The 111709-nt window shown below is 71.1% G+C and carries 113 protein-coding genes and 2 pseudogenes (2 of these 115 running past the window's edge); 68 read left to right on the forward strand and 47 right to left on the reverse strand.

The genetic code is table 11. The features are described 5' to 3' along the window. The 3 genes in view from AMIS_RS14595 to AMIS_RS14605 are tightly spaced (at most 12 nt apart) and all read left to right on the forward strand, a layout consistent with a single transcriptional unit that may run on beyond the window. Positions 1 to 397: the 3' portion of a fumarylacetoacetate hydrolase family protein gene (locus AMIS_RS14595; protein WP_014443079.1), read on the forward strand. It extends 431 nt beyond the left edge of the window; the window shows 397 of its 828 coding nt (coding positions 432–828); its start codon lies beyond the left edge, outside the window; it ends in the stop codon at positions 395 to 397. Then, on the forward strand, positions 394 to 1677 hold the full coding sequence (locus AMIS_RS14600; RefSeq protein WP_014443080.1) for an enolase C-terminal domain-like protein: 1284 nt from the start codon (positions 394 to 396) through the stop codon (positions 1675 to 1677). The genes AMIS_RS14595 and AMIS_RS14600 overlap by 4 nt, the downstream gene beginning before the upstream one ends. 12 nt (positions 1678 to 1689) lie before the next feature. Further along, the gene (locus AMIS_RS14605; RefSeq protein WP_014443081.1) at positions 1690 to 2442 is read left to right on the forward strand and encodes an SDR family NAD(P)-dependent oxidoreductase; all 753 of its coding nucleotides are present in this window, start codon (positions 1690 to 1692) and stop codon (positions 2440 to 2442) included. A 94-nt stretch (positions 2443 to 2536) separates the two neighbouring features. Here AMIS_RS14605 and AMIS_RS14610 read toward each other — a convergent pair whose 3' ends face one another. Then, on the reverse strand, positions 2537 to 3226 hold the full coding sequence (locus tag AMIS_RS14610; RefSeq protein ID WP_014443082.1) for an alpha/beta fold hydrolase: 690 nt from the start codon (positions 3224 to 3226) through the stop codon (positions 2537 to 2539). Positions 3227 to 3356: 130 nt separating this feature from the next. Then, positions 3357 to 4013 (reverse strand): GntR family transcriptional regulator, encoded by a 657-nt coding sequence (locus tag AMIS_RS14615; RefSeq protein WP_231859305.1) that lies wholly within the window; start codon positions 4011 to 4013, stop codon positions 3357 to 3359. 180 nt (positions 4014 to 4193) lie between these two features. Between AMIS_RS14615 and AMIS_RS14620 the strand changes: the two genes are divergently transcribed. Continuing rightward, a complete protein-coding gene (locus AMIS_RS14620; RefSeq protein WP_014443084.1) occupies positions 4194 to 4529 on the forward strand; it encodes a VOC family protein in 336 nt (111 codons plus the stop codon). A gap of 8 nt (positions 4530 to 4537) precedes the next feature. On the opposite strand, the gene AMIS_RS44625 is transcribed toward AMIS_RS14620, so the two are convergent. The 4 genes from AMIS_RS44625 to AMIS_RS14635 form a co-directional block, all read right to left on the reverse strand. Next, positions 4538 to 4660 (reverse strand): hypothetical protein, encoded by a 123-nt coding sequence (locus AMIS_RS44625; RefSeq protein WP_014443085.1) that lies wholly within the window; start codon positions 4658 to 4660, stop codon positions 4538 to 4540. A gap of 27 nt (positions 4661 to 4687) precedes the next feature. Beyond that, positions 4688 to 5191 carry an NUDIX hydrolase gene (locus tag AMIS_RS14625; protein WP_014443086.1) on the reverse strand — a complete coding sequence of 168 codons (504 nt, stop codon included), beginning with the start codon at positions 5189 to 5191 and terminating at the stop codon, positions 4688 to 4690. A 126-nt stretch (positions 5192 to 5317) separates the two neighbouring features. After that, entirely contained in the window at positions 5318 to 7651 is a 2334-nt protein-coding gene (locus AMIS_RS14630; RefSeq protein WP_231859306.1) for a X2-like carbohydrate binding domain-containing protein, read from the reverse strand. Positions 7652 to 7797: 146 nt separating this feature from the next. Beyond that, entirely contained in the window at positions 7798 to 8943 is a 1146-nt protein-coding gene (locus AMIS_RS14635; protein WP_014443088.1) for an ROK family transcriptional regulator, read from the reverse strand. A gap of 110 nt (positions 8944 to 9053) precedes the next feature. Between AMIS_RS14635 and AMIS_RS14640 the strand changes: the two genes are divergently transcribed. The 8 genes from AMIS_RS14640 to AMIS_RS14675 all read left to right on the forward strand — a co-directional run bounded on the left by AMIS_RS14640 (position 9054) and on the right by AMIS_RS14675 (position 16280). After that, positions 9054 to 9971, forward strand: a complete 918-nt coding sequence (locus AMIS_RS14640; protein WP_231859307.1) for an ABC transporter permease — start codon at positions 9054 to 9056, stop codon at positions 9969 to 9971. After that, positions 9968 to 10903, forward strand: coding sequence for a carbohydrate ABC transporter permease (locus tag AMIS_RS14645; RefSeq protein ID WP_014443090.1), 936 nt, complete (start codon positions 9968 to 9970; stop codon positions 10901 to 10903). Before AMIS_RS14640 ends, AMIS_RS14645 begins: the two co-directional genes overlap by 4 nt. A 28-nt stretch (positions 10904 to 10931) precedes the next feature. After that, positions 10932 to 12587, forward strand: coding sequence for an extracellular solute-binding protein (locus AMIS_RS14650; protein ID WP_014443091.1), 1656 nt, complete (start codon positions 10932 to 10934; stop codon positions 12585 to 12587). Beyond that, positions 12584 to 13660, forward strand: coding sequence for a C45 family peptidase (locus AMIS_RS14655; protein ID WP_014443092.1), 1077 nt, complete (start codon positions 12584 to 12586; stop codon positions 13658 to 13660). The genes AMIS_RS14650 and AMIS_RS14655 overlap by 4 nt, the downstream gene beginning before the upstream one ends. A gap of 175 nt (positions 13661 to 13835) precedes the next feature. Then, a complete protein-coding gene (locus AMIS_RS14660) occupies positions 13836 to 14426 on the forward strand; it encodes a carboxymuconolactone decarboxylase family protein (RefSeq protein WP_014443093.1) in 591 nt (196 codons plus the stop codon). 74 nt (positions 14427 to 14500) lie between these two features. Next, positions 14501 to 15022, forward strand: a complete 522-nt coding sequence (locus AMIS_RS14665; RefSeq protein ID WP_014443094.1) for a SigE family RNA polymerase sigma factor — start codon at positions 14501 to 14503, stop codon at positions 15020 to 15022. Next, a complete protein-coding gene (locus AMIS_RS14670; RefSeq protein ID WP_014443095.1) occupies positions 15019 to 15768 on the forward strand; it encodes a hypothetical protein in 750 nt (249 codons plus the stop codon). Before AMIS_RS14665 ends, AMIS_RS14670 begins: the two co-directional genes overlap by 4 nt. 53 nt (positions 15769 to 15821) lie before the next feature. Next, positions 15822 to 16280 carry a hypothetical protein gene (locus AMIS_RS14675; protein WP_014443096.1) on the forward strand — a complete coding sequence of 153 codons (459 nt, stop codon included), beginning with the start codon at positions 15822 to 15824 and terminating at the stop codon, positions 16278 to 16280. Between the two features lie 42 nt (positions 16281 to 16322). Here the strand turns inward: AMIS_RS14675 and AMIS_RS14680 are convergent, their stop codons facing one another. Then, the gene (locus AMIS_RS14680) at positions 16323 to 16775 is read right to left on the reverse strand and encodes a hypothetical protein (RefSeq protein WP_014443097.1); all 453 of its coding nucleotides are present in this window, start codon (positions 16773 to 16775) and stop codon (positions 16323 to 16325) included. A 73-nt stretch (positions 16776 to 16848) separates the two neighbouring features. Continuing rightward, positions 16849 to 17130 carry a hypothetical protein gene (locus AMIS_RS14685; RefSeq protein WP_014443098.1) on the reverse strand — a complete coding sequence of 94 codons (282 nt, stop codon included), beginning with the start codon at positions 17128 to 17130 and terminating at the stop codon, positions 16849 to 16851. A gap of 195 nt (positions 17131 to 17325) precedes the next feature. Here AMIS_RS14685 and AMIS_RS40520 point away from each other — a divergent pair, with 195 nt between their 5' ends. The 4 genes from AMIS_RS40520 (at position 17326) to AMIS_RS14705 (ending at position 24068) form a co-directional block, all read left to right on the forward strand. Beyond that, entirely contained in the window at positions 17326 to 18876 is a 1551-nt protein-coding gene (locus tag AMIS_RS40520) for a S1 family peptidase (RefSeq protein ID WP_014443099.1), read from the forward strand. A 31-nt stretch (positions 18877 to 18907) separates the two neighbouring features. Continuing rightward, positions 18908 to 19432, forward strand: coding sequence for a hypothetical protein (locus AMIS_RS14695; RefSeq protein WP_014443100.1), 525 nt, complete (start codon positions 18908 to 18910; stop codon positions 19430 to 19432). A gap of 80 nt (positions 19433 to 19512) precedes the next feature. Further along, the gene (locus tag AMIS_RS14700; RefSeq protein ID WP_014443101.1) at positions 19513 to 23826 is read left to right on the forward strand and encodes a polymorphic toxin-type HINT domain-containing protein; all 4314 of its coding nucleotides are present in this window, start codon (positions 19513 to 19515) and stop codon (positions 23824 to 23826) included. After that, the gene (locus tag AMIS_RS14705) at positions 23823 to 24068 is read left to right on the forward strand and encodes a hypothetical protein (protein ID WP_014443102.1); all 246 of its coding nucleotides are present in this window, start codon (positions 23823 to 23825) and stop codon (positions 24066 to 24068) included. Before AMIS_RS14700 ends, AMIS_RS14705 begins: the two co-directional genes overlap by 4 nt. 188 nt (positions 24069 to 24256) lie before the next feature. On the opposite strand, the gene AMIS_RS14710 is transcribed toward AMIS_RS14705, so the two are convergent. The 3 genes from AMIS_RS14710 to AMIS_RS14720 are packed head-to-tail and all read right to left on the reverse strand — an operon-like array spanning position 24257 to position 29537. After that, the gene (locus tag AMIS_RS14710; RefSeq protein WP_014443103.1) at positions 24257 to 26497 is read right to left on the reverse strand and encodes a glycoside hydrolase family 95 protein; all 2241 of its coding nucleotides are present in this window, start codon (positions 26495 to 26497) and stop codon (positions 24257 to 24259) included. Then, a complete protein-coding gene (locus AMIS_RS14715; RefSeq protein WP_014443104.1) occupies positions 26494 to 27450 on the reverse strand; it encodes an acetylxylan esterase in 957 nt (318 codons plus the stop codon). The genes AMIS_RS14710 and AMIS_RS14715 overlap by 4 nt, the downstream gene beginning before the upstream one ends. Positions 27451 to 27455: 5 nt before the next feature. After that, complete coding sequence (locus AMIS_RS14720) at positions 27456 to 29537, reverse strand: alpha-galactosidase (RefSeq protein ID WP_014443105.1); 2082 nt, start codon at positions 29535 to 29537, stop codon at positions 27456 to 27458. Positions 29538 to 29738: 201 nt separating this feature from the next. Between AMIS_RS14720 and AMIS_RS14725 the strand changes: the two genes are divergently transcribed. Continuing rightward, complete coding sequence (locus AMIS_RS14725) at positions 29739 to 30887, forward strand: ROK family transcriptional regulator (RefSeq protein ID WP_014443106.1); 1149 nt, start codon at positions 29739 to 29741, stop codon at positions 30885 to 30887. Positions 30888 to 30907: 20 nt separating this feature from the next. On the opposite strand, the gene AMIS_RS42675 is transcribed toward AMIS_RS14725, so the two are convergent. The 5 genes from AMIS_RS42675 to AMIS_RS14745 all read right to left on the reverse strand — a co-directional run bounded on the left by AMIS_RS42675 (position 30908) and on the right by AMIS_RS14745 (position 34342). Continuing rightward, a complete protein-coding gene (locus tag AMIS_RS42675; protein WP_014443107.1) occupies positions 30908 to 31081 on the reverse strand; it encodes a hypothetical protein in 174 nt (57 codons plus the stop codon). A gap of 161 nt (positions 31082 to 31242) precedes the next feature. Continuing rightward, positions 31243 to 32526, reverse strand: coding sequence for a hypothetical protein (locus AMIS_RS14730; RefSeq protein ID WP_014443108.1), 1284 nt, complete (start codon positions 32524 to 32526; stop codon positions 31243 to 31245). A 22-nt stretch (positions 32527 to 32548) separates the two neighbouring features. Beyond that, positions 32549 to 33316 carry a calcium-binding protein gene (locus tag AMIS_RS40525; protein WP_014443109.1) on the reverse strand — a complete coding sequence of 256 codons (768 nt, stop codon included), beginning with the start codon at positions 33314 to 33316 and terminating at the stop codon, positions 32549 to 32551. Positions 33317 to 33415: 99 nt separating this feature from the next. Further along, positions 33416 to 33679: a hypothetical protein gene (locus AMIS_RS14740; RefSeq protein WP_014443110.1), complete on the reverse strand. Its 264-nt coding sequence runs from the start codon at positions 33677 to 33679 to the stop codon at positions 33416 to 33418. A gap of 117 nt (positions 33680 to 33796) precedes the next feature. Continuing rightward, complete coding sequence (locus AMIS_RS14745; RefSeq protein ID WP_014443111.1) at positions 33797 to 34342, reverse strand: DM13 domain-containing protein; 546 nt, start codon at positions 34340 to 34342, stop codon at positions 33797 to 33799. Between the two features lie 96 nt (positions 34343 to 34438). Here AMIS_RS14745 and AMIS_RS14750 point away from each other — a divergent pair, with 96 nt between their 5' ends. The 5 genes from AMIS_RS14750 (at position 34439) to AMIS_RS14770 (ending at position 38667) form a co-directional block, all read left to right on the forward strand. Continuing rightward, positions 34439 to 35134 carry a response regulator transcription factor gene (locus tag AMIS_RS14750; RefSeq protein WP_014443112.1) on the forward strand — a complete coding sequence of 232 codons (696 nt, stop codon included), beginning with the start codon at positions 34439 to 34441 and terminating at the stop codon, positions 35132 to 35134. Further along, the gene (locus tag AMIS_RS14755; RefSeq protein ID WP_014443113.1) at positions 35127 to 36146 is read left to right on the forward strand and encodes a sensor histidine kinase; all 1020 of its coding nucleotides are present in this window, start codon (positions 35127 to 35129) and stop codon (positions 36144 to 36146) included. Before AMIS_RS14750 ends, AMIS_RS14755 begins: the two co-directional genes overlap by 8 nt. Positions 36147 to 36278: 132 nt before the next feature. After that, positions 36279 to 37613, forward strand: coding sequence for a Na+/H+ antiporter NhaA (gene nhaA, locus AMIS_RS14760; RefSeq protein WP_014443114.1), 1335 nt, complete (start codon positions 36279 to 36281; stop codon positions 37611 to 37613). Positions 37614 to 37697: 84 nt separating this feature from the next. Beyond that, complete coding sequence (locus AMIS_RS14765) at positions 37698 to 38063, forward strand: DUF1330 domain-containing protein (protein WP_014443115.1); 366 nt, start codon at positions 37698 to 37700, stop codon at positions 38061 to 38063. A gap of 166 nt (positions 38064 to 38229) precedes the next feature. Beyond that, complete coding sequence (locus AMIS_RS14770) at positions 38230 to 38667, forward strand: response regulator (RefSeq protein WP_014443116.1); 438 nt, start codon at positions 38230 to 38232, stop codon at positions 38665 to 38667. A 10-nt stretch (positions 38668 to 38677) separates the two neighbouring features. On the opposite strand, the gene AMIS_RS14775 is transcribed toward AMIS_RS14770, so the two are convergent. Further along, a complete protein-coding gene (locus AMIS_RS14775; RefSeq protein WP_014443117.1) occupies positions 38678 to 38974 on the reverse strand; it encodes a hypothetical protein in 297 nt (98 codons plus the stop codon). A gap of 231 nt (positions 38975 to 39205) precedes the next feature. Here AMIS_RS14775 and AMIS_RS14780 point away from each other — a divergent pair, with 231 nt between their 5' ends. The 4 genes from AMIS_RS14780 (at position 39206) to AMIS_RS40530 (ending at position 42380) form a co-directional block, all read left to right on the forward strand. After that, positions 39206 to 40549: a sensor histidine kinase gene (locus AMIS_RS14780; protein WP_014443118.1), complete on the forward strand. Its 1344-nt coding sequence runs from the start codon at positions 39206 to 39208 to the stop codon at positions 40547 to 40549. After that, positions 40546 to 41115 carry a GerMN domain-containing protein gene (locus tag AMIS_RS14785; protein WP_014443119.1) on the forward strand — a complete coding sequence of 190 codons (570 nt, stop codon included), beginning with the start codon at positions 40546 to 40548 and terminating at the stop codon, positions 41113 to 41115. The genes AMIS_RS14780 and AMIS_RS14785 overlap by 4 nt, the downstream gene beginning before the upstream one ends. 119 nt (positions 41116 to 41234) lie before the next feature. Next, positions 41235 to 41852: an STAS domain-containing protein gene (locus AMIS_RS14790; protein ID WP_014443120.1), complete on the forward strand. Its 618-nt coding sequence runs from the start codon at positions 41235 to 41237 to the stop codon at positions 41850 to 41852. A gap of 72 nt (positions 41853 to 41924) precedes the next feature. After that, positions 41925 to 42380 carry an STAS domain-containing protein gene (locus AMIS_RS40530; protein ID WP_051041997.1) on the forward strand — a complete coding sequence of 152 codons (456 nt, stop codon included), beginning with the start codon at positions 41925 to 41927 and terminating at the stop codon, positions 42378 to 42380. Positions 42381 to 42473: 93 nt separating this feature from the next. Here the strand turns inward: AMIS_RS40530 and AMIS_RS14800 are convergent, their stop codons facing one another. Next, positions 42474 to 43061, reverse strand: a complete 588-nt coding sequence (locus tag AMIS_RS14800; RefSeq protein ID WP_014443122.1) for a BON domain-containing protein — start codon at positions 43059 to 43061, stop codon at positions 42474 to 42476. 265 nt (positions 43062 to 43326) lie between these two features. Here AMIS_RS14800 and AMIS_RS14805 point away from each other — a divergent pair, with 265 nt between their 5' ends. Then, on the forward strand, positions 43327 to 43626 hold the full coding sequence (locus AMIS_RS14805; RefSeq protein ID WP_083888637.1) for a response regulator: 300 nt from the start codon (positions 43327 to 43329) through the stop codon (positions 43624 to 43626). A gap of 23 nt (positions 43627 to 43649) precedes the next feature. Here the strand turns inward: AMIS_RS14805 and AMIS_RS40535 are convergent, their stop codons facing one another. Further along, positions 43650 to 44231: a fibronectin type III domain-containing protein gene (locus AMIS_RS40535; RefSeq protein ID WP_014443124.1), complete on the reverse strand. Its 582-nt coding sequence runs from the start codon at positions 44229 to 44231 to the stop codon at positions 43650 to 43652. A gap of 242 nt (positions 44232 to 44473) precedes the next feature. Here AMIS_RS40535 and AMIS_RS14820 point away from each other — a divergent pair, with 242 nt between their 5' ends. Then, positions 44474 to 45955 carry a SulP family inorganic anion transporter gene (locus tag AMIS_RS14820; protein ID WP_041830868.1) on the forward strand — a complete coding sequence of 494 codons (1482 nt, stop codon included), beginning with the start codon at positions 44474 to 44476 and terminating at the stop codon, positions 45953 to 45955. After that, a complete protein-coding gene (locus AMIS_RS14825) occupies positions 45906 to 46367 on the forward strand; it encodes a MerR family transcriptional regulator (RefSeq protein WP_386934676.1) in 462 nt (153 codons plus the stop codon). The genes AMIS_RS14820 and AMIS_RS14825 overlap by 50 nt, the downstream gene beginning before the upstream one ends. An 18-nt stretch (positions 46368 to 46385) precedes the next feature. Here AMIS_RS14825 and AMIS_RS14830 read toward each other — a convergent pair whose 3' ends face one another. Beyond that, positions 46386 to 47012: a GntR family transcriptional regulator gene (locus AMIS_RS14830; protein WP_014443127.1), complete on the reverse strand. Its 627-nt coding sequence runs from the start codon at positions 47010 to 47012 to the stop codon at positions 46386 to 46388. 103 nt (positions 47013 to 47115) lie between these two features. Here AMIS_RS14830 and AMIS_RS14835 point away from each other — a divergent pair, with 103 nt between their 5' ends. Both AMIS_RS14835 and AMIS_RS42680 read left to right on the forward strand, forming a co-directional pair. Beyond that, a complete protein-coding gene (locus AMIS_RS14835) occupies positions 47116 to 48363 on the forward strand; it encodes an MFS transporter (RefSeq protein ID WP_014443128.1) in 1248 nt (415 codons plus the stop codon). 129 nt (positions 48364 to 48492) lie between these two features. Beyond that, positions 48493 to 48594 (forward strand): annotated as a pseudogene (locus AMIS_RS42680) (rhodanese-like domain-containing protein); the annotation flags it as partial. A 67-nt stretch (positions 48595 to 48661) separates the two neighbouring features. Here the strand turns inward: AMIS_RS42680 and AMIS_RS14840 are convergent. Then, entirely contained in the window at positions 48662 to 49225 is a 564-nt protein-coding gene (locus tag AMIS_RS14840) for a Dps family protein (protein WP_014443130.1), read from the reverse strand. 129 nt (positions 49226 to 49354) lie between these two features. Between AMIS_RS14840 and AMIS_RS14845 the strand changes: the two genes are divergently transcribed. Further along, entirely contained in the window at positions 49355 to 49630 is a 276-nt protein-coding gene (locus AMIS_RS14845; RefSeq protein WP_014443131.1) for a hypothetical protein, read from the forward strand. Between the two features lie 113 nt (positions 49631 to 49743). Here the strand turns inward: AMIS_RS14845 and AMIS_RS14850 are convergent, their stop codons facing one another. After that, on the reverse strand, positions 49744 to 50496 hold the full coding sequence (locus AMIS_RS14850) for a hypothetical protein (RefSeq protein WP_014443132.1): 753 nt from the start codon (positions 50494 to 50496) through the stop codon (positions 49744 to 49746). Between the two features lie 84 nt (positions 50497 to 50580). Here AMIS_RS14850 and AMIS_RS14855 point away from each other — a divergent pair, with 84 nt between their 5' ends. After that, positions 50581 to 51129, forward strand: a complete 549-nt coding sequence (locus AMIS_RS14855; protein ID WP_014443133.1) for a DUF4262 domain-containing protein — start codon at positions 50581 to 50583, stop codon at positions 51127 to 51129. On the opposite strand, the gene AMIS_RS14860 is transcribed toward AMIS_RS14855, so the two are convergent. Continuing rightward, on the reverse strand, positions 51099 to 51665 hold the full coding sequence (locus tag AMIS_RS14860) for a DUF4760 domain-containing protein (protein ID WP_014443134.1): 567 nt from the start codon (positions 51663 to 51665) through the stop codon (positions 51099 to 51101). The genes AMIS_RS14855 and AMIS_RS14860 overlap by 31 nt on opposite strands. Before the next feature lie 92 nt (positions 51666 to 51757). Between AMIS_RS14860 and AMIS_RS44090 the strand changes: the two genes are divergently transcribed. The 3 genes from AMIS_RS44090 to chrA are packed head-to-tail and all read left to right on the forward strand — an operon-like array spanning position 51758 to position 53425. After that, a complete protein-coding gene (locus AMIS_RS44090; protein ID WP_014443135.1) occupies positions 51758 to 51922 on the forward strand; it encodes a hypothetical protein in 165 nt (54 codons plus the stop codon). Further along, positions 51900 to 52271 carry an arsenate reductase ArsC gene (locus tag AMIS_RS14865; protein ID WP_014443136.1) on the forward strand — a complete coding sequence of 124 codons (372 nt, stop codon included), beginning with the start codon at positions 51900 to 51902 and terminating at the stop codon, positions 52269 to 52271. The genes AMIS_RS44090 and AMIS_RS14865 overlap by 23 nt, the downstream gene beginning before the upstream one ends. Further along, complete coding sequence (gene chrA, locus AMIS_RS14870) at positions 52268 to 53425, forward strand: chromate efflux transporter (RefSeq protein WP_014443137.1); 1158 nt, start codon at positions 52268 to 52270, stop codon at positions 53423 to 53425. Before AMIS_RS14865 ends, chrA begins: the two co-directional genes overlap by 4 nt. Before the next feature lie 7 nt (positions 53426 to 53432). Here chrA and AMIS_RS14875 read toward each other — a convergent pair whose 3' ends face one another. Both AMIS_RS14875 and AMIS_RS14880 read right to left on the reverse strand, forming a co-directional pair. Continuing rightward, entirely contained in the window at positions 53433 to 54542 is a 1110-nt protein-coding gene (locus tag AMIS_RS14875) for a hypothetical protein (RefSeq protein ID WP_014443138.1), read from the reverse strand. Beyond that, the gene (locus tag AMIS_RS14880) at positions 54542 to 55036 is read right to left on the reverse strand and encodes a SigE family RNA polymerase sigma factor (RefSeq protein ID WP_014443139.1); all 495 of its coding nucleotides are present in this window, start codon (positions 55034 to 55036) and stop codon (positions 54542 to 54544) included. Before AMIS_RS14880 ends, AMIS_RS14875 begins: the two co-directional genes overlap by 1 nt. 177 nt (positions 55037 to 55213) lie before the next feature. Between AMIS_RS14880 and AMIS_RS14885 the strand changes: the two genes are divergently transcribed. Beyond that, the gene (locus AMIS_RS14885) at positions 55214 to 55690 is read left to right on the forward strand and encodes a Crp/Fnr family transcriptional regulator (protein ID WP_014443140.1); all 477 of its coding nucleotides are present in this window, start codon (positions 55214 to 55216) and stop codon (positions 55688 to 55690) included. Positions 55691 to 55694: 4 nt separating this feature from the next. Here AMIS_RS14885 and AMIS_RS14890 read toward each other — a convergent pair whose 3' ends face one another. Then, a complete protein-coding gene (locus AMIS_RS14890) occupies positions 55695 to 56555 on the reverse strand; it encodes an endo alpha-1,4 polygalactosaminidase (RefSeq protein WP_014443141.1) in 861 nt (286 codons plus the stop codon). A 116-nt stretch (positions 56556 to 56671) separates the two neighbouring features. On the opposite strand from AMIS_RS14890, the gene AMIS_RS14895 reads away from it, so the two are divergent. Continuing rightward, positions 56672 to 57277, forward strand: coding sequence for a DUF4352 domain-containing protein (locus tag AMIS_RS14895; RefSeq protein ID WP_157434869.1), 606 nt, complete (start codon positions 56672 to 56674; stop codon positions 57275 to 57277). Here AMIS_RS14895 and AMIS_RS14900 read toward each other — a convergent pair. Then, on the reverse strand, positions 57267 to 57800 hold the full coding sequence (locus AMIS_RS14900) for a hypothetical protein (RefSeq protein WP_014443143.1): 534 nt from the start codon (positions 57798 to 57800) through the stop codon (positions 57267 to 57269). The genes AMIS_RS14895 and AMIS_RS14900 overlap by 11 nt on opposite strands. A gap of 64 nt (positions 57801 to 57864) precedes the next feature. Here AMIS_RS14900 and AMIS_RS14905 point away from each other — a divergent pair, with 64 nt between their 5' ends. The 3 genes from AMIS_RS14905 (at position 57865) to AMIS_RS14915 (ending at position 60307) form a co-directional block, all read left to right on the forward strand. Beyond that, positions 57865 to 58680 carry a MerR family transcriptional regulator gene (locus tag AMIS_RS14905; RefSeq protein WP_014443144.1) on the forward strand — a complete coding sequence of 272 codons (816 nt, stop codon included), beginning with the start codon at positions 57865 to 57867 and terminating at the stop codon, positions 58678 to 58680. Between the two features lie 34 nt (positions 58681 to 58714). Next, a complete protein-coding gene (locus AMIS_RS14910) occupies positions 58715 to 59047 on the forward strand; it encodes a nuclear transport factor 2 family protein (protein WP_014443145.1) in 333 nt (110 codons plus the stop codon). A 72-nt stretch (positions 59048 to 59119) separates the two neighbouring features. After that, positions 59120 to 60307 (forward strand): glycosyltransferase 87 family protein, encoded by a 1188-nt coding sequence (locus tag AMIS_RS14915; RefSeq protein ID WP_014443146.1) that lies wholly within the window; start codon positions 59120 to 59122, stop codon positions 60305 to 60307. 7 nt (positions 60308 to 60314) lie between these two features. Here the strand turns inward: AMIS_RS14915 and AMIS_RS14920 are convergent, their stop codons facing one another. Beyond that, positions 60315 to 61709 (reverse strand): sensor histidine kinase, encoded by a 1395-nt coding sequence (locus AMIS_RS14920; RefSeq protein WP_051041998.1) that lies wholly within the window; start codon positions 61707 to 61709, stop codon positions 60315 to 60317. A 26-nt stretch (positions 61710 to 61735) separates the two neighbouring features. Here AMIS_RS14920 and AMIS_RS14925 point away from each other — a divergent pair, with 26 nt between their 5' ends. The 7 genes from AMIS_RS14925 to AMIS_RS14955 all read left to right on the forward strand — a co-directional run bounded on the left by AMIS_RS14925 (position 61736) and on the right by AMIS_RS14955 (position 67359). Further along, complete coding sequence (locus AMIS_RS14925) at positions 61736 to 62419, forward strand: response regulator transcription factor (protein WP_014443148.1); 684 nt, start codon at positions 61736 to 61738, stop codon at positions 62417 to 62419. A gap of 71 nt (positions 62420 to 62490) precedes the next feature. Further along, a complete protein-coding gene (locus AMIS_RS14930) occupies positions 62491 to 63096 on the forward strand; it encodes a DedA family protein (RefSeq protein WP_014443149.1) in 606 nt (201 codons plus the stop codon). Between the two features lie 86 nt (positions 63097 to 63182). After that, the gene (locus tag AMIS_RS14935; RefSeq protein ID WP_014443150.1) at positions 63183 to 63842 is read left to right on the forward strand and encodes a response regulator transcription factor; all 660 of its coding nucleotides are present in this window, start codon (positions 63183 to 63185) and stop codon (positions 63840 to 63842) included. 61 nt (positions 63843 to 63903) lie between these two features. Then, the gene (locus AMIS_RS14940; RefSeq protein ID WP_051042000.1) at positions 63904 to 65103 is read left to right on the forward strand and encodes a cytochrome P450; all 1200 of its coding nucleotides are present in this window, start codon (positions 63904 to 63906) and stop codon (positions 65101 to 65103) included. Positions 65104 to 65132: 29 nt separating this feature from the next. Next, positions 65133 to 65330, forward strand: coding sequence for a ferredoxin (locus AMIS_RS14945; protein ID WP_014443152.1), 198 nt, complete (start codon positions 65133 to 65135; stop codon positions 65328 to 65330). Then, positions 65327 to 66544, forward strand: a complete 1218-nt coding sequence (locus AMIS_RS14950; RefSeq protein WP_014443153.1) for an NAD(P)/FAD-dependent oxidoreductase — start codon at positions 65327 to 65329, stop codon at positions 66542 to 66544. The genes AMIS_RS14945 and AMIS_RS14950 overlap by 4 nt, the downstream gene beginning before the upstream one ends. Then, positions 66541 to 67359, forward strand: a complete 819-nt coding sequence (locus AMIS_RS14955) for an SDR family oxidoreductase (protein ID WP_014443154.1) — start codon at positions 66541 to 66543, stop codon at positions 67357 to 67359. The genes AMIS_RS14950 and AMIS_RS14955 overlap by 4 nt, the downstream gene beginning before the upstream one ends. A 213-nt stretch (positions 67360 to 67572) precedes the next feature. Here the strand turns inward: AMIS_RS14955 and AMIS_RS14960 are convergent, their stop codons facing one another. From AMIS_RS14960 to AMIS_RS14980, 5 genes are read right to left on the reverse strand one after another with little or no spacing between them, the layout of a single operon-like run. After that, positions 67573 to 68397 carry a phosphotransferase gene (locus AMIS_RS14960; protein WP_197538021.1) on the reverse strand — a complete coding sequence of 275 codons (825 nt, stop codon included), beginning with the start codon at positions 68395 to 68397 and terminating at the stop codon, positions 67573 to 67575. A gap of 39 nt (positions 68398 to 68436) precedes the next feature. Beyond that, the gene (locus AMIS_RS40540; RefSeq protein ID WP_014443156.1) at positions 68437 to 68901 is read right to left on the reverse strand and encodes a hypothetical protein; all 465 of its coding nucleotides are present in this window, start codon (positions 68899 to 68901) and stop codon (positions 68437 to 68439) included. A 26-nt stretch (positions 68902 to 68927) separates the two neighbouring features. After that, positions 68928 to 70052 (reverse strand): sensor histidine kinase, encoded by a 1125-nt coding sequence (locus AMIS_RS14970; protein ID WP_014443157.1) that lies wholly within the window; start codon positions 70050 to 70052, stop codon positions 68928 to 68930. Next, on the reverse strand, positions 70049 to 70720 hold the full coding sequence (locus tag AMIS_RS14975) for a response regulator (RefSeq protein ID WP_014443158.1): 672 nt from the start codon (positions 70718 to 70720) through the stop codon (positions 70049 to 70051). Before AMIS_RS14975 ends, AMIS_RS14970 begins: the two co-directional genes overlap by 4 nt. A 4-nt stretch (positions 70721 to 70724) precedes the next feature. Next, positions 70725 to 72887, reverse strand: a complete 2163-nt coding sequence (locus AMIS_RS14980; RefSeq protein WP_014443159.1) for an MMPL family transporter — start codon at positions 72885 to 72887, stop codon at positions 70725 to 70727. A 172-nt stretch (positions 72888 to 73059) separates the two neighbouring features. On the opposite strand from AMIS_RS14980, the gene AMIS_RS14985 reads away from it, so the two are divergent. Further along, positions 73060 to 73641: a DUF4760 domain-containing protein gene (locus AMIS_RS14985; protein ID WP_014443160.1), complete on the forward strand. Its 582-nt coding sequence runs from the start codon at positions 73060 to 73062 to the stop codon at positions 73639 to 73641. 324 nt (positions 73642 to 73965) lie between these two features. On the opposite strand, the gene AMIS_RS14990 is transcribed toward AMIS_RS14985, so the two are convergent. Together AMIS_RS14990 and AMIS_RS40545 are read right to left on the reverse strand one after the other, a co-directional pair. Next, positions 73966 to 74709, reverse strand: a complete 744-nt coding sequence (locus AMIS_RS14990) for a S16 family serine protease (RefSeq protein WP_014443161.1) — start codon at positions 74707 to 74709, stop codon at positions 73966 to 73968. 10 nt (positions 74710 to 74719) lie between these two features. Then, on the reverse strand, positions 74720 to 77371 hold the full coding sequence (locus AMIS_RS40545; protein ID WP_014443162.1) for a putative bifunctional diguanylate cyclase/phosphodiesterase: 2652 nt from the start codon (positions 77369 to 77371) through the stop codon (positions 74720 to 74722). A 79-nt stretch (positions 77372 to 77450) separates the two neighbouring features. Between AMIS_RS40545 and AMIS_RS15000 the strand changes: the two genes are divergently transcribed. The 3 genes from AMIS_RS15000 to AMIS_RS15010 are packed head-to-tail and all read left to right on the forward strand — an operon-like array spanning position 77451 to position 80938. Beyond that, the gene (locus AMIS_RS15000) at positions 77451 to 79424 is read left to right on the forward strand and encodes a putative bifunctional diguanylate cyclase/phosphodiesterase (RefSeq protein ID WP_014443163.1); all 1974 of its coding nucleotides are present in this window, start codon (positions 77451 to 77453) and stop codon (positions 79422 to 79424) included. 27 nt (positions 79425 to 79451) lie between these two features. Further along, positions 79452 to 80441 carry a TRAP transporter substrate-binding protein DctP gene (dctP, locus tag AMIS_RS15005; protein ID WP_157434870.1) on the forward strand — a complete coding sequence of 330 codons (990 nt, stop codon included), beginning with the start codon at positions 79452 to 79454 and terminating at the stop codon, positions 80439 to 80441. Between the two features lie 50 nt (positions 80442 to 80491). Beyond that, positions 80492 to 80938, forward strand: coding sequence for an ATP-binding protein (locus AMIS_RS15010; RefSeq protein WP_014443165.1), 447 nt, complete (start codon positions 80492 to 80494; stop codon positions 80936 to 80938). On the opposite strand, the gene AMIS_RS15015 is transcribed toward AMIS_RS15010, so the two are convergent. After that, positions 80928 to 81635, reverse strand: coding sequence for an SDR family oxidoreductase (locus AMIS_RS15015; protein WP_014443166.1), 708 nt, complete (start codon positions 81633 to 81635; stop codon positions 80928 to 80930). The two genes, AMIS_RS15010 and AMIS_RS15015, sit on opposite strands and share 11 nt — an antisense overlap. A gap of 59 nt (positions 81636 to 81694) precedes the next feature. Between AMIS_RS15015 and AMIS_RS15020 the strand changes: the two genes are divergently transcribed. The 3 genes from AMIS_RS15020 to AMIS_RS15030 all read left to right on the forward strand — a co-directional run bounded on the left by AMIS_RS15020 (position 81695) and on the right by AMIS_RS15030 (position 84550). Continuing rightward, positions 81695 to 82075 carry a MerR family transcriptional regulator gene (locus tag AMIS_RS15020; protein WP_014443167.1) on the forward strand — a complete coding sequence of 127 codons (381 nt, stop codon included), beginning with the start codon at positions 81695 to 81697 and terminating at the stop codon, positions 82073 to 82075. 70 nt (positions 82076 to 82145) lie between these two features. Next, positions 82146 to 82379: a hypothetical protein gene (locus tag AMIS_RS15025; RefSeq protein ID WP_014443168.1), complete on the forward strand. Its 234-nt coding sequence runs from the start codon at positions 82146 to 82148 to the stop codon at positions 82377 to 82379. 116 nt (positions 82380 to 82495) lie between these two features. After that, positions 82496 to 84550, forward strand: coding sequence for a DUF4153 domain-containing protein (locus AMIS_RS15030; protein WP_014443169.1), 2055 nt, complete (start codon positions 82496 to 82498; stop codon positions 84548 to 84550). A gap of 61 nt (positions 84551 to 84611) precedes the next feature. Here the strand turns inward: AMIS_RS15030 and AMIS_RS15035 are convergent, their stop codons facing one another. Beyond that, entirely contained in the window at positions 84612 to 84863 is a 252-nt protein-coding gene (locus AMIS_RS15035; RefSeq protein WP_014443170.1) for a type B 50S ribosomal protein L31, read from the reverse strand. Positions 84864 to 85107: 244 nt separating this feature from the next. Between AMIS_RS15035 and AMIS_RS15040 the strand changes: the two genes are divergently transcribed. Beyond that, entirely contained in the window at positions 85108 to 85944 is an 837-nt protein-coding gene (locus tag AMIS_RS15040; RefSeq protein WP_041830879.1) for an IS5 family transposase, read from the forward strand. A gap of 114 nt (positions 85945 to 86058) precedes the next feature. Here AMIS_RS15040 and AMIS_RS15045 read toward each other — a convergent pair whose 3' ends face one another. Further along, on the reverse strand, positions 86059 to 86784 hold the full coding sequence (locus tag AMIS_RS15045) for a GAP family protein (RefSeq protein ID WP_014443172.1): 726 nt from the start codon (positions 86782 to 86784) through the stop codon (positions 86059 to 86061). 164 nt (positions 86785 to 86948) lie between these two features. On the opposite strand from AMIS_RS15045, the gene AMIS_RS15050 reads away from it, so the two are divergent. Both AMIS_RS15050 and AMIS_RS15055 read left to right on the forward strand, forming a co-directional pair. Further along, a complete protein-coding gene (locus AMIS_RS15050) occupies positions 86949 to 87071 on the forward strand; it encodes a ribosomal protein bL36 (protein ID WP_014443173.1) in 123 nt (40 codons plus the stop codon). A gap of 486 nt (positions 87072 to 87557) precedes the next feature. Beyond that, on the forward strand, positions 87558 to 89270 hold the full coding sequence (locus AMIS_RS15055) for an IS1182 family transposase (RefSeq protein ID WP_014443174.1): 1713 nt from the start codon (positions 87558 to 87560) through the stop codon (positions 89268 to 89270). Between the two features lie 597 nt (positions 89271 to 89867). Here the strand turns inward: AMIS_RS15055 and AMIS_RS15060 are convergent. Next, positions 89868 to 91094, reverse strand: a complete 1227-nt coding sequence (locus tag AMIS_RS15060) for an FAD-dependent monooxygenase (protein ID WP_014443175.1) — start codon at positions 91092 to 91094, stop codon at positions 89868 to 89870. Positions 91095 to 91143: 49 nt separating this feature from the next. Between AMIS_RS15060 and AMIS_RS15065 the strand changes: the two genes are divergently transcribed. Further along, positions 91144 to 91728, forward strand: a complete 585-nt coding sequence (locus tag AMIS_RS15065; protein WP_014443176.1) for a TetR/AcrR family transcriptional regulator — start codon at positions 91144 to 91146, stop codon at positions 91726 to 91728. On the opposite strand, the gene AMIS_RS15070 is transcribed toward AMIS_RS15065, so the two are convergent. Next, a complete protein-coding gene (locus tag AMIS_RS15070) occupies positions 91725 to 92507 on the reverse strand; it encodes a DUF4839 domain-containing protein (RefSeq protein WP_014443177.1) in 783 nt (260 codons plus the stop codon). The two genes, AMIS_RS15065 and AMIS_RS15070, sit on opposite strands and share 4 nt — an antisense overlap. A 184-nt stretch (positions 92508 to 92691) precedes the next feature. Then, a pseudogene (locus AMIS_RS42685) lies at positions 92692 to 92772 on the reverse strand (IS5/IS1182 family transposase); the annotation flags it as partial. A gap of 156 nt (positions 92773 to 92928) precedes the next feature. Here AMIS_RS42685 and AMIS_RS15075 point away from each other — a divergent pair. Then, complete coding sequence (locus AMIS_RS15075) at positions 92929 to 93957, forward strand: endonuclease/exonuclease/phosphatase family protein (RefSeq protein ID WP_014443179.1); 1029 nt, start codon at positions 92929 to 92931, stop codon at positions 93955 to 93957. Between the two features lie 100 nt (positions 93958 to 94057). On the opposite strand, the gene AMIS_RS15080 is transcribed toward AMIS_RS15075, so the two are convergent. Both AMIS_RS15080 and AMIS_RS15085 read right to left on the reverse strand, forming a co-directional pair. Next, positions 94058 to 95356, reverse strand: coding sequence for an extracellular catalytic domain type 1 short-chain-length polyhydroxyalkanoate depolymerase (locus AMIS_RS15080; RefSeq protein WP_014443180.1), 1299 nt, complete (start codon positions 95354 to 95356; stop codon positions 94058 to 94060). A gap of 251 nt (positions 95357 to 95607) precedes the next feature. After that, positions 95608 to 96117 carry a YcxB family protein gene (locus AMIS_RS15085; protein ID WP_014443181.1) on the reverse strand — a complete coding sequence of 170 codons (510 nt, stop codon included), beginning with the start codon at positions 96115 to 96117 and terminating at the stop codon, positions 95608 to 95610. Positions 96118 to 96300: 183 nt separating this feature from the next. Between AMIS_RS15085 and AMIS_RS15090 the strand changes: the two genes are divergently transcribed. Beyond that, positions 96301 to 96747, forward strand: coding sequence for a YybH family protein (locus tag AMIS_RS15090; RefSeq protein WP_197538023.1), 447 nt, complete (start codon positions 96301 to 96303; stop codon positions 96745 to 96747). Here the strand turns inward: AMIS_RS15090 and AMIS_RS15095 are convergent. Beyond that, positions 96735 to 97907, reverse strand: a complete 1173-nt coding sequence (locus AMIS_RS15095; RefSeq protein ID WP_014443183.1) for a spore photoproduct lyase family protein — start codon at positions 97905 to 97907, stop codon at positions 96735 to 96737. The two genes, AMIS_RS15090 and AMIS_RS15095, sit on opposite strands and share 13 nt — an antisense overlap. 216 nt (positions 97908 to 98123) lie before the next feature. Here AMIS_RS15095 and ppk2 point away from each other — a divergent pair, with 216 nt between their 5' ends. The 3 genes from ppk2 to AMIS_RS15110 are packed head-to-tail and all read left to right on the forward strand — an operon-like array spanning position 98124 to position 102495. Then, positions 98124 to 98948, forward strand: a complete 825-nt coding sequence (gene ppk2, locus AMIS_RS15100; protein ID WP_014443184.1) for a polyphosphate kinase 2 — start codon at positions 98124 to 98126, stop codon at positions 98946 to 98948. Continuing rightward, positions 98945 to 101668, forward strand: coding sequence for a cation-translocating P-type ATPase (locus tag AMIS_RS15105; protein ID WP_014443185.1), 2724 nt, complete (start codon positions 98945 to 98947; stop codon positions 101666 to 101668). The genes ppk2 and AMIS_RS15105 overlap by 4 nt, the downstream gene beginning before the upstream one ends. Then, positions 101665 to 102495, forward strand: a complete 831-nt coding sequence (locus AMIS_RS15110; RefSeq protein ID WP_014443186.1) for an alpha/beta fold hydrolase — start codon at positions 101665 to 101667, stop codon at positions 102493 to 102495. Before AMIS_RS15105 ends, AMIS_RS15110 begins: the two co-directional genes overlap by 4 nt. A 22-nt stretch (positions 102496 to 102517) precedes the next feature. Here AMIS_RS15110 and AMIS_RS15115 read toward each other — a convergent pair whose 3' ends face one another. Continuing rightward, a complete protein-coding gene (locus AMIS_RS15115; RefSeq protein WP_231859394.1) occupies positions 102518 to 103696 on the reverse strand; it encodes an MFS transporter in 1179 nt (392 codons plus the stop codon). Positions 103697 to 103899: 203 nt separating this feature from the next. Here AMIS_RS15115 and AMIS_RS15120 point away from each other — a divergent pair, with 203 nt between their 5' ends. After that, entirely contained in the window at positions 103900 to 106584 is a 2685-nt protein-coding gene (locus tag AMIS_RS15120; protein WP_014443188.1) for a LuxR C-terminal-related transcriptional regulator, read from the forward strand. A gap of 16 nt (positions 106585 to 106600) precedes the next feature. On the opposite strand, the gene AMIS_RS15125 is transcribed toward AMIS_RS15120, so the two are convergent. Then, positions 106601 to 107485 carry an alpha/beta fold hydrolase gene (locus AMIS_RS15125; protein WP_014443189.1) on the reverse strand — a complete coding sequence of 295 codons (885 nt, stop codon included), beginning with the start codon at positions 107483 to 107485 and terminating at the stop codon, positions 106601 to 106603. Positions 107486 to 107535: 50 nt separating this feature from the next. On the opposite strand from AMIS_RS15125, the gene AMIS_RS41670 reads away from it, so the two are divergent. The 3 genes from AMIS_RS41670 to AMIS_RS15140 all read left to right on the forward strand — a co-directional run bounded on the left by AMIS_RS41670 (position 107536) and on the right by AMIS_RS15140 (position 110252). After that, the gene (locus AMIS_RS41670; RefSeq protein ID WP_014443190.1) at positions 107536 to 108693 is read left to right on the forward strand and encodes a hypothetical protein; all 1158 of its coding nucleotides are present in this window, start codon (positions 107536 to 107538) and stop codon (positions 108691 to 108693) included. Continuing rightward, on the forward strand, positions 108686 to 109342 hold the full coding sequence (locus AMIS_RS15135) for a Fic family protein (protein WP_014443191.1): 657 nt from the start codon (positions 108686 to 108688) through the stop codon (positions 109340 to 109342). The genes AMIS_RS41670 and AMIS_RS15135 overlap by 8 nt, the downstream gene beginning before the upstream one ends. Positions 109343 to 109424: 82 nt before the next feature. Further along, positions 109425 to 110252 carry a polysaccharide deacetylase family protein gene (locus tag AMIS_RS15140; protein WP_063711148.1) on the forward strand — a complete coding sequence of 276 codons (828 nt, stop codon included), beginning with the start codon at positions 109425 to 109427 and terminating at the stop codon, positions 110250 to 110252. A gap of 16 nt (positions 110253 to 110268) precedes the next feature. Here AMIS_RS15140 and AMIS_RS15145 read toward each other — a convergent pair whose 3' ends face one another. Further along, positions 110269 to 111709, reverse strand: the 3' portion of a protein-coding gene (locus AMIS_RS15145) for an FAD-binding protein (RefSeq protein ID WP_014443193.1). The gene runs 200 nt beyond the window's last position; 1441 of the gene's 1641 nt are visible here — the last part of the coding sequence; the start codon falls outside the window, past its right edge; it ends in the stop codon at positions 110269 to 110271.

Consider the following 111709-nt stretch of genomic DNA (forward strand, 5'->3'; position numbering starts at 1 on the left):
CGGTTACGTGCTCTCCAACGACGTGTCCGAACGTGATTACCAGCTCGACCAGTCCGGCGGGCAGTGGTCCAAGGGCAAGTCCTGCGAGACGTTCAACCCGCTCGGCCCGTGGCTCGTCACGCCGGACGAGGCGCCCGGTCCGTTGCGTCTGCGCAGCTGGGTCAACGGCGAGCCCCGCCAGGACTCCACCACCGCCGACATGATCTTCGGCGTCGACCACCTGATCTGGCACCTGTCGCAGTACACCGTGCTGGAGCCCGGCGACCTGATCAATACCGGAACACCGCAGGGGGTGGCGCTCTCCGGCCGCTTCCCCTACCTCACCGGCGGTGACGTGGTCGAGATCGAGATCGACGGGCTCGGGCGCCAGCGCAGCGTCCTGCGGGATGCCTCATGAAGATCGTTTCCCTGGGTACGCACGACGTCCGGTTCCCGACCTCCCGTGAACTCGACGGCTCGGACGCGATGAACCCCGACCCCGACTACTCGGCCGCCTACGTGGTGCTGCGCGCCGACAACGGGCTGGAGGGACACGGGTTCACGTTCACGATCGGGCGCGGCAACGAGGTCTGCCGTGCCGCGATCGACGCGCTCGCCCCGTTCGTGCTGGACCAGCCGGTCGACGACCTCGGCGAGTTCGCCCGGCGGCTCACCCACGACTCGCAGATCCGCTGGCTCGGCCCCGAGAAAGGCGTCGTCCACCTGGCCGCCGCCGCCCTGATCAACGCCGCCTGGGACCTCGCCGCCAAAGCCGCCGGCAAACCGGTCTGGCGGCTGCTCGCCGACATGACCCCGGAACAGATCGTCGACCTGGTCGACTGGCGGTACCTGAGCGACGCGCTCACCCCGGCCGAGGCGATCGACCTGCTGGAGGCGGTTCGTCCGGGGCGTGACGAGCGGATCGCGTATCTGGAGACCCATGGCTATCCGGCGTACACCACCTCGCCGGGCTGGCTCGGCTACAGCGACGACAAGCTGGTGCGGCTCGCCGCTGAGGCGGTCGCCGACGGATACCGGCTGATCAAGCTCAAGGTCGGCGACGACCTGGACGACGACATCCGGCGGATGCGGCTCGCCCGCGACACGGTCGGCGACGGCGTCCGGATCGCCGTCGACGCCAACCAGCGCTGGGACGTCGGGCAGGCCGTCGAGTGGATGACCGCGCTCGCGCCCTATCAGCCGTGGTGGATCGAGGAGCCGACCAGCCCGGACGACATCCTCGGGCACGCGGCGATCCGGCAGCGGCTGCGACCCGCCGGCATCCGGGTGGCGACCGGCGAACACGTACAGAATCGGATTGTCTTCAAGCAGTTGCTGCAGGCCGACGCGGTGGACGTGGTGCAGATCGACGCCTGCCGCGTCGCCGGGGTCAACGAGAACGTGGCGATCCTGCTGCTGGCCGCGAAATTCGGCCGCCCGGTCTGCCCGCACGCCGGTGGGGTGGGGCTGTGCGAGTTGGTCCAGCACCTGTCGATCTTCGACTTCGTGGCGGTGTCGGGGTCGCTGGGGGACCGCGCCATCGAGTACGTCGATCATCTGCACGAACACTTCATCGATCCGGTGGTGATCCGCGACGGCGCCTACCGGGTGCCCGCGGCGCCGGGGTTCTCCGCCGAGATGCGTCCCGAGACGCTGCAGCGCTTCGCTTATCCCGACGGCCCGGCATGGGCCTTGTGAGAAGGGCCGATCATGGACTCGTTCACTGACCTCGTCGCCGTGGTGACCGGAGGCGGTTCCGGAATCGGGGCGGCCGTCACGGCCGAATTACGGGAGCGCGGGGTACGGGTAGGTGTGCTCGACCTGAACCCGGGGGAGCCGGCCCCCGGCGTGCTGCCGGTGGTCGCCGACGTCGCCGACCGGGTGTCGCTGACGTCAGCCATGGCGGCCGTGGCGGAGGAGTTCGGCGGCGTCGACATCCTGGTCAACAACGCCGGGATCAGCGCCGTCGGCGGGATCGACGCCAACGACGACGAGGAATGGCACCGGGTGCTCGACATCAACGTGGTCGGGATCGCCCGGGCCACCAGCGCCGCCCTGCCCTACCTGCGCCGCAGCCGGGCCGCCGCGATCGTCAACGTGTCGTCGATCGCGGCCGGGGCGGGGCTGGTGCAGCGGGCGCTGTATTCCGCGTCGAAGGGTGCGGTGCATGCGCTGACGCTCTCCACCGCCGCTGATCTGGTCACCGACGGCATCCGGGTGAACTGTGTGGCTCCGGGGACGGTGGACACGCCGTGGGTGGCTCGGCTGCTCGCCCGCGCGGATGATCCGGTGGGGGAGCGGGAGCGGTTGGAGGCGCGCCAGCCGACGGGTCGGCTGGTGACGGCGCAGGAGGTGGCGGGGGCCGTGGCTTATCTGGCGTCGCCGGCGTCGGGCGCCACCACGGGCACGTCCCTGGCCGTCGACGGCGGGATGGCGGGGCTGCGGTTGCCGGCGCGCAGCTGACCGGCCGGTGACCCGCGGTGCCGGTGCGGCTCGCCGTCCACGACTCCGCGCAGCGCGGAGTCGTGGACGGCGACGATGGTCCCGGCCGCCCCTGTCACCCGGCGCTACCGGCGGCGGCCTTGACGATGACGTCGGCGACCACGCCGGCCTGAGTGAGGAACAGGGCGTGGCTGGCCGGCACGTTGGTGACATCCGCGCCGATCCGCTTCGCCATGTGCTGCAGCATCGCCTGGTCGAAGGCCCTGTCGTCGGTCGCGATGACGGCCCAGCTGGGCTTGTCGCGCCAGGCGGCGTTCTTCACCGGCGTCGCGAACACCTCCATGTTGATCGGCACCTGGGAGTCACGCAGGAACGCGGCATCCGCGTCGCTGGTGTCGGCCGCGAAGCCGGCCTTGAACTTGTCGCGGTTGATGAAGCCGAAACCGTCCTCGGCGACGTCGATGACAAAGTCGGGCGTGGCGGCGAACCCCTCGTACTGCTGGGCGGTGGTCTCGCCGGCGTCGGGCGCGAGCGCGGAGACGTAGACCAGGCCGGCGACCTTTGGGTGGACGCCCGCCTCGGTGATGACCGTGCCGCCCCAGGAGTGTCCGACCAGGATCGCCGGACCGTCCTGCTGGTCGAGCACGCGGGTGGTCGCCGCGACATCGGCCTCCAGCGAGGTGAGCGGGTTCTGCACGACCGTGACGCGGAAGCCCTGGGTGGTCAGGGCGTCGTGGACACCGCGCCAGCCGGAGCCGTCGGCGAACGCACCGTGGACCAGGACGACGTTCTTGATGGTGCTCATGGCACTTCCCTTCGTCGTACTGCTGTCTTCTGCATGCAATATATTGCACATTGGAGCGTGGCGGCAAGACGCGTATCGCCCCGGTCGACGACCGGGGCGATACGCGTTCTTCGATGTCGGGGAAGTCCCGCTAGGTTCCGAGGGCTTCGTCCGGGAGCCCGAAGTCGGCGCCCGGGTCGAGGCTCAACCAGTTGTCCCGGGCGGCAGTGGCGGCACTCTCGGCGTCGCCCGCCTCGCACAGATCGATGATCCGGTCGTGCAGCGCCACCGAGCCACGGCCACTCACCGACGCGAAACGCAGCCGCTCCAGCCGCCGCAGCACCGGCGTGAACTGCTCCAGGACCGTGCACAGGGCCGGATTGCCGGCCGCGGTGACCGCGACACCGTGGAACTCGTCGTCCGACGCGATCGCCGCGTCGACGTCGTCGGCCTCCAGCGCCGCCGCGAATCGGGTGTTCGCCGCCCGCATCGCGGTGATCTCCGCGGCGGACAGCCTCGGCACCGCCTCCCGCACCGCCAGCTCGTGCATCGCCGCGGTCACCGTCTGCGCCGCCCGTGCCGCCTGCACGTCGAGCGGGCTCACCATCGTGTAGCGGCCCGGTTTCGTCAGGACGAGCCCGGCCTCCTCCAGCCGGGTCAGCGCCTCCCGCACCGGCGTGCGGCTGACGCCCAGCCACTGCGCCAGCTCGGCGTCATTGAGCCGTTCCCCCGGCTGCAGCGTCCCGTCGACGATCGCGTCCCGGATCGAGCGGTAGGCGTTGTCCCGCAACAGAGCTCGGGAGATCACACCAGTACGCTGCGGAATCGGCATGCAACATATTTCACACCGCATAAAGGATGAGGTCAACGAGGCCCACGCCACTCGGGTCGCTCGTCTCGTCCAGCCGGTGACCGGTGTGATCGGTGGCGGCTCGGCAGGCGGCGTGGGTCGTTGCATCACGGTGGCGCGACGGGGTACATCCGCTGTATGGCTGCGACTCGACTACTCGCGCAGATGACCGTCGCCGACCTTGAGGCCGCCATCCGGTGGTACACGAGACTCTTCGGCCGCGAACTGGACGCCCGCCCGATGGAGGGCTTGGTCGAATGGCACCTGGCGCCGACCTTCGGTGTGCAGGTGTGGGCGGACGCCGAACGCGCGGGACGCTCCACGATGGTCATCACCGAGTCCGACCTGGACGCGCTGGCCGACCGGTTGCGGCGTGCCGGCGTCGACCACGGTGGCATTCAGAAGGCGACCTCCTCACGCGTGCTCCCGGTGACCGACCCGGACGGGAACAGCATCGTCTTCACGGGGAACTAGCACGGCAGTCATCGCAGGAGAAGGTTGAGCAGCACGGTCAGCCCGATCGACAGCAGGATCGACACTGCGATCATGCCGAGACAACCGAGGGGCCCGCCGAGGACCCGGACTTGTGTGTTTCCGATGCGCATGGTTGTCCCACTACCCGTTCCGGGCGCTCACAAGCCGAGCGGCATCGGCGAGGGCGGCGGCCCGGACGTGAGCAGGGCGGTCAGCGGGGTGGCCAGGTCGCGCGGTGAGAACAGGTCGGATCCGGTGTAACCGGTGATCTCGGGGAGCCGCCACCAGCGGAACGCGGCGATGAGTTCGGCGGCGAGCTGGGCGTCGGTGAACTCGCCGCGTGGCGGGAAGTGCGGGGTGCGGACCAGGAAGTAGTCGTTGACGATGCCGTCGCGGCCGGGTGCGATGTGCGGGTCGACGACCACCTGGTGCCAGACGTGCGGCGGGTCGGCGGTGAGGGTCAGGCCGGTCTCCTCCCGCAGCTCGCGGCGCAGGGCGGAGAACGGGTCCTCGCCTGGTTCCACGCCGCCGCCGGGAGCGGCCCAGACCACCGTCGACCCCTCCGGGACCACCGGGTGCGGGAACTCGAATCGGCAGAGCAGGACGCGGTCGTCCTCGTCGAGGATGATCGCGCGGACCGAGGTCCGCAGGTTCAGCGTCATGGCAGGCTCCTGATCCGGTACGCGCGGTACCGCGAAACGACGGGCGGGCCGGAGCACACAGTGTGCTCCGGCCCGCCCTGTGCGGAGGTCAGCCGGTGCGGCTCACGTCAGCGGGTGCGGCTCACGTCAGCGGGTGCGGTAGCGGATCACGTCGGTGCGCAGGACGTCGCCGGACACCTTGACGATTCTGACGGTGTGCTTGCCGGCGCGCAGGCCCGCGACGCTGAACACGGTCTGCTGGGTGGCACGGGTCGTGGCCTGCAGGTTGACCCGCTTGGCGAGTTTGCCGTCGATGAACACGTCGGCGAGACCCTGGTCCGGGCCGGTCGCGGTGATCCAGTCGACGCCGGTGCCGTCGAACGTGTACGAGACCGCGTCACCGTTGCGGGTGGTGGCGTGCACGTCGTTCAGGTGGTCGCCGCGGAACGTGAAGTCCAGCTGCGCCTCGCCGAGCGGGAGTCCGGCGAGGTACGCCGCGCGCAGGGTGACGGTCGAGCCCGACAGGGTGTAGTCGGTGCCCGCCTTCAGTGCGGCGCCGGCGCGGGAGACGCCGGTGAACTCGCTGCCGTCGCGCTGCAGCTTCACCGTGACGTCGGCCGGGGCCTTGCGGTCGAACGAGGCCGCCGGCGGGTCGAGCAGGCTGGGCTGCTGCACGTCGATCCGGTCGAGCAGCATGAACGAGCCGGACTTCTTGACCGCCATCAGGGTGTGGCTGCCGTTGGGCAGGTCGTTCACCGAGAAGACGGTCTGCTGCGACAGCCGGGGCTGACCCTGCTCACGTCCGGTGTTGACGGTCTTCACCAGCTGGCCGTCGAGGTAGATGTCGACCTCGCCCTGCGAGGTGTCCATCTCGGTGATGTACGAGACGCCGGTTCCGGTGAACGTGTACTGGAACGAGTCGCCGTTGCGCTCGGTGTAGTGCACGTTGTCGTTGTAGTCGCCGAGGCCACGGCCGGTGCTCTGGGACCAGGTCCCGGCGTACGAGATGCCGGGGTCGGTGTTGTCGTGCACGATCGTGCGGACCGGGCCGCTGGCCGGCGGCGCAGAGACGGCGCCGGTGTCGGTGACGGTCACGGTGAGCGGCTGCGAGGTGGCGGCGACCTCCTTGCCGTCGTTGCGGGTCCACTCACCCTGGTATCCGACGCGCAGGGCGTCGTCGTTGACGGCGATCCGGGCGCCGGCCTGCGGGGTGACCTTCAGCAGGCGTACGCCGTGAATCGGCACCGTGGCGGCGGTGAACGAGGCGGGGAAGCGGCCGAGGTCCTTGCGGGCCCAGAGGTCACGGACCTTCGCGGCGCCGGTCAGTCCGAGGTCCGCGAAGTCGACGGTGATGTCCTTGTCGGTGCGGCCGAGGTTGAACAGCGCCACCGTGTAGCTGCCGTCCGGGTTCAGCGCGTACCAGGTCTGCTGCTGGGTGGAGGTGGACACCGGGCGGGCCGGGGTGCCGGCCTGGTCGACCGCGATCACTTCGGGGTTGGTGAGCAGGCTCAGGCCGTACTTGTCCAGGTTCGTCAGGTCGTTGCCCAGGTAGAGGGGTGCGGCGGAGATGGCCCAGAGGGTCATCGCGGTCCGGCGTTCGTCTTCGGTGAGGCCGTCCATGGTGCCGTTGCCGACGTTGAGCGAGTCGAGGTCGTTCCAGCCGCCGTTGCCGCCGTGGCGCCACCAGGTCTCCAGGCGCGGGAAGAGCCGGGCGATGTTCTGCCACTGGGTGAGTGCCTCGTGGGCGCAGTAGCACTCGACGTCCCAGTCGATGCGCCAGCCGTTGGCCTTGGACCGCCAGTAGCCGGCGTAGTTCGGGTCGAGGGCCCAGGACAGCTCGAACCAGATCTTGTGCTTCTTCAGCGCCGACGACCAGGCGGCGACGTCGTCGCGGGCGTCGAGCGAGAGGTCGCTGATCCCGGAGCCGGGCGTGACGCTGTCGAACTTGACGAAGTTGACGCCCCAGTCGGCGAACATGTCGACGATCGAGTCGATGTACTTCTGCGAGCACGGGTTGGTGAAGTCGAGCCGGTAGCCGATGTTCCAGTAGTCGGCCTGCTGGATCGGCTGCTTGACGATGTCGTGGGTGGTGCAGCCGGGGGCGCCGGCGATCGGCAGGCTCGCGTTGTAGACCTCGGGGGAGATGCCCGGGATCGTGTAGAGCCCGAACTTCTGACCGTTCTTGTGGACGTGGTCGATGACCTTCTGCAGGCCCTGCGGGTAGAGGGTGGCGCTGGGCTTGGGGCGGCCGTTGGCGTCGAACCCGTCGTTCCAGGCGGCGTCCACGTTGATGTAGTCGTAGCCGTACCGCTGAAGTTTGGTCTTCATCGCGTCGGACTGCTTGATGATCTGATCGGCGGTGATCCACTTACCGTTGCCGGAGTAGACCTGCATGCTGTAGCTGGACCAGCCCATGTACGGCTTCACGGCCCAGGGGTCGGGGGTCGACTCCTTGGCGGATGTCGCCTCTGAAGGGGGCACGGCCACGGTGGCGGCCCGGGCGTCCGGTTGTGGGCTGGGTTTCGGTGCGGCTTGTGCGGATTGAGCGCCCAGGAGTACGAGTAGCGCGGCGCCTAGAGCAACGGTTCTTCTCACAGAACCTCCTGTTGTGGGAGCGTTTCAGCGGGTCAGGACGCGACGAAAGACTGGATGCCGACGGTGGCGGCGCCGCGTGCCCATTCCTCGAAGGGCAGCGGCCGGATGGAGAGCGGGCAGGTGGCCGCGGCGCCGAACGCCTGGCGCTCGAAGCCGGTGCGGATGGACGGTTCGAACAGGTCGTAGGCGGCCAGGCCCTCACCGGAGACGACGATGCGGGCCGGGCCGACGAGGTTGGCCACGGCCGCGATGCCGCAGCCGATCGCGTCGCCGGCCTCGGCGAACACCGCTGCGGCGCGCGGGTCGCCGCTGCGGGCGAGAGCCACCGCGCCGTCCAGGGTGAGTTCCGGGCGGCCGGTGCGCTGGCGGGCCCGCTCGACGATGGCGTCGGTGCCGGCGATGGCCTCGACGCAGCCGCGCCCGCCGCAGTGGCACGCGGGACCGCCGGCGTCGACGCCGATGTGGCCGATCTCGCCGGCCACGCCGTGCACGCCGGCGACCAGCCGGCCGTTGACCACGAGTCCGCAGCCGATGCCGGTGCCGACGGTGACCAGAGCGAACGACTCGGCGCCGACGCCCTCGCCGAACCAGTGCTCGGCGGTGGTGAGCGCCTTGACGTCGTTCTCCACCACGACGGTCAGCCCGGTGGTCTGTTCGGCGAGCTCGCGCAGTGGGACGTCGTGCCAGTGCAGGAACGGTGAGTAGCGGACCAGTCCGGTGGCGCGGTCGACGTCGCCGGAGATCGCCAGCCCGAGCCGGCGGGTCCGGGCCCGGTGGTCGCCGGGCCCGTCCAGCAGGTCGCCGACCAGGCGGCCGAGCTCGGCGAGCACGTGGTCGACGTCGCGACCGGCGAGCGGGCGGTGAGCCGATGCCCGTACCCGTGAGGTGAGATCGCAGACGACGCCGATCAGCTCGTCCGCGGTGATCTTGACGCCGAGGAAGAATTCGCGGTCGGGGCGGATGGAGAGCGGGCTGGCGGGGCGGCCGGCGCCGGGGCCGGTGCGCTCGGTCGCGGCGAGTTCTTCGAGGTAACCGAGGTCGATCAGGGGCCGGGCCGCCTTGGTGACCGCGGCCTGCGAGAGCCCCAGTCGGCGGGCGAGCCCGACGCGACTGAGCGGGCCTTCGGTCAGCACCGCCGTGAGCACGGCAGTCATCGCCGGTGCGGCGGGTTCTGGCATGGCCCGAAAGGTAGGCGAGCACGTGATGGAAATCAATACTTGACGAAGGAAATTATTGAGCTTAGGTTTCGGCCATGTTTCCCGTGATCAAGCCGTAGGAGGTGGTGGCTGTGGGGTCACCGTCCCTGGCACCTCGGCGCAGCCGCTGGGGCCAGGCGCAGCGGTCGTGGCGTCAGCACTGGCAGCTGTATCTGCTGGTCAGCGTGCCGCTGGCCTACTTCGTCATCTTCAAGTACGTCCCGATGACCTTCAATGTCATCGCGTTCAAGGACTACAGTCCGGTGCTGGGCGCCTGGGACAGCCCGTGGGTCGGCCTGCGCAACTTCGAGCAGCTGTTCAACAACCCGGTGTTCGGCACGCTCGTCACGAACACCCTGATCCTCGCGTTCTATCTGCTGCTGGCGAGCTTCCCGGTGCCGATCCTGCTGGCGCTGGCGCTCAACGAGGTCCGCAACGGCTGGTTCCGGCGCACGGTGCAGATGGTCACCTACGCGCCCTACTTCATCTCCACCGTGGTGGTCGTCTCGATCACGATCCTGCTGCTCTCGCCGCGGATCGGCCTGGTCGGTGACGTCGACATCCTCGGCGACCCGGACTACTTCCGGCACGTGTACGTGTGGACCGACGTCTGGCAGACCGCGGGGTACTCGGCAGTCATCTACCTCGCCGCGCTCTCCGGCATCGACCCGGCACTGCACGAAGCCGCCAAGATCGACGGAGCCAGCCGGCTGCAGCGGATCCGCAACGTGGACCTGCCCGGCATCATGCCGACCGCGGTGATCATGCTGATCCTGGGCGTGGGAAACATGATGGCGATCGGTTTCGAGAAGGCCTACCTGCTGCAGAACAATCTGAACCTCGCCCAATCAGAAATCATTCCGACGTACGTGTACAAGACCGGCCTGATCAACGCGGACTTCAGCATGGCGACCGCGGTCGGGCTGTTCAACTCGGTGGTCAACCTCGTCCTTCTGCTGACGGTCAACTTCGTCGCCAAGCGGATCACTGGAAACGGACTCTGGCGATGACGACGCTCACCCAGGTAATGAGATTGCGGCGTACGCGCACGGCCGCCCCGAAAGTCCGCGAGCCGTTCAGCGACCGCGTCTTCATGATTGTCGTCAAGCTGATGCTGGCGATCCTGCTGGCGCTCGTGGTGATGCCGCTGATCTACATCGTCGCCAGCTCGTTCAGCAGTCCGGCGGCGGTCAACTCGGGTCAGGTGAAGTTCTGGCCGGTCGAGTTCTCGATCGAGGCGTACCAGTCGGTGCTGACCAACGCGGAGGTCCTGCGGGGGTACTACAACTCGCTGATCTACGCGATCGCCGGCACGCTGATCAGCGTCACGCTGACCGTGGCCATCGCCTATCCGCTGTCGCGCCGCACCTTCTACGGGCGCAACGTGCTGATGACGCTGCTCATCTTCACCATGCTGTTCTCCGGCGGGCTGATCCCGACCTACATGGTCGTGCACGACCTCGGCATGCTCGACACCCGCTGGGCCCTGCTGATCCCCAACGCGATCGGGGTCTGGCAGGTCATCATCGCCCGCACCTTCTTCGCCAACTCGGTCCCCGAGGAGCTCTACGAGGCCGCGGCGCTGGACGGGGCCAGCGAACTGCGGACGCTGCGGTCGGTGGTGCTGCCGCTGTCCAAACCGCTGCTCGCCGTTCTCGCGCTGATGTACACGATCTACCAGTGGAACACCTATTTCGACGCCCTGGTCTATCTCAAGGACCCCGATCTGTACCCGTTGCAGATCGTGCTACGGAACATGCTCCTTCTCAACACCGCCCGGACCGGCGCCGTGGACCTGGCGCAGCAGATGCATCAGCTGCAGCTGGCCAACGTCCTCAAATACGCGCTGATCGTCGTCTCCAGCCTGCCCGTTCTGATCATCTATCCATTCGTCGCGCGCCATTTCACCAAGGGCGTGATGGTGGGCGCGGTCAAGGGCTGACTTCACAACCAACGGATTGGAATAGTCGATGAAGCCTGTTTCTGCATTCAAGATAGTCGCCGCCGTCTCGGCCGTGGCCCTGGTCGCGGCCGGTTGCTCCGGCGGCGACAAGGAGGCCGCGCCGGCGGCCAAGATGGACGGCGACAAGGTGGTCATTTCGGTGCTGTCGCCCGCCGACTCGGACACCAAGCTCGACACCAACGCCATCACCACCATGCTCAGCGACAAGTACAAGATCAAGTTCCAGTTCCAGACCACCAACATGGACGGCGGGCCGGCCAAGGAGAAGCGCCAGATCGCCATCTCCAGCGGCGACTACCCGGACCTGTTCATGCTGATCCCCTGGGTCGACGCGTTCACCAAGACCGAGGTGCAGAAGCTCGGCCAGCAGGGCGTCGCGGTGCCGCTGGAAGACCTGATCAAGGAGCACGCGCCGAACATCCAGAAGGCGCTCGACTCCAACAGCGTGCTCAAGGCGATGTCGACGGCGCCAGACGGGCACATCTACGCGCTGCCGCAGTGGTCGGACTGCTACCACTGCTCGTACCCGAACAAGCTGTGGATGAACTCGGACTGGTTGAAGAAGCTCAACCTGCAGATGCCGAAGACGACCGAAGATCTCCGTACGGTGCTGAAGGCCTTCAAGACGCAGGACCCGAACGGCAACGGCAAGGCCGACGAGATCCCGATGACCACCGACCCGCGGGACAGCACGCTGCTCGGCTATCTGATGGGCGGGTTCGCGTACGCCCCGTACGGCGCCCAGAACGGCGTGCCGTCGCTGCTCGCGCTCAACGGCAACCAGGTCGTCACCCCGGTCGACAAGCCGGAGTGGCGCGAGGGCCTGAAGTACATCAACTCGCTCTACAAGGACGGCTTGATCGACCCGGCGTCGTTCACCCAGAACACCGAGGCGCTGCAGACTCTTGGCAACAACCCGTCGGCCGTACAGGTCGGATCCGTTCCGGTCCTCTGGCCCGGCATCTTCGTCCAGCTCGGTTCCAAGGACGGCCGGGACAAGCAGTACGACGCGGTGCCCCCGCTGACCGGGCCGCAGGGCAAGAGCTACACCGGGTACAACAACCCGACCTCGGTCGGCTACACCTTCATGCTGACGAACAAGTCCAGCAAGGAAGCGCGCGTCGCCGCCCTGAAGATGCTCGACTACATCTACACCGACGAGGGCCAGATCATCGTCAACGCCGGCCCCGAGGGCGTCGGCTGGGAGAAGCCGAAGGCCGGTGACGTCGCCCTGGACGAGTCGACGCAGGCGACCTGGAAGCCGCGGCTCAGCGCCGACGTGCCGAAGAACTCCTCGTGGAACTCGCTGGGCCAGTACAACTTCACCCTCGCGCTGCGCAACGCCCAGGCGGTGCCGAAGGACATCTACGCCGAGACCGGCCTCGAGCGGCGCCTGTTCGAGGCGACCAAGCAGTACGAGCCGCACGTGGACAAGGCGCAGGTCTTCCCGGAGGCCGAGGTCTGGGCCGACCCGGCCACCGTCTCCGAGCTGTCCACGCTGAAGACCAACCTGGACAGTTACGTCAGCCAGGGCCAGCTGGCCTTCATCACCGGCACCAAGAACATCGACACCGAGTGGGACGCCTGGGTGCAGGGTCTCGACGGGATCGGGATGAAGCGGTACCTGGAGCTCAACCAGCAGGCGTACGACAAGAAGAAGTGACAGTCCCGGAACGCCCGGCCGGTCCCGGTGACCGGCTGGGCGCCCCTTTCGTCGCGGTGTCCCGCCTCGTGCTGCGCGGGACACCGGAGCAGATCGGGTACGGGCTGGCCCGGGCCGCGGCCGGCGTCTACGGATCCGCGCCCCGCCCGATGCCGCCGGTCCTGGGACGTGCCCGGCGGCGGTGGTTCGCGGTGAACTGGCCGGAACATCACGAGCGCTCGCGGGGCATGGCGGCCGCGTTCGGGGTCGACGAGGATCCCTCGCTGTGCGTCGACGATCTCAACGGTATGCCTCTGGCGGGCGGGTGCTCGGCGGTGTGGCGCCCGCCGTCCGGCGCCGAACCCGCCGTGATCGCGCGCAACTTCGACATTCACGAATCGGTCATCGGCACGGGACCGCCGCCGGCCGGTCGGCGGCTCCCCGCGCTGGCCCGGCCGCACGTGGTGGAGATGCACCCGGACCGGGGATTGTCGTCGGTGGCGATCACCGGCAACAACCTGAGCGGCTGCCTGGAGGGGATCAACGAGGCGGGGCTCGCGGTGGTGGAGCTCGCCGACGGGCAGGGCGGCGAGCTCCGGCCGGCCGGTGGACCGCAGGCCGGCCTGGACGAGGCACAGCTGCCGCGGTTCCTGCTGGACCGGTGCCGGACCGCCGGGGAGGCGCGCGAGGCGTTGCACGGCGCGAAGCACTACACCCGGTACAGCACGTGCCACTTCCTGATCGCGGATGCGTCCGGCGACGCCTTCGTCTGGGAGCGGGAGGGCGACAACGTCGAGCACGTCGTGGATGCCGGCGCGGGGCCGCTGGTCGTGACCAACCATCTGCTCGCGCCGGACGCCGCGCCGGCCGGCGACTCACTGGCACGGCTCCGCCATCTGGCGCGCCGTACCCGGGGCGGTGACGGTGTGCATGACGCGCTCGACGAGGTCCGCGCCGAGGAGTTCGGTATCCCGGAGGCCGTCACCCTGTGGCGCAGCGAGTACCGGATGGCGGAGTCGTCGATGACCGTCCGGTTCCTGCTCGGCATCGAGGAGGGCCGGCGGTACAGCGCGCCGCTGACCGTCACGCTGTGACCGGCGAGTCGCGAATCTGATGGAAGGGCCCCGGCGCTAACCGGGCTCGTCGCGTTCTTCGACGAGGTGGTCGACGTGACGGTCGACGGCGTACCCCGGAAACGGCCCGATTCGCCTGTCGCGACCGTCATGAAGGACGAGTTCGGCGTCTCCTGACGTGTGCGCACAATGGGACATGTTCATCGCGATGATTCCCGAGGACGCCGCGGCGGGCGCCACCGCCGACTACTACCGGCAGCAACGCCAGGCGTGGGGGTTCCTGCCGAACTACGCCGGCGCGTTCGGCCATCGTCCCGACGTGGCGCAGGCGTGGAACGCTCTGAACGGCGCGATCCGCGGCGGGATGGACCGTCGCCGGTTCGAACTCGCCACCATCGCGGCGGCGCGGGCCCTGCGTTCGACGTACTGCACGGCCGCCCACTCGAAGTTCCTGCGTGACGTCTGCGGCGATGAGGCCTCGCTGCGGCGTCTCGCGGAGGCGCCGGACGGCGACACCCTCGATGAGCAGGATCGTGCCGTCTACCGGTTCGCGGCGAAGGTCGCGGTCGACGCGGCGTCGGTGGAGCAGGACGACGTCGATCGGCTCCGGGCCGCGGGGCTGTCGGACGGCGAGATCGCCGACGTGGTGTACGCGGTGGCCGCCCGCTCGTTCTTCACCCGTGTCCTCGACGGTCTCGGGGCCCGGCTCGACGCGCAGACCGCGAGCGCCTTCGACGCGGAGCTCTACGGCTCGATGGTGGTCGGCCGCGACGCCGCCGACAGCTAGGCCCTCTTTCTTCCGTTGCAACCAAATGGCACGCTCGCTCGTCTTGATGCTCATGAAACACAGAGAGGCCTCAGATGGCGCGCGGTGACGACGACTTCATCGCGTTCGCCCAGGCGAGTTCCTCGCGACTGCAACGCGCGGCGTACCTGCTCACCGGCGATCAGCACCAGGCCGAGGAGGCGGCGCAGGCCACCCTGGTCCGGGTGTACGCCGCCTGGGGGCGGGTCAGTCGTAAGGACCCCTATGCGTACGCCCGGACGGTGCTCACCAACCTGCTGACCGACCAGTGGCGCCGCCCGATGCGGGAGTACGCGACGGAGACCATGCCGGAACAGCAGACAGCTCAGGACGTCGCCGATGTGGTGTCGAAACGGCGCTGGCTGATCGGCGTTCTGCAGGCGCTGTCACCGCGGGAACGGGCGGTGGTCGTGCTGCGGCACTTCTTCGACGCCAGCGAGGCCGAGGTGGCCCGCGAGCTCGACCTGTCAGTGGGCACGGTGAAGAGCCTCAACTCGCGGGCCCTGGCGAAACTGCGCATCACGGCCGGACATGTGCCGCCGCTACGAAACGGGACGGAAGCAGGGGTAGCACTATGACGCAGCTGGACGACCTGAAGGACGCCATGCACTCACCGCCCGACTTCCAGCCCGCCGCGTTGGATCTGCAGCAGGTGATGGCCGCCGGGGGCCGGATGCGCCGGCGTCGCAGACTCGCCGTCGGCGGCGCGTCCGCGCTGACGGTGGCGGCGCTCCTGATCGGCGGCAGCCAGCTGGTCAACGCGGGCGGCCCGAACGGCTCCCTCCCGGCGGACGGCCCGTCGGGCATGGTCAGCGGTCCGTCGATGCCCCTGCCATCAGCGGGCAACTCCTCGGCGCCCGGGGTGCTCGGCACGGTCGTCAAGACCGGCCGGAAGGCCGACGGCCGAGAGTGGATCATCTACGTCGAGACGGTGGATCCGGATAAGCTGGACGAAACGATGACCCTGGTCCTCGGGCGCACCAGGACCGGCACCATCGACGACTTCCGCATCGAGATCGTGAGCAGCGACCCGGGAGCCGGCCGGATGGCGCCCGGCTTCCACGCGGTGCAGGCCGGCCGCCTGCTCAACGGCCGCACCACCCCGACCTTCGGCTACTACGTCGGCAAACCGAGCAAGATCACGGCACGGGACGCCGCCACCGGCAAGACCGTCGTGGCGAAGCGGACCGCCTGGAACGGCTTCGGACCGCCGGAGAAGGCGCAGATCTTCTGGTTCGACTTCGCCGAGGGGCAGCCTCCGGCCACCTTGACCGACCTCACCGCGTACGACGCCGGCGGCGCCACATTGCACACCGGCGGATGACGCGTTTTCCCCGGGGATGAGTACGTGGCGTCCACGGGGGGAACCTCGCATCGATGACGATGGAGCGCGGGGGTCGCCTTCGGGTCGACGAGGAGCTGGATCGGTTCGGCGGGCCACCGGGTCCGTACGCCGTGGTGTGCGTGGTGATGGCCGTGATCTGGTTCCTGGTCAGCCTGCCGTTCGACCGGGACGACGGCATGGCGGTGATGGTCGTCGACAGCGGGGGACGTGGTGCCGTCTGGGCACCGCTGTGGCTGGCTCTCGGGTGGGCGCACCGCAGGCGTACCGGAGCTGGTGGCCCTTCGTTTCCCACCGCCGCGGCGCGTCGCCGGCACGCCCGGCGGGGAGCGGTCATCGGCCTGGGTGTCGGCGTGCCGTTCTTCGGGGGCCTGATCGCTCTGTGCCTGGGCACCGGCCAGTCCTCGGGGTACGTCGTCATCTTCGCCGTCGTGCTGGTGGTCATGGCCGTGCTGGCGGTCCGGGCGTGGCTGCCGCGGAGTGGCGGTGCGTGACGACCCGCGTCCTTACGTCGCGGCCCGCCCGGACGACCGCCGTCAGATCGCGTCGGAATCGCGGCTCGCGGTCGTGGCGGAGGTGTCCGGCCGGGCCGGACGCAGGCCTCGATAGTCGTCGAGACGGCGCCGGTTGACCACGGTCAGCGCGATCAAGCCGGACCACAGGAGCACGTGCCCGATGCGTACCGCGATGTCGGTGACCGTATGGGAACCGACGGCCAGGAGGACGATCGAGAGAAGCAGCATCGCCGCGAAGAAGTAACGCGCCCAGCGGGGTCGCACCGCCGCCTCCAGCGCCCGGCGAGCCAGGTGGTCCACCCGGGCGTCGTCGGCGTAGCCGTCCCGGATCGCCCGGCGCACGGCGCGGCGGGTCTCCTCGCTCTCGCCTCGCAGGACACCGATGCCGATGTCGCCGCGACGCAACTGCACGATCATGAATCCAAGGCCGCACAGAATGAACACGACGCCGGCCAGCACGAGCACGCTGCTCATCTCAATCACCTCCGTGAATGCCGGAGGTGCCCACCGGGCGGCGCTTTCATGCGCGGTCCGCAAGTGTCTCCGGCTACCAGCGGGAATCCCTTAAAGCGGGTGATGTCGTGCAGTGTTCCTGCTGGTGGCCACTACGCTGCGGCACCCCGTCAAGGTAGGCGACGTCCACCGGCAGGGGCGGGCCATCGGTGACGTTGGTGGTAACGAACGTCTGCCACCTCCCGACGGTGGTGGTCAGGCCGGCCGGGCCGAGCGGCATGCGCCCGGCCGGGCTCTCGTGCGGCACGGCGATGCCGCCGGCGGCCGCGCGCGGCGGGACGGGCCTCACCAGCCGTTTTCGCGCGCGATTGTCCATGATGGATTCCTGCTGTGTGGCCCCGGATCCTGTGCAAATGATCATATGGCGTCCGGCCCCCACGACCTCCGCTATTCGATCATCATTACATCGCCATCGAGCGATGGCCGCGTGTTGTGCTCCTGAGGTTCGCCGACGGCGGAGGGCGCCCGGCGATCGGCGTTCCGCCGAGCCCGGATCTGAGGAACACATTCCATGAGGAACACAAGGGCCCGGGGGCGGGCCGCACTGCTCACCGCGGCACTGCTGGGAGCGAGTCTCGTTCCAGCAGGCGCCGCACAGGCCGTCGGTGGTGGAGCACCGGCCACGGACGCAGGGCTCGCATTCAGCGTCAAGATCACCTTCGGTGACCTGGTGCGCTCATGTACGGGCACACTCGTCAACCGCTGGTGGGTGCTCACCGCCGCATCGTGCTTCGACGACGGCAGCGGGGTGGCCGCCGGAGAACCGAAGCGGGCGACCACGGCGACGATCGGCCGGCTCGACCTGACCGGCACCGGGGGACAGGTCCGCACGGTGCGGGCCATCGTCCCGCATCCAGACCGGGATCTGGCCCTGGCCCGGCTGACCGACGAGGTCACCGGCATCACCCCGGTGACCATCTCCCCCACCGCACCGGCCACCGGGGAGACACTCGTCGCCGCCGGCTACGGCCGGACCGCCGACACCTGGTACCCGACCAAGCTGCACACCGGCGACTTCACGGTTACCGCTACCGGCGCCGGCACCCTCGACATCACCGCCGCCGACAAGGCGACGATCTGCAGGGGCGACGCGGGCGGGCCGCTGCTGCGCCGCACCGGCAGCACCTACCAGCTGGTCGGCGTGCACTACCGCTCGTACCAGGGCGGCTGCCTCGGTGAGACCGCCACCCGCCGCGACGCGGCGGAGACCCGCGTCGACGACCTGGCGTCCTGGATCACCACGACCGCGAAACTGCCGAACTCGCTGCAGGTCGGCGTCACCGACACCCGCGTCGCGGTACGCCAGGGCGACTACGGCACCCGGGTCAAGGACGGCGGGCTCAGCGCCAGCTGGACGAACCTGCTCGCCGACGCCAAGGACATCGTCGTGGTCGGCGACCGCATCGGTGTGCTAACCCACAGCGGTGCTGCGTACGTCAAGGACGGCGCCACCAGCGTGCCCTTCGTCAAGGTCTTCGACGGTGTGAAGAAGCTCGTGCTCTCCCCGAACCGGGTCGGCGTCCTGACCGCCGCCGGCGGCCTCGCCAAGGTCAAAGAGGGCGGCCTGAGCACCAGCTGGGTCGACGAGTACACCGGCGTGCACGATCTGGCGATCACTGACACCCGCATCGCCATCACCGCGGGCCTCAACCGCGTGATGATGATTAAGGAAGGTGGCCTCAGCGCCGACTGGCATGAGCCACTGATCCAGGTCGGGACCGGTCTGGAAGGCGTCACGCTTTCCGGTAACCGCGTCGGCAGGTATGGCTTGAACAGGTCCGCCCGGGTGTACGAGGGCCCGATCGACTGGAGCGGACGTACCTACGACCTGGTGTCCTCCGGCGCCAAAGAACTGGTCCTCAAGGACGACCGGGTCGGTCTGCTCACCACCGACGGCGTCGCCAAGGTCAAGGAAGGCGCGCTGGGCAACGAATTCGTCACCCAGTACACCGGCGTACGCGACCTCGACGTCAGCGGCAGCCGCGTCGGCGTCGTGACCATCGACGGTTCGGCGATTGCCAAACACGGCGGCCTCAGCGCCCTGTGGACCCCCGTCTGGTGACAATCACCCCTTCGTCAGGAAGTACACACCGATGCGTAAATCATTGAAGCTCGCCGCCGCCGCAGCAGGAGCCCTCGCCGTCGCCCTCGGCTTCGCCGGACTGCCCGCGACCGCCGACGACGCCGCCGACACCCCCACCTCCGTCGTCGAGGACCACAGGTACCCCGGCGCCGCCCGCATCCTCGCCGAGCAGAACGTCAAGCTGCTCACCGGCGACGGCAACATCCTGTTCGTCGACTGCGACACCCCGGTCACCGGCGACATCGGCTTCATCGAGGTCTACACCACTGAGATCGACGTCAACGCCGGCAACGCCCTCTGCTTCCGTGTCAACGGAACCAAGGGCCTGCTCAACATGGAGATCCCCGCCGTCTTCGAGATCCGCGGCGACGGCCAGAAAGAGGGAACCGGCCACGACATCACCGCCACCATCCGATCCGACGGCGAAGCCGCCCGCGTCGTCCCCGTCGACCCCGACGGCAGCACCCAGGTCGGCATCACCGAAGACCCGCCCCGGCCGCCGGCCACCCTGCTCCAGCTGAAAGTCACGGGCTGACCCCACTCATGAGAAGCACGACGGCCTCCGGCCGTCGTGCCCTCCGTCATGCCCCCGAACCGGAAAGGAGCCCCGAAACCATGACTTTGCGATGGAGACGATGGACCGCCGGCCTGGCGACCGTCGTGATGGTGACCTCGGCGTCCGCGGCGGTGAACGGCCCCGTGCACGCCGCGGAGACGGCCGTGGAACCGGCCGACCGCGCCGCGGTCGTCCAGATGTGGCAGAACGGCGGCGTGCTCGTCGCACCGGCCGCCGAGAAGGCACTGCTCGGCAGTGACGACGACGTCCGGGCGTTCCTGAACCAGGTCGATACGCTCCAGGCCCTCGACGACCGGATCATGGTGAACCGGGTCCTCGGCGGCGGCGGCCCGACCGTACGCGCCGAGGCGCAGAAGGCGCTTGACTCCGGCCAGTTGATCACCTTCCTGACCGAAGGCTGGCAGACCGCCCTGAACGTGGACCAGCGGGTACGGGTCAACCAGATGATGGCGGCGGGCGGCGCCCAGGTGCGCGCCGCCGCGCAGAAGGCCCTCGACGCCGACGCCACCGGACCCGAGGTCGAGGAGGTCGACGACACGCCGCAGGGCCCGCTGGACATCTTCCTGGCGTCGGGCTGGCAGAAGCCGTTCGAACTCGACCAGCGCATCAAGGTCAACCTGATCCTGACGAAGGCACCGACCGGTTCGAACGTACGCCGACTGGCCCAGCGGGCCCTCGACGCCGGCGATGTCGACGCGCTGACCTCCTTCCTGGACAGTCAGCACGCCATCGCCGCCGCCCGTGACGAGGAGGCCACCGCGATCACCGACCTGGTCGGTGCCGCCGAACGGGCCAGCGCGCGTTCCGCGGAACTCATCGAGACGGCCAAGGAGGAGGGTGCCAAGGCCGCCACGGCAGCCGCCGCCGCGAAGGCGTCGGCGCAGGAGGCGCTGGCCGCCATGCGGGAGGCCCAGGACAACGCAGAGGACGCCGCACGCGCCGCACGCCGGGCCGCCGACGCCGCACGCAAGTCCGCCGACGCCGCCGCACAGGCTATCCAGGCATCCCAGGCCGCCGTCGCCGCAGCCCGCGACGCCGCCGCGGCCGCCTCCCGCGCGGTCGCCGCCGCAGCGGCGACCCGGCGCGCCGCCAACCGCGCCTACAAGGCCGCCGCCGACGCCGCCCGCGACAAGAACAAGGCCGCCGCCGCGCTGACCGCGGCGTCCGACGCGGAGAAGGCCGCCGCGCTCGCGACCAGGGCCGCGGATGCGGTCGCCAAGGCCGAGACCGTCCTGGTCAAGGTCAAGGACGTCGTCGCGGCCGCCGACAGCGCCAGCGGCAACGCGGCTAACGCCGCCGCGGCCGCCGAGGACGCCCTCGCTCAGGCCCGCGCCACCGGTGTGAACGTCGCGGAGGCCGAAGCGGCCGCCCGGCGTGCCCGCTCCCAGGCCGCCCGCGCGAACCGGGCGGCCAGCGCCTCGGTCAGGTACGCGCAGGCGGCCGCGACCGCCGCCGGCAACGCCCGCGCGGCCGCTACCCAGGCGGTCACCAGTGCGCTTGCCGCCGCCAAGGCCGCCAAGGATGCCGCCGGTCATGCCGGCGACGCCACCAAGGCCGCCAACGCGGCGACCGCGGCGGCAAACGCGGCCACCCAGGCCGCCGACGCCGCCGTCACCGCGGCCAACAGCGCCTACGCCATCTACGAGGCGGCACGAGCGGTCGACGCCGAGCGGCTGGCGATCTTCACCGAGGACGGCACCGAGCAGGCCCACACCGAACTCGCCGCGTACCGGCAGTACCAGTCCCGCATCCGGTGGGACGCGCAGGAGGCCGCCAAGCGTAACGCCGAGACGAACCGGCTCATCGCCGAAGTCCGGGACCCGGCGACCGGCACGACGGCCGCCGTCGCCGCTGCACGCAAGGCTGCGCTGAGCCTCAACCAGACCGCTGGCCCATACACGCAGCAGGCTGCGGCGCGGGCCCTGGCCGGCACCGATGACGAAGTCGTCGAATTCGTCCGGACCGGGATCGACGTGGCGGCCGCCCGCGACGACCGCACCACCCTGGCCACGATGGCACAGACCGGCACCCTCGACCGGCGGGCGGCGGCCATCCGAGCCCTCGCGGGCTCCGACGCTGACGTCGCACGCTTCCTGGCCGAACAGAACTACCCGGAACGGTCCGTGGACGACCGGGTCGAGGTCAACCGGATCCTCGCCGAGGCGAAGACGAACGGGGACCCGGCCACGATCGAACACGCCCAGCGCGCCCTGGACGGCACCGACCAGGACCGCCGCGCCTTCCTGGCGACGGGACAGTTCGAGGCCGGTGCCAGCGACGATCGGGTCAAAGCCAACCGGATGCTGTCCAGCGAGGAGAGCGGCCCGGAGCTGCGCGCGGCAGCACAGATCGCGCTGGACGGTACGCCCGGCGCCCTGCACGAGTTCGTGACGACCGGCTGGTACGGCCCCGCCCAGAACGACTACGACGCGGTAGTGCACGAGCAGGAGATGCTCGCGCTGCTGGCACGGGCGTCCAATGCCGCCACCACCGCGAAGCAGAACGCCGAGGAGGCGCAGGCCGTCGCCGCGACGGCACGCGGCAAGGCCACCGAGGCGCAGCAGTGGTCCGCCAAAGCAGGTGAGACGGCGAAACTCGCGGCCACCTACGCCACCAAGGCCGTCCAGTCGGCGATCAAGGCAGAAGAGTCGGCCGTCAAGGCCGCGAAATCGGCGAAGACCGCCGTCGCCGCGGCCAAGGTCGCCAATCAGGCGGCCAGCGACGCCGCTCAGTCCGTCGCCGTCGCGCAGGCCGCGTACCGGCGAGCCCGGGCCGACGCGAACCGGGCCATCGACGCGGCCGAGCGTGCACGGGCGTCGGCGCTGGCTGCCGGCAAGGACAAGCAGGAGGCGCAACGGCTCTACAACGAGGCCGTGGCCCACGCCAACAAGCTGATCGACCAGGAGGTGCGCGCGGCCGTCCAGGCCGCCCAGGACCAGTTCGGGAACTGCCTGCGCGACGCCGGCCCTCTCCCCGAGTTGCAGAGGGAGTGCCTGCGGGTTTTCGAGCCTGCCAGCATCCAGCTCGGTCGCGCCACGAAAAACAAGGAGTTCTGCAACAAGTGGGCGCAGAGCGACAGCGTCTACTACCAGAACTGCGTCGCGGACACCTTCAACCCCAACTTCATGCAGAACCGGGCGATGGATCTCCTGACCGCCGCGGCGCTCGCGTTCAGCCAGTGGGGAACCCTCTCGATGGAGTTCCTCCTCGGAGTCGGGCTGACGGCAGTCTGCCTGGGCGGGCTCTGCTCCGCTGCGCTGGCGGCGGTGGGCGGCGCCGAGGCCAGCATGGGCATCGGCGGCATGTTCACCGTCTGGGCCGAGGGCGCGCTCATGCGGTACGCGGCCGGCGGTGTGTGGAGCGGGGTCTCCGGCGCCCGCCTTCTCGGGTCGATCAACGGCGCGATCAACAAGATCCGGATCCCGGCGATCCTGCAGCGCGTCAGCACACCGCAGAAGACGGTGCAAGCCAACTTCGCCCGGCTCGTCAGCACCCGCGCTCTGCCCTCCTGCCTGCGCAGGAACAGCTTCGTCGCCGGCACCCCGGTGCTGCTCGCCGACGGCACCACCAAGGCGATCGAGGACGTACGGGCCGGCGACCGGGTGCTCTCGACCGATCCCGCAACCGGAGTCACCGACGCGCAGACGGTCACCGACCTCATCACCGGCACCGGGACCAAGAACCTGGTCGAGCTGACCGTCGACACCGGTGACACGACGGCGACCGTCACCGCGACCGACGACCACCCGTTCTGGGTCGCGGACCTCGATCAGTGGCGCAACGCCGACGAGCTCACCGCCGGGCAATGGCTGCGCACCAGCGCGGGCACCTGGGTGCAGGTCACCGCGGTGCAGCACAGCACCCGGTGGACGACGGTCCACAACCTGACCGTCACGACGCACCACACCTACTACGTCCTCGCCGGCGACACATCCCTGCTGACCCACAACACCGATCCCTGCGAGGACTTCCCGTGGCAGGACATCGGCGGGGGCTGGTTCGAGAGCCCGGCGAGTCTGCTGTACGGCCCCGCATCCGTGCACGGTCACCGCATCAGACACCTGATGGCCCACATGGGTCCGGACCCTGACAAAGAGGTTCATACCGTCTTCGACATCGGCGACGACAACCTCTTTGCGGTGCTCGATGAGGCATGGCTGCGGCGAGGAGATGCCGTCTATCGGGACCCGCCGAACGCGGCTTTTCCCAATAAACTAATCATTCCGATGGACCGGGTGATCGGTACCCGGGGTGAGACGCACATCATGTTCATTATGAAGAACGAGAACGAAATCATTACCGCCTATCCGAAGACGAAACTCGACGGCTCCCGAGATGATCCGACCCGATGAAACCACCGAGGATCGCCTGCAAGATCTGTGGCCAGGACTGGCTCGTCCCGTATCGCAGCCTGCTGGACGGGTCGAGGTTCCTGCTGTGCCCCGAGTGTGACTCGGTGTGGCTGCCGGAGGACGACCCTGCCGAGCGGACGGAGCACTCGCTGACCACCGTGTTCGAGGGCTACGCCTTCATGCCCGGGCAAGTCGACTGGGATCTGATCGAGCCCGACCCCGACCAGCCCGAACGACGATGATCAGAGGCGAGGGTGCCCGTCACGGGCACCCTCGCCTTGCTCCTTCGACGTGTGGAGATGTGGTGAACGGGTTGAGCCAGACCAATTCCCCCATCCCTGGCGAACCGCCGATCCGCAGTAGCCACACGGCGGGCCGGGCCGAGGCGAGCTGCGGTAGCCACAGGTGTTCAGGAAAACGGTCGTCGTTCCTACGGGAGGAGTTCCGGCTCGAGCGGGGAGTCCGGGGTCACGGTGACCTCGATGACGGTGTCGCGGTAGCGGAGGCGCGTCCGGGTGGGCCGGTCGGCGTACACCCGGGCCTCGTGCAACCGCCCGTCACTCCAGCTGATGTCCACGGTGAAGCCGCCACGCGCCCGCAACCCCCGCACCGCGCCGTCGCGCCACGTCGACGGGAGGGCGGGGAGTAGCTCGATCTCCTCGCCGTCCGACTGGAGGAGCATCTCCGCGATGGCCCCGGTACCGCCCGCGTTGCCGTCGAAGGAGTAGATGTTCTGCTGCGCCCCGGCGATGCCGCCCGCCGAATAGCTGAGCAGGTTCGCCTCGCTCGCGTCGGCGATCAGCCGGGTGACGTGCTCCAGAGCGTTGTCACCGTCGAGCAGGCGGGCGTGGAAGGCGGCGAAGTTCGCCTCCGCCCACTCGGTCTGCTCCCAGCCGGGAGCCGCCTGGCGGCGTTCCAGCGTGACCGCGGCGGCTGCGGCCAGTGACGGCGTGCCGCGCGGCGTGATCTGCCGCTCCGGGAAGACCGCGCACAGGTGCGAGGTGTGCCGGTGCGCGGGATCGGCCTCGTCCACGTCGTCGAGCCATTCCTGCAACTGTCCGTGCCGGCCGATCCGGAACGGTGACAGGCGGTCACGCGCGGCCGCCACCCGGGAGCGCAACTCCGGGTCGACGTCGAGGATGGCCGCCGCCTGGCCGCAGATCCGCAGGATGGCCTCGGCGAACACCCGGTCGGCGGTGGTGCCCATCGCGATCGAGCAGGGCGTGCCGTCGGCAGCCAGATACGAGTTCTCCGGCGACTCCGAGGGGCCGGCCACCAGCCAGCCGTGCGACGGCTCCGGGGTCAGATAGTCGAGAAGGAACAGGGCGCAGGAGCGCAGGACCGGGTACGCCTGATCGCGCAGGAACCGGACATCCGGCCGGTACTCGTAGTGCTCCCACAGTTGCAGCGCCAGCCACGCCCCGCCGGTGACGTTCAGCCCCCACCCGATGCCCCGGCCCGGCGCGGAGTAGCCCCACGCGTTGGTGACGGTGTGCGCCACCCAGCCGTCCGCCCCGTACATCTGCTGTGCGGTGCTGCGGCCGGATGAGGCGAGGCCGGTGAGGAAGCGGAACAGCGGGGTGTGGCATTCGGCGAGGTTGGTGGACTCGGCCGCCCAGTAGTTCTGCTGCGTGTTGATGTCGAGGTGGAAGTCGTTGCTCCAGCCCATGCTGCTGGCGAACCCGTCGTTCCAGACACCCTGCAGCGCCAGCGGCAGCGGCGAGTCCGCCCGTGACCCGGCAATGGTCAGGTAGCGGCCGTACTGGAAGTACAGGGCGATCAGGTCGTCGTCGCGTTCACCGCGGGCGAGACGCTCCCGGCGTACGTCGGTGGGCAGGTCGATCGGAGTACCCAGGTCGAGTGACACCCGGCGCATCAGCCGCTGGTGGTCCTCGACGTGGGCGGCGCGCATCACCTCGTAGGGAGCGGGTTCCACAAGGGAAGGCGCACAGAAGGAGGTGCTGACCGTGACGAAGACGTCGACTACGTCAGCGCCGGTGACCGTGACGGTGTCGTCGGCGGCGAGCAGCGTCCCGCCGTCGATCACGAAGCGGACCCGGATCTCGACGTCCACACCCTGCTCACCGTCGCTGTGCAGGGTCTCGACGGCCCGGCCGCGGAACGCGAGACCGTCCGCGCCGCCGGTGAACGTGCCGGGCAGCACCGTGTCGTCGAGCGCGGCGGTGAAGCTGATCGCCGCCGCACGGCTCGCGGACAGGCGCATGGCGATCACGCCGTGCGGGTGTGAGGCGAAGGTTTCCCGTACGAAATGGGTCTGATTCTGATCGAACTCCACCGACGCGAGGCCGGTGTCCAGGTCCAGTTCGCGACGGTAACCGTCAGCCTGATCAAGGGCGAAGTCCAGGCGCAGGCGGGGGAGCGGCAGGTTCGTGCCGAACGACGTGGGCCGGCCGGTCAGGTGCTCGGCCGCCAGCCGCTGCGCCTCGGCGTGCTCGCCCTCGAACAGCAGCCGGCGGATGACCGGAATCGATTGCGCCGCGGCCGGGTTGACGTCGTGGTCGGAGGGCGCGCCGGACCAGGCGGTCGACTCGGAGAGCCGGATGATCTCGGTGCCGACGCCGCCGTGGACCATGCCGCCGAGCCGGCCGTTGCCGATCGGCAGCGCCTCGAACCAGCGGGAGGCCGGGCGGTCGTAGAGGAGGCGCGTCACGCCAGCAGGTCCCGGAGCCAGGGCAGCTGGACCGGCGCCTGGAACGAGCCGCCGCCCTCGTGCCGGTTGTAGGGCCAGATCTGCATCTGCTTCGGCCCGGCGTAGCGGTTGTAGGCGGCGTACACGGTGGACGGCGGGCATACGTCGTCCATCAGCCCCACGGAGTAGAGCGCCGGGGCGGTGGCCCGCGCCGCCAGATGCACCCCGTCGAAGTAGCCCAGCGTCGCGAAGACCCGCTCGACCAGGTCCCGGTTGGTGGCGCAGAAGACCGAGAGCTCCTGGTACGGGTAGGAGTCGGTGATCTCGGTGGCCCGCCGGAAATGGGTCAGGAACGGCACGTCGATCAGCGCTCCCCGGACCCGCGGGTGCAGACCGGCCACGGCCTGCGCGATGCCACCGCCCTGACTCGCCCCGGCCACCACGATCCGGCTGGCGTCTACTTCGGGGAGGGTAGCCGCCAGGTCGACCGCCCGGACGGCGTCGGTGAACAGCCGCCGGTAGTAGTACTGCTCGGGGTCGAGTACGCCCCGGGTCATCAGCCCGGAGTGGTGCGGTGTGCTGTCGCCGGGCAGGTCGGGAGTGTCACCGTCGCCCTGGCCGCGGGAGTCCATCACCAGCACGGCGTATCCGGCCGCCGGCCAGAGCAGCCATTCGTGCGGACGGCCGCGCCCACCGCCGTACCCGATGAATTGCACGACGCAGGGGACCGGGCCGGTGGCGGAGGCGGGCACGAGAAGCCACGCCGCCACGCGCTGCCCGCCGTGACCGCTGTAGCGCACGTCGAACACGCGCACTCCGGGGAGCAGCGCATCGACCGGAGTCAGCTCTGCCGTGAGGTCGTGCTCGCGCGCCTCGGTCAGCGTGCGGGCCCAGAACTCGTCGAAGTCGGCCGGTTCGGCGAGCTCGGGACGGTAGTCGCGCAGCTGGTCGAGGGGGAGGTCGAACATGGCCATGAGGATCAGCCTTTCCTGTCAACGCGGACGAGGTGCACCAGGACGCTGGCGTGGTCACCCTGCGGAAAATCAAGATCAAGACCCGACTGCCGGAGTACGGCCCCCGAGTGCACCGCTCCCGTGTCGGTGTCCCGGTACTCGGCTGCGGGGTCGATTCCGGTCAGCCGCAGCGGCGCGGGGTCGTGGCCGAACGGCCGGGACGGGCACCAGGCGAGCAGGACGAACTGGTCTTCGTGGGCGTACCCGACCGCGCTGAGCGTGCCGTCACCGGTCAGCCGGTGGGCGGCGCCGTGCTGGACCGCCGGCCGGATCCGCTTGTAGACCTCGATCAGCTCGGCGGCCTCCTTCAGCTCGTCCTCCGACCACGTGGTCAGGTCACCGCCGATGCCCAGCGCGCCGGCCATGGCGACGTGGAAGCGGAACCGCAGCGGCGTCCGGCGGGCGGTGGCCACGTTCGGGCTGTCGGTCACCCACGCGCCCATGACCTGCGCGGGGAAGAGCTGGCTGAACCCGTGCTGGATGCCGATCCGGTCGACCGGGTCGGTGTTGTCCGACGTCCACACCTGGTCGGTGCGGGCGAGGATGCCGAGGTCGGCCCGGCCGCCGCCGCCGGAGCATGCCTCGATGCGCAGGCCCGGGTGGTCGGCGCGGAGCCGGTCCATGATCTGGTAGACCGCGCGGGTGTGGTCCAGCCACAGCCGGTCCGGGTCGGCGTGGCCCGGCCAGCCGGCCTCGGTGAACGCGCGGTTCGCGTCCCACTTGAGGAAGTCGATGTCGTTATCGGTCACCAGCCGGTCCAGCCAGGCGTGCGTCCAGGCGGCGGTGTCCGGCCGGGCCAGGTTGAGGACGAGCTGGTTGCGCATCTCGGTGCGCCCGCGGTGTGCGGTGTGCAGCACCCAGTCCGGGTGCGCCCGGTAGAGGTCGGAGTCCGGGTTGACCATCTCGGGCTCGACCCAGAGCCCGAAGAGCATGCCGAGCCGGTGCACCTCGTCGGCGAGCGGTCGCAGCCCCTGCGGGAAGCGGTCCGGGTTGGGCGTCCAGTCACCGAGGCCGGCGTGGTCGCTGACCCGTTCGCCGAACCAGCCGTCGTCGACCACGAACAGTTCGACGCCGAGCCGGGCGGCCCGGGCGGCGAGCGCCGTCTGGCCGGCCTCGTCCACGTCGAACCCGGTGGCCTCCCACGAGTTGTAGAGCACCGGGCGTACCTCCGCGGGATGCGGGACGACGTGCCGGCGGGTGTACGCGTGCCACGCCCGGCTGGCCGCGCCGAACCCGCCGCCGGTGTAGAGCCCGGCGTACACCGGCGTCTCCAGGGTCTCGCCCGTGCCGAGGGTCCAGGTCAGGCCCTCGTGGCCGGGGCCGCCGGTCCAGGCGACGTGCCCGGCCGGGTCACGGTGCAGGGTGATCCGCCAGCTGCCGCTCCAGGCCAGCGCGGTGCTCCACACCTCGCCGTGCTCCTCGCCGGTGGCGCCGTCGTCCAGGGCGAGCCAGGGGTTGGCCTGGTGACTGGTCATGCCACGCCGGCTGGTGAAGACGGTCTCGGCGACCGGCACGTCGGTGCGGCGCAGCCGGAACTCGCTGTTCCAGCCGCCGACCAGGTGACTCATCCGGTAGCCGGGGCGCTGCGGCAGCGTCCAGGAGGCGCTGTCGCACCGCTGTACGGTGATCGGCTCGCCGGAGTTCGTGACGGTGGTCCACCGCTCTATCACGTCGGTGTCGTCGTACACCCGGTAGTGCAGGGTGACGCGCAGCGGGTGGTGCCGGTCGTCCAGGTGGATGCGCAGGTGGCCGGCGTCGATGTCGTGCCCGGCGTAGCGCCACTCGACGCCACGACTGCCGTCGGCGAACCGCACCTGCAGGCCGGCCGGCCCGAACCGGGCGCCACCCTCGGCGTCCAGTTCCCGCGGGCCGCCGGCGGTGTCGAAGCTGCTGCCCGCGGCCGGTTCCCGGATCGCGGGCGTGGTCAGTCGCGCACCCCAGTGCAGGTGCCGCACGTTGTCGTCGTCGTCGAGCGCGACGGCGTACGACGTCGACGGGGTGTGCAACAGCCAGAGGCGCTGCTCGGGCACGTACCGCAGATCGGGCATCTGGATCCTCAATGGTGATCGCCGATGGAGTGAGCCTTTTCAACGTGACGAGGGCCTCGCCCGCCGCCGCCGCCGGACAACGGCCCGGCGGCGGCGGGCCCGATGTCAGGTTGAAATTGCTCAGTGCGGCAGGAGCCTATGGACGTTTTCGCGCCCAAATCAATACTTGACGAAGGAAATTATTGAGCATAGATTTCCTGCATGTTTCCCGCCGTCGAGGGCGTCGCGCCTGCGGTCACCGCCGTCTTCACGGCCGTCCTGACCGAGGGCCCGATCAGCCGGGTCGCCCTCGCCCGCCGCCTCGGCCTCTCCTCCGCCGCCGTCACCAAGGCGGCCCGCCCGCTGATCGAAGCGGGTTACCTGGAGGAGCTGGCCGCGACCGAGCGGACCGGGCCCGGCGCGGGCCGCCCGGCCAGCCCTCTCGCTGTCTGCGCGGACCGGGAGTTCTTCGTCGGCGTCAAGATTACCGGTGACGAGCTCATCGGTGTGGTCTGCGATCTGCGCGCCCAGGTCCGCACGTCCGCGCATCGCCGGCTGGCCGGCGCCGGCGTCGACCACGTCCTCACCGAGTTGGACGAGCTCGTTGACGACCTGCTCGACGGCTTCGACCGCGGCCGCGCCCGTTTCCTCGGCCTCGCCGTCTCCGGCGACGTCGACCACTCCACCGGCCTGGTGCGCTACTCGCCGTTCCTGCGCTGGCGCGACGTGCCGCTGGCCGAGCGCGCGGAGAAGGTCACCGGTCTGCGCGTGACGGTGGAGAACGACGTGAAGGCGCTGACCACGGCCGAGCAGTGGTTCGGCGAGGGCGTCGGCGCGGACTCGTTCGCGCTGGTGACCGTCGGCGCCGGCATCGGCTGCGGCCTGGTCGTCAACGGCCGGATCGTCTCCGGCGCGCACGGCGTGGCCGGCGAGATCGGGCACATCGGCTTCGACGTGGACGGCCCCGACTGCCACTGCGGCAGCCGCGGCTGTGTGGAGGCGGTCGCCGGCGCCGACGCCATCGTGAGCCGGGCCCGGGCGATCACCGGCCGCCCGGAGCTCACCTTCGACGACGCGGTGTCGCTGGCCCGCGCGGGCGACGCCCCGGTCGACGCCGCCTTCGCCCGCGCCGGGACCGCGATCGGTGCCGGCATCGCGGCGGTCGCCAACCTGGTCGGCCCGGCCCGCATCGTCGTCTCCGGTGAAGGCCTGTCCGCCTACGACCTGTTCGAGCCGCACATCCGGGCCAGCTTCCAGCGCCAGGCGTTCGGCGCGGCGGCCGCGTGCCCGCTGTCGATCCGCCCGCTGCCGTTCGAGGAGTGGGCCCGGGGCGCCGCCACGGTCAGCATCCAGGCCCTCGTCGCCTCCTGAGCCGGGACACCCGGAGTGGCTCATTCCTCCCAGCCGGCGCCGAGCAGGCAGTTCCCGCAGCCGCGGCACGCCCCGTCCCCGTCGACGGATCCGTCGGCGCGCCGGGCGTAGGGGCACGGCTCACCGGTCGGCGTGGCGTACCGGCGGGCCTTGCCGGTTTCCGGCGGGGGCCGCTGCACCGTTCGCGTGGTCATGGCGACCTCCCTGACTTCTCGCGTCGTGCCGCCGTTGCGGACACCTCGATCGTCACGGCGTGGCCCGGTCGGCGGCAGAGGCTTTCGCCTCCCCTCGCGGGATCGCTCCGTTCTCGCAACCGAGGGTCTGCTCGCCCGGCCCGGTCACCTGCCGGACGCCGTCAGCGCTCGGTGCCGTGCCGGACCGCGACCACCCCGGGCATGGACGCCACCTCGTCGACGAGGGCGCCGAAAGCGCCGGGGCTGCTCAGCCCCACCTCCCAGAAGTACGGCACCCGCATGCCGGAGTCGCCGATGAGCTCGCCGCCGTCGCAGTAGGCGTACCGGTACTCCTCGTCTTCGGGGTCGTGGTGGAACCACAGTGACGTGGTGCCCCACACCCGGCTGATCGCCGCCTCGGCGTAGTTGCGCTGCTCGTCGGTGGAGTCCTGGGCGATGTAGACGCGCGCCACCCGGCTGTGCGCGACGTCCGCGGGCGCCGGATCCGCCGGTGGCCCGGACGGGCTGCACGCGGCAGCGGCCGGGGGATGCCAGCCCGCGGCGGCGACGACACCGGCCAGCACCAGCATCGCGGGAAGCGCGGCACGCAGGCGGACCGCGGCGAGCGCCACCAGGGCAAGACCGAGGATCATCACACCGGGTACGCCGGTGAGTGCCCGCAGCCCCAGCCAGATGACCTCGTCACCGGGCCGATCGGGTTGCCAGGACCAGAGACCGCCCAGCACCGCGACGGCGACCGTGAGCAGGATCGCCATCCCGCCGAATCCGGCCACCACGCCGGTCCGGACGGTGTCGCCCGCGGTGCGGCGGCTCGCCCAGCCGGCGATCAGCCATCCGGCGAGCGCGGCGAGGAGCCCACCGGCGACGGCGAGAGCCGGCAGCCAGGCCGGCGCGGACCGGCTGAGCTGGAAACTGGCCGCGCCGTCGGAGTCCCAGGCCGCGCGGTTGCCCCACAGCACGCCGGTGTAGGAGAGCACCAGGCCGTCCCGGGTGGCCCAGAAGGTGGCGGTGCCGATCGGGGTCTCGGACGCGACCTCCGAGGAGAAGGTGACATCGCCGTGCACGTCCCAGCCGGCGGCGGCCAGCCGGTCACGGGCGCCCCGGGCGTAGCCGAGCACGTCGCGGGTCTCGCCGGTGTGCTTCACCCAGTAGTCGGCGAATCCGTAGACGGTCTGTTCGCCGTCGCCGCTGGCGGTGAAGGGCTCCGCGTCGCCGCCACCCCACACCCGCTGACCGGGGAAGACCGTCGCGCCCAGCTCCTGCGCCGCCGCGCCGGACGGCAGCGCCGGAGCACCGGCCCAGCCGAGGCCGGCGGTGGCTGCGGCGCCGAGCAGGCCGGCGGCGAGCGCGGACAGGGCGGCCAGGACCAGCGCCGCGGTGCTCGCCGGGCGGCCCAGCCGGGCGACCTTCTGGATCACCCCGATCCAGAAGGTCGGTTTCCGCATCCGGTCAATATAGAGAGGGCGATCAACGCTCGCAGGCGCGCTTGGTGTCGCCTCGCTCGGCCTGGCACCAGTCGCCGCCCGCGGTGCCGTTGGCGCCGCCGTTGAGCAGGTCGGCCGCGTGCTTCCCCCAGTCGTCGCCGGCCAGGATGTCGTCGCCCGCGCCGCCGTAGAGCTTGTCACGGCCCTGGTCGCCCATCAGCGCGTCCCGGCCCGCGCCGCCGTAGAGCCGGTCGTTGCCGGTGTCGCCGTAGAGCCGGTCGTCGCCGGTGTCACCGTAGACCTTGTCGTTGCCGGAGCCGCCGACCAGATAATCGGGGCCGCCGCGACCGTGGATCGTGTCGTGACCCGACTGCCCGTACAGGAAATCGCCGCTGGATCCGCCGGTGACCGTGTCGTTGCCGGACCCGGCGTAGGCGACCAGGCGGAGCCGGGTCTTGTTGGTGATCGTGTCGTTGCGGTCGTAGGTGTGGATCCGCACCTTCTGCGTCCACTCGCCGACACCACAGTAGACCTTGGTCCGGTCGCCCTTGACCGCCTTGCAACCCTTGCCGGCCTTGATGCGGTGCTTGTCGTCGACGGTCACGCCGTGCGCGGCGCTGCGGACTACCACCCGGTTGGCCTTGCCCGTGGCGGCCTTGTACTGCACCACCTGCACGTCGCCGTCCCAGACCACCTGGGCGACGCCGGTGGACGCGGCCTGGGCGCCGGGCGCCGAGAGCACCCCGACACCCACTGCGGTCACCGCGATCACGCCGAGTCGAGAGAGCCATCGGGTACGCGTAATGGACATGCAATCCCCCCATGAATCGTCACTGAGCGCGGAGTTTCATCTCCGCGCAGTGACGAACCTAGAGTGATCGTGGTGAATTCGAGGTGAAGCCCCGCCGCGTCAGTCGGCGTACCGGGTGGGCGGGAACGGGTTGTCCGCGGAGAGCGGTGTGGTCGCCCCCTGCGCCTCGCGGCGCGCGGTCACGCTCTCGATCTCCTGCTCGTCGGTGTCGAAGGCCGGGTCGAACGGCAGGGCCGCGTCGGTCGCGGCCGGCACGGCGTTCGGGTCGTAGTCGGTCACGCCGGCCTCGGCCCGCGCGGCGTCGGTGCGCCGGGCCAGCTCGTCGTCGATGCGGTTCCGGGAAGCTGCGTTGTCGTTGGTCATGGCGCTCCCATACCCGGCGCGGCCCGGGCCGCCACGATGAGCTCGATCACCCGGCGTGCCCGCTGTCACGTCTCACCCCGGGCGGGGTCCACCGGGTGCGTCTCACCCGGGCGGGATCTACCGGGTGCTCAGATCCGCGGCTCCGAAGGAGACGGCGAACCGCTTGCACCAGATGCTGACGCTGCGGAACGCCGACGGGTCGACGGCGGCGTCGATCGGATACACCTGATCGCCGTGGTTGCCCTTGAGCCGCCCCAGTTCGGCGACGTCACCGTCGTCGAAGACGCGCCAGCCGGCCGTGCCCGTCCGCACCGGCTGGTCGGACAGCCAGACGCGCAGGTCGGGCCCGTCGCTGGTGTCCAGGCCGACGAGTTCGAGCTGGTGACTTCCGTCGGCGTTGCGCACGACCCGTGCCGTACCCGTGGTGTCGTGTTCGTGGGTGACGAAGGTGCCCTGAGCGACCACCCGCGCGGCCGGCGGATCCTGCCGCTGCGAGGCGGCGGGCGACGGCGGCGTGGACGGCACGACGGCCAGCGATTCGGTCACCGTCGTGTCGGTGACCAGGCGCCACGGCTGGAACCAGTAGAGCCCGGCGGCCACGCCGGCGCCGAGCACGGCGACGACGGTCCAGGTCAGCGGTCTGGTGAGGAGTCGGCGATTCACGGCTTCGAGTCAACCCGCCGCCGTGGCCGCAGCGCCAGACGCGGCGACCTTACAGGTCTCTTACGGTCGTGGGGGCAGCCTGGCTACCCTGCCTTCGTGAGCCACCGGGTGCTGGTCGTCGACGACGACCCGACCGTCAGCGATGTCGTGCGCCGTTACCTCGAACAGGACGGCTTCCAGGTGCGGCTGGCGGCCGACGGCTCGGCGGCGCTGGCGGCGGCCGACGCCGAACGGCCCGACCTGGTCGTGCTGGACCTGATGCTCGGCGACCTCAGTGGTCTCGACGTGTGCCGCCGGCTGCGGCGGGAACAGCCCGGCCTGGCGGTCGTCATGCTGACCGCGCTGGGGGAGGAGGGCGATCGGGTGCTGGGGCTGGAGGTCGGCGCCGACGATTACGTCACCAAGCCGTTCAGCCCGCGGGAACTCGTCCTGCGGGTGCGCTCGGTGCTGCGGCGTGCCGTACCGGTGGCCCCGCCCGTCCCGCAGGTGCTTGTCGACGGTGACCTGGTGGCGGACACCGGCCGGCGGGCGGCCCGGCTCGGCGGCCGGCCGCTGCCACTCACCGTGCGGGAGTTCGACCTGCTGGAGTTCCTGATGCGTCATCCCGCGCGGGCCTTCTCCCGCGCCGAGCTGCTCGACCGGGTGTGGGGCTGGCAGTTCGGCGACCAGTCGACGGTCACCGTGCATGTCCGGCGGCTGCGGGAGAAGGTCGAGCCCGACCCCTCCGAACCCGTGCGCCTGGTGACGGTCTGGGGTGTCGGCTACCGGTACGAGCCGGCCGCCCGTGCGTGACATCCTGCTGATCGCCGCGTACGCGCTGGCCGCCGGCGCCGTGGTCGGGCTGCTCGGCGCGGGCGCGATGCGGCTGCTGCGCGGCCGTTCGATCACCGTGCACGTGAGCGTGCTGCTGCTCGTCACGGTGGCGGCGGTGGCCGCCGGGGTGGTCGCCGTGGCCCAGGCGATGTTCCTCTCCGGACACGACCTGCAGGTGGTGCTGGTGACCGTGGCGGCGTCGGCCGTCGTGAGCCTCACCCTCGGCATCGTCTTCGGCCGCCGGCTGGCCACCGCGGCGGTGTGGGCCGTGCAGGCGCGCGAGCGGGAGAGGCGGATGGAGGCCGGCCGCCGGGACCTGGTCGCCTGGGTGTCACACGATCTGCGTACGCCGCTGGCCGGGCTGCGCGCGATGACCGAGGCGCTGCAGGACGGGGTGGTCGCCGACCCGGAGACGGTCGCCGAGTATCACCGCCGGATCCGGGTCGAGACCGATCGGATGAGCGGCCTGGTCGACGACCTGTTCGAGCTCTCCCGGATCCACGCCGGTGCGTTGCGGTTGCGCCCGGCGCCGCTGTCCCTGGGCGACGTCGTCTCGGACGCCGTCGCCGCCGTGGCCGCGCCGGCCGCCGCGCGCCGGGTCGCGGTGACCGCCGGCAGCGGCGCCTGGCCCGCCGTCACCGCCGACGCGGCGCAGCTCAGCCGGATCGTCGGCAACCTCCTCGCGAACGCGGTGCGGCACACGCCGGAGGACGGCGTGGTCCGGATCGACGCGGGCCACGACGAGCGGCAGGTGTGGTTCGCGGTGCGGGACGGCTGCGGTGGCATCCCGGACGACGACCTGCCGAGAGTCTTCGACGTGGCGTTCCGGGGCAGCCGGGCCCGGTCCCCGCAGGCCGGCGGGGGCGGAGGGCTCGGTCTCGCGATCGTGCACGGCCTGGTGCAGGCCCACGGCGGGCAGGTGCTGGTCCGCAACGTCGCCGGAGGCTGTCGCTTCGAGGTCCGGTTGCCCGCGGGGGCCGGATCGGCGTGAGCCCGGCGTTGCCTCGATCACGTTGGAGGCCGACCACCGGCGGGTGCGGTGCTCCGCCGGTAGGGTCAGCGGTAGGTGCGCCGGGAAGTCTGGTCGGCAACGTCCGACCCGACCCTGAAAAACGGAGTGACAATGACGGCGACACCACCCCGCAACAGCCCGCGCCTGTTCGATCGTGGGTCCTGGCCGGAGGCCCGTCGCATCGGCGACATCCTCCGGAAGGAGACCATCGGCGGCGTCCTGTTGCTGGCCGGTGCGGTCCTCGCCCTGATCTGGGCGAATTCGCCGTGGGGCGACAGCTATGAGACGTTGCGCGGCTTCACGATCGGTCCGGCGTCGCTGCATCTGGATCTGTCCCTGGCGACGTGGGCTGCCGACGGTCTTCTGGCGATCTTCTTCTTCGTCGCCGGCCTCGAACTGAAACGCGAGTTCGTCGCCGGTGACCTGCGCGACCCGCGCCGCGCCGCGGTCCCGATCGCGGCCGCCGTCGGTGGGGTGCTCGTCCCGGCCGTGCTGTACCTGGCGATCAACGTCAGTGCGGACGACGGGGCGGTCAAGGGCTGGGCGATCCCGACCGCCACCGACATCGCGTTCGCCCTGGCCGTGCTCGCGGTCATCGGCCGCTGCCTGCCACATGCCATGCGGACCTTCCTGCTGACCCTGGCCGTGGTCGACGACCTGCTCGCGATCGTGATCATCGCGGTCTTCTACACCTCGGACCTGTCGGTGCTGCCCCTGCTCGGGGCCCTGGCGCCGCTGGCGGTGTTCACCGTTCTCGTGCAGCGCCGGGTCCGGGCGTGGTGGCTGCTGCTGCCGCTGGCCTTCGCCACGTGGACGCTGATGCACGCCTCCGGCATCCACGCCACCGTCGCCGGGGTCCTGCTCGGGTTCGCCGTACCGGTGCTGCGCAGCCGGCAGGCGGGTGGCCCGGATGCCGGCCCCGGGATGGCGGAGCACTTCGAGCACCGGTTCCGGCCGATCTCCGCCGGCGTCGCGGTCCCGGTGTTCGCGTTCATGTCCGCGGGCGTCGCGGTCGGCGGTCCGGACGGGCTCGGCTCGGCGCTGACCGACCCGGTCGCGGTCGGCATCCTGGTCGGGTTGATCGTCGGCAAGCCGGTCGGCATCACCGCGGCGACGTGGCTGGTCACCCGCTTCACCCGGGCGAAGATGGACTCGGGATTCGCGTGGATCGACGTGTTCGGCCTGGCGGTGCTCGCCGGCATCGGGTTCACGGTGTCCCTGTTGATCGGCGAGCTGGCGTTCGGGGTCGGCAGCGACCGGGACGACCATGTGAAGGTCGCCGTGCTGACCGGCTCGTTGGGTGCCGCACTGCTCGCCACGGTCATTCTCCGGCTGCGTAACCGCACGTATCGGCGCATCCACGAGGCCGAGAACACCGACGCCGACCGCGACGACATCCCCGACGTCTACCAGCAGTCCGAGCCGGGCCGGCCGGAGAACGCGTGACGGCGGATCGGGTCGGTGTTTGTCCCTGCCATCGACACCTGTGATCATGAGGTGGTCGAACGACGGCTGGAGAGGAGCACTGTCATGGCGATCGATCCCAGCGGTGAGAACATCCGCGACTTCGTGCTGGCCGACCCCGAGGGGCCGGTGGTGATGCTCAACCTGCTCAGGTTCACCGCGACCGGCCGGGATTCCTACGATCAGTACGCGCGAGCGGTAGGAACGACGTTCCTTCCCCGGTACGGCGGTGAGGTGCTCTACGCCGGCGACGGGGACACCGCGCTCGTCGCCGAGGACGGCCAGCAGTGGGACGCGGTGCTGCTGGTGCGCTATCCCAGCCGGGAGGCGTTCGGCCGGATGGTCGCGGACCCGGAGTACCAGCAGTTCACCCGGCTGCGCACGGCGGCGCTGCAGGAGGCGGTGCTGCAGCCGACCCGGCCGTGGCGGTGACCGCCTGACGGTCCGGCCGGCGCCACCGGTGCGCCGGTGTCACGATGTCCGCCCGGTCCCGTGACACTCTCATGACAGTTCTCTCCTGCGGGTCGCGGCGCTCCACGCGTACCTATGATCGGATTTTCCGTGGCAGCGCGCGTTCACCATTCGCTCGGGGGTTCCGATGGGCGGCGGCACCGAATCCGTCGAGTTGTTGATCGTCCAGGACGATCCGGCCGAGACCCTGCTGATGCAGGAGGAGTTCGGGGAGCATCATCTGGTCAACCGGGTGTGCGTGGCGCACGATGTGCGCCGGGCGTTGGCGTACCTGGACGGATCGCCGCCGTTCACCGACGCGGGCCGGCCGGATCTGGTGCTGCTCGACCTCAATCTGCCGGGCCGGGACGGCCGTGCGGTGCTGCGCCACCTGCGGAGCCGGCCGGAGACCGCGGGTGTGCCGGTGGTGCTGCTGACCCATTCGCCCGCGGCCGAGCGGATCCTGCGTGCCGAACGCCTGCCGGTGCAGGGGTACGCGATCAAACCCGTTGACTTCGCCTGCCTGACGACCGTGGTCCGGTCGTTGGACACGCTCGGCTTCCAGGTGTGGCGCGCCGCGTCCTGACCGGCCGGCGTCAGCGGACCTCGTGACCGCGGCGATCCCACCGGGGCGCCGGTCGATCGGCGGTGAACGCGACGATGGCGACGCCGGATCCGGCGAACAGCACCTGCAAGGCGACTTCGAAGAGCGTCAGTCCGCTGCGCTCGGTGTTCGCCATCCGCGTGATCACGGCCGCCAGGACGGCGGCGGCCATCGCCGCGGCGACCGGCAGCCATCCCGGGACGGCCCGTTTGCGGCGGAGCAGAACGCGGCCCGTGACGCCGACGACCAGACCGACGGCCACCGCGAGGATCAGACTGTGTGCCGTCATGACGGGTCCCTCCAGACGCGTATCGGTAACGGCCAGAGTGCCTCCCGTGGTCTGCGGATTGTTCCCGCACCCATGACAGTTGGGTGACAAACCCGGTGATGTGCGGCCACGGGCGGGCGGTGACACGCGGGCGAGGCATCATGCGGGTATGAGCACCACGCTGTTGGTCGAGAATGACGACCCTGTCGGGCACCCGGCGACGGTGCGCGGCCCGGGCCGCACGCGGCAGCCGTGAGACCGATCGGCCTGCGCGCCCGGGTCAGCGCCGCCTTCGCTCTCGGCGCGCTGTCGTTGTCGTTCTGCATCAGCCTGGTGTCCTACGAATCCACCCGCAACACCCTGTTCGCCGAGCGGGAGCGCACCGCGGTCCGGGCCACCTACTACGACGCCGCGGTCGTCAACGCGGGTCTCGGCGGCCGCGATCCCGATGTCCTCGAGGTGCTGCGGTCGCTGGACACCGGCTCCGACCGGTACGTGCTGTTGCACCGGGACGGGCAATGGCACTCCCGGAGCGCCGACCTGGCCGCCGACACGGCGGTCCCGCCGTCATTGCAGGAGATGACCGCCCAGGGCGAGGCGGGTGCGCAGCGGGTCCGGCGTGACGGCACGCCCGCGCTGATCGTGGGCGTCCCGCTGAGCGGGTCCGCCGAGTTCTACGAGATCATCTCGCTGGAGGAGCTGGAGCGGACCCTCCAGACCCTCGCGCTGGTCCTCACCGCCGTGGCGATCATGGTGGCGGCCGGCGGGGCAGCCGTCGGCTGGTACGTCACCCGGCACGCGCTGCGCCCGCTCGCCACGGTCGCCGACGCGGCCCGCGACATCGCCGCCGGCGACCTCACCACCCGCCTCGACCCGGACACCGAGCCCGACCTCGCAGCGCTGTCGGCCGCGTTCAACGACATGGCCGATCAGCTCGCCCGCCGGCTGGAACGCGACCGCCGGTTCGCCGCCGACGTCAGCCACGAACTGCGCTCGCCGCTGCAGACCCTCGAAGCCGCCGCCAGCGTCATCGAGAAACGGCGGGAACACCTGGACGACCGGACGGCAGCCGCGGTCGGCCTGCTCACCGCCGAGATCGACCGCTTCCAGGCGCTCGTCAACGACCTGCTGGAACTGGCCCGCAGCGATCAGCCGGTCCAGCGCGAGGCCGTGGAGCTGCCGCAGCTGGCCGAGCGGGTGTGCCGTTCCCGTGGTCTGCCCGCCGGTCTGCTGGAGGTCACCCCGGACGCGGCAGCGACGTGGGTGGTCGACCGCCGCCGTGTCGAGCAGGCCCTCGGCAACCTCATCGACAACGCCATCAGGTACGGCGGCGGCCCCACCGCTGTCCGGGTGGGCAACGGATTCCTCGAGGTCGATGACGCGGGCCCGGGTGTCGCCGCCGTGGACCGGGCCAGCATCTTCGACCGGTTCGTGCGCGGCCCGGCGGCCCATGCCCGCGGTGACACCACCGGCACGGGTCTCGGGCTGGCCATCGTCGCCGAGCACGCCGCCGCCCACGGCGGCTGTGCCACCGTCACGGAGAACCCCGCCGGCGGAGCCCGGTTCCGCATCGACCTACCAGGATCTCGACAATGAGCGCAGGACGCTGGATCGCCGCCGTCACCACAGCCCTCGTCACCCTCACCGCCTGCGGGGTGCCCGCACAGGAGGAGGCCCATCCGGTCACCCTCCCGCGACGACCGCTCAACGTCGGCGCGACATCGGCCGCGGCCCCACCGGCGGGAGAGGTCGCGCTGGTGCTCTGCCTGATCCACGACAACCGGCTCACCCAGACGGTCCGGCGCGTCGACGCGCCGCCCGACCCCCAGCGCCACCTCGACCAGCTCGTCACCGGACCCACCGCGTCCGAGCAGGCACAGGGACTCTCCACCGCGCTGGCGACCACCGCGCTGACCGTGCGGATTCCCGCGGGAGAGACGACCGCGGCGGTCGAGGTGAACGAGGCCGGTGAGGGCGCCGCGCGCAGCGACGAGGTCCTGGCGTACGGGCAGATCGTGTGCACGCTCACCTCCCGCGCCGACATCGCAGCCGTCGCGTTCCTGCGCGGGGGCCAGCCGCTGCAGGTCCCGCGCGGGGACGGCACGCTCGCGAGCGGTCCGCTGCGGGCGGCGGATTACCGAACCCTCATCGGCCCGGCCTGACGCTCACCCGTTCTGTCACGGGACTGTCACGTGATCGCGAGTCGATCGCGAAACCGGGCGAGGACTGTGGACGGTGGACTGTCCACCGGCGGCTGTCCGAGGCGCGGCGAGGAGTGACGATGACGGTGGTGCCCGAGCGCGGCGGATCCCAGGCTCATCTGTTGTGCGACAGCTGCGGCGCCGCGGTCACGCTCGATGGTTGCGGCATGCACGACACCACCGTCGGGTACGTCGCCGTCTCCATGATCGGATGGACCGGTTCCCCGTTCGCCCGCGGGCCGCATCGCTGTCCCGGCTGCGCTCCGGGCCGGCGGGGCCGCTCGGCCGGTGACGACGCGGACGCGGGCAGAGCCGAGCTGGTCGTCACCGACACCGCCGCGATCATCAGGGTGGGTCACTCCATCGGACCGCTGCAGATCGTCGTGCGGAAGGCGGCCGGGGTACGGCGTACCCTCGTCGTGGATCTTTCCGGTCTCACCAGCTGTGACACCGCCGGGATCGCAGCGCTCGTCCGGGCCCGCAACGTCGCGCTTCACCACGGAGGCGAGCTGCTGCTGGCCGCGCCGCCGCCGATGCTACGAGCCCGGTTGCGGGTGCGGCGCCTGCACACCGCGTTCCGGACCTTCGGCAGCGTGCGGCATGCCATCGCGGCCACCCGGCCGGAAGTGAGCGGCCTCATCGCCACGGCCGCGCACCACCCGGCCCACCCGAGGCGCGGCCTTCTGTCAGAGGATTGACATGAAGCCGTGTGCTCACTGCCACGTGCCTCGGCCACTCTCGTTGTCACTCCAGTGGGAAGGACGACGAGCATGATCGAGCCTGGGGCTGCCTCGCGCAGCACCGCCACCGTACCGTCGGGCGTGGACACGGTCCGGATCGAGGAGCATGGCGGCGCCGCCGTGGTCGCGGTTCGCGGCCACATCGACGCCGGGTCCGCGCCGCTGCTGCGGGACGCTCTGGCCTGGGCTGTCACCTGTCACGAGCGGGTCGTCGTGGACCTGTCCCGCGGCGGATCCATCGACCGGGCGGGACTGAGCGTGCTGATCGCCGCGCAGGACCGCGCCGCGAGCCGGGCCGTGCAGCTCTGCTTCACGGCGCCGTCCCCGCAGTTGCTGTCCGCGCTGTGCGAGATGCGCGCGGGCGAGATGCTCGCGGCCGTCGACGCGACGGCCCCGCGCCCGCAGCTTCAGCCGTGCGACGACGCCGCCTTCTCGCTGCCCCGGCCCTCCCGCCGACTCTGGTTCTCCCCGCGCACCGCCGGTTGAGCCTGCGCGAGCGGCTGGAGCGTGAGCCGGCGGCGTACGACGTCATGGCCGGGTCCGAGACCCGCAGGGTGCTCGTCGAGCCGCGCCGTCCGGTCAGGACGAGGCGTGACCGGGAGCGCCGGCGTCGCCGGTCGACGTGTCGGCCCGGCGGGCAGCCAGCTCCAGCGTGCCGGCCAGAACCAGGCAGGACACGGCCACCACGAGGCCGCCACCGGCCGACCAGGGTGACAGGATGACCCAGAGCAGCACCGCGAGGACGCACATGAAGACCGCGGTGAACCGCGGCAGCGCCCTGCCTCGGCGGGGACGGTGCTCCTGCTCGGCGGGCATCGGCTCGTCGTCCCACCGGGCGATCAGCTCATCGAACGGATCCGGCTGCAGGTGCGGCACGTCGTCGGTGACATCAGCCGTCCTGGACAGTGTGAGCCGATTGCAGATGTCCGCGACGCCCGGCGTCGAGCGGGCCAGCTCTGCCGCGGTGATGCGGGCATAGAGGGAGCTGACGGTTCCGCCGAGGGTGACGACCCGGTTCTGCACTTCCACGGTGACGGGTTCGTTCGCCAGGGCCGGCTCCCGGGCGATGCGCTCGAACACCGCGACGGTGAGCTCCGCATCCGGGCTCGCGGCGGGTCCTCCGGGCTGCCGGTTGAACCAGGCGTCGTCGAAGGGTAAGGGCCACACGATGGCGCTCCGAACTGGTTCGGTTGATGGTGCTTTCGCTTCGCGGCGCATCGTCGGTGCGATACGCGGATGATGTCCGCGCCGGACGGCGGCGCCCGAACCGGTGCGCCACCGTCCGATGCGTACGAAGACCCTCTCATGGTCTCGGAAAGCGACTATTCACGAGCGGCGTGGCGGTTGCGCCCCGGTCGTATGACGAAGCCGTGACAATGCGATCGGGGTGCCCTGGGCTGGCTGATCCCGGGCGGAGGGTTCGCCCGCTTATCTGGCGGGGAGCACGCCGTTCGCCCGGCCGGGCCGGCCCGATCTGGTCCTCCTGGACCTGAATCTGCCCGGAGGTGACGGCCGCATGGTGCTGCGGCACATCCGTGCGGATCCGGCCACCGCTGCGGTCCCGGTCGTCCTGCTGGTCGACTCGCCCGCGGCGGAGGAGATTCTGCGTGCCGAGTCCCTGCAGGTTCAGGGCTATGCGGTCAAGCCGATCGACTTCGATCGGCTGGTGGCGATCGTCGGTTCGCTGACTGAGCTCGGCTTCTGGTTTCCGTCACGTCGCCGTGCGCTGTGACAGGTGGCGCCGGATGAGCCTGGTCAGGTGGTGGAGACGACGCCGGACCGGGCGACGGTGGCCGTCCGGACCCCGTTCTGCCAGGTCGGCTGCCGGACGGCGTCGACCGAGAAGACGTACGGCGTGCCGGCCTCCAGGCCGGTGACGGTGGCGGTGACCTCGGCGCAGCCCTCGCCCGGCTCGGCGTCGGTCCAGCCGATCTCCGGCTGGGCGCCGATGACCAGGCTCTGCGAGATCGCGGTCACCTTGTAGGTCGTCACGGTCGGGTCACCCGGGTGGTACCAGGTGACCGTGGCGGTGGTGGCGGCCGGTGTCACGGCCGCGACGGTGATCCGGCCGGGCCGGTGGGCGCCGGTGCACCGCGGGTCGAGTGCCTCGGCCTCCTCGGCGGGTTCGAGTTCGGGGAGTTCGTCCTCCTGCTCCGCGACGGGCGGGGCGGCCGGCTTCTCCTCTTCCTCCGCCACCTTCTGGCCCTGCTCGACCAGGAGCCAGCTCTCCCCGGCCTGCCGGGCCGCGGCCTCCTCCTCGGTGGCCTCGCAGCCGGCCAGGGTCACCGGCAGCAGTGTCAACGCGGCGAGACGAAGGGAAAGCGTGCGGCGCGGCATGGAGGGGCCTTCCCGTCGGGGGAGTGAAGGTGCCACCACCATCGGCCGCCGTGGTCACGCTTGAACCCTTACCGCGAGGGAACGGGTGATCATCGCCACCCGGCGAATCGGCAACTCTACCCTCACCGGAGAGTAGAGTCGGTGCGCCGGGGCGCGGCGATTCCGCCGTGCGCACCGATGCCGCCTGGTAAACCCGTACTGAACAGGGCCGGCACCGCCGTGCCCGAACGGAAATGAGCTGCATGTCTTCGCTGTCACCCGCGGCCCCGCCGCGCTTGTCGCGCCCGTCCTGGCTCGCCTCGCCCCGCGTCCTGCGCACCGAGGTCCTCGCCGGTCTGGTGGTGGCGCTGGCGCTGATCCCGGAGGCGATCTCGTTCTCCATCCTGGCCGGCGTCGATCCTCGTGTCGGCCTGTTCGCCTCGTTCACGATGGCCGTCACGATCGCCTTCACCGGTGGCCGGCCCGCGATGATCAGCGCCGCCACCGGGGCCGTCGCCCTGGTCGTCGCGCCGCTGGTGAAAACGCACGGCCTGGACTACCTGATCGCGGCGGTCATCCTGGGCGGCTTGATCCAGGTCCTGCTCGCGGTGCTCGGTGTCGCGAAACTGATGCGGTTCATCCCACGCAGCGTCATGGTCGGCTTCGTCAACGCGCTCGCGATCCTGATCTTCACCGCTCAGGTGCCGCACCTGCTCGGCGTCCCGTGGCTGGTCTACCCCCTGGTCGCGGTCGCGCTGGCGATCATGGTGTTCCTGCCGCGGATCACCACCGCCGTGCCCGCGCCGCTGGTCGCGATCGTGCTGCTCACCGCGTTCACCATCCTGTCGCACGTGAGCGTGCCGACGGTCGGCGACGAGGGCGCCCTGCCCGACAGCCTGCCCGCGCTCGGCATCCCGAACGTCCCGTTCACCCTCGAGACGGTGCAGACCATCGCGCCGTACGCGCTGGGTGTCGCTCTTGTGGGGTTGATGGAATCCCTGATGACGGCGAAGCTCGTCGACGACATCACCGACACCCACTCGGACAAGACCCGTGAGTCCTGGGGGCAGGGTGTCGCGAACATCGTCACCGGCTTCTTCGGTGGCATGGGCGGGTGCGCCATGATCGGGCAGACGATGATCAACGTGAAGGCGTCCGGCGCCCGTACCCGCCTCTCCACCTTCCTCGCCGGGGTTTTCCTGCTGATCCTGGTGGTCGCGCTCGGTGACGTGGTCGCGCTGATCCCGATGGCCGCGCTGGTGGCCGTCATGATCATCGTGTCGGTGTCGACGTTCGACTGGCACAGCATCGCCCCGGCCACCCTCAAGCGGATGCCGGCCGGCGAGCTGATCGTCATGGTGACCACCGTGGCGGGCACCCTCAGCACGCACAATCTCGCCGTCGGCGTGGTGCTCGGGGTTCTGGCCGCGATGGTCATCTTCGCCCGCCGGGTCGCGCACTTCGCGTCGGTCGAGAAGAACGGCAACACCTATGTCGTACGGGGGGAGCTGTTCTTCGCCTCCAGTAACGACCTCGTGTACCAGTTCGACTACTCGGGCGACCCGGACCACGTGATCATCGACCTCTCCGGAACCCACGTCTGGGACGCCTCGTCCGTGGCCGCCCTCGACGCGATCACCACGAAGTACGCGCAACGCGGCAAGACCGTGGAGATCACCGGCCTGAACGAGGCCAGTGCCCGGATGCACGAAAACCTCGCCGGACAGCTCGGCGCCGGTCACTGAGACACTGGATCTCATGACCGCGGGACACATGCAGATCGGCGAGGCCGCCGACCGGGTCGGACTGAGCATCCGCACCATCCGCCACTACGAGGAAGCCGGCCTGGTCCTGCCGTCGGCGCGCAGCGAGGGCGGGTTCCGGCTCTACACCGAGCCCGACCTCGACCGGCTGCGCGTCATCAAGCGGATGAAACCGCTGGGCTTCACCCTCGACGAGATGCGTGACCTGCTCACCATCCTCGACGAGCTCAGCGACCCGGCCGTCACCGGCGACGACCGGGTCGCCCTGCAGGAGCGGCTTGGCATGTTCCACGCCGCCGCGCAGAACCGGGTGCAGGCGCTGCGCGACCAGCTCGCCATGGCCGAGGGCTTCGCGGCGCAGATCGCCGAACAGATCCAGCGGCACGGCGGCTGACCGGCTCACCGGCGACGGTCAGGGCTTGTAGTTGTCGTCGAGGTGCTTGCGCAGCGTCTCGGTGAAGCCGTCGGTGTCGCCGGTGCGCAGCTGCTCCACCAGTGTCACGTGTTCGGCGATGATGTCGTCGCAGCGGGCGAGCAGGTGGTCGCCCTTGCAGAAGAGCAGGAATCGCTGGCGGTCGGCCAGCCGGTCGTTGAGTTCGAGCAGTACGTCGTTGCCGGCGGCTTCCACGAACGTGCGGTGGAAGCCGATCGTCAGCTCGATGAACCGGCGCACGTCGCGTTCGGCGAGGGCGTCGCGCTGGGCGTCGATGGAGGTGTGCAGCCGGGCGGCGAGCTGGTCGCGGACGGTGGCGCTGATCCGGCTGGCGCCGGCGGCCTCGAGGATGAGGCGCGTGTCCTGCAGGTCGGCGATGGCGCGTTCGCTCAGGCCCTGGACGAGGGCGCCGCGTTTGGGGTAGATGACGATCCAGCCCTCGTCCTGCAGCCGGCCGAGCGCGGCTCGGACCGGGGTGCGGCTGACGCCGATCTCCTGGGCGAGGCCTTCCTCGCCCAGCATGGCGCCGGCTTTGTGCGCCCCGTTGAGGATGCCGTCCCGGATCGTGCGGTAGGCGCGTTCCGCCGCGCTCGTGCTCGCGTCCACAGTCGTCCTTCCGTGGTGACGTGACAGTCATTCTCCCCAGGCCGGCCGGCACGGCTTCACCGCGCTCTTCCCTAACTAGGATACATGATGTATACAAGACGCCATGGCCATCTCCAGCTATATCGACGATCCCGAAGCCCAGCTCGCTCTCCACCAGCGGACCCTGAGCGTCGTGATGGCCTCGCAGGTGTTCAGCGGCGCCGGGCTGGCCGCGGGCGTCACCGTCGGCGCCCTGCTCACCGAGCAGATGCTCGGCTCCAGCGCCTTCGCCGGGGTGCCCGCCGCCCTCTACGCCGGTGGCTCCGCGATCGCCGCCCTCACCGTCGGGCGGCTGTCCCAGCGCCTCGGCCGCCGCGCCGGGCTGGTCGCCGGCTATGTCGCCGGCACGATCGGCGGCGTCGGCGTGGTCGTCGCGGCGGGCCTCGGCAGCGTCGTGCTGCTGTTCCTCTCCCTGCTGGTCTACGGCGCCGGCACCGCCACCAACCTGCAGGCCCGCTACGCCGGCACCGACCTGAGCGGTCCGCACCGCCGCGGCCGGGCGGTCAGCTCGGTGCTCGTCACCACCACCGTCGGCGCGGTGATCGGGCCGAACCTGGTGGCCGCCACCGGCCGCGCCGCCGAGAACTTCGCGCTTCCCGCCCTGGCCGGCCCGTTCGCGCTGGCCGCCGTCGCCTACGCGATCGCCGGGCTGATCCTGTTCCTGCTGCTGCGCCCGGACCCGCTGCTGGTCTCGCAGGCGATGCAGGCCCAGGCCGGGCCCGCCACGGCGGCCGGGCCGCGGACCGCGCCCCGGTCGTCGGCGGGCGTGACCGCCGGCGCCGCCACGATGATCCTCACCCAGCTGGTCATGGTCGCGGTGATGACCATGACGCCGGTGCACATGCAGAACCACGGTCACGACCTCGCCGCCACCGGCCTGGTCATTTCGCTGCACATCGCCGCGATGTACCTGCCGTCGCTGGTCACCGGCATCCTCGTGGACCGGGTCGGCCGGGTGCCGGTCGCCGTCGCGTCGGGCGTCACGCTCCTCGCCGCCGGGCTCGTCTCGGCCACCGCTCCGGAGGACTCCGTCGCGCAGCTCGCCCTCGCCCTGATCCTGCTCGGCCTCGGCTGGAACCTCGGCCTGGTCGCCGGCACCGCGATGATCAGCGACGCCGCCCCGATCGAGCAGCGCGCGAAGATCCAGGGCAACGTCGATCTGTGCATCGCCCTGGCCGGCGCCGGCGGCGGCATCGCCAGCAGCCTCGTCATGAGCGCCACCAGCTACGCCACGCTCTCCATCGCCGGCGGTCTGCTGGGCCTCGCCATGATCCCGTTCGTCGCCGCAGGGGCGCGCCCGTCCCGAGCCTGACCGTCGTGGAACGACGGAGCCGCGCATGAACCCGCTTGAAGCCGTCGGCCCCGCCGAGGTGAGCTCCCGGTCCAGCGCCACATGGCGTACCCATCGATCTGGTGTGTTGCCGCTCTGGGCGGCCGAGATGGATACCGGTCGTCGGTCGCCGCGAGCCTGCTGCGCGCCGCCGGCCACCCGGACGTCTCCGACCTGCTCGGCGGGTACGGCGCCTGGCAGCTGACTCGATAGTGCCGGCGGTCGAGAACGCGGACCGGGCCGCGGAAATGATTCCGCGGCCCGGTTCGTCCGGAAGCGATCAGCGCTTGGTCTTGCGGGCCGCGGCCTTCTCGGTGGGGGCGCCGGCCGTCTTCAGGGTGCCCTCCGGGGTCTCCAGGTGGGCGCGGATGAACCAGTGGTACTGCTCCAGCACGCCGGCCTGGGCGACCAGCAGGTCCTCGGTGACCGGGTCGAGCTCCTCGGTCTTCTCGATCGCGGTCCGGTGGTCCTGGATGACACCGGTGTAGACCAGGTCCAGCGCCGCCAGGTGCGCCTCGGCGCCGGCCCGGCCGATCGAGTAGTCGTCCCAGGTGCGCTGGGCGACCAGGGCGCCCGGCGTGCCGATCGGGGAGCCGCCCAGCGTGGCGATCCGCTCCGCGGTCGCGTCCACCATCTGCCGGACACCGTCGACCTGCGGGTCGAGCATGGTGTGCACGGCGATGAAGGTGGGGCCGACCACGTTCCAGTGGACGTGCTTGAGGGTCAGGGCGAGGTCGTTGAGCGCGTTGAGGCGGTCCTGCAACGTCGACACGACCTCGGCGGCGGCGTCCGGCTTGAGGCCCGGAACCGTGTAGTTGACAGCGGTGTCGTTCTTGCGTGCCATCGTCGACCATTCCTCTCGTTTGCGATTCCCTGGCCCAATGCCCGGCGAGGAGCGGGGCAAACAAACCGTCCTGTGTACGCCGGTTGCTACGGTCACCACGGAATCGATCAACACGGGAGCGGAGTGGTCATGGAGCCCCAGTACTGGCAGCTCGCCGTCGTCGCCGCCATCGTCGGTCTCGCGGTGTGGGCGTACCGCAGGTCACAGCGGGCGACGCTGGCCGTCGCCGCCGTCGTCCTGCTGATCACCAGCGGCCTGTTGTTCTACACGTTCGTCCTGGACGAGCCGTACCTGGAGCGGGACGCGAACGGGCTGCTGGACATCGCGGCATGGGTCGGCATTCCCGCGCTGCTCGGCATCGCCGCCGGCGCGCTCGCCGTCCGGCGCGGCAGCCCCCGGGCCTGACTCCGTCTACGTGCCGGCGACACGGCGGCCGCCGGGCATGCCCTTCGAGCGCCCGCATCATGCCGGCGCCGACAGCCGTTCGCGCCTCTCCGCTGGTCGCCACGATCCTCGCATCATAGGCGCGCCGGCCCTTGATGAGCGTCGATGACGAAGCGCTCCACCCGTCCCACCCATCGCTGGCCGGGCGGGTCGACGTCGTCGGTCCACGGTGTCCACGTCACCGCATCGCCGTCCCAGCGGACCGACCTCAGAACCCTGGCCGCCGCGGTGAGCGTCGCCGGTGAATCGTGGCGCCGGCTGACCGCCGCGACCTCACCCGTTGCGCCGGTGACCACCACCCACGACCAGGCGTCGCCGTCACCGTCGATCTCGTACTCGGCGTGTGCGGTGAACCTGCGGCCGGGCCGGGCCTTCGACGGCCCGCGCCGGTGCAGCCGGCACTCGTCGCGGCGGCAGGCCCGGTACGCGTCGACGATCGGTTGCCGTTCCCAGCCCAGCGCCCGGGCCAGTCCGAGCATGTGCTGCTGCAGCCAGTCGAGGATCGCGAGGCGGCGCTCCCGATCCGCAAGCCCGAGCACGGCGGCGTCGAACGGGACCTCGTGCACCTCGCCCAGCCCGAGGGAGGCGTCACCTGCCCCGGCCGCGTAGGTGACGGTGTCCGGCGTGTCGGCCGGGATGAACCTGATCCATGACGTCTTCGCCACCAGCGGCGTGCCGGCCGCGAGGTGCTCACTGTAGAGCTTGGTCACGACGGTCGCGGCCTTGGCGAACCGCTCGGCATCGGACAGCGGCCGGTCCAGCGTCCGCTGCGGGAACACCACCGGATCGGTGTCCACGGATCGAATGCGAATCACCCGTGCCGGCATGGTCGCGAGGCTACCCGGCGGGGGTGCGATGATCCCTGTTGGCTTCAGTGAGAAGTCCGAAACGGATCGCCATCGAGGTGGGACATGCCCGACGCCGGCTCCGGCTGCCGATGTGTGCTGTGCGCGCCACCGCCCCGCGAATTCGGCAACCCGTGGGTGCACCGGATGCTCGCCGAGGTGCGTACCCGGCAATGGTCTGTTCTCGGTGTCGCCGAGGACGACGAATTCCCCGGCTGGGCCTACACCGTCGGCCTCACCCACTCGCACGGGCTCGCCGAGCTGGCGATGTTCGGCCTGGCAGTCGACGACCTCCAGCACTGGGTCAGCACACTGGCCGCGGCGATGACCTCCGGCCGGGTCGCCCCCGCCGCGAGCCCGATCGACCCGGCGGTGCTCGGCCTGCCGGTGCACCTGCGCCCGATGGATCCGTCCTGGCACGAACCGCTCTTCGGCATGGCGCACCACTTCTATCAGGGTTCCCACTTCCGAGTACGGCAGATCGTCTGGGCCGACCGCAGCGGACGCTACCCCTGGGACGACGGCGTGACCGAGCAGTCCCGAGAGGGTCAGCCTCCCGGATGGCTGCCGGCAGACCGGGCAGGTCACCGCTGGCTGGACCTGCTGACCGAGTGAGCCGCCAAGCCCGGGTTTTCCTCCCGGCCGGGCATGACCAGCAAGCCCCTCCGCCGGGTCAGCTTCAGCGAGTCGGCTCGGTGCGCCCGCGCGGCGAGGTCCTCCAGGAAGTCCAGATAGGGCCGCTGCTGCAGGTCCCGCTCCGCCCGGATGAACGGCTCAAGGCTCTCCCAGATGCGCCGGATCCGGTAGTTGATCGTGGTCAGGACCAGCTCCTCGTCGACGCAGCCGAAGGAGACCAGGATCCCGATCGAGTCGTAGAAGTTGATGACCTGGAGAGACTTCGACAACAGCGGCTCGGGGAGTCCCGAGATGCCGGCGGACGGATCGATCGAGGCCAACTGCTCCAGCATGGCCCGTTCACTCCGCTGGAAATCGGGCCGGCCATAGTCGCGAGTGAGCAACTCGATCGCGACAGGCAGATGATTGGCGTTCCGCATCGAGCGAAGCTGCCGCGACGAGATCACCGATGAGATGGTCAGCGCCGCCATCGAGATCATGACGGCGACAACAGCGAGCACGGTCTGCACCTCCATGAATGCAGAGTGTCACTGTGTCGCAACTGAGAGTGGCCCTGGCGCGTCGATTCGCGCCATTGCAACAAATCAGTTTGATGTAATCTGCGGGCGTGCTGACGCCACCGCCCGGGTTCGTGGTCGCCGCCGCGCATCCGCTGCGGTGGCGTTTGCTCGGTGAACTGGCCCGCGGCGACCTCGCCGTGCGGCAGCTGACCGCGCTGCTCGGCGAGCCGCAGTACCTGGTCTCCCCAGATGGCCGAAGCGCTGCTGCGTGACCGCTCCGGTGGCACGGTGCGGGCCGCCAGCGCCGGGAGCCGTCCGAAACCGATCCATCCGTACGCCGTGAGCGTCATGGCCGCGCGGGGCATCGACCTGAGCGGGGCGCGATCCAAGCACCTGGACGAGTTCAGCGGCCAGCGGTTCGATGACGTGATCACCCTGTGCGACCGGGTCAAGGAGGTGTGCCCGGAGTTCCCCGGGCACCCGCGACCGGTACATTGGAGCATCCCCGACCCGGCCGCCGACCCGGACGGGCAGCTCGCCGTGGAACGGGTCGCCGACGACCTCGACCGGCGGATCGGTTTCCTCCTGCACACCCTCACCGCCGTAAAGGAATCGTCATGACCGGCCCGCACCGCGCCGGCCTCGGAACCGTCCTCACCGAGTGGGGGCGGATCGGCTGCATCGGCTTCGGCGGACCGCCCGCCCACATCGCCCTGCTCCGCAAACTCTGCGTCGAGGATCGCCGCTGGCTGGACCCGCAGGAGTTCGAGGACGCGATCGCCGCCTGCAACCTGCTCCCCGGCCCGGCCTCCACGCAGCTGGCGATCTTCTGCGCCTGGCGGGTCCGCGGCCGGGCCGGTGCCCTGGTCGGCGGGGCCGCGTTCATCCTGCCCGGATTGGTCGCCATCCTCGCGCTCGCCGCGCTGTTCCTCGGCGACCCGCCCACCTGGGTGAAAGCCGCCGGCGCCGGAGCCGGCGCGGCGGTCGCCGCGATCGCCTTGCAGGCGGGGACCAGCCTGATCCCCGCCGGCTGGAAGCGTGCCACCCAGCACAGCAACCGCCGGCGCTGGGCCGCCTACCTGCTGCTCGGCACGGCCGCCGCGGCGACCGTCGGGCCGTGGCTGGTGCTGGTCCTGATCGCCTGCGGCATCGCCGAGATCCTGGCGCAGCGGCTGCCCGCCCCCGAGCGGCGACCGTCGAGCGCGGTTCCGCTGCTCGCGGCGGCCGGGCTCGGCGGTGGTGTGCTGCTGCCGCTGGCCTGGACCGCGCTGAAGGTCGGCGCCCTCTCCTACGGCGGCGGGTTCGTCATCATCCCGCTCATGCAGGCCGACGCGGTCGAGCAGCACCACTGGATGACCGCCGCCGAGTTCCTCAACGCGGTCGCCCTCGGCCAGATCACTCCCGGCCCGGTCGTGCACACCGTCGCCGTGGTCGGCTACGCCGCCGCCGGGCTGGCCGGTGGGCTGCTCGCCGCCGCCGTCGCGTTCAGCCCTTCGTTCGCCTTCATCCTGCTCGGCGCGGACCGCTTCGACCGGCTGCGCGGCAACCAGCGGGTGCGGGCCTTCCTCGACGGCGCCGGCCCGGCGGCGGTCGGCGCGATCCTGGGCTCCGCGGTCCCGCTCGTCCGGGCGCTCTCCGAGCCCTGGCAGTACGCGGTGCTGGCCGGCGCGGCGCTGCTCACGCTCGGCCTGCGCCGCGGACCCGTACTCACGCTGCTGACCGCCGCCACCGCCGGTGCCGTCATCGTCGCCGCCGGAGGCGGGCTCCCGGGATGACGCTTCCTCACCCGTCCAGCGGCAGCCAGGTGTCCACGTCCCCGCAGTCGCTGACGGTGAGCTCCCCGGCCATCCGCATCGCGTCCGCCTGCGGGATTCGCCCACTGTCCGCGATGTTCAGCTGCAGGTGACAGGTCCCGCTGTCCACGACCACGATGCTGCCGCCCTCGGGCGGGGTCAGCGCCTTGGTCTGCCGGTCGATGTACCAGGCGTCGTGCCCGCCGGCCCGCTGCGGCGCCGGCAGATTCGGGTGGATCGCCTCCCAGTCCCGGTCACCCTTGCCCGTCTGCGCGAAGACGGTCAGCGGCGCGTCCCCCGCTGCCGGCCCGCTGTCGTACCCGTAACCCACCGCCGCCGACTTGCCGCTGAGCAGCGTGGTGTCGTGCAGTTCCAGTCCGGTGACCCGCAGGCCGGACGGGAGCCAGCCGAAGCGGAACGGCACGCTGACCGGCCGGGGCGGATCCTGCACCCGCAGATCCCGCGCCACCTCGATCAGCTCGGCCCGCACCTTCGGTGTCACGGCGTGCCGGTACAGGACGACCCAGGCGCCGGACGCCTCCTGCCAGCCCAGGGCCGGCCCGCTGGTCTTCGCCGGCGTGTTCCGCTCGGTCAGGGGAAGCATGTCGACCTCGCGCGGCAGGTCCGGCGCGTACCAGGCCTGTCGCTCACCGACCGTGACCGGCTCGCCCCGGCGCAGCGCGGCCGGGTCGTAGGCGCCCGGGTCGAACACCACCACGGTGGCGCCCTCGTTGACGGTCAGCTGCTCGGGCCGGGCCGCGGTCACCTCGGTCCGGTGAGCGACCTGCGCCTCCTCGTGCCCGCCGACGCTGACCCGCCACGGGATCACGAAGTCGGAGCCGGGCGCCATCGCGGCGGACATCTCGGTCACGCTCCGGAACGGCGGCGTCTCGGCCGGGAGCGTCCTCTCGCGCAGGGCCGGCGGCACGGCCACCGCCGCCACGGCCACGACGACCACGGCGGCGGCGCCCTGGACGATCCGCCGGCGGCGCCGGATCCGGCCCGCGCCGGCCCGGGCCCGCTCCACCATGCCGGTTCCGTCCGGCGCGGCCTCGGCGCGGCGAGCCAGCGACTGCTGAAGATCTTCGAGGGTACGCATCACAGCACCTCCACGGGCGGAACGGTCGTCGGGCTCAACTCGACGCGGAGCGTGGCCAGCGCCCGGCTTGCGTACGCGCGGACGGTCGTCGGCCGGCATTTGAGCACCTCAGCGATCTCCGGGTCGCTGAGACCCTCGTAGTAGCGCAGCACGATCACCGCGCGTTGCTGGCGTGGCAGCCCGCTGAGCAGCCGCCACACCTCTTCGTCGGGCCGGTCCGGCGCCCGTTCCGCCGCGGCGGGGTCCGGTGTGGCCCACCCGAGCGGCACGGTCGGCACCCGGCGCCGACGCAGGAACGACAGGTACTCGTTGGTCAGCATGGTGCGGACGTAGGCGTACGGCTCCTCCAGCGCGCCGATCCGGCGCCACTTCAGCAGCGCCTTCGTCAGCACGTCCTGCACCAGGTCGCTCGCCTGCTCCCGATCCCCGGACAGCAGCACCGCGTACCGCAGCAGCGCCGGCAACCGCGCCGCCGCGAACTCCTCGAACTGCACATGTCCCTCCCCGTCGATGTGTCGCCGATAGAAGAACGCGACCCTGCCCCGAATTGTTGTGCCGGGGACCTTCGACCCGGGGGAGACCTGCGGACGGCCCTGACCGGATGCGGCGGGTGGCGCTTGACTGGCGGTGCAACGGTCCGTCAGCCGCCGTCACCGAATCGAGGTGCAGACGTGTTCACCACCGTCGAAATGCTCGCGCAGCAGCCGTTCCTGGCCGGCCTGACCGAGCACCAGCTCGACCTGCTGGCCCCGCTGACCAGCCGCTCGATGTTCCACGCCGGCAACCGGATCCTCCGCGAGTCCGCGCCGGCCGACCAGTTCTGGCTGATCACCGAGGGGAGCGTCTTCCTGGACAGCGAGGTCCCCGCGTACACCAACGTCGTCCTCGAGACCCTGCGCGGCCCGGCCGTCCTGGGCTGCTCCTGGCTCTTCCCGCCGTACCGCTGGCAGTTCGGCGCGGTGGCCGTCGACACCACGCACACCCTGACCTTCAACGGCCCCCTGGTCCGCGCCCTCTTTCAAACCGACCCCGCACTGGGGTACGAACTGACGACCCGTTTCCTGCACGTGATGAGCAACCGCCTGCAGGCCGCCCGCCACCGGCTCGCCGACTTCCAGCGCGCGAGCGGGCACCGTACCCAGCTGTGACCGGTCAGCAGGCGTCCCGGACATACCCGCCGGAGTCCGGCGTGCCGACATCGCGGTCACGCATGACGATCGAGAGCCGGCCACGATAGGCGTCGCACGCCGCGGCGAAACCGTCCCGGGTGTACTCCACCACCAGCACGTGGTCACCGTAGGAGGCGGTGTAGACGTCACACTCGTCGAAGGCGGCGCACTCCTCGGTCACCGCGAAGTCGAACCCGGCCGCGCGGGCGCCGGCGCCGCTCAGCTCGGCGGTGTTCTTCTGCCCGCTGGCCAGTCCGGCGGCGTGGGCGCGGGCATTGAGCGTGGTGGCGTACCCGATGGCCTGCTCCTGGGTGAGCAGACCCCGGGACCGGGTGTAGGAGTCGAGGTTGTCCGCCTCGACGGCCTGGAACCCGTCGGCGGCGCACTGATCGATCCAGGCCCCGACGACGGTGGCGAGCTCGGCCCGTTTCGCGGCGGTGGAGAAGTCCAGCAGAGCCTCGTCCCAGTCCTCGTCGATGACCAGGTCGCCGCCGGAGTCGCGCAGCAGCAGGCCGGGGTGGTGGGTCTGCCACCACTGCTCGGCGCCGGGCTGCGCCTGGTAGGCGTTGACGTAACAGACGTTGTAGAGCCCGGTGGCCGGTTCCGCCTCGCGGTCGCGGCTGACCACGGTGACTCCGGCGGGTGGCGGATAGGCGCCGCCGAGCTGATAGTCGAAGCCCGCGCCGGCCGGCGGTGGCGTCCAGGTGCCAGCGGAGGCCGGGGCGGTCTGGGCCGGAGGCGGGGAGTCGTCGCACCCGGCGACGCTCCCGGCAGCGACGATCGCGACGACGGCCGTCAGAATCCGGGCGGTAGTTGAGACGCTCACCCTTTGATCATGGGTCATGCCTTCTTGTCCGATCAGGTGGAGTATGCCGCTGATCAGGCGAAATCGGTGGCTCGGAGCGGGATGGTGACTCACAGTGAGGGGGAGGGAGCGGGAGTGGTTCTATGCCGTACCGGATGGAAACGCGGCGGCGGCGCGCGTCGCCGTTCGCCGTGGTGATCGCGCTGGTCGTCTCGGCGGTGGCGGTGGTCGCGCTGTTCGCGGCCGGGATCGTTGCGGAACGCGTGAACCGTGCCGGGCCGGTCGCCGCTGCCGGCGCCCCCGCGGAGAAGCCCGCGAAGAAGCCCGCGAAGACGCTCGCGGAGACCGCGAAGCGCACCGCGCGGCCGCCCGGCGTCGGGGACCCGGTGCGTGACGGCAAGTTCGAGTTCGTGGTCTCGCGGGTGGACTGCTCACGCACCAGCTTCGGCATCGAGCAGCTGAAACGTACCGCTGAGGGCCGGTACTGCGTGGTCACCCTCTCGGTGCGCAACATCGCCGACGAGCCGAAGTACTTCCTCGGTCTCGCGCAGAAGGCCCGGGACACCGACGGCGAGGAGTACGGGTACGACGAGGTCGCCGGACTCTACGCCAACCGGAACACCCGGACGTTCCTGGAGAAGCTGAACCCCGGTGACCGGGTGACCGGTGATCTGGTCTTCGACATCCCGCGGCGGGTCACGCTGGCCGCCCTGGAGCTGCACGACTTCCCGCTCTCCGGCGGCGTGACGGTCACCCTCTGAGCGCGGCCCCACGCGCCGGCGGTCCGACGCCGGAGTGACGGCCGGGCCGGCGCATCGCGTGGCGCTGCCCTGGGCCGGGGCCGGACCGTGCGGCGAGCGCGTCGGCGACGGCGCCGGTGGCGAACGCGTACACCGTCTTGTGCAGCAGATCGACCGCCAGCTCCGCACGTGGCCAGGTCTGTGGCGGGGCGCCGACGCCGGTGAGGTTCTCCAGGATCTGATCGTTGGTCAGCCGCACGACCGCGAACTTCGCCGACGCCCACGGTCCCCGCAGACCGGCGTGGGCCATCACCGAGCGCAGCACGCCCAGCAGCATCCCCTGGCCGAAGTGCATCGCCCAGTTCACCGGCACCGGTTGCCGTCGCGGATGCTCGCGCATCCCGGTGAGACGCTCCAGCACCCGCGCGGGCACGTGTGAATCGGGGCGCCCGGTCACCCGCTGCTCGATCTTCTCCCCGGCCGTCATGACCAGGACTCCGGCCGTTCCGGCGGCCAGGCCCTCCCAGAGCGCACGTCGCAACATGTCAGGCGGATTCCCGTCGGCGGGCGATCCAACCATTGGTTTCGCGGCGGGGGAGACTGTGCCGATGCGCGACGGGTTGACGATCGGGGAGTTCGCCACGCTCAGCCATCTGAGTGTGCGGACGCTGCGCCGGTATCACGAGGCCGGCCTGCTGGAGCCGGCCGACGTGGACCCGTTCACGAGGTACCGCTACTACCGGCCGGACCAGATCGGGACCGCTCAGGTTATTCACCGGCTGCGGCAGCTCGACGTGCCGCTGGCCGAGGTCGGGGCGATCATCGCGACCGACGACCCGCAGCAGCGGGCCGCGCTGATCGGCGGTCACCTGCGGCGGTTGGAGGAGGAGCTGGACCGTACCCGGTCGGCGGTGGTGTCGCTGCGCCGGCTGCTGCGCCCGGACCCGGCGGACCTGGCGGTGGAGATCCGCTCGGTTCCGGTCCGGCCGGTGGTGGCCGTCCGCGCGTCCGGGGTACGGCTGGAGGACTCGCTCGGCTGGTTCGGCGCGGCGATGGACGAGCTGGACGCGGCGTTTCCGCCGGGTGAGCGCATCGGTGCGGCGGGTGGGATCTACGCCAACGAGCTGTTCACCGAGGGTGCCGGTGACATGACCGTGTTCCGGCCGGTGCGGGAGCCGCGTGCCGCGGGGCGGATCGCGGTCGCGGAGCTACCGGCGGTTGATCTCGCGGTGACCGTGCACGCGGGCGCCCACGACGACATCGGTGTCACCTACGGCCGGTTGGGTGAATGGGTGGCGGCGCACACGCTGGGTGTCGGGGGACCGGTGCACGAGACGTACCTGGTCGGTCCGCGGGACGGCGTGGGCGTGGATCACTGGCGTACCGAGATCGGGTGGCCGGTTTTCCGGGTGGCGGGGGCTTGACTCTCCCCCTGGGGGAGGGCTGACCGTCGAGGGCATGGACATGACATTGCCGGCCCCGATCAGCACCTATCTCGCAGCGCACCGGGAGCACGACACGACCACGGCGATCGCGGCGTTCGCCGCCGATGCCACGGTGACCGACGAGGGGCGTACCCATGAGGGTGTCGATCAGATCCGGGCCTGGATGGAGAAATCCTCGGGGGAGTTCACCTACACCACCTCGTTCGTGAGTGCCTCTCGCGACGACGCCGGCGGGTGGGACGTGGTGCAGCACCTGGAGGGTGACTTCCCGGGCGGGGAGGTCGACCTGCATTTCCGGTTCGCGCTCGAGGGCGACCGGATCGCGCGGCTCGTGATCGAGCCGTAGGCGACAGGCACCGGGGAGATCCACGTAATACGATGCGATCATGGAATTCTGCGCGACTGCGGGCGTGCCCCGGTGAAGTGGTCACGCGTCGCGGCCGGTCCCGCGCCGGTCCTGGCCGTGGTGGTCGTCGCGGCCGCCGTGGCGGGCGCGGTCGCCTGGGCGGACCTGCCGGCCAGGCTCAGCGTCCACGGTGGATTCGTGGATCTCTCCGCTTATCGGTACGGCGGTCGCCTGGTGCTCGACGGCCTGCCGCTCTACGGGTCCCGGGACCCGGCGACGAACCTGCGGTTCACCTATCCACCGTTCGCGGCCGTGCTCATGGCGCCGCTGGCGCTGATGCCGTTCTGGCTGGCCACGGCGTTGTGGACGGCCGCGTCGGTGGGCGCGCTGGCCGGGGTCGTCCTGGTGGTGGGCCGGGTGCTGCGCGGCCCGGTCGCGGGGTGGCAGGTCGCGCTGGTGACGCTCGGCGCGCTCGCCCTCGAACCGGTCTGGCAGAACCTCACGTTCGCCCAGATCAATCTCCTGGTGATGCTGGCGACGATCATCGATCTGGTACGGCCTGATCGACGCTGGTCGGGTGTCCTGCTCGGCGTCGTGGCCGGGGTGAAACTGACGCCCCTGGTCTTCGTCGTCCTGATCGTGCTGGCCGGGCGGCGGGCGATGGCCGGGCGGGCGCTGCTGGCCTTCGCCGCCACTGTCGCGATCGGGTTCGCGGCGGCACCGCGGTCGGCTGTCACGTACTGGACCGACGACCTGGTCTCGGCCGGCCGGGTCGGGCCGCCGGAGCTGGCGCACAACCAGTCGGTGTTCGGCGCGCTCACCCGGCTGCTCGACGACCCGCCGCCGACGGTGCTGTGGCTCGCGGTCGCCGGTCCGCTGGCGCTGGCGGTGGTGATCGTCGGCGCGGTGTGGTGGCGTCGCGGAGACCGGGTGCTCGGCGCCTGCCTGGGCGCGGTGGCGATGCTGCTCGCCTCGCCGATCTCCTGGTCGCACCACTGGGTGTGGGCGGTTCCGGTCGCGATGATGCTGTGGCAGCGCAGCCGGTGGGCGGCGGCCGCGTGGACCGCGGTGTTCGTGTTCCGTCCGTTCGTGTGGCCGCCGTGGGGTCAGCAGCGCGAGTTCGGGTGGACGGCGGCCGAGCAGGTGCCCGGCGAGGCGTACCTTCTCGCGGCGCTGGCCCTGGCGGTGTGGGCGGCGGTGCGCGTTTTTTCTGCCGGCGTTCCCGCCGCTCGGCAGCCGGCGGCCACGCTCCGGCGATGAGGGGCGGCTACGACATGTCGGTCCGAGTGTGGCCGCGCGCCCGCTGTTCCCCCGAGCCGCCGGCGGTGGGCAGGCGCACCCGCAGAGCCGCGCCGTGCCGCAGGTCGAGCACGTCGATGCTGCCGCCGTGGGCCTCCACGATCTCCCGGGCGATGGCGAGTCCGAGGCCGGTTCCGCCGGATTCGCGCGAGCGGCTGTCGTCGAGCCGGATGAAGCGGCCGAAGACGCGCTCACGGTCCTCGGCGGCGATCGGCGGGCCGTCGTTGCCGACCACGATCTCGGCGGCGCCGTCGCCCGCGGTCAGGCTGAGCGTGACGGTGCTCCGGGCGTACCGGAGGGTGTTGTCGGTGAGGTTGCGCAGCAGGCGGGCGAGGCGGTCGGGGTCGCCGGTGACCCGGACCGGGTCGATGGCGCCCTCGACGACGAGGTCGGGCCGTTCGACGACGACCCGCTCGCGCGCGGCGTAGAGCAGGTCGTCCAGGTCGACGTCGTCACGGCGTACCAGAAGCTCCTGATCGTCGGAACGGGCCAGCAGAAGCAGGTCGTCGACGAGACGGGCCATCCGGCGGCTCTCGTCGTGGATGCGCCGGACGGCACGGGCCGGGGTCTCGCCGAGATTCGCGGCGGCGAGCAGGTCGGCGTTGGCGTGGATGGTGGTGAGCGGGCTGCGCAGCTCGTGGCTGGCGTCGGCGACGAAGCGCCGCTGGGCGGCCGCCGATCGCTCGATCCGCTCCAGCATGGTGTTCATGGTCCGGGCCAGCGCGGCGATCTCGTCCTCCGCGATCGGCACCGGCAGGCGCGCGTGCAGACTCGTCGCCGTGATGGAGGCGGCCCGCCCGCGCATCGCCTCCACCGGGCGCAGCGTGCGGCCCACGAAGAAGAACACCGCGACGCCGACCGCGGCGGCCAGGATCGGCAGGCCGACGAGGAGTGCGGTGAGGATCGCGTTGCTGCCGTAGCGGACGAATTCGAGGGAGACCGCGACCAGTACGGTGCGCTCACCGGCCGGGGCGCGCACGCCGGTGGCCTGGATCCAATACGCCGTGGACTTCTCGTACGCGGTCGCGCCCACCGCCGGACGCAGCGCGGTGAGCGGCGTCCGGGAGGTGGCGCGGCGGGCCGTCACCGTGCCGTCGGCGTCGATGATCTGGACCAGGCTGCCCCACGAGTCCTCGCGCAGGGCGAACCGCAGGGCCGTCGCGTCGCCCGAGGCCACGGCCGCGGTGACCTGGTCCGACCGGTCGTCCGCGGCGTCCTGGATGTCGGCGAGCAGGAGCGACCGTGCGGTGATCAGTAGAATTCCGCCGGCGAGGACCGAAGCGACGGCCACCACGACGCCGGCGGTCAGAGCGGAGCGCATCCGTACGCCCAGGCGCCGTCGTAGCCTCAACAAAAGCGGCATATCGGTCACGCTACGGGAGGTGTGGGGTGCGGGTGCTGGTCGTCGAGGACGAGAGGGCCGTTGCCGAGACGATCCGGGACGGGCTCACGGCGGAGGGGTTCACCGTCGACCTCGCCCACCACGGGGTGGACGGGCTGTGGGCCGCCACCGAGACCCCGCACGGCGCCTACGACGTGATCGTGCTCGACATCATGCTGCCCCGGCTCAACGGCTACGAGGTGTGCCGGCAGCTGCGGGAGCGCGGGGTCTGGACGCCGATCCTGATGCTGACCGCCAAGGACGGGGAGTACGACCAGGCCGACGCCCTCGACCTCGGCGCCGACGACTACCTGATCAAGCCGTTCTCGTTCGTCGTGCTGGTCGCCCGGCTGCGTGCCCTGATCCGCCGCGGCGCCCCGGAGCGCCCGGCCGTGCTGCGCAGCGGCGAGGTGACCCTCGACCCGGCCGCCCGCGAGGTCCGGCTCGGCGTCACGCCCGTCGCGATGACACCGCGCGAGTTCGCCATGCTGGAATTCCTGATGCGCCATCCGGGTCAGACCATGAGCCGGACGGCGATCCTGGAGAACGTGTGGGACGCCGCGTTCGACGGCGATCCCAACATCGTGGACGTCTACGTCGGGTACCTGCGCAAGAAGATCGGCCGGGAGGCGATCGAGACGGTGCGCGGCACCGGTTTCCGGGTGATCGAGCATGCCCGGCACGGTAGGTAGCGGACTCTGAGAATCCGATGAACGACCGGCGTTCAGACAATTCTTAGGGCGCGGCCGCGAAGGTGACGGCCATGGAACTCGCCCCGATCCTCCACCACTGGGGATATGCCGCCGTCTTCGTGATCATCTTCGTGGAGAGCTTCGGCCTGCCCACCCCCGGTCAGACCGTGATGGTGGCGGCGGCGGTCTATGCGAGCTCCGGGCACCTGAACGTCTGGCTGGTCGGCTTCCTCGCCTTCACGGCCGCCGTCCTCGGGGACAACATCGGGTACTGGATCGGTGTCCGCGGTGGCCGCCGGGCGGTGCACCGGTGGGGGAGGTACGTCTTCCTGACCCCGGATCGGTTCGCGAGGATCGAACGGTTCTTCGCCCGCCGGGGCAGCCATGTCGTGGTGGTCGCCCGTTTCTTCGACGGCCTGCGCCAGTTCAACGGCGTCCTGGCCGGTGTCACCGCGATGCCGTGGCGGACGTTCGTCCTGCACAACGCGGTCGGCGCCGCTCTCTGGGTCGGCCTGTGGGTGCCGGTCGCCTACTTCTTCGGCGCCCAGCTGGTCCGGTCGCACGCCGAGTGGTGGCTGCTCGGCTTCGGCGTGGTGGGCGCCCTGGTCACGGCCGGGTTCTACCTGCGCCGCGAGCGGGCGTCGAAGAGCCGCGCCGACGAGCCGGTCGGCGTCTGAGGGGAGTAGCCGGGGATACCGCGGCTGGTGGATGCCGGGCCGGTTGTCCGCTGGCATGCTGGGGGCGTCGTGGCGAGGAGGTGCCGATGGTGTCCCGGCATGCGGTGGCCGGTGGCCACCTGCTCGTGGTGGTCCCGCAGGACGAGTTGCGGAGATCGCTGGCCGAGCGGTTGACGGCGGAGGGCCACGCGGTCACCGCGGTGGCGACCGGCGCCGAGGCGATGGCACGGATCACGGCCGGGCACGTCGACCTCATCGTGGTCGACATCGACATCCCGGATCTGTACGACCTGGCCGGCCGCCGCCCGGTTCTCACCGACCGGCCACCGATCATCTGCATGACCACGTGCGAGGCCCTGAGCACGCTGCTGCCCGAGGTCGGCACGGAGATCGAGGACTACGTCACCAAGCCGTGCCGGATCCCCGAGTTGCTGGCTCGGGTGGAGGTCCAGCTGCGGCAACCCGTGCTGCGCCGCGGTGATCTGCTGCTCGACGAGGTGACCTGTCAGGTCTGGCGGGGTGACCGGCCGATCGAGGTGACGGCCGCGGAGTACCGATTGCTGCGTCACCTGCTGGTCCACGCCGGGCAGGTGCTCTCCAAGGAGCAGCTGGCCCAGCGCGTCTGGGGCGAGTCGCGCGACGTCAACACCATCGAGCGTCTGGTGTCCCGGCTGCGGCAGAAGGTCGACGAGGCCGGCCCGCCACTGATCCACACCAAGCGCGGCTTCGGGTACCGGCTCGGCTGATGTCCGGCAAATGTCAGCTTCGGGTCCGGGTCGTGTCAGGTCAGGTTGTTTGTATGGCTTCATGCCAGAAGCCCCGTATTACCCGATGCAGCGGGACGCCCGCTGCCCGTTCGCGCCCGCCCCCGAGGTGCGCGACATGCCCCCGGTCGGCAAGGTGCGCATCTGGGACGGCAGCACCCCGTGGTTCATCACCCGGCACGCCGACCAGCGGGCCCTGCTCAACGACCCGCGGCTGAGCATCCAGGAGAAGAGGCCCGGCTATCCGCACATGACCAAGGCGCGGGCGGCGATGGCCCCGCACATCCCCGACCTCATCACGAACACGGATCCGCCGGAGCACACCCGGTTGCGGCGTACGGTCAACGCCCCCTTCATGGTCAAGCGGGTGGAGGCGCTGCGCCCCCGGATCCAGGAGACCTTCGACGGCCTGGTCGACGACATGCTCGCCGGTCCGCGACCGGCCGACCTGGTCGCGGCGATCGGTCTGCCGGTGCCGACCCTGGTGATCACCCAGATCCTCGGGGTGCCCTATGCGGACCACGAGTTCTTCCAGGCCGCGAGCCGCCGGGCGATCAGCCACGACACCGACCCCGAGGAGGGGGAGCGGGCCGGGCAGGGCCTCGGGGAGTACCTGTCGGCCCTGCTCACCCGGAAGATCGCCGACCCGCAGGACGACGTGATGTCCGAGATGGGCGCCCGGGTCAGCGCGGGGGAGATGACCTTCGCCGAGGCGGTCACGATGGCCTCCGCGATCCTGATCGCCGGCCACGAGACAAGCGCCAGCATGATCTCGCTCGGCACGCTCGCGCTGCTGCGCAACCCCGACCAGCTCGCGCTGCTGCGGGAGCGGAGCGACGACGCGCGATTCGTCGCCAACGCGGCCGAGGAGCTGCTGCGGTACCTGACGATCGTGCACTCCGGCATCCGCCGCATCGCCGTCGAGGACATCGAGCTGCACGGCGTCACGATCCGGGCCGGCGACGGCGTCGTCTTCGAGCTGGCCGGCGCCAACTACGACCCCGCCGAGTTCCCCGAGCCCGACCGGCTCGACCTGACCCGGCCGGCCCGCTCGCACCACGCGTTCGGTTACGGCGCCCACCAGTGCCTCGGGCAGTCGCTGGCCCGCGTCGAGCTGCAGGTCGTCTACGGCACCCTCTACCGCCGCATCCCGACGCTGGCGCTCGCGGTGCCGTTCGAGCAGGTCGAGTTCGCGATGGAGGGCGTCGCCTACGGCCTGCGGTCGCTGCCGGTGACGTGGTGACCGGTGACGTGGTGAGAGGAGCACAGACGATGCGAGTGGAGTTCGACGAGCCGAAGTGCGTCGCCGCCGGGCAGTGCGCGATGGTCGCCCCCGAGGTGTTCGACCAGCGCGACGACGACGGCGTGGCTATCGTGCTCGACGCGACGCCCGGCGCGGACCAGCACGACGCGGTGCGCGAGGCGGCGGCGGTCTGCCCGGCGGCGGCGATCCGGCTGGTGGAGCAGTGAACCGGATCGTCGTCGTGGGCGCCTCGGCCGCGGGTCTGGCCTCGGTGGAGACGCTGCGCCGGGAGGGGTTCACCGGCACGATCACGCTGATCGGGGAGGAGCTCGACGCGCCCTACGACCGGCCGCCGCTGTCCAAACAGATTCTGGCGTCGCAGTGGGAGCCCGATCGGATCGCGCTGCGCACCGCGGAGCAGCTCGCCGCGCTCGACCTGGACCTGCGACGGGGCGTGCGGGCGACCGGACTGGACACGGCTGCGCGTTCCGTCGCACTCAGCGACGGCAGCGATGTTGAGTACGACGGGCTCGTCGTGGCAACCGGAGTTCGGCCACGTGCGCTTGCGGGTGGGGCGGGACATGTCATCCGTACGCTGTCCGACGCTCTGGAACTGAGGAAACGCCTGCGTCCCGGCACCCGGCTGACCGTCGTGGGCGCCGGGTTCCTCGGCGCCGAGTGCGCCGCCGTGGCGCGCGGCCTCGGCTGTGAGGTGACCCTGCTGGAGCCGGCGCCGGTGCCGCTCGCGCACGCCGTCGGGGAGCCTGTCGGCCGGATGCTCTCCGCCGTGCACCGCGAGCACGGCGTCGACCTGCGCACCGGGGTCACCGTGACGGCGATCGTGGACGCGGGAGCGCGGCTCCCGGACGGGACGGCGATCGCTGATGGGGGAGCGCTGCACCCGGACGGGACGGCGACCGCTCATGGGGGAGCGCTGCTCGCTGACGGGACGGTGGTCGCCGCTGATGAGGTGCTGGTCGCGGTTGGGTCGGTGCCGAACACCGACTGGCTGGACGGCTCCGGGCTGACCGTCGGCGACGGCGTGGTCTGTGACGAGTTCTGCGCGGCGGCGCCCGGCGTCTACGCGGCCGGTGACGTGGCGCGGTGGCACAACCCGCTGTTCGGCGTGGACATGCGCATCGAGCATCGCACCAACGCCGCCGAGCAGGGCATGGCCGCCGCCCGCAACCTGCTCGGCGCGGGCCGGCCGTTCGCCCCGGTGCCGTACTTCTGGTCCGATCAGTACGACCTGAAGATCCACGCATACGGGTACCTGCGCGGCCACGACGCCGTCGAGATCGTCGACGGGTCGCTCGACGAGCGCCGTTTCCTGGCCGCCTACCACCGCGACGGCCGCCTGGTCGGCGCGCTCGCCGTCGGCATGCCACCCAAGGCCATCCGCCCGTGGCGGCAGGCCATCGCCTCCGGAGGTTCGCTGTGAGCAGGGACGTCGTCGTGATCACCGGCGCGGGCGGCATGGGCACGGCCGTGGCCCGCCGGATCGGCAGTGGGCGGACGGTGGTGCTCGCCGACGCGTTCCCCGAGCATCTCGATCGGGCGGTGACGGCGTTGCGGGGTGAGGGCTACGACGTCCGGGAGCAGGTCACCGACATCGCGGATCAGGGTTCGGTGGAGGCGCTGGCCGAGGTGGCGGCCGGGGCGGGTCGGCTGGTCGCGCTCGTGCACACCGCCGGGGTGTCGGCCGCGGGGTCGACCGTACCCAAGATCTGGGACGTTGATCTGGTTGGGACCGCCCGGCTGATCGACGCGTTCGAGCCGGTGGCGACCGGCGGCACCGCGGTCGTCTGCGTGGCGAGCATGGCGGGGCACTACGCGCAGCTCAGCGCGGACGACGAGCAGGTGCTGGCCACGACCCCGGCGGACCGGCTGCTCGACCTCGGCGTGGTCACCGGGTTCGACGGTGACCCGATCGCCGCCTACATCCTCGCCAAACGTGCCAACCAGGTGCGGGTGCAGGCGGCGGCGCTGGCCTACAACCGGCGCGGCGCCCGGATCAACTCGCTCAGCCCCGGCGTCATTTCCACCGCGATGGCCAGGGCCGAGCAGGAGTCGGCGTCGGGGGAACACATGATGGAGATGCTGCGGGCCTGTGGAATCGGCCGCACCGGTACGCCTGCGGAGATCGCGGAGGCGGTGGCGTTCCTGACCGGGCCGGGGTCGCTCTATGTCACCGGCACCGACCTGCTCATCGACGGCGGCCAGGCGGCGTGGCTGCGGCGGCACCGCCCGCGATAGGCGATGGGCCGGCTCATCTGATCGCCGGCGGGCTTCCGGGCCGTGCGTGTGCCGGCGGGCTTCCGGGCCGTGCGTGTGCCGGCCGGCTTCCGGGCCGTGCGTGTGCCGGCCGGCTTCCGGGCCGTGTGTGCCGGTCGGCTTCGCGCTGTGTGCGTGTCGATCGGCTCCGAGCCGTGCTCCGAGCGGCGTCTACTGCCGTGCGCCGAGGGGCGTCTATTCCAGCATCACGCGGCGGATCATCGGGCGGTTCCGGGCGATCCACGAGGCGCTCCGTGCTCGCCACGTGACGGCCCACAGGATCGGGTAGCCGGTGTCGGTCACCGCTGCGGTGCTGTCGATGGTAACGCCCTCGGCGACCGCCTCGTGGCGTGCGTTGTGGATCGCGACATCGGTGAGACGGTCGACCAGCTCGTCCCGTGCCGCCCTGGGCAGGCCGTATCCGTCGGCGATGGCTCGGGCATGACGAGCCCTGGTGAGTGGGCCGGGCAAGCCCTGCATCTCCGCGACGTCGTCGTCGACGAGCTGGGCGTTCAGCCACACGGTCGCGGCGAGTTCCCAGAGGCGGTCCACCGGGCCGGCGAACTCCCAGTCGATGAACGCGTCGGGCCGCCCGGCCTCGCCGACGATGTTCCACGGCCCGGGGTCGCCGTGCCCGATCACGATGTCGTCGCCACCGAGATCGCGGAGCCAGCTGCTCTGCCACACGGCGTCGGCGGGCGGCGTGAACGCCGCGGTGGCGTCGTGCACGCCTCGTAACAGCGCGCCCACTCCGCCCACTTCCTCGTCCGGCCAGGCGTGTGGATGCGGGGACTCGCCCGGCACGAAGCCGTACCCGTCGCCGACCACGCGCGGCGCACCCGGGAAACCACTTTGCTCCAGGTGCCGGAGCAGCGCGAGGACCGCAGGCGTCCATGGTCCGGCGGTCTTTCGCACGACGCCGTCGAGCAGAACCGCGTCGGCGGCGTGCGTGCCGGAGCCCCAGGCGCCGAGCCGCTCGGGAGATCCCACCGGGTTCACGTCGTCCGAACGTCGAGACACACGGCAAGCCTCACCAGGGCCGGACCGGATCGCAAGCGATTACGCCGAACCCGGCAAGCGGCGGACGGCGGTGTCGACGGTGTTCAGCGCATCGTTCGGATCGTCGAACAGCCACCCGCCCGGGTCCTCGCCGAGCTCGGCGCCGACCAGGCTGGTCAGGGCCGGCCGGCACCTGCCGGACACCACGACTCCGGGTGCGACGCCGCGGACGATGGCGGCGTTGAGCACCGCGCCCATCATGTCGCCCCAGCGGTAGTCGACCTCCCGCAGGTCCAGCACGACGCCGGCCGGTGTGAACGCGCGAAGCCCGAGCGCGACCACCCCCTGCATGAACGCGGCGTCGCCGTTGCCCGCGCTGCCCACCCCGTAGACGCCCGCGAACGTGACCACCAGCAGCTCGTCGCGGGCCCACGGCTCGGCGTCACCGCGGCGGGCGGTTGCGAACCCGTACTCGATGGTGCTGAGGTCGCCGAGGCTGCGCGGTGTGGTGACGAACGAGGGCATCGGGCGATTATCGCCTGCCGCGACCGTCAACCGCGGGCCACGGGCAGGGTGGCGACGACCTCGAAGGCGCCGTCCGCGCGCATCCCGCAGGTGAGCGTGCCCCCGGCGGCCTCGGCGCGCTCCCGCATGCCGATCAGTCCGTGCCCGGTGCCCTCGCCGCGATGCCCGGCCTGCGCCGGATTGACCACCGTGATCCGCAGGTCCGTCTCACGCTGGTCGAGCGCCACCTCCACCCGCCGGCCGGTCCCGTGCTTGCCCGCGTTGGTCAGGGCCTCCTGCACGATCCGGTACGCGGCGAGGTCCCCGGCGCCGGTCAGCGGCCGCGGCGTCCCGGTCCGGCTCACAGTGATGTCCTGACCGGCCTGCCGGAAACCCTCGATCAGCGCGTCGACGTCGGCGAACGCCGGCGCCGGCCGCAGACTGTCCGGCGGGTCGTCGTCGGCGCGCAGCAGCCCGACCGTGGCGCGCAGCTCGTCCAGCGCGGTGCGGCTGGTGTCCCGGATCCCGGCCAAGGCCTCGCGGGCTCGGTCCGGGTGCGCTTCCATGAGATGGTGCGCCACCCCGGCCTGCGCGTTGACGAGGGTGATGTGGTGGGCGACCACGTCGTGCAGGTCGCGCGCGATCCGGACCCGCTCCTCGTGGACCCGGCGCCGGGCGTCCTGCTCGGCCCGCTCCCGGATCTGCGCGAGCAGCGCCTGCCGGTCCTTCGCCGCCACCCCGAGGGCGACGGCGATCAGCGCGTAGTTGGCCGGCACCAGGTTGGCCAGGTCGAACAGGCCGCCCGCCTGCCACGGGATCGCGGCCGCGGTCAGCGACACGGCGGCGAGCACCCCGGCGGTCCAGGCCGTCCGCCGGTCCCGCAGCGTCGCCAGGGTGTAGAGGGCGACGACAGCGGCCACATCCATCAGTACGAGGTGACCGCCGGCCAGCGGCAACGCGGTGCCCGTCAGCACGGTCACCGCCGTGACCGCCGCCGGGCTGCGCAGCCGGAAGAGCAGGGCCGTCGCACCGAGCAGGATCAGGATCAGCTGGCCGTCGGTGGGCGAGCGCAGCAGGTGCCCGCGCTGGTAGGCGACCGCCGCCATCATGATCATCACGGTGAGGATGGGCGGCGCCCAGACGCGCCAGGCGTACCGTCCGGTGCCGGTCATCTGTCGCCCACCCGGACCAGGCCGTTCTCGTAGGCGAAGACCACCAGCTGGGCGCGGTCGCGGGCGCCGGTTTTCATCATCGCCCGGTTGACGTGGGTCTTCGCGGTGGCGACGCTGATGCCGAGCCGGTCCGCGATCTCCGGGTTGGACAGGCCCGCGCCGACCATGGCGGTGATCTCGCGTTCCCGGACGGTCAGCTCGCCGAGCGCCGCCGCGACGGTCACCTGCGCCGGATCCGGCTGGGCCAGGAACCGGCCGATCAGCGCGGTGGTCGCGTTCGGCGACAGCAGGGACTCGCCGGCCGCGACCGTCCGGACCGCGTGCAGCAGGACCGCCGGGTCGACGCCCTTGCCGAGGAAGCCGCTGGCGCCGGCCCGCAGCGCCGCCACCACGAGCTCGTCGGTCTCGAACGTCGTGAGGATCAGCACCCGGACACCGGCCAGGTCCTCGTCGGAGCTGATCAGCCGGGTGGCCTCGATGCCGTCCATGTCCGGCATCCGGATGTCCATCAGCACCAGGTCGGCGCGGGTCTCGCGGGCCAGCGCCACGGCCTGCGCGCCGGTGGCGGCCTCGCCGACCACCGCGATGTCCGGTTCGGCGTCCAGCAGCAGCCGGAACGTCGCGCGGAGCAGGGCCTGATCGTCGGCGAGGAGCACACGAGTCGTCACGTGATCATTTTCCCGACAGTGCGGGCTCGCGGGCCGGGCCTTCGACCGAGACGTGCGGTGTCACCCGGTCCGCCCAGCGCGGGTAGGCCCAGTTCGCCCGGCCGATCAGCCGCATCAGCGCCGGGATCAGGGTGAGCCGGACGACGAACGCGTCCACCAGCACCGCGATGCCCAGGCCGATACCGATGCCGGAGACGATCCGCTCGCCGCTGAACCCGAAGGACGCGAACACGCAGAGCATGATCGTGGCCGCGGCGACGATCACCTGGGAGGTCTCGGTCAGGCCGACCCGGATCGCGCGCCGGTTGTCGCGGGTGTGCGTCCACTCCTCGTGCATCCGGCTGACCAGGAAGACCTGGTAGTCCATCGACAGCCCGAAGACCACGCCGACGATCAGGACCGGGATCAGGTACATGATCGGGGCACCGGACCCGACGCCGAGCAACTCGGAACCCCAGCCGAACTGGAAGATCGCGGTGAGCGCGCCGAGGCCGACCAGGATCGTCGCGAGGTTGCTGAGCGCGCCGACCAGCGGCACCAGGATGCTGCGGAACGCGACCGCCAGCAGCAGGAAGCCCAGCACGGCGATCAGGCCCAGGTACAGCGGCAGCTTGCCCATCAGCGCATCGGCCATGTCGATGCTCGTCGCGGGCGCGCCACCGACGTAGACGCGCAGGCCGGTGCCGGCCTCGGCGGCGGGGATCACCTCGTCGCGCAGGCGGTGCACCAGGTCCGCGGTCTGCTCGGTCTGCGCGCTGGTCGTGGGTACGACGGTGAGCGCGCTCCGCCCGGCCGGGGCGACCGCCGCGACGCCGGGGACGGTGGCGAGCGTGGCGGCCAGCCCGGTGAACGCGGTGCTCGCGGCGGGGTCCGGGACCTTCGCCACCAGCAGCAGCGACGCGTCGAAGCCGTCACCGAACGCGGGCGCCATCAGGTCGTAGTACGCACGGGCCGGGGTGCCGGCCGGATCGCTGCTGGCGTCCGCGTCACCGACCCGCATCATCGTGACCGGCGCGGCCAGGATCGCGATGACCAGCACCGCGGCGCCGGTGGCGCGCCACGGGGCCCGATCGACCAGGGCGGCCCAGCGGGCGGCGAGACCGGGCCGGTGCACGGCGACCGGGGCGGCGCCGGTGGCCAGGGCGGCACGCTGCCTGCGGGACAGGACCCGGGTGCCGAGCATCGCCAGCAGCGCCGGGAGCAGGGTGACCGCGGCCAGGATGGTGAACAGGACGGTCACCGCTGCGGCGCGGGCCATGCCGGTCAGGATGCCGAGGTTCACCACGAACATGCCGAGCAGGGCGACGATCACCGTGGCGCCGGCGAAGACGACCGCCCGGCCCGAGGTGTCCAGCGCGTCGGCGATGCTCTCGCGTACCGGACGGCCGGCGAGCAGCCCCCGGCGGTGGCGGTTGACGATGAACAGCGCGTAGTCGATACCCACACCGAGGCCGATCAGGGCGCCCATGGTGAGGCTGGTGGCGGCCAGGTCCACCACGTGCGAGGCGATCATGACGAGCAGCAGGGACGCGGCGACGCCGACGACGCCGGTCAGGATCGGCAGGGCCGCCGCCCAGCCGGAGCGGAACATCAGCACCAGGATGACCAGGGCGGCGATGATGCCGACCGCCTCGGTGCCGTGCGAGGCGCCGGGCTGCTCGCTGAACGCCTGCCCGCCGACCTCGACGTCGAAGCCCGCCGTGTCGGAGGCGAGCGCCGCACTCTTCACCGGCGCGGTGTCGGCGTCCGCGGCGAGCACGATCGTGGCGTACGCGGTGCCGGTCCCGGTGTTGATCTGGGCGGCCCCGGCCTTGTCGTAGGGGCTCACCACGGCTTCGACGCCCGGCACCGCCTTGATGCGGGCGAGCATCGCGGCGACGTCGGCCTTGACGCCCGCCGAGTCGACGGCCTCGCCGCCGGTGTGCCAGACGACGGTGCCGCGGACCGTGTCCGTGCCGGCCTGCCCGCCGGACCCGGACCCGGACCCGGTCTGGCTTTCGGCGAGCAGCGCGTAGGCGGTCGCCGATTCGCTGTCCGGCAGGTCGGCGGAGTCGGTGAAGGCGGTCCCGCCGCCGAGCGCGATGGCCGCGAGGGCCACCAGGGCGACGATCCAGCCGCCGGCGACGGCGAACCGCCGGCGGAAGCACCAGTGCGCGAGAGTCGACAAGGCTGCGGCCTTTCAGGCGTTCCAACAGGGCCTGATCAGCGTCGCCCGATCCCGGCCGGGAAGCGTCAACCCGCTGCGGTGTCCTCGTGTACCGCAGGTGCGGTACTGAGATCGGGGCGCAGCAACTACGCCAGCGAAACCTCAGTCCAAACTGATCGATTACCTTGGATGTGTGGAAGTCGAGACAGCGATCGCCCTCATCTCCATCGCCATCTCCGTCGTCTCGCTCGTCGTCTCCGGGACGCTCGCGCTCCGGCAGACGCGGACCACGATGGACGGCTACGCCCTCCCCGTCGTGCTGCAGGTCTTCAGCCGGTTCCGAACCCAGGAGTTCTTCGACGCCCAACAGTTCATCTTCGACGAACTTCCCCGGCGGCCGGTCGAGCCGTACACGGACCTGCCGTTGGAGGTCCGATCCCATCTGCGCATGGTGGGCGGTCTCTACGACGACCTCGGCAAGCTCGTCGCCCACGGCATCGTCAAGGAGGAGCTGATCATCGGCTCGAACGGCTCCCAGGCCCGACGCATCTGGGAGGCGATCGAGCCGTTCGTGCGCGCCGAACGCGACAAGCGCAACAGCAACCTGTGGATCTATCTGGAGGACCTGGCGTACCGCACCACCCGGAAACCGCCGGCCGCCATCCACGAGAAGCTCAACCTGCATCCGTACGCCGGACCAGCGCGCACGTCCCTTCCAGCGCCGCCCGAGTCCCCTGCAGCGCCACGACCTCGCACGGAGCAGCAGCCGGACTGACGGGCGGGAGGAGGGACGAGGGCGGCCCAGCGGAACCGAACACTCGGCGCGGCCCGCTGGACGATCAACAGTCCCGGATCGCGCCAGAAGCGGATGTTCGGTTCTTCTCGGCAGATGATCGAAACTCGACAGTGACGCAGCGGCTGATCAGCGGCCGTAGGAGTGCGGACCGCCCAGCCAGCGGCTCAGATACTCCGACTGGGTATCGCCGGTCAGCAGGTCGGCCAGTGTAGTGGCGAATCCGTCTCCGTACTGCTCCCAGAAAGGCCCTTCTTCCGGTTTCTCCCTGCCGTAGGCCTCGGCAAGCCTGGAGCAGCGGACGGCTCAGCAGCCCGCCGGGGGAGTGCCGGCCGCTATCGCTTTCAGGGCGGTCAGCGCCTCGTCCACGGTGGACACCCGGGCCAGGGTCAGACCGGGTGGCGCTACCGGGACCGCCTCCGCACAGTTGTCGGCGGGGACCAGGAAGAAGCGGGCGCCGGCCCGCTCGGCGGCGGTGAGCTTCTGGGGGATGCCGCCGATCGGGCCGACGGCACCGTCCGGGTCGAGTTCGCCGGTGCCGGCGATCACCTGGCCGCCGGTGAGGTCGGCGGGTGTGAGCTTGTCGATGATGCCGAGCGTGATCATGAGGCCTGCGCTGGGGCCGCCGATGTCGGCGAGGGAGACCTGGACCCGTACCCCCGTGGGGTGGGTGGACCGGGAGAGGGCGGCGGTGATCGCGTTCCGCGAGGCCGTGTCGAACGAGGCCTGGTTCTCCTGCCTGACCTGCTCCTCGTCGTGGCCGCCGGGGAAGACCGCGGCGCGGGGGACCAGGGCGTCGCTGTCGTCGAACCAGGTGCGCACGGCCGTCGCCACGTCGACGTCGTCGCTGACCTGAATCGTGGTGAGCAGGAGCCGGCCGGTGGACGCGGAGGACTCCGCGCCGGAGATCGTGATGACATCCCCGCCGAGGGTGTCGATCGGGGGCCCGGGCTGCTGGGTCAGGTAGGGCAGGGGCGCGAACCAGACACCGGCGGCGAGCGCCGACACGACGAGCGCGGCGGCGGCGACCAGGAGACCGCGATTCTTCATCGAACGCACCCTACCGATGACCGAGCGGCGTGGCGGTGACGACGACCTCACCGGCGAGCCGGGCGCGCAGGTCGGCGGCGCTCATCGGCCGGGCGAAGTGGAAGCCCTGCGCCCGGTCGTAGCCGAGCGCGGTCAGCCGGGCCGCCTGCTCGGCGGTCTCGACGCCCTCGGCCACCGCCTGCAGGCCGAAGGCGCGGGCCATCTGCGCCACCGCGTCGGCGATGGCGAACGAGCCGCCGTCCGGGACGAACGAGCGGTCCAGCTTGATCTGGTCGACGGGGCAGCTGGCGAGCAGGCTCAGCGTGGAGGCGCCGGTGCCGAAGTCGTCAAGCGACAGCCGTACGCCCAGGTCCCGCAAGGCTTGCAGGTTCCCGGCGGTGGCGCCGCCGCCGACCGCGAGCGACTCGGTGATCTCCACGGTGAGCCGGTGCGGCGGCAGGCCGCTGTCGCGCAGCGCCGCCGCCACCAGGTCCGGGAACCCCGTCTCGCGCAGCTGGCGGGCCGAGACGTTCACCGAAACCGTCAGCTCGCCGGGCCAGGTCGCCGCCTCCCGTGTCGCGTCGCGCAGCACCCAGGCGCCGAGCGCGACGATCAGGCCGCTCTGCTCGGCGGCCTCGATGAAGGCGCCCGGCCCGAGCAGGCCCTCGCTCGGATGCTGCCAGCGGACCAGCGCCTCGGCGCCGGTGATCCGGCCGCCGGGCAGGGTCACCACCGGCTGGAAGTGCGTCACCAGCTGCCCGGACGTGATCGCGGTGTGCAGGTCGGCGACCAGGCGGCGGCGTTCGGCGCCGCGCGCCTCCATGCCCGGCCGGTACCGTTCGATGCCGCCCTCGCCCCGGGCCTTCACCTCGCGGATCGCGATCTCGGCCCGGTGCAGCAGCTCACCGGGGTCGTCGCCGCCGTGGCCCTCGGCGACTCCGAAACTGGCGCGTACGGTCATCGGCTCCCCGTCGATCACGGCGGGTTCGAGCAGGGCCGCCATGATGCGGGTCAGCACCTGGTCGAGGTCCGCGCCGCGCGCGCCCTCGAACAGCACCGCGAACTCGTCACCGCCGAGGCGGGCCACCGTGTCCGCCGGGCGCACACACGCGCGCAACCGCTCGGCGACGTGGACGAGCAGCGCGTCCCCGCCGGCGTGCCCGAGCGACTCGTTGATGTTCTTGAAGTCGTCCAGGTCGATCAGCACGATGCCGACCGGCGTGTCCGGGCCGGCGCCGGTCACCGCGGCGGCGACGCGCCTGCTGAACAGCGCCCGGTTGGTCAGACCGGTGAGCCGGTCGTGGCTGGCCTCGTAGCTGAGCCGGTCGCGGACCTCGCGGGTCTCGGTGATGTCGCGGGCGTTGCTGACGATGCCGGCGACACTCGGCTCACCGGTCAGGTTCGCGCTCGTCACCTCGAACCAGCGGTAGCCGCCGTCGGTGTGCCGCACGCGTACCTGGAAGGTGGCGGTGGCGCCGGGCGCCGCGATCACCCGGACCAGGCACCGGGCCGCCGGGACCCGGTCGTCGGGGTGGATCCGGGGCGCGATCGCGGTGCCGATCAGCTCGTCCGGGTCGGCGCCGAGCATCCGCCGCGCGGCGGGGCTGACGTAGGTGAGCCGGCCGCCGGGATCGGTGATCGTCACCATGTCGGTGGAGTTCTGCACCAGCAGGCGGAACCGTGCCTCCTGGACGCCGATCCGCGCGAGCAGGGTGTCGTTGAGCCGGAACGCGATCAGCTGACGGATCACCACGAGGGCGGTCAGGGTGACCGCGACCCCGTCGATCAGGATGCCGTTGCCGGCGTGCTCGATGTGGTTGTAGAGCACCAGCGTGTCGACGGCGGCGATCGCCACGTACGGCATCCGGCTGTACCCGCGCGATGCCCGCCGGGGCCGGGCAGCGGCGGCGGTGTCCACCACCTGCACCCGCGCGCCGACCGCCGCCGCGAACGCGGCCAGGGGCAGCACCAGCAGCAACAGGTTGCCGCTGGGCTGATGCGGGTGCAGGAAGCTGATCGCCGAGCCGAGCCCGCCGATCAGCGCGGACCCGCCGATCCAGTAGAGCCCGCGCCGCGCGAACGTGTCGACGCCGGCCAGCACCACCTTCGCGGCCAGGTACACGCCGTTCAGGCCGGCGCCCATGATGACGGCCGCGGCCGCCACGCGGGACGCGGTGACCCGGTCGTCGGCGAACTGCGCGGAGGCGGCGAAGTGCCAGAGGAACAGGCCGGCGGCGAAGGTCAGGGTGCCCAGGTCCAGCCGGACGCCGACCGTGCGGGCCCGGCCGCCGGCGCTGAACGGCAGGCCGATCAGCGGCCAGGTGAGCACCACGCCGCCGACGAGGTGCAGTGCCACGGACACCGCCAGCAGCCATCCCGGGGCGCCGAGGGCGACAAGCGCGCGCAGCGCGGCGACGCCGACGAAGAGCGTGATGCCGGCCTGGACCGTCCCCCAGTAGCGGCGCACCACCGGCGCGGACGCCGGGTCGGTCCGCACCCGGCGGCACAGCGCCAGCGTCGGGACGATGACCGCGATCAGCAGCAGCCAGTTCAGCGCGTCCGGCCAGAGCGGTCCGGTCCGCTCCTGCAACAGGAACGCGGCGACATCGATGATCGCCAGCGCGGTGACGGCCTGGAACGCCCGGTCGGCGAGGAGCGGCGGACGGGCGTACGGGGCGGGCACCCTTCTACCATCGACGGGGCCGGGGCCGAGTTGAGACAGAAAGGGTCAAGTCCGGGCCCGCCGCGCCGAAAGTCTCCGTGTGGAGCTGAATGGCGCGGGCGACCGGCCCGCCCGGCTGTTGGAGGCCAAGGCGACCGGCCGTTCGGCGATCGCCGGCACCGCGCTGGGGATCGGCATCCTGGCCGCCGCGGCGGTGATGGCCTCCAGCGGAACCGCCGACACCACCGAGGAGGTCCGCCGGGTCCAGACGGTCACCCAGACGCTGAACCGGATCTCGGTGCAGATCAACGCCGAGGACGCGGCGCTGCGGAGCTATTTGACGACCGGGGGGACGGAGTACCGCCGGACCGAACTGCTCGCGAAGCTCGGCGCCGCCCGGGCGAGCCTGGACTGGCTGCAGCAGAACAACGCGGTCGACCGGGCCGAGCTCGACGCCATCCGCGGCGGGTACGAGAACTACAACCGCATCGTTCTCGACATCGTGGCGCACACCGAGGACGGCGCGGACGTCGCCGGATACACCGAGCTCGCCTCGATGACCTTCGCCCCGCTGCGTGACAACGTGCTCGCCATCGGCGACCAGCACCAGCAGGAGCTCTCCGAGTACCTGGGCGAGGTGAACCGGCGCGCCGACATCCTGCAGGCCGTCGCGGGGGCGACGATCGCCGTCGTGCTGGCACTCTTCGCGATCTGCGCCCGGGTGCTGATCCGGTACCAGCGCCGCGCCGAGCGGCAGGCCGCACAGCGGCTGCACGAGGCCACCCACGACTCGCTGACCGGGCTCGGCAACCGCGCCAAGCTGCACCACGAGCTGGACGCCGCCGTGCGCCGCGGGCGGGCCGCCGACGCGCCGTTCAGCCTGCTGCTCATCGACCTCGACCGGTTCAAGGAGGTCAACGACACGCTCGGGCACCACACCGGCGACAAGCTGCTCGTCGAGGTGGCGCAGCGGCTCACCGGCGGCCGCCGCGCCGACGACCTCGTCGTCCGTCTCGGCGGCGATGAGTTCGCCCTGATCCTGCCCAGCGCGCCGGATCATACGCAGGCGCTGGAGGCCGGGCACCGCATCCTGGAGTCGCTGCGCCGGCCGATCGCGCTCAGCGGCCTGCTTGTCGACATCGACGCGAGCATCGGCGTGGCGGCGTACCCCGGCGACGGCAGCGACGCCACCGAGCTGCTGCAGCACGCGGACGTCGCGATGTACGAGGCGAAGCGCCGGCACGGCGGCGTCTGCGCCTACGACCCGTCCCTGGACACCGGCGACACGAGCCGGCTCACGCTGCAGAGCGAGCTGCGGCAGGGCATCGAGCGCGGCGAGCTGGTCGTCTTCTACCAGCCCAAGATCGACGTGGCGACCCGCCGGCCGTGCGGCGCCGAGGCCCTGGTGCGCTGGCAGCATCCCACCCGGGGGCTGCTCGGGCCGGACGCGTTCATCCCGCTCGCCGAGGAGAGCGGCCTGATCGACATGGTCACCGCCGACGTGCTCGACCAGGCGCTGGCCCAGCTCGGCCGGTGGACCGAACTCGGCCACCAGCTGCCGGTGTCGGTGAACGTCCCGGCCCGGTCGCTGACCGACGAGGCGTTCCCGGAGACCATCGTCGCGGCGCTGGCGCGTCACGGCGTACCGCCGAAGCTGTTGACCCTGGAGATGACCGAGAGCGCCGTGGTCACCGACATGGAGCGCGCCGGCGAGGTGCTGCGGCGGCTGCGCGAGCACGGCGTGCACATCTCGATCGACGACTTCGGCACCGGGTACTCCTCGATCGCGCATCTGCGGGACATGCCGCCGCACGAGTTGAAGATCGACCGGAGCTTCGTGATGAAGATGTGCGAGAACAGCCGGGACGAGACGATCGTGCGGGCGGTCGTCGACCTGGCCAAGAACCTGCGGCTGCGGGTGGTCGCCGAGGGCGTCGAGAACGAGGACGCGCTGCGTGCCCTCGGTGACCTCGGCTGCGACGAGGCACAGGGTTACCACATCAGCCGGCCGCTGCCCGCCGCCGAGCTGACCGCCTGGCTGGGCCGGTCGGAAATGGCGATAACCGCCGGCTGACAGGTGCGCCGGCACTACCGTGAGCATGTGGATCGCCGAGCCGTGCTGACCTCGGTGTGCGCGGTCGCCGGAGGGCTGGCGGCCGGATGCTCCCGGGACTCCTCGGCCCCGGCCGGCGCCGTGGACGTGCTGCTCGGCGAATCGGTGCAGCCGGCGAGCCCGATGGTCGCCGCCGAGAAGTTCTTCGCCCAGAAGGTGTCCGACCTGACCGGCGGGCTGTGCCGGGTGACCGTGAAGCCCGGTGGCGAGCTCGGCGACGAGCAGCGCATGGCGGAGATGCTGCGCACCGGCAAACTCGCCTTCTGCAAGACGCTGCTGGCGAACCTCACCGCGTACGACAAGCGGCTCGGCGTGGCGAGCCTGCCCTACGCCTTCACCGACCGCGAGCAGTGCCTGACCAGCATGCGCGGCGATTTCGGGAAGCGCTGCGCGGCGATCCTGGCCGAGCACGGTCTGGTCATGCTCGGTTTCTTCTACGCCGGCGACCGCAACTTCTACAACCGGGTACGGGCGATCCGCTCCCCGGCCGACCTGAAAGGCCTGCGGATCCGGGTGCCGCAGAGCATCGTGTCGATCGACATGATCAACGCGCTGGGCGCGACCGCGGTGCCGCTCGCCACCAACGACATCGGCTCCGCGCTCAAGCAGGGCCTGGTCGACGGCGCCGAGAACAGCGTCGTCTTCTACACCACCGAGCAACACCAGCAGTACGCGCCGCACCTGTCCTGGACCCGTCACCAGCACGGCGTGGACGTGCTGCTGGCCAGCGCCACCTGGCTCTCCGCCCGGCCCACCGCCATGCGCGACGCGATCATGCAGGCCGGCGGGCTGGCCCAGGAGGAGGAGATCCGGCTCTGGGCCGAGGCCACGCAGACCAAGACCACATGGGCGCGGGATCAGGGCGCCACGCTCACCGACGTCGATCCCGAGGTGTTCCGGCGAGCGCTCGCCAAGGTGATCAGCAACCACCGGGGCACGTTCGGGGATCTCGCCGCCCTGCTGCCGGCCCTGGCATGACGGACTCCAGGTCCGCATGACCGGGGCGTCGGCGGGGCAATGGCGGTCAGGTGCAGACCATTCGAACCTCCCCGCCACCGCCGCACGCCGAGCAGCTGCAGCTGTGGACCCTGGAGAGCGCCGCAGGGCTGCGCGAACTCCGGGCGTCGATCCAGCAGGAGCTGATCGGTCACCCGCTGGTGCGGGCCGCCGACCACGACGACATCCTGGACCGGATCGTGCTGGTCGCCACCGAGCTGGCCACCAACGCGATCCGGCACGGCCGGCCGCCGACCGAGGTCCGGTTGCTGCGCAACGACGACAGCGTGATCCTCGACGTGGCCGACCGTGACCTGACCCGGCTCCCGGAGCTGGCGCACACCCGCCCGCTGCATGCCGGCGGGCGGGGACTGCTGCTCGCCTTGACGTTCTCGCTCGAGGTCGGCTGGTACGCGACCGAGGAGAAGAAACACATCTGGGCGACGTTTCCGCTGCGCGCGGACGACGTCACGCGCTGAGCGCGGCGGCCGCCTTCGCGTAGATGACGCTCGGGTCCTCGGCCAGCCACGACTTGACCAGCCGGCTCCAGTCGTCGGCGAGCACCTCGGTCCGGTCCGCCTCGATGCCGTCCAGGGCCGCCGCGACGACCGCCGCCGGGGAGATCTTCGGACCGTCGTAATCGGCCATCATGTCGGTGTCGGCCGCGCCCAGGTGCAGGCCCGTGACGAGCGTGCCCTGCGCCGCCAGCTCGATCCGCACGTTGTTGGTCAGCGCCCATTCGGCGGCCTTCGCGGCGTGGTAGCCGCCGGCCCCGTCGAAACCGAGCCAGGAGATCGCGGACAGCACGTTGAGGATGGCGCCGCCGGCCAGCCGGGGCGCGAAGGCGCGGATCACGTTCAGGGTGCCGAAGAAGTGGGTGTCCATCTCGCGGCGGATCGCGTCCAGGTCGCCGGTGACCAGGTTGGCGCCGGTCGAGATCCCGGCGTTGTTGATCAGGATGGTGACGTCGTGCGCCACCTCGGCCGCGGCGGCGATCGATGCCGGATCGGTCAGATCCAATTTCAGGGGTACGGCCCCGGCGACGTCAATGAGCTCAGGGCGGCGGGCCGTCGCGTAGACGGTCGCGGCGCCGCGGTCGAGCAGGGACGTGACGAACTGCCGTCCGAGGCCCCGGTTAGCGCCGGTGACCAGGACGTTTGCTCCGTTGATCTGCATGTCGGCTACGCTAAAACCTGACGCTGACGTCAGAGGCAAGTCGTGCGATGGAGGTCACGGTGCGGATCGGTGAGCTGGCGACCCGGACGGGTGTCAGCGTGCGGGCGCTGCGCTACTACGAGGAGCAGGGGCTGCTCGAGTCCGGCCGCAGCAGCTCCGGGCAGCGCCACTACCCGGAGCCGGCCGCCGACCGGGTGCAGCTCATCCAGATGCTGTACGCCGCGGGGCTCTCCAGCCGGACCATCCTGGAGCTGCTGCCCTGCGTCGACGCCCAGGTCAACACGCCGGAGTCACGGGCGAGGCTGGCGGCCGAACGGCAGCGCATCGACGAGCAGATCGCGGCCCTGACGCGCACCCGGGACCGGCTGGACCAGGTGATCGAGCTGTCCGAGGGCCCGGCGAGCAACTGCGCCCACTTCGGACCGTCCACCCGGGTCTGACCCAGGTCATACCCTCGGACGAGACCCTGGTCAGACGCGCGGGAGGGGCCTGCGCCGACACCATTGACCTGTGACCGAGAACGGAACCCTCCTCCACCCGATCGCCGCCGCCGACCTTGCTCCGACCCTCACCGGCATCGCCTTCTGGACGGTGCTGCTCGCCGCGTACGTCGCGCTGTTCGTCGCCACGCTCGTCAGCGTCTGCCGGGCGCCGCTGGACGCTCAGGCCCGTACCCGATGGGTCTGGTTCGTGGTGCTGGCACCGGGCCTCGGCATCGCTCTCTGGTTCGCGAAGCGGCCCTGACATCCCGCATCTGTGCCAATCGACCTAGGCGTCGGGGCGATACGGACACGTCCCGGCGTAGAAATTGCCGTGCGCACGCCCTACAGTGTGCGGACCGAGCAACCTAGGAGGGTGCAGTGGCGGACCTGCCACCAGAGAAGCCGGACCCGGCTGAGACCGACGTTCCCGTTCCGGCGCCGCAGTTGCTGGTCATGCCGCCCAGCGACGCGATCCCGTCGATGGTCTGGCCGGGGACCGACGGCGAGGTCGCGTGGGCGATTCCGGTTCAGATTCCCTCTGGTACGCGGGGATACGCCCTGTTCGTGCCGATGGTCCCGGCGCAACCGGCGACAGTGGACGCGGCCGAGCCGGCCGCTGTCGCCTCGTCCCCGAAGCCGGCGGCCGCTGCTGCCTCGTCCCCAAAACCGGCGGCGGCCGCTGCTGCCTCGTCTCCGGAACCGGCGGCGGCTGCAGTCGACTCGTCTCCGAAGTCGGCGCCGGCGCCGGCCGCTGTTGCCGAGTCTCCGAAGCCGGTTTCGAAGCCCGCTGCGGTGGCCAACGCGACCCCGTCGGATCTGGCGGGCGCCACGGTGCAGGCCTTCCCGCCGATGCAGCCGCAGCGATCCACCCCACCGGGCCAGCGCCCCCAGTCGATCCACCCGTTCGGCACCTACGAGCGCCCGCCGTCGGCCTGGGAGACGTTCCGCAAGAAGAACTGGCCCGGCCCGAAGCAGGCCCGCGGCTGGGCCGTCCCCGGCGGTGTGCTCGCCGGCGCCCTCGGTTTCCTGGTGTTCCTGCCGCTGGACCGGGTCGGCATCGGCTGGTTCCTGGGCTGGCTGGCGCTCACGCTGGGCGTCGGCTTCGCGGTCCGCGGCTCGAAGGACCTGTCCCGCACCGAGCGGCTGATCCGGTCCGGCTGGGCCGCAGCCGCGCTCGCGCTGATGCTCATCCCGGCGTTCCGCAACGCGTGGTGGCTGGTCACGTTCAGCGTGATCGGCGCGATCGGCTGCACCGCGCTGGCGATCGTCGGCGGCCGGCAGGTCAGATCGATCCTGTTCAGCCTGGTGGCGGCCCCGTACGCGGCCTTCGCCGGCATCCCGTGGGTCCGCCGACACCTGAAGAGCAGCCGGGAACCCGGCATCGCCCGGCGGATCTTCTTCTCCGTGGCGCTCACCGTCGTGGTGCTGTTCGTCTTCGGCGCGCTGCTCTCCTCGGCCGACGTCGCGTTCTCCAACCTGCTCGACGACGCCGTCCCGGATCTTGCCGTCGGCTCGATCTTCACCTGGGTCTTCCTCACGGTCGCCGGTGGCCTGCTCGCGGTCTCCGGCATCTACACGCTCACCGCGCCGCCCGCCACGTCCAGCCTGGACACCGAGGGTAAGGGCCGGTTCGGGCTGATCGAGTGGGCGCCGGCCGGCGCCGCGCTGGTGCTGCTCTTCGCCGGCTTCGTCGGGGTGCAGTTCACGGTGCTCTTCGGCGGCAGCCGGCACGTGCTGAAGACGGCCGGGCTCAGCTACTCGGAGTACGCCCGCAGCGGCTTCTGGCAGCTCGTCGCGGTGACCCTGCTGTCGCTGGCACTGATCGCGGCGCTGGCCCGCTGGGCGAAACGGGATCAGCCGGGGGAGCGGGTGATGCTCCGCGTACTCCTGGGTCTGCTCTGTGGTCTGAGCGTCGTCATCGTGGCGTCCGCGCTGTCCCGGATGTGGGAGTACCAGCGGGTTTACAGCTTCACCGGCGAGCGGATCTTCGTGATGGCGTCCGAGATGCTGCTCGGCGTGATCTTCGTGCTGATCGCGGTCGCGGGCATCAAGTGGCAGGGCCGCTGGATCCCGGCGACCACCGTCGGCCTCGCCGTCATGATGCTTCTCGGCCTCGCCGTCCTCGACCCCGAGGGCTACGTGGCCAGCCGTAACGCCGCCCGCTACGAGGGATCCGGCAAGATCGACGCCTGGTACCTGCGTGCTCTCTCCGCCGACGCGACTCCCGCTCTGGCCGAATTGCCCGATCCGGTACGGCGGTGCACCCTCAGCTGGATCGCCAAGGACCTGAAGGAACCCGACCCCTGGTACGCCTGGAACCTCGGTCGCCAGCAGGCCCGCGAGGAGCTGAAGAAGCTGGGCCCGGGCGCGATCGGCAACCAGAAGGACTGCACGGCCGCCGACCAGTTCGACCTGCCCAAGACCCGCCGATGACCGACGGGGTGCTCCGGTCGTGGACCGGAGCACTCCGTCAGGGCGCCGATGCGCTCACGCGTTACTTGGCGAACTTCGCGTACTTGGCCTTGAACTTCTCGATGCGCCCCGCGGTGTCGAGCACGCGGCTGCGGCCGGTCCAGAAGGGGTGGCTGGCCGCCGAGATCTGGACGTCGATGACCGGGTACGTGACGCCGTCGGTCCAGTCGATCGTCCTGGTGCTCGTCTCGGTGGAGCGGGTCAGGAACGCGAAGTCGGCGTTCCGGTCGCGGTAGACGACGCTGCGGTACTCGGGGTGGATTCCGGTCTTCATAGCTGACCTCCAGGTTGATCGACAGGCACAACCGATCCGCCACCCTCGATATTTCGCCCGCGATTGTGTCCTGCGAGACAGCCGGCGCGGGAATCCTTTTCCCCGGACATGGGGTGTACCGGCGGTGCATCCTTTATCAGTGCCTCGCGCCAGCGGGCCGGACGCGGTTCTCTGAGTGAGTGTTTGAGTGTGGTGTCGCACGGCGTGTCCCTGGGTGCGGCGAGAGTGGTCTGAAGCTGGCGTGGTGGAGCGTGAGCGTCGGTACCCGTCTGACCTGACTGACGAGCAGTGGGAGATCGTGGAGCCGATGCTCCCGTTGATCAAGTCGCCGGGCCGGATCCCGAAGCATCCGCGCAGGACGATCGTTGATGCGATCTTGTACGTGGTCCGCAGCGGTTGCTCGTGGCGGCAGCTACCGGTCGACTTCCCGCCTTGGCAGACCGTGTACTGGCAGTTCCAGCAGTGGGAGAAACGCCAGGTCACCGAGCGCATCCTGGAAGAGTTGCGGGAGCAGGTCCGCCTGGCCGAGGGCCGCGAAGCCGAGCCGTCGGCCGGTGTCATCGACTCGCAGTCGGTCAAGGCCGCCGACACCGTCGGCAGCGACAGCCGCGGCTACGACGCCGGGAAGAAGATCAACGGACGTAAGCGGTTCATCGTCACTGACACTCTTGGCCTGCTGGTCGTAGTCTGCGTGATGTCAGCGTCCTGGCAGGACCGCGACGGCGCGAAGACGACCTTGCTGTCGACGTACCTGACCACGTCGATCCGGCACGTGTTCGCCGATCAGGGCTTCGCCGGCCGGTTGGTCGACTGGGCTGCCGAAACGCTCAAGACCACCATCGAGATCGTCCGTAAGCCCGCCGACCAGCGTGGGTTCGTGGTCCATCCCCGGCGGTGGGTGGTCGAGCGCAGCCTCGCGTGGCTGACCGCGCACCGCCGGCTGGCCCGTGACTATGAACGCGACCCCGCGGTTTCTGAGGCATTGATCCGCTGGGCCGCGATCAACACCATGGTCCGCCGTCTCGACCGCGGCCGACCCGCCATCCGCCAGGGCCGCCGGACATTGAGCACGCCCGGATAACAGCACTCTCAAACACGCACTGAGAAACAGCGAAACCGTTGATCCAAGGAGAGATCATGCGTGGTGCAGTGCTGCACGCTCCCGGCGACGACACTGCGGACCCTCTGAGAGCCGTCACCAGAGGATACCGGCCGCGTCGCCGACCAACTGGGCGCCGATCACCAGGCACAGCACCGACATGATCACGGCGTTGTGGCTGCTCATCCAATCCTTGAGGCGGCCCAGCAGATCGGCGGACCGGTCACCCATGGCGAAGTAGAGGACGAGCGGTGCCGCCACGCCGAGCGTTCCCACAACCATGAAGATTCCGTACGCCGCCGCCTGCTGCCCGCCCGGGATGCCCGTCTGGGCGATGGCGGTGGCGCCGGCCACCGCCAGCAGCAGATTCTTCGGGTTGACCGCGGACAGCGCCGCTGCCACGCCGAACGACTTGAGCGCCCCGAACCCGTCGATCGCGTTCATCCATCCGGGCATCGCCGCCGCCTCACCCCGCTGCGGCCGGCCGCGGAACTGCCAGCCGGCCAGCAGCATCAGCAACAGCCCCAGCACGAGCTTCAGCCAGCCGGCCCAGGCAGGCGGGCCGGCGCCGTCGGTGTCCGGGGCGGGGCCGGAGAGCAGCAGCACGAGCGCGCCGACGGCGGCGAGACCGGCCAGCCAGCCGGCGACGAACGCTGGACCGTTGGTCCGGGCTCTCGGGGTCGTCAGCATGAGAATCACCGCGATGATCGGTACGGGGCTCAGCGCCACACCGACAGCCGTGGCCAGGCTCCCGCCAATCGCCTCGCCCATCACGTCCTCCTCGTCGGCGGCCGGCGCTCCGGCATTCCGGCGCTCCGGCATTCCGGCGCTCCGGCGCTCCGATTCTCCGGGGGCATGACCGGCTCACGCCTCACCCGCTGCGGGTTAGGCGGCGCCGGGAGGCCCGGAAATAGCGGCGGGGGCGGCGACGTTCAGATCATCGTGTACGGCGTAAGCCAGCGCCGTCGCGGAAAGAGGTCAGCGTCATGAAGGTCCGCAATTCGCTCCGTTCGCTGAAGAGCAAGCCGTGCAGCGTCGTCACGCGCCGTCGCGGCCGCCAGGTCGTGGTGAACAAGAAGAACCCGCGGTGGAGCGGCCGCCAGGGGTAATCGCTCGCCGAACAGCTTCGTGCAAAGCCCACCCGGATCGTCCGGGTGGGCTTTTGCGCGTTCCCGGCGTCCCGGCGTTGCGGCGTTGCGGCGTCCCGGGGTGCCGGCGTGCCGGCGTTGCGGCGTTGCGGCGTGCCGGCGTTGCGGCGTCCCGGCGTTGCGGCGTTGCGGCGTCCCGGCGTTGCGGCGTCGTGGCGTCCCGGCGGCGGGGTGCGGGCGTGAATCTTGGAAACGGCGATGCCGGCTGGCGCTCAGTGTTCACAAAACGGACGCGCCGCAGCACTGGAAGCCGAGCGAGCCGGGCTGGCTTCCAGTGCTGCCAGAAGCGCTCCCGACAGCACTGTTCGCCAGCTGGTCCGGCCGGTCACCAGCGCTAGTGGGAGTGCATTGGGCGCCGGCTGGTCCGGCTGGTCACCAGCGCTGACCCTGATGGCTTATTCGGTGGGCGTGTCCGTTACCTATGGCCGTCGATGGAGTTATGTGGTCATGTCGATGCAGCCAAGGCCGTGGCCTGAGGTTCCGGAGCAGACTGCGCGGATGGCGCGGGCGGCGTTTCGGAAGGGGAATCTGGCGACGCGGATCCGTGATGAGTTGGGTCAGGTGTATGAGGACGGCCGGTTTGTGGCTGTGTTCGGGGTGCGGGGACGGCCGGGGATTTCTCCGGCGCAGTTGATGATCGTCAGTGTGTTGCAGTTCGCGGAGGATCTCACCGATCGGCAGGCCGCTGAGGCGGTCCGGGACCGGATCACCTGGAAATACGCGCTGGGTTTGGAGTTGGACGATCCGGGGTTCGATGCCAGTGTGCTCAGTGAGTTCCGGGCGAGGCTGGTCGATGGTGAGCTGAGCAGTCTGGCGCTGGACGCGTTGTTGCAGCGGCTGGCCGCGTTGAAGCTGGTCAAGGCCGCCGGTCGGCAGCGCACCGATTCCACGCATGTGCTCGCGGCGATCCGCCGGCTCAACCGTCTGGAGCTGGCCGGGGAAACGGTGCGGGCCGCGTTGGAAGCGTTGTCCGCCGCGGCGCCGGACTGGCTGACCACGGTGATCGACGCGTCCTGGCTCGACGTTTATGGCGCCCGGATCGACAATCTGCGGCTACCGGCCAGCCAGACCCGACGCGACGAACTGCTGCTGCAGTACGGCCGCGACGGCTATCACCTGCTCGATGCCGTGCACCAGCCGGACGCCCCGCCCTGGCTGGCCGAGATCCCCGCGGTCCAGGCGTTACGCCGGATCTGGATCCAGCAGTTCTGCGGCGACACCGACAGCAGCGGCCGGCGGGAGGTGCGACGGCGGGACCCCGCCCCCAGCGGGGACGGTGTCCCGCCGGCCAGAGACCGGATCGCCTCGCCGTATGAACACGACGCCCGTTACGCCACCAAACGCGGTAAGGCCTGGACCGGATACAAAGTCCACCTCACCGAAACCTGCGACCCACCCGAACCCCGCACCGCCAGCGGCAGCACCGGACGCGGGGACCACCCGAACCTGATCACCAACGTGGTCACCACCGCAGCCAGCACCGCCGACAACGCGATGACCGCCACCATCCACCAGCAACTCGCCGACAAGAACCTGACCCCCGCCGAACACCTGGTCGACTCCGGCTACCCGTCCGCGCACCTGCTCGTCACCGCCGCCCGCGACCACGGCATCACCCTGATCGCCCCCCTGCTAACCGACAACTCCACCCAAGCCCGCGCCGGCAACGGCTACGACAAAGCCGCGTTCACCATCGACTACGACACCCACCACAGCGTCTGCCCCCAAGGCCACACCAGCAGCACCTGGACACCCACCCAATCCCACGGCACCGACACCATCATCGTCGCCTGGCCCCGACACACCTGCCAACCCTGCCCCGTCAAACCACTCTGCACCACCAGCGACCGCCGCAAAATCGGCCTGCAACCCCGCGACCTGCACGAAGCCGCCACCACCCACCGCACCCAGCAGAACACCAGCGAATGGAAAACCCGCTACCACACCCGCGCCGGCATCGAAGGCACCATCCGCCAAACCACCCACGTCACCGGCATCCGCACCGCCCGCTACCGCGGCCTGCCCAAAACCACCCTCGAACACACCCTCGCCGCCACCGCCATCAACATCATCCGCCTCGACCACTACTGGACCGGCAAACCCCTCAACCGCACCCGCACCACCCACCTCCAACGCCTCAACTTCACCCTCGCCGCCTAACCACCGAATAAACCAGCAGGGTCAGCGCTGGTGGGAGTGCATTGGGCGCCGGCTGGTTCGGCTGGCGCTGAGTGCTGTCGGTCAGGGACGTCGCGAGCTGCCCGGCATCACCTGTCCCGCGTGCGCGCCTTGCGCCCGGCCCGGTGAACCGGATCGCCCGCGCGCCGGCCGCCCCGGCCGGACACGGGGGCGAGAGCAAACGCTGAGCCGCGGTGGGGGCACACGGTGAGCTGCGGCGGCGGGGGCGAGGGCGCACGTCGAGCTGCGGTGGCGGGGCGGGGGCACACGGTGAGCTGCGGCGGCGGGGGCGAGGGCGCACGGAAGCCGTTCGTGTGCTGACATCGCTGCCCTGGCACGGGTGGGGGCACACGCAACCGTTGTGTGCGTCCTGAGCCCGCCGATCGTGGAGCGCCGACGGTCCAGCCGTGGCCCACGCATGTGATCAAGCTCGGGTAGCCGTTCCCCGCTACGGCTGGCCCGACTCAGCCGTCGCCCAGCCCGGTGATCAAGGCTCGATTCCCAGCGCCGGCTACGGCTCGCTTAACGGCTCGCGGCTCGCTTAACGGCTCGCGGCTCGCTTAACGGCTCGCGGCTCGCTTAACGGCTCGCGCCACGGCACCCCCGCGTGTGGACGTGGGGTGTGGCGGGGCGCGCGCCCGAGTTCCGCACGCCTGGGAGCGCCGCCGGGGGACGCCAGGCGGCTGCCTCGTCGAATCCGCGGACGGCGAAGCGGTCAGGGATCAGGCGGGCGGCGGTATCGCGCAGCGCGGTGACGGTTGCGGAGCCGGTCTGGGTGAGGCGGCCGAGGAGGTGGGACTGCCTGGTCAGGCGGGCGACTCGGCGGGCGCGCTCCCGGTCGTACCCGATGAGGCCGTTGATCGTGGAAGTGCTGGTGGAGACGGCGTGCGCGAGGACGACGGCGTCCTCGGCGGCGAGGCCGGCGCCCTGGCCGAGGTTGGGCTCCATGGCGTGCGCGGCGTCGCCGAGCAGCGCGACCCTGCCGTGGTGCAGGCGATCCAGGGACGGCCGGAGCGCCAGGACGTCGTGACACAGCAGCTCAGCGGGCGTGATCGCGTCGAGCAGGGCGGGAATCGGATCGTGCCAGCGGCGAAAACGCGTACGCGGATCGGGCAGTTGATCGTGATTTTCCGGGGCGTTGGCGGTGGCGTACACGTAGACCAGGTCGTCGCCGACCGGCACGATCCCGAAGCGTTCCGCGCGGCCCCAGGTCTCGCTGGCCGCCGTGATCGCCGCGGCTGCCGGGCGGGGGACCAGGGCGCGCCATGCGACGTATCCGCAGTAGCGCGCCTCCGGGTGGTGCGGCCAGAGCTGCCGGCGCACCCGGGAGTGGACGCCGTCGGCGGCGACGACCAGGTCGGCGGGGATGCGTTCGCCTCCGCAGTGGACGGTCGCCCGCCGGTCCGCGTCGCCCGGGTCGACGTGGGTGACCGCCGCGCCGAAGCGCAGGGAATCCGGCGGCAGGGCGGACCTGAGCAGGTCGATCAGATCGGCGCGCACGATCGCGATCTGCGGACTGCCGTACCGGGAGATGACCTGGTCGGCGCTGGTACGGGACAGCCAGCGGCCGTCCGGGCGGCGTATCCCGGAGCCGGGGAGCGCGGCGGCCCGTGACCGCAGCGCTTCTCCCACGCCGAGGGAGTCGAGGGCCCGTACCGCATTGGGCCAGAGAGTGAGCGCCGCACCTGCCCGGACCCCGGCGGGGTTGCGCTCGTGAACCCGCACCGCCCAGCCGGACCGGTGCAGGGCGACGGCCGCCGCGAGCCCGCCGATGCCGCCACCGATGATCGTTGCCTCTACATCCATAGAGGCGACACTACAGATGTAGAGGCTCTACGGCTATAGAGTGGGCCGCATGAGCTCCGCACGACATCGACTCGTCGCCGACGCCGCCCTCGACGTGCTCGCCGAGCACGGCTCCCGGGGGCTGACCCACCGCGCGGTGGACACCGCGGCGGGGCTTCCGGCCGGGTCGACGTCGTACTACTACCGATCCCGGGCGGCCCTGCTCAGCGCATGCGTCGAGCGGCTGGTCGAGCGGGATCACGAAGAGCTCGACGGGTTGACCACGATGATCGCGGGGGCGGATCGGGAGGCGCTGACGGATTCGCTGGCCGGGGTGCTGCGGCACTGGCTCGGCGCGGGCCGGCAACGGCATCTGGCCCGGTACGAGCTGACGCTCGAGTCGGTGCGGCGTCCGGAGGTGGCGGGTCAGCTGCACCGGTCGGGGGAGGAGCTGCGCGGGCGGATCGCGGAGATCCTCGGTGGTCTGGGCGCCGCTGAGCCGCCGCGTCAGGCTCGGTGGCTGGTGGCCTGCATCGACGGCATCCTGTTCGACAACATCGCCGGGGCGCGTGCGAGCGATCCCATCGGGGAGCGGGAGCTGCGGGGGGCGGTGGGTGGGCTGATCGGGGCAGTGCTGCCCGAGGCCTCTGACTAGCGGACCTCTGTGGAGATCGGGTCGAGGTAGAAGCTGCACTGGACCGGGTTGAACTCGCGGACCTCGGCGACGAAGCGGAACGTGTCGCCCTCACCCACGGTGGCGGGGATGTTGTCGCCGGTCAGGTTCAGGTCCGACACGTTGACGTCCTCGAACTTGAAGGCCGGGCCCTCCGTCGTCTGCGGCCCCTTGCTGCCGGGGCCCAGAAGGAGGTCGTAGCGGGTCTTGTAGTCACCGTGGGGCATCATGTTCACGATCGAGCCGTTGAACGCGATGGTCTCGCCCTGGTGCTCGGCTGCGAAGTCCACGTTGGCGTCGTCGCAGGAGTCCGCCTTCAGCAGTGCCGCGAACTTCTTGTTGTTCTTTGACGTGATCACCTTGTCGGTGGTGGGCGTTGTGGGCGGTTTCTCGGCTGCTTCCTCGCTTGCGGCGGGCTGTCCCTCGTCGCCGGCGGGCGGCTTGCTCGCCCCGGTCGCCGTGCTGGGCGGCTTGCTCGCGGCGACCGCCGTGCCGGCGGGCTGGTCCTTCTTCTCGTCGCCGCTGAGAGCGGAGGCGATGCCGCCGGCGGCGGCCAGGATCGCGAGGACGGCGGCGCCCGTGCCGATCAGCAGCCACGGCACCGGCTTCTTCGGGCGGCGGAAGGTGAGGGTGGTGCGCAGCGTGCCCTGGGCCTGCTCGACGAACTCCCAGCCGTCCTTCTGCATCCGCGAGATCACCAGGCCGTCGGTGCCCCGAACCGCCCGCACGGTCTGATACTCGTATTTGCTCTCGTCGCCCACGCGGATCCGTCCCCTGAATGATCATGATCAACTGTCCCGCGAGCATAGGGGCACGGGTGCGGGGAGGGATCGGCCGTACCGTCGAAGGATGCGCTCGAGCCGGGATCGAAGCGCGCTGGCGGGGTCGATCTTCGCGTGGGCGCGGTTGAGCGCCTTCTGCCGGCGGGACAGTTTCGGCCGGAAGCAGCGCCGGTGACGCCCACACGAGCCGGCCAAGGGTGTCGGCGATGACCTGCACGTTCACGCTCTGCCGCTTATGTTTTCCGCGATCGTGGACGGGTAGGACAGCATGGCGCCCTCAGGATCGCCGACCCCGGCCACGGGCTCTGACCTGCAAGATCGGGTTGGAGAGATTCACTCAGGACTTGCCCAAAAAGTGACGATACGCTTGGATCCCACGCATCTCGCCATAAGGAGATAAGTGATCAGGGCTTTCCTGGCGCGGGCATCGATCGTGCTCGCATGTTCCGCCGCGCTGCTCGTCCCGGCGACGCCTAACCTCGCCGACGACGTCACGCCGAGCAATGTCCCGAGCGTGCGCGTGTTGAGTTACAACGTGTGCGGCTCGTACTCCGTCTGCCAGTACACCGGCCAATTCGGCACTTGGCTGAATACCGTCGAGACGCAAGTCACTACGTGGAACGCTGACGTGCTCATGCTGCAGGAACTCTGCATCGAGCAGTGGAGCCAGTTACGCAGCCGACTGGCGGCACGCGGCTACGTAGGAATCTTTGCTTCCACAGTGTCTGCGGCTCCCGGCTGTCCGAAGTGGGGTAGTACTGATGCTCGCTTCGGGATGGGGACTTTCGTCCGCGCCCCGGCCGTTGACCGTTTCGTCGCCAACCTCACCGTTCCCGCCGGTGAAGAGGCGCGAGCGGTGTTGTGCGCGCGCGGCCCGGTCGGCGGGCGCACGACGTTGATCTGTAATACCCACGTTGCGGCGTACATGACGCCCGACAACGGTATGAGTCAGGTGCTTGGCTACGTTGACGCGTGGGCCGCAGGTCTGCCGATCATCCTGGGTGGGGATGTCAACGCGCGGCCTGGCTCCACGGCATTGCAGGTCGCGCGAGCCGGGGTTGCGGGCACCGGCGGGTTCGCGGAGGTGGACGAGACCGACCGGGACCAATTCACCGACGAGTGTAAGAAAGCAATGGTGGACGAGTGTGCCTCGGGTGAGAAGACCACCACTACCGTCAAGATCGACCACATCCTGGTCACCACCCGCGACTTTCATACCGTCAAGGCAGTGGTGAGCGACCCCGGATTATCGGATCACCGCCTGCTTGTCGGCGCCGCCTACCCCGAGGCGAAGACTCTTAGCGCCACGCCCGGTGATCTCATTGGTGACGGCCGGCCCGACCTGGTCGCTACCCCACGAAGGGGGCACACTGCGCCTCTACGGCGGCCCGGGCGACGGGAGACTTTCCACCTGGCGGCAAATCGGTGACAGGGGCTGGTCGGACATCGTGGCGACTGGACTGACACCGGCACGGCTCCATCGATGACGAGGGGTGGAAACCCGTCCTCGATGGAGCCGTGTCTGTCGGTCAGCGGGCGGCGCAGGTGGCGCTGGTCGGGCCGCTGCCGGTGCCCTGGAAGCCGAACTGGTTGGTGCTGCCGGCCGCGACGGAGCCGTTGTAGTTCACGTTCGTGAAGTTCACCGCCCCGCTGGTGCCGCTACCTGTCGCGCTCCACGAGTTGGTGACGGCTGAGCCGGGCGGCAGGGTGGTGCCGACGGTCCAGCCGTTGAGCGCCGACGTGCCGGCGGTGACCGTGACGGTGGCGACGTAGCCGCCGTTCCACGAGTTCAGGGAAACCGAGGCGGTGCAGCCACCCGGAACCGGCGACGGCGAGGACGGCGACGGCGAGGACGGGGAGGGGGTCACCGTGGTTCCGTCCAGGCCGAAGAAGCTGATCGCCATCCTGGCCTGCCCGGCCAGCGGCAGCGAGTGGCCGACGCCCGCGATGCTGATGGCCTGGACCGGCGGTTGCGCCGAGGTGTTGCCGTACCACGTGCGGGTCCAGCCGGGCTGCGGCGTGTCGGTCTTGACCGCTGTCTGGCTGACGCCGAGCACATTGGTCCACTGCTTGAGCTCTTCGCCGAAGTTGTTGTAGTGCAGCGTGGTGTCGGTGACGCCGTGCCACAGTTGCATGCGCGGGCGAGGGCCGGAGTAGCCGGGGTACGCGTTGCGCACCGCGTCGCCCCACTGCGCGGGGGTCTTGCTGACCTGGCCGTTCGCGCACGCGCTGTTCCATCCGGCCTGCTGGCCGGGGTCGGCGGGGTTGCCCGCGGTCGCCTGGAAACAGGTGGCGGGCACGCCCATGAACGCGGCGCCGGCGGCGAACACGTCCGGGTAGTCGGCGAGCAGCACGTTGGTCATCATCGCGCCGGACGAGGCGCCGGTGACGAAAGTCCGTGCCGTGTCGGTGTTGTACCGCTGCTGCACGTACTTGACCATCGAGGTGATGCCGACCGGATCGCTGTTGCCGTTGTGGGTCAGCGCCCCCGCCGAGGAGACGTCCCAGCAGTTCCCGGTACGCACGGTCGACGGGTAGATGACGATGAAGCCGTACTGGTCGGCGAGTGATTTGAACTCGGTGCCGGAGTAGAACGCCGGGCCGGAGCCGGTGCAGTAGTGCACGGCCACCAGCACCGCCGGCTTGGTGGGCAGCCGGTCCGGGACGTACAGGTGCATCCGGATGCCGGTGGGGTTGGCGCCGAACCCGGTGACCTCGGTCAACGCCGCCGCGGAGGCCGGTGACGCCGGGAGGAGCGTGGTGGTCGCGATCAGGCCGGCGAGGACCGCGACGACTGAGGCCAGCGCTGCACGCCAGTGTCTTCTCATGGTCGTTCCTTTCGGGTGCGGCGGGGGACGACCCGTGACCACACCGAGGTGGGGGAGGCGGGTGGCGCGACCGAGGGAACAGGCTGATCCGGATCGAGCGAAACATTACAAGTGGGCAGCGACAATTACAATGGTGAATATTCGCTCTTCATGGCACTTGTGACGAGGTTTCTCCGATGATTGAGGCATTCACCTGGGGCGATGTCATCGCGATCCGGCCGATCGGTTTCCGGAACTTTCGGAGTTACGCCTCAGGTCGAGGAGCCGTCGCCGGTGAGCGCACGGCCGCGGGAACGCAGCACGGTGAGCACAGTCTCCTGTTCCGCCGCGGAGAGGCCGTCCAGCGGAATGCCGGACGCCGTGCGCCAGCCCTGCGAGATGATGATCTGGCCCCGTGCTCTGGTGACACGGGTGATCGCCTGCCAGGGCAGGGTCTCGGTTCCGAAGCCGGCCGTGATGTGGATGCCGGCGCTGTCGATCCGGTACGCGGTCGGCCGGCCGAGCTTGTGCGCGTTCTGCTGCAGGGTTCGCTTCGGCGACTCGATCACGAGGACATACAGCATCAGAAGCAGGAACACGCCGCCGTAGAGCAGGGCGGTCTTCGCCGTCGTGACGTCCGCCTGGACCAGCACTGTGGCCACCGCGAGCACAGCCAGCGCCATCAGGCACCAGACACGCAGCAGAAGGCGCCGGGCGAGAGCCATGGACAGTCGCGGGTCGCCCTGGACGTGAAAGTTCAACTGACGGGCTGTGTCTTCCATGCCCGCAGCGTAGTGATCGCCATCGGCTCCGAGGCGTCACGTCCAACAGGGACAGGTCGCCTCGTCCGCCAGCACCTCGTGGCACCACGACCGGATCCGCCGGCACGGTCGAAGGAAGCGTCATCGAGATGGGTGACGGGCGGGGACCACGGTGCGCCATCGGCGGGGTTATTCTGGTTGGGCATGACGAATTCATCGCAGTCACCTCGTGAAACCGATGCCATGCCGCCGGAGCGCGTCAGCCCCACCACCGATGTTCACGGGCACGTCGCCGCCTATACCGCTGCTTTCGCCACCGGGTCGGGTGCCGCCGTGGACCTCTTCTACGAGCGCGACGCGATTCTCGTTCCGCAACCCGGAACGGCACTGACCGGTACGGCCGAGCGCCTCGCCGCCTATGAGCACCTTCTCGGATTCGGCGTTCCGATGGTCGCGGAGACCAGGCATCTTCATGTCACGGGCGACATCGCATTGTCGGTCGTCGAATGGTCGATGCGCGGCACGGCTCGCCAGGGCTATCCGCTCGATCTGAGTGGCGTCTCCGCTGACGTTCTCCGCCGCGGAAGTGACGGACGCTGGCGTTACCTCATCAACAATCCGTTCGGCACCGTGGAGCCTCAGGTCCAGTAGAGGATGCGGCAGCCGGGGAGCCGGCGGGCGATCTCGGCCTCGAACCAGGTGCGCATCTCGGTCATCAGCGGGGCCGGATAGACGTATTTGACCGCCCCGAATTTGCCGTGTTTCCGGGTTCGCGTCTCTTCGTTCATTTCCAATCGGGTACGGGGATACCACCCCATCAGCACATCCCTGCTCCCCGGGGTGAACCGGTGGGTGATCAGCTCAGCGGTCAGATCAAGGCCGGTCACGCCGTCGACAGCTGCCGCCACGCCGGCGATCAACGCGCCGTACATTGATCGCCAGTCGTCGATCGGCATGATCGGCGCGATCGTCAGGCCGACCGGGTAGCCGTCGAGGGCGAGCCGTCGCAGGGCGGCCAGCCGGTCGCCCAGGCGGCTCGTGCCTCCCTCGAAGCGGGTCGTCACCGGCAGACAGTTGACGCTGAACCGGACCCGTGTCCGCCCGTGATGGGCGAGCCCGATGAACGTGTCCACGTCGTCGAACTTGGTCGTCCAGCGGAGCTGCACCGGAGCGTCCCACGCGCCGAAGTGCTCGACCGCCCGCCGCCAGCTGCCCGTCAGGTGTTCCACCGCGAGCGGATCGGTGTAGCAGGAGGCTTCGAACGTCGTACCCTCGTGGTGCCGTGATGGTTTGGGGCTGGTGATCGTGCCGCGTCCGGCGTAATCGGCGAGGCCGTCGAGGATGTCGTCCAGGTCGGCGTAAACGCGGGTGACAGGCGGGCCGGAGAGGGATCCGGCCAGGTAGCAGTACTGGCAGTGGGCGGGGCAGCCCTCGGCCAGGTCGAACCGCCAGTCCGCGCTCGGTGCGATCGGCTGCAGTTTCCGGCGCGACGGCGGGCTCACGACGATCGCCATGGTGTTCTTGGCCCGGGCGTACGTCTCCCGGTCGCTCTCCCCGCGGACCCCGGTCAGCCGCGGGCCGCGCAGCCGTTCCACCTCGATGCCCTGTGCCTCGAGGCGTTCCATGATCCGGCGGCCGTGCGGATGGTCGTACGCCGGCGGGGTCGCCACCACCCGCCGCGGCGTCCAGCGCCGGGCCCGGCGGGCCGGCGGCGCCACCGCGCTCAGGTCGAACGTGGCCACCTGCTCGCCGCTGGCACTGTGCGGCGCGGCGGGCACGTCGCACGCGAGTGGCTGATCGAGGTCGGTCATGAGCAGGGGTTACCCCGGGTGGGACGGGTGTACTACCCGGGTTCAGGCGCACAGTTCGGAGGTGGGAAGGCTGCGGACCGACGCCGGCGCTTCCGGCTCGCCCTCCTGACGTCTTCCCACAGGGATCGCCCGGCAGTCATCCGTCAGGGGTGGTGCCCCGCCTCGGCGCTGCGACGAACATGGATCCCCCGGACCGGACGTGGGAGAGAAGGCGCCATGTCGACGAAGAAGAAGAGCCGGACTGCCACCCCGGTCACCAGGATGAAGCGCCGCGTCTACGAGGACGAGATGCGCCACCTGCATGCCGAACTCGTCGCGATGCAGGAGTGGGTCAAGGCCACCGGCGCCAAGATCTGCGTGGTGTTCGAAGGGCGGGACACGGCCGGCAAGGGTGGCACGATCAAGCGGATCACCGAGCGGGTCAGCCCGCGGGTGTTCCGGGTGGTCGCTCTTCCCACGCCGACCGAACGGGAGAAGAGCCAGATGTACGCCCAGCGCTACGTCGCGCATTTCCCGGCCGGCGGAGAGGTCGTGATCTTCGACCGGTCCTGGTACAACCGGGCCGGCGTCGAACCGGTGATGGGCTTCTGCACGCCGGAGGAGAGCACCCGGTTCCTCGCGTCGGTCCCGATCTGGGAGAAGGCGATGACCGATTCCGGGATCCTGCTGCTGAAGTACTGGCTGGAGGTGAGCCCGCAGGAGCAGACGCGCCGGCTGAAGAGCCGCATCCACGATCCGCGCAAGGTGTGGAAGCTGTCCGACATGGATCTCAAGTCGTACACCCACTGGTACGACTACTCCCGTGCCCGGGACGCGATGCTGGCGGCCACCGACACGGCCTGGGCGCCCTGGCACATCGCCGGCACCGACGACAAGAGGCGGGCCCGGCTCAACATCATCAGCCATCTGCTCAGCCAGGTGCCCTACGAGCCGTTGACGACCCGTGACGTCACGCTGCCCGGACGGCAGAAGGCGAACGGCTACCAAGAGCCGGATCTGACGGTACGGCACATCCCCACGCCGTTCGGGGAACTGGCATGACCACCGTGGGACGGGCCGTCGAGGAGAGTCCCGCTTACTCCGTACCGGGGCCGGAGGTGGCGCGGCGGCTGGGGGTCGACCCGGATCGCGGGCTGGACGCCGCCGAGGTGGACCGGAGGCTGGCCGAGTTCGGGGCCAACGAGCTGCCGGCCGAGCCGGCGCAGAGCCGGTGGGCGGTCGCCCGGGGGCAGCTCGCCAATCCGATGAACATCATGCTGCTGATCGTCGGCGGCGCGAGTCTGGCCATCGCCGAGGTGCCGACCGCCGCCGTGGTGCTGGCGCTTGTCGTGTTCAACGTCGTGATGGGCACGAACCAGGAGATGAAGGCCCGGGCGAGCGTGGACGCGCTGGCTCAGCTGCAGGTGCCGTCGGCCCGGGTGCGACGCTCCGGGGAGACCGCGCAGATCGACGCGACGGGGCTGGCGCCGGGGGACGTGGTGCTGCTGGAGGCCGGTGACGTGGTCCCCGCGGACGGGCGGATCCTGGTGTCGGCCTCGATGGAGGTGCAGGAGGCGGCGCTCACCGGGGAGAGCGCGCCGGTCGCCAAGGACCGGGTCACCCTGCCGGAGGGGGAGCGGGCGCTCGGCGACCGTACCAATCTGGTTTTTCAGAATACGCAGGTGACACGTGGCACCGCGACGTTCGTGGTGACCGCGACCGGGCGGGCGACGCAGATGGGCCGGATCGCCGGCATGGTGACCGCGACCAAGCGGTCCCGTTCGCCGCTGCAGCGCGAGCTCGACGACATGACGAAGATCTTCGGTCTGATCGCCTGGCTCGCCGTCGCGGTGATCGCGGTCTTCGGGATCGCCCGTGGCCAGGAGCTCAGCACGCTGACGCTGCTGTGCGTGTCCACCGCGATCTCGGCGATACCCGACGGCCTGCCCACGTTCGTGCAGGCCATGCTCTCCTCGGGCGCCCGGCGGCTGGCCGCGCTGAAAGCGGTGGTCAAGTCGCTGAGCGACGTCGAGACGCTGGGCAGCACGACGGTCATCAACAGCGACAAGACCGGCACGCTGACGATGAACGCGATGACGGCGACCACGATGCTCGCCGGTGGGCAGTGGTTCAGCATCGAGGGGGTCGGCTACCACAAGTCGGGGCAGATCCTCGGCGTGGCCGCCGGGCGGGCGCCGGACTTCCACCGGCTCGCGCTCGGGCTGACGCTGTGCACCGACGCCACGGTCGGCGACGACGAGTCGGTCATCGGTGACCCGACCGAGGCGGCCTTCGTGGTGCTCGCCGCGAAGATGGGCGTCGACGCCGAGCAGACCCGCGCGGCGCTGCCCCGGCGGGCCGAGGTGCCGTTCGACTCCGAGTACAAGTTCATGGCGACGTTCCACGACCGGCCCGGATCGCTGGACGGCGGGATCCTGCGGCAGTCGCACTTCGCCAGCGTGAAGGGCGCCCCGGACGTGGTCGTCGAGCGGTGCTGCTCGGCTCTCTGGAACGGCGAGGTCGTGCCGATCGCCGCCGTCCGCGACGAGATCCTCGGCGCAGTCCGTGACCTCTCCGGACGCGGACTGCGGGTGCTCGCCTTCGCCGCCCGGGACCTGGACGATCAGGCGATGGCGGCCGCTGTGGCCGACCCGATGCCCGCGGTCACCGATCTGGTGCTGGTGGCGCTGGTCGGCATCATGGACCCGCTGCGGCTGGAGGCCAAGGACGCCGTACGGGTGGCGCTGGGCGCCGGCATCGACGTCCGGATGATCACCGGCGACCACACGGTCACCGCCCGGGCCATCGCCGACGACCTCGGTCTCGGCCCCGGCGTGATCACCGGCACCGAACTGGCGCGCCTGCCCGACCATGAGGTGATCGAGCGGCTCCCGGAACTGCATGTCTTCGGCCGGGTGGCGCCGGAGGACAAGTTGCGGCTGGCCCGGCTCATGCAGGAGTCCGGCGAGGTGGTCGCGATGACCGGCGACGCGGTCAACGACGCGGCGGCCCTGAAACAGGCCGACGTCGGCGTCGCGATGGGCAGCGGCTCGGAGGTGTCGAAGCAGGCGGCGAAGATCGTGCTGACCGACGACAACTTCGCCACCCTGGTACGGGCGGTCGATCTCGGACGTGACATCTACCGGCGTATCTCGGCGTACGTGAAACTGCAGTTGACGATTTTGTCCGCGGTGCTGCAGCTGATGGTGTTCGCGACGGTCCTCGACATCAACGACGGCGTCGCCCTCTTCCCGCTGCAGCTGCTGTTCGCCAAGTTCTTCGTGGTCATCACCGTGGTCATCGGCTTCATCGTGGACGTGTCCGACCCCGGTGTGATGCAGCGCCCGCCGCGCCGCCCCGGCACCAAGGTGGTCAACGGGCCGCAGATCGTCCGCTGGTTCGTCACCGGGTTCGTCATCGCCGCCGCGGCACTGGCCGTCCTCGCCTGGGGACCCGGCCGGCCGAGCACCACCGAGCCGACGGCGGCCATGACCATGGCCTTCGCGATCATCTCGCTGAGCGCCGTCAACATCGGGCTCGTGATGCGGAGGGAACGGGAGGCGCCGTGGTCGTCGCCGCTCTTCCCGTACCTCGGGTGGATCATGCTGGGCTGGGCCCTGACCTGGGCCGGGGTGGAGCTCGGCATGCTGCAGCGGCTGCTCGACACCACCGCGCTGTCCGGGAACGAGTGGCTCGTCGTGATCGGCCTCTCGCTGCTCGCGCCGGCCGTGGTCGCCGCCGACAAGTTCCTGATCTCCGGCCGCCACCGGGACCGTCCGTGACGGAGGGGACGGGCTGGCGGGAGCGCCGGATCATGGTCCAGGGACGTCCGATCTTCGTACGCCTGGGTCCCGAGGTGCCGGGATCGATCCCGCTCGTCCACGTGCACGGATTCGCGGTGTCCGGAAGTTACCTGCTGCCCACGGCGCGGGCCCTGGCCGGGCGCGCGACGACCGTCGTACCCGATCTTCCCGGTTATGGCCGCAGCGCGGCCTGGGGCCATGCGCTCGGTCTGCCGTCCCTGGCGTGGGCGCTCCTGGAGGTTCTCGACGCGCTCGGCCTCGATCGGGTGTTCCTGATCGGCAACTCGATGGGCGGGCCGCTGTCGCTGGAGGTGGCCCACAGCGCGCCCGAGCGGGTCGCCGGGATCGTGCTCGCCTCGCCGGCCGGCGGCGTGCACAACCAGCCGCTCGGCCGGGCCCTGCTGCAGCTGGCCCGCGACGTGCGCCGGGAGAGGCCGCGGATGATTCCGGTGGTGCTGCCCGACTACCTGCGCTTCGGGCCGGTGAACGGCCTGCACCTGTTCAGCGAGCTGGTGCGGTTCCCCTCGCTGGAACGGCTGCTGCGCACGCCGGTGCCCACCCTGGCCGTGCTCGGCACCCGTGACCCGCTGATGCCACCGCCGGCGCGGGTCCGTGAAGTCGCCCGGCTGGCGCCGCCGCACGTGACGGTCGTGATGATCGACGGCGCGGCGCACGCGATGAACTTCAGCCACCCGGGCGAGCTCGCGCACGTGATCGGCTGCTGGCTCGACGGCGCCGAGATCACCGACGACCCGGGTCAGCCGGGCGTCGCGCGGGTCCTGCCGATCCGGCGCGAGCGGACGTGACTGCGGGCGACGGATGATCCGGCTATCGGGGAGAGCCATGTCCGCTGCCGGTGAGAGCGCTGATCGCCGCGACGGCGGTCGCCGCCGCCAGGACGCCGAGGGCCGGCCCGTACCCGGTGGTGTGGTTGACGGAGGAGGCCATCAGCAGAGGACTGGCGAATCCGGCGAGCCCCGCGACGCCGGTGACCATGCCACTGACGCGGCCGATCATCGCGGGCGGCGCGACGGCCGCGACCTGGGCGAGAAGGGCCCCGCTCGCGATGCCGAGCGCCACCGCGATCACCGGCAGCAGCAGGGTCACCACGAGGGGGAGCGGCGGCGTGAACGCCTGTGCCGTGACCGCGGCGGCGAGGACGACCAGGGCGGTGGTCAGCGGTCGTCGCGGCGCGAGGCGGTCCGCCAGCCAGCCGCCCACCGGGCGCATGAGCACGGCCAGCACGATGAAGCCCGCCATCGCGTAGCCGGTGCGGTCGAGCGGCAGGCCGTAGGCGTTCGTCAGATAGACCGGAAGGTACGACGAGAACGTCACGAAGAGCGCCGACGTCACGGCGTTCCACAGGGCGCCGCGCCGGGTGATCGGCAATCGCAGGACGGCCACGAGAGCGCCGCCCGGCCTGCCGCCGGTGGACGGGCGCCGAGGGGTGTCCGGCACCGTCATGACGACGAGCACGGCGAACAGGGCCACCCCGGCCGCCGCCGCCAGGAACGGGGCGCCGATTCCGTGCTGCTCGACCAGGCGGACCGTGGTCAGCCCGCCGATCGCGCCACCGCACAGACCCGTGCCCAGGACGCCGAGGGCCAGTCCCCGGCGCGGGGCGGCGAACCGGGAACTGACGACCGGCACGGCGACCGCGAACATCGTGCCGGCGACGCCGAGAAGGCCGGCGCCGATCAGCAGGCCCGCTGCCGAGTGCTCCACGACCACGGTCAGCACCAGCAGGGCCGCGACTGTCGCGGCCGCTACCAGGAGGAACGCGGTGCGAGCGCCGAGCCGGTCGGTGAGCGCGCCGACCGGGACGCGCCCGAGGGAGCCGACCACCACCGGTATCGACACGGCAGCCGCCTGCTGGATCGCGGTGAGGCCGAGGGTGTCACGCAGCAGCGGCGCCAGTGGTGCCAGCAGCGCCCACGCCCACGCGCTCAGCAGATAGCCGGCGGTGGCGATGGCGAGTATCGGCCCGGCGCGCTGCTCTGTTCGCATGGTCACTTCTCCTCCCCGGGTCACCATCATGGCGGCAGGCGGGCCGCCGTAGTGATCGACGAAGATCACATGACGGAAGGTTGCTGCCCAGCACCTTTCGTGCTTCTCTGGCGCCAGGCATACCGCGCCGATGACGGCGCGGGATCGGGGACCGGCAGGCGCGGCGACGGGGGTCGCGGCTCCGGGGTGAGGCGGTGGCCGCGATGCCGGGTGTCGTGACGAGCAGCCATGACGGCGCCGACGGCTCGCCGATGGATCCCGTTTCCTCGACGCCCCTGATCGTCGCGAAGACGGCGCAACCGGTGATGGTGCGCGGCGGTGTGGACCGGCCCCGCCTTCTCCGTCTGCTCGACCGGACCGTCCGCAAGCCGCTGACCGTCGTCCGTGCCGGAGCCGGCTGGGGCAAGACCGTCCTGGTCTCGGCGTGGACACGCACCAGCGCCGCCCCGGTGGCCTGGCTCAGCCTGGACACCTACGACAACGACCCGCAGACCTTCTGGTCGTACGTGGTGGCGGCGCTGCGCGGCACCGGCGTCCTGACCGCGGACAACCCGATGGTCGAGATGAGATCGGTGCCGCGCGACGAGCGGGAACGGTCCCAGCGGATGCTCGCCGGGATCGGCCGCCTGCCCGGTACGACGGTGCTGGTGCTCGACGACTTCCACGTCATCGACGACCGGCAGGTGCTCGGCGAGGTCGGCGCGCTGCTCCGGCACCTCCCGGCGTCGCTACGGCTGGTCCTGATCGGCCGGACCGAGCCGGCGCTCCCGCTGGACCGGCTGCAGGCGGCCGACCGGGTCGGTGAGATCCGCGCGGACGACCTGGCCTTCACGGCGGACGAGGCCACGGCGCTGCTCCGGGATCACGGCCTCGCCCCGACGGCCGAGGACGTGACGACGCTGCTCCACCGTACCGATGGATGGGCGACCGGACTGCGGCTCGGCGCGTCGTTCCTGGCCGGCGACGGGGGCCGGAGGTCGATCGCCGATTTCGCCGGCGACATCCGCGGCGTCGACGGCTATCTGACCGACGAGGTGCTGGCCGGGCGGCTGCCGCGGCAACGCCGGTTCCTGCTCGAGACGAGCGTCGCCGAGCAGATGTGCGCCGGGCTGGTCAACGCGATCACGACGGGCGCCGACGGGCAGCGGATGCTCGAGGACCTGGAGCTGGACAGCGACTTCGTCGTGCGGCTGGGACCGAAACCCGTCTGGTTCCGCTATCACCACCTGCTCCGTGACGTGCTGCGGCATCGGCTGCACCTGGAGATGCCGTCCGTCGTCCCCGCACTGCACCGCCGGGCGGCCCGCTGGTACGCCGAGCACAACTGGGTGATCGAGGCCCTGAGTCACGCGGTCCGCGGGGAGGACTGGCGGTACGTCGGCCACCTGGTCACCACGCAGGCCGGTCCGCTCATCCTGTCCACGCAGCGGGCGGCACTGGTCCGGATCCTGCGTCAGGTGCCCCGGCAACAATTGGCCTCGACACCGGAACTGATGGTGTGCGACGCCCTTCTGCTGTTCCACATCGGTGACTACGAGGCGATCCCGGCACGGGTGGCCCGCATCCGGGAACTGTTGCGGGACCGACCGGCCGCCAGTCGTGACCCGGCCGAGGTCCTGTTGATGGCCCTGCAGGTCGGCGCCGACCGGGCGATCGGGGACATGCCCGCCGTCATCGAGGTGGAGACCGAGCAACTCGCGCTCCTGGCCCGTTCCCCCTACCCCGACGGCACCGCGGCAGCCCAGTACCGGGCGATCGCCCTGAACAGCAAGGGTCTGGCCCTGATGTGGACAGGGGACGTGGCCCGCGGCGCTCGTGACCTGCGCGCGGCGTCCGCCGCGGCGGAGGCGGTCGGCGTCGAGCTGGCCCAGATCAACGCCACCGGCCACCTGGCCCTGCTGGAGATGATGCACGGCTCGGCCGCCGAGGCGGCCCGGCTCGCCGGGAGCGCCCGTGAACTGGCCGAACGCCGGGCGTGGCGCTACACCGTGCAGGCCGTCGCCGCGCATTTCGCGCAGGCCCTCGTCTCCCTGGAGAGCAGGGATCTCGCCGCCGCGCAGGAGGCCCTTCACCAGGGCATCCGCGCGCACGAGAGCGACCCGGAAGCCGCCCAGCGGGTGGTCATGCTCGGCGTCCAGGCGCGGATGGCGCTCGCCCGGGACCAGCCGCACCAGGCGCGGTCCCATCTCGCTCAGGCACGCCGCGACCGCAACCCGCGGATGTCCGTTCCCGCCCTCGACTCCTGGCTGGCGCTGCTCGACGCCGACGTCGACCTCGCCACCGGGCAACCCGAACGCGTCGAGCAGCATCTGCCGGACACGCCGGGCGAGCTCCCCGGCCCGGCGCAGCGGGTGCGCCTGGCCCGCGCCGCCTACGCCCAGGGACGCCCGCGTCGCGCTGAGCAGGTGCTCGCCGCGGACCCCGGCACGCCGGGGTCCGCGGTCGCCACCGTCGAGGCCGGCATCGTCAGCGCCCTGGTGGCCGACTCGCGGGGTCATGCGACGCAAGCCGTGGACCTGCTCGCCGACGCCGTCCGCCTGGCCGTCGACGAGGGGATCCGGCGGCCCTTCGTGACGCTGGGCGGCAGCCGGCTCACGGCGCTCTTCGACCGGATGCGGCTGCTCGGCTCCGTCACCGCGAGCATCATCGACACGCTCAGCGTGGGCGGGCGCCCGGCCACGGCCGCGCTCGCCGGCGAGAGCCTCAGCGACCGCGAAGCGGAGGTGCTGCGCTACCTGCCCACCATGCTGACCGCCGCCCAGATCGCCGTCGAACTCGGCGTGTCCGTCAACACGGTCCGCGCCCACATGCGATCGATCTACCGCAAGCTGCAGGCCGAACGACGCATCGACGCCGTCGCCCGGGCGCGCGACATCGGCCTGCTCTGACCGGCCGGCCGGCGGCTCAGGGCTGCATGGACCGGACGGTCAGCACCGCGTCGGCGAACGCGGCCGGCGCCTCCTGCGGGAGGTTGTGGCCGGCCTCGATCACCCGGTGCTCGTGACCGGAAACGAACATCGGGGCGTGATCGGCTGTGCCGCCCGGCTTGAGGGTGTCGGTAAGGCCGTCCAGGGTCACCGCCGGCACGGTGATCGGCGGACGGGCGGCGAGCCGGGCCTCGAGATCCTGGTGGGCCGGGTCGCCCGCGGCCTCGCCGAGCGCGTGCCGGTACGCATGGATCACGACGTCCACGAAGTCCGGGTTGTCGAACGACCCCGCGGTCCGGGCGAAGGTCTCATCGTCGAACGCCCATCGCGGCGACCACTGCCGCCACAGCATCCGGCACAGCTCACGGCGGTGCGCGGCCAGTCCCTCGCGGCCGCGCTCGGTCTGGAACAGGTGCTGGTACCAGACGGCGTGCTCGACGGACGGGTCGAACGCGTGGCGCTGCCGCTCGATGTCGATGATGTCGTAACCGGCCAGCGACACCAGCCCGGCCACCCGCTCCGGCCAGAGCGCGGCCGCCACGCAGGAGGCGAGGCCACCCCAGTCGTACCCGGCCACGATCGGACGGTCCAGGCGTAACGCGTCGGCCAGCGCGATCAGGTCGGATCCGAGCGCCGCCTGCTGCCCGCTGCGCATCGTCGCGGCGGAGCGGAAACGGGTCGGACCGAAGCCCCGCAGATAGGGCCGGATCACCCGGGCGCCCTCCGCGGTCAGCGCCGGAACCACCTGGTCGTAGGCGTGGACGTCGTACGGGAACCCGTGTGACAGGACGACCGGCCAGCCGTCCGGTGGACCGTCCTGGAGACAGGCGACGGCCAGCACACCGGCATCGACAAGATCCATGACATCACGATAGACAGGCGGGACGGCTGCCTCACGAAAGGTTCACTGCTGTGCTTGTCGACCGGGTCCACCTGCCCGACTTCTCGCGGCTCACCTGGCGTGACGTCGACCCGGCCGGCCGGCCCGGGTTCGACCCGGCGGGTGTCGCCGCGCTGGTCCGGTCGCTGCCGCCGGCGACCGAGGTTCCGCCGGCCGGCACGGATTGGCGGCTCGCCGATTTCTGGTGGGACCGGATGACCGAGGCCCTGGTGGAGCGGCTCGGCCCGTGGGCGGCGGGCTGGCAGCACACGGTGGTGGTGGAGGACTATCCGGGCCGCGGCGTCATCCCGGTCTGGTGGGAGGTCCGGCTGCCGATCACCACGCCGGACGAGACTCTGGACGGCCTCGCCGCCGCTCTGGTGGCGTGGCACGAGCTGACCGTCGAGATCGCCACCGATGCCCGCGGCCGGTTCACCGCATCGGCGCCGGGCGCCACGGTCAGCGGCGGTGATCCGGCGGCCTGGCAGGCGGTGAAGGCGCCGGGTGTCAGCCGTTTCCAGCCCGGGCACTTCACCCGTCGGATCCCGCACCCGTCGATCCTGGACTGGGCCGACGTCGATCCGCGGACCCGGGAGTTCGACCCGGCGACGGTCACCGCCGTGGTCGCCGGACTGGTCACGCCCGAGAACCTCCCGGCGCAGGGCGCGGACTGGCGTCTGCAGGACCTGTGGCTGGAGAACGTGTCGATCGGGCTCACCGAACGGTACGGGTCGTGGGCGGCCGGCTGGCGCTGGTCGGTCGGCGAGGGCGACCTCGACGGCGGGCCGGTCACCGCCTGGTGCTGCTTGCCGCACTCGGTCACGAGTCCGGAGGAGACCGCCGCGACCGTCGGGGCCGCGCTGATCGAGTGGCATGAGTGGCTGGCGGAGACCGCCGAGCGGTTCGACAGGTTCCTGCCGCTCGCGCCCGGCGACCTGGACGGCTGGGAACGCGCGGTGGCCCACCTGGTGACCGCCGTCGGCGACCGCACCCAGTACGAGTCCGCCTGGTACGGCTGCTGCCTCACGGTCCTCGGCTGGTTCCTGGACGCGGCCGGGATCGCACGCGGCGAGCAGCAGCGGATGCTCGATCACGCGATCGGCGGCCGGTTCGCCAGCTGGGTCGAGCCGGACCCCACCCTGGTCGCCTCGGTCGCCGAGCGCCTGGCCGGGCAGGCCACCCGTGCCTGACCAGCTCCGCGCGTGGCAGGAGGTCCGTGAGCGGGTGCCATGGCATGATCTCGTGCCGCACCTGGACACCCCGGTGCGCGCGATCCGGGACGGGTTTCTCGCCCACGCCGCGATCGGCGCCGACCGGCGGCGGCAGGAGCTGCTGCTCACGGCGTACCGTGATGTCCGTCGCGCCGCGGCGTCCGGCGCCGCTCTCACCCCGCAGCTGACCGGCCGCTGGAACGCCACGCTGCGAGGCATCCCGGCCGCCGGCTTCCGCCGGGGCCCGGCCTTCGCCAAGAACGGCCGCGACAGGTACGGGCTGCACACCGACACCCCGCACCGGTACGGGCGGAGCCTCACCGAAGCCGCGGACCCGGCGATCCCGGTGGCGGCCCGCGCCGCCCGGTCGTATCTCGACGTCGCGTTCTTCCACCCCTACGACGACGGCAACGCGCGCCTGGCCGGCCTGGTCCTGCACTTCGTGCTGCTGCGGGCCGGCGTGGAGCTCGACGAGGCCGGCCCGATCCTCGGTCTGGTCCGGCGTGCCGACGACCCGGAGGGGGCGGCCGGCCTGACCCGCCTGGTGCACGGCATCGCCATCGCCACCCACCGCCGGTGGTTGCGCTCGACGATCGACACTGTCCGCTACGCTGCCCCGCGATCATGAACCCCGCCACAGTGTGCTGCCGCCGGACCGCTCACGGCCGTCTGTGAAGGAAACGGTTCACCCCTACAGCAAGGACATATCGATGCGAATCGGCGCAGCGTTCCGGGCGGCCACCGCCGTCGCGGTGCTGGCGATCGTCGCCGGATGCAGCGGCAACGCGCCCGCGGCGGCGCCACCGGCGAGCACGGCCCCGGCGCCCACCGAGGCCGCCCCGGCCTCCGCGCCCGCGCCCACCGCCCGGGAGGTGGCGCTCGCCGCGCTCCCGGAGAGGATCCGCAAGCGGATCCCGGAGTTCGGTCCGGCCCCCGCGCCGGTCCCGGTGACGCTGCCCGGGAACGGGACGGCCGGCTGGTTCAGCCGCATCCCGACCGAGCAGAAGATCGCGTTCATCACGATCGACGACGGCTGGGAGAAGAACCCGCTCGCGCTGCGGCTGTTCCAGGCCGCGAACGTGCCGACCACGCTGTTCCTGGAAGTCGACGCGATCAAGGACAACCCGGACTTCTTCACGCCGCTGCAGCAGGCCGGCGCCACGATCGAGAACCACACGATCAGCCACCCGAACCTGCGCGGCAGGTCCTACGACTTCCAGAAGCGCGAGATCTGCGGCGGCGCCGACCAGCTGGCGAAGTACTACGGGCGGCGCCCGGTGCTGTTCCGCCCACCCGGCGGCACGTACGACACCACCACGCTGAAGGTCGTGCACGACTGCGGGATGAAGGCCGCCTTCTACTGGAAGGAGACCACCCACAAGGGCAAGGTCCGCTACCAGGAGGGACACGGCGTCAAGCCGGGCGACATCATCCTCATGCACTTCCGGCCGCGCTTCGTGGACGACTACCTGGCGGTGCTCAACGCGATCCACAAGGCGGGTCTGACACCGGCCCGCCTCGAGGACTACATCCCCTGAGTCCCCGCCGCCGGGATCACGCGGGAAGTTTGCCGGCGGCGTGGAGGGCTGCGGCGTACCCGAAGCTGAGGCCCTGCCCGATGGTGGCGCCGGGGCCCGGGTAGACGCGGCCGAAGGCGTTGCCGGCGCTGTTGCCGGTGGCGTAGAGACCGTCGATGACGCTGCCGTCGGGGCGCAGGGCCCGGCCCACGCCGTCGGCGCGGATGCCGCCGCAGGTGCCGAGGTCGCCGGGGACCACCTTGACCGCGTAGAACGGGCCCCGGTCGATCGGGCCGAGGCACGGGTTGGGGGTGATCGTCGGGTCGCCGTAGTAGCGGTCGTAGGCGCTGGCGCCGCGCTGGAAGTCGTCGTCACGGCCGGCGGCGGCGAGCAGGTTGAACCGGTCGAGCGTGGCCGGCAGGCCGGTCAGGCCGGTCCGGGCGGCGAGTTCGGCGACGGTCGGTGCCTGGTGCGCGATGCCGGCGTCGTACCAGGCCTTCGGCAGGGCCTGGCGGGGGAAGATGCCGCCGCCGAAGACGTAGCGGTTGCGGTACCGCTGGTCGAAGACCATCCAGACCGGCAGCTCCTCCTTGATCATGATCTGGCCGGCGGTCATGTAGTTGACGGCCTCGTTCATGAAGCGGCGGCCCTGCTGGTTCACGATGATCTGACCGGGCAGGGAGCGTTCGGCCAGCAGCGGGCCGGGCATCGGGCCCGGCGCCGGCACCGCCGGGAACCACCAGGACTCCTCCATGAACGCGAGGTCGGCGCCCGCCGCCGTGGCGATCTCGATGGCGTCGCCGGTGTTCTCCGGGTTGCCGAGCGACCAGGCGGTGTCGAGTTGCTCCGACTGGTACTTGTGCCGCCAGTCCGCGCGCCTGTCGAAGCCGCCGGCGGAGAGCAGCACGCCCCGGTCGGCACGGACCGTCACGTCGGCGCCGTCGCGGGTCACCACGACGCCGGTGACCCGGCCGTCCTCGACGATCAGCTCCTTGAGCGGGGTCTCGAACCAGACCGGGATCCCGGAGCGCCGCACACCGGCGAACAGGCCGGCCGCGAGGGCGCCGCCGCCGGCCACGTACTCCCGGCGGATCGCCAGGCCGCCGACGCCGAGGCCGAGCAGCTTGGCGCCGGTGACGATGCCGCGCGGTTTGCGGGCGACCAGGTTGAGCCACTTGTAGGTGCGGCCGGAGACCGGCATCGGGAACGGCGCGGCCATCGCCGGCGGGCGCAGCCGGGCCCGGTCGGCGCCGAGACGGCGTACGTCGAAGGGTTTCGGCTCGATCGCCCGGCCGGTCGCCGATCCGCCCGGCAGCTCCGGGAAGTAGTCGGCGTAGTCGGTCATGTGCTGGTATCGCAGCGGGGTGCGGCGGCGCAGCACGTCGACCGCGGCCGGCCCGTGCACGACGTGGGTCTCCCAGCGTGACTCGGGGGTCTCCCCGGCGGTGACGTGGCGCAGGTACTCGCGGACGCGATCC

This window comes from Actinoplanes missouriensis 431 (assembly GCF_000284295.1).
Classification (GTDB): Bacteria; Actinomycetota; Actinomycetes; order Mycobacteriales; family Micromonosporaceae; genus Actinoplanes; species Actinoplanes missouriensis.

Coding starts and splice junctions, on each gene's coding strand:
- AMIS_RS14600 (WP_014443080.1), top strand. CDS start 394: ATGAAGATCGTTTCCCTGGGTACGCACGACGTCCGGTTCCCGACCTCC.
- AMIS_RS14605 (WP_014443081.1), top strand. CDS start 1,690: ATGGACTCGTTCACTGACCTCGTCGCCGTGGTGACCGGAGGCGGTTCC.
- AMIS_RS14610 (WP_014443082.1), bottom strand. CDS start 3,226: ATGAGCACCATCAAGAACGTCGTCCTGGTCCACGGTGCGTTCGCCGAC.
- AMIS_RS14620 (WP_014443084.1), top strand. CDS start 4,194: ATGGCTGCGACTCGACTACTCGCGCAGATGACCGTCGCCGACCTTGAG.
- AMIS_RS44625 (WP_014443085.1), bottom strand. CDS start 4,660: ATGCGCATCGGAAACACACAAGTCCGGGTCCTCGGCGGGCCCCTCGGT.
- AMIS_RS14625 (WP_014443086.1), bottom strand. CDS start 5,191: ATGACGCTGAACCTGCGGACCTCGGTCCGCGCGATCATCCTCGACGAG.
- AMIS_RS14635 (WP_014443088.1), bottom strand. CDS start 8,943: ATGCCAGAACCCGCCGCACCGGCGATGACTGCCGTGCTCACGGCGGTG.
- AMIS_RS14645 (WP_014443090.1), top strand. CDS start 9,968: ATGACGACGCTCACCCAGGTAATGAGATTGCGGCGTACGCGCACGGCC.
- AMIS_RS14650 (WP_014443091.1), top strand. CDS start 10,932: ATGAAGCCTGTTTCTGCATTCAAGATAGTCGCCGCCGTCTCGGCCGTG.
- AMIS_RS14660 (WP_014443093.1), top strand. CDS start 13,836: ATGTTCATCGCGATGATTCCCGAGGACGCCGCGGCGGGCGCCACCGCC.
- AMIS_RS14665 (WP_014443094.1), top strand. CDS start 14,501: ATGGCGCGCGGTGACGACGACTTCATCGCGTTCGCCCAGGCGAGTTCC.
- AMIS_RS14670 (WP_014443095.1), top strand. CDS start 15,019: ATGACGCAGCTGGACGACCTGAAGGACGCCATGCACTCACCGCCCGAC.
- AMIS_RS14675 (WP_014443096.1), top strand. CDS start 15,822: ATGACGATGGAGCGCGGGGGTCGCCTTCGGGTCGACGAGGAGCTGGAT.
- AMIS_RS14680 (WP_014443097.1), bottom strand. CDS start 16,775: ATGAGCAGCGTGCTCGTGCTGGCCGGCGTCGTGTTCATTCTGTGCGGC.
- AMIS_RS14685 (WP_014443098.1), bottom strand. CDS start 17,130: ATGGACAATCGCGCGCGAAAACGGCTGGTGAGGCCCGTCCCGCCGCGC.
- AMIS_RS40520 (WP_014443099.1), top strand. CDS start 17,326: ATGAGGAACACAAGGGCCCGGGGGCGGGCCGCACTGCTCACCGCGGCA.
- AMIS_RS14695 (WP_014443100.1), top strand. CDS start 18,908: ATGCGTAAATCATTGAAGCTCGCCGCCGCCGCAGCAGGAGCCCTCGCC.
- AMIS_RS14700 (WP_014443101.1), top strand. CDS start 19,513: ATGACTTTGCGATGGAGACGATGGACCGCCGGCCTGGCGACCGTCGTG.
- AMIS_RS14705 (WP_014443102.1), top strand. CDS start 23,823: ATGAAACCACCGAGGATCGCCTGCAAGATCTGTGGCCAGGACTGGCTC.
- AMIS_RS14715 (WP_014443104.1), bottom strand. CDS start 27,450: ATGGCCATGTTCGACCTCCCCCTCGACCAGCTGCGCGACTACCGTCCC.
- AMIS_RS14720 (WP_014443105.1), bottom strand. CDS start 29,537: ATGCCCGATCTGCGGTACGTGCCCGAGCAGCGCCTCTGGCTGTTGCAC.
- AMIS_RS14725 (WP_014443106.1), top strand. CDS start 29,739: ATGTTTCCCGCCGTCGAGGGCGTCGCGCCTGCGGTCACCGCCGTCTTC.
- AMIS_RS42675 (WP_014443107.1), bottom strand. CDS start 31,081: ATGACCACGCGAACGGTGCAGCGGCCCCCGCCGGAAACCGGCAAGGCC.
- AMIS_RS14730 (WP_014443108.1), bottom strand. CDS start 32,526: ATGCGGAAACCGACCTTCTGGATCGGGGTGATCCAGAAGGTCGCCCGG.
- AMIS_RS40525 (WP_014443109.1), bottom strand. CDS start 33,316: ATGTCCATTACGCGTACCCGATGGCTCTCTCGACTCGGCGTGATCGCG.
- AMIS_RS14740 (WP_014443110.1), bottom strand. CDS start 33,679: ATGACCAACGACAACGCAGCTTCCCGGAACCGCATCGACGACGAGCTG.
- nhaA (WP_014443114.1), top strand. CDS start 36,279: ATGACGGCGACACCACCCCGCAACAGCCCGCGCCTGTTCGATCGTGGG.
- AMIS_RS14765 (WP_014443115.1), top strand. CDS start 37,698: ATGGCGATCGATCCCAGCGGTGAGAACATCCGCGACTTCGTGCTGGCC.
- AMIS_RS14770 (WP_014443116.1), top strand. CDS start 38,230: ATGGGCGGCGGCACCGAATCCGTCGAGTTGTTGATCGTCCAGGACGAT.
- AMIS_RS14775 (WP_014443117.1), bottom strand. CDS start 38,974: ATGACGGCACACAGTCTGATCCTCGCGGTGGCCGTCGGTCTGGTCGTC.
- AMIS_RS14785 (WP_014443119.1), top strand. CDS start 40,546: ATGAGCGCAGGACGCTGGATCGCCGCCGTCACCACAGCCCTCGTCACC.
- AMIS_RS14790 (WP_014443120.1), top strand. CDS start 41,235: ATGACGGTGGTGCCCGAGCGCGGCGGATCCCAGGCTCATCTGTTGTGC.
- AMIS_RS40530 (WP_051041997.1), top strand. CDS start 41,925: ATGATCGAGCCTGGGGCTGCCTCGCGCAGCACCGCCACCGTACCGTCG.
- AMIS_RS40535 (WP_014443124.1), bottom strand. CDS start 44,231: ATGCCGCGCCGCACGCTTTCCCTTCGTCTCGCCGCGTTGACACTGCTG.
- AMIS_RS14820 (WP_041830868.1), top strand. CDS start 44,474: ATGTCTTCGCTGTCACCCGCGGCCCCGCCGCGCTTGTCGCGCCCGTCC.
- AMIS_RS14835 (WP_014443128.1), top strand. CDS start 47,116: ATGGCCATCTCCAGCTATATCGACGATCCCGAAGCCCAGCTCGCTCTC.
- AMIS_RS14840 (WP_014443130.1), bottom strand. CDS start 49,225: ATGGCACGCAAGAACGACACCGCTGTCAACTACACGGTTCCGGGCCTC.
- AMIS_RS14845 (WP_014443131.1), top strand. CDS start 49,355: ATGGAGCCCCAGTACTGGCAGCTCGCCGTCGTCGCCGCCATCGTCGGT.
- AMIS_RS14850 (WP_014443132.1), bottom strand. CDS start 50,496: ATGCCGGCACGGGTGATTCGCATTCGATCCGTGGACACCGATCCGGTG.
- AMIS_RS14855 (WP_014443133.1), top strand. CDS start 50,581: ATGCCCGACGCCGGCTCCGGCTGCCGATGTGTGCTGTGCGCGCCACCG.
- AMIS_RS14860 (WP_014443134.1), bottom strand. CDS start 51,665: ATGGAGGTGCAGACCGTGCTCGCTGTTGTCGCCGTCATGATCTCGATG.
- AMIS_RS14865 (WP_014443136.1), top strand. CDS start 51,900: ATGGCCGAAGCGCTGCTGCGTGACCGCTCCGGTGGCACGGTGCGGGCC.
- chrA (WP_014443137.1), top strand. CDS start 52,268: ATGACCGGCCCGCACCGCGCCGGCCTCGGAACCGTCCTCACCGAGTGG.
- AMIS_RS14875 (WP_014443138.1), bottom strand. CDS start 54,542: ATGCGTACCCTCGAAGATCTTCAGCAGTCGCTGGCTCGCCGCGCCGAG.
- AMIS_RS14890 (WP_014443141.1), bottom strand. CDS start 56,555: ATGACCCATGATCAAAGGGTGAGCGTCTCAACTACCGCCCGGATTCTG.
- AMIS_RS14895 (WP_157434869.1), top strand. CDS start 56,672: ATGGAAACGCGGCGGCGGCGCGCGTCGCCGTTCGCCGTGGTGATCGCG.
- AMIS_RS14900 (WP_014443143.1), bottom strand. CDS start 57,800: ATGTTGCGACGTGCGCTCTGGGAGGGCCTGGCCGCCGGAACGGCCGGA.
- AMIS_RS14905 (WP_014443144.1), top strand. CDS start 57,865: ATGCGCGACGGGTTGACGATCGGGGAGTTCGCCACGCTCAGCCATCTG.
- AMIS_RS14910 (WP_014443145.1), top strand. CDS start 58,715: ATGGACATGACATTGCCGGCCCCGATCAGCACCTATCTCGCAGCGCAC.
- AMIS_RS14920 (WP_051041998.1), bottom strand. CDS start 61,709: ATGCCGCTTTTGTTGAGGCTACGACGGCGCCTGGGCGTACGGATGCGC.
- AMIS_RS14930 (WP_014443149.1), top strand. CDS start 62,491: ATGGAACTCGCCCCGATCCTCCACCACTGGGGATATGCCGCCGTCTTC.
- AMIS_RS14935 (WP_014443150.1), top strand. CDS start 63,183: ATGGTGTCCCGGCATGCGGTGGCCGGTGGCCACCTGCTCGTGGTGGTC.
- AMIS_RS14940 (WP_051042000.1), top strand. CDS start 63,904: ATGCCAGAAGCCCCGTATTACCCGATGCAGCGGGACGCCCGCTGCCCG.
- AMIS_RS14945 (WP_014443152.1), top strand. CDS start 65,133: ATGCGAGTGGAGTTCGACGAGCCGAAGTGCGTCGCCGCCGGGCAGTGC.
- AMIS_RS40540 (WP_014443156.1), bottom strand. CDS start 68,901: ATGCCCTCGTTCGTCACCACACCGCGCAGCCTCGGCGACCTCAGCACC.
- AMIS_RS14970 (WP_014443157.1), bottom strand. CDS start 70,052: ATGACCGGCACCGGACGGTACGCCTGGCGCGTCTGGGCGCCGCCCATC.
- AMIS_RS14990 (WP_014443161.1), bottom strand. CDS start 74,709: ATGAAGAATCGCGGTCTCCTGGTCGCCGCCGCCGCGCTCGTCGTGTCG.
- AMIS_RS15015 (WP_014443166.1), bottom strand. CDS start 81,635: ATGCAGATCAACGGAGCAAACGTCCTGGTCACCGGCGCTAACCGGGGC.
- AMIS_RS15035 (WP_014443170.1), bottom strand. CDS start 84,863: ATGAAGACCGGAATCCACCCCGAGTACCGCAGCGTCGTCTACCGCGAC.
- AMIS_RS15045 (WP_014443172.1), bottom strand. CDS start 86,784: ATGCCGGAGCGCCGGAATGCCGGAGCGCCGGCCGCCGACGAGGAGGAC.
- AMIS_RS15050 (WP_014443173.1), top strand. CDS start 86,949: ATGAAGGTCCGCAATTCGCTCCGTTCGCTGAAGAGCAAGCCGTGCAGC.
- AMIS_RS15055 (WP_014443174.1), top strand. CDS start 87,558: ATGTCGATGCAGCCAAGGCCGTGGCCTGAGGTTCCGGAGCAGACTGCG.
- AMIS_RS15060 (WP_014443175.1), bottom strand. CDS start 91,094: ATGGATGTAGAGGCAACGATCATCGGTGGCGGCATCGGCGGGCTCGCG.
- AMIS_RS15065 (WP_014443176.1), top strand. CDS start 91,144: ATGAGCTCCGCACGACATCGACTCGTCGCCGACGCCGCCCTCGACGTG.
- AMIS_RS15080 (WP_014443180.1), bottom strand. CDS start 95,356: ATGAGAAGACACTGGCGTGCAGCGCTGGCCTCAGTCGTCGCGGTCCTC.
- AMIS_RS15085 (WP_014443181.1), bottom strand. CDS start 96,117: ATGGAAGACACAGCCCGTCAGTTGAACTTTCACGTCCAGGGCGACCCG.
- AMIS_RS15090 (WP_197538023.1), top strand. CDS start 96,301: ATGACGAATTCATCGCAGTCACCTCGTGAAACCGATGCCATGCCGCCG.
- AMIS_RS15095 (WP_014443183.1), bottom strand. CDS start 97,907: ATGACCGACCTCGATCAGCCACTCGCGTGCGACGTGCCCGCCGCGCCG.
- ppk2 (WP_014443184.1), top strand. CDS start 98,124: ATGTCGACGAAGAAGAAGAGCCGGACTGCCACCCCGGTCACCAGGATG.
- AMIS_RS15105 (WP_014443185.1), top strand. CDS start 98,945: ATGACCACCGTGGGACGGGCCGTCGAGGAGAGTCCCGCTTACTCCGTA.
- AMIS_RS15115 (WP_231859394.1), bottom strand. CDS start 103,696: ATGCGAACAGAGCAGCGCGCCGGGCCGATACTCGCCATCGCCACCGCC.
- AMIS_RS15120 (WP_014443188.1), top strand. CDS start 103,900: ATGCCGGGTGTCGTGACGAGCAGCCATGACGGCGCCGACGGCTCGCCG.
- AMIS_RS15125 (WP_014443189.1), bottom strand. CDS start 107,485: ATGGATCTTGTCGATGCCGGTGTGCTGGCCGTCGCCTGTCTCCAGGAC.
- AMIS_RS15140 (WP_063711148.1), top strand. CDS start 109,425: ATGCGAATCGGCGCAGCGTTCCGGGCGGCCACCGCCGTCGCGGTGCTG.